General features: G+C 61.4%; 111 protein-coding genes, 1 tRNA gene and 1 riboswitch (1 of these 113 only partly in view). Of the genes, 62 read left to right on the top strand and 50 right to left on the bottom strand.

Going from position 1 to position 110,280, the window contains the following annotated elements; all coding sequences use genetic code 11:
• The 6 genes from uca to BLL38_RS10575 all read right to left on the bottom strand — a co-directional run.
• Positions 1-2,874: the 5' portion of an urea carboxylase gene (uca, locus tag BLL38_RS10600; RefSeq protein WP_076962530.1), read on the bottom strand. The gene continues 687 nt to the left of window position 1, outside the view; the window shows 2,874 of its 3,561 coding nt (coding positions 1-2,874); the start codon lies at positions 2,872-2,874; its stop codon lies off the left edge, out of view.
• A gap of 180 nt (positions 2,875-3,054) precedes the next feature.
• Positions 3,055-3,687 (bottom strand): urea amidolyase associated protein UAAP2, encoded by a 633-nt coding sequence (locus BLL38_RS10595; protein ID WP_038446620.1) that lies wholly within the window; start codon positions 3,685-3,687, stop codon positions 3,055-3,057.
• 9 nt (positions 3,688-3,696) lie between these two features.
• Positions 3,697-4,422: an urea amidolyase associated protein UAAP1 gene (locus BLL38_RS10590; protein ID WP_076962529.1), complete on the bottom strand. Its 726-nt coding sequence runs from the start codon at positions 4,420-4,422 to the stop codon at positions 3,697-3,699.
• Positions 4,419-5,183, bottom strand: coding sequence for an ABC transporter ATP-binding protein (locus BLL38_RS10585; RefSeq protein WP_076962528.1), 765 nt, complete (start codon positions 5,181-5,183; stop codon positions 4,419-4,421). The genes BLL38_RS10590 and BLL38_RS10585 overlap by 4 nt, the downstream gene beginning before the upstream one ends.
• Positions 5,180-5,995 carry an ABC transporter permease gene (locus tag BLL38_RS10580; protein ID WP_076962527.1) on the bottom strand — a complete coding sequence of 272 codons (816 nt, stop codon included), beginning with the start codon at positions 5,993-5,995 and terminating at the stop codon, positions 5,180-5,182. The genes BLL38_RS10585 and BLL38_RS10580 overlap by 4 nt, the downstream gene beginning before the upstream one ends.
• 12 nt (positions 5,996-6,007) lie before the next feature.
• Positions 6,008-7,075, bottom strand: a complete 1,068-nt coding sequence (locus BLL38_RS10575) for a putative urea ABC transporter substrate-binding protein (RefSeq protein ID WP_076962526.1) — start codon at positions 7,073-7,075, stop codon at positions 6,008-6,010.
• A 61-nt stretch (positions 7,076-7,136) separates the two neighbouring features.
• A riboswitch (guanidine-I (ykkC/yxkD leader) is annotated at positions 7,137-7,237 on the bottom strand.
• A gap of 313 nt (positions 7,238-7,550) precedes the next feature.
• Between BLL38_RS10575 and BLL38_RS10570 the strand changes: the two genes are divergently transcribed.
• Positions 7,551-7,910: a hypothetical protein gene (locus BLL38_RS10570; protein ID WP_076962525.1), complete on the top strand. Its 360-nt coding sequence runs from the start codon at positions 7,551-7,553 to the stop codon at positions 7,908-7,910.
• 142 nt (positions 7,911-8,052) lie between these two features.
• Positions 8,053-8,493, top strand: coding sequence for a DUF3757 domain-containing protein (locus BLL38_RS10565; RefSeq protein ID WP_076962524.1), 441 nt, complete (start codon positions 8,053-8,055; stop codon positions 8,491-8,493).
• Positions 8,494-8,503: 10 nt separating this feature from the next.
• On the opposite strand, the gene BLL38_RS10560 is transcribed toward BLL38_RS10565, so the two are convergent.
• Positions 8,504-9,616, bottom strand: a complete 1,113-nt coding sequence (locus BLL38_RS10560; protein ID WP_076962523.1) for an enoyl-CoA hydratase/isomerase family protein — start codon at positions 9,614-9,616, stop codon at positions 8,504-8,506.
• Positions 9,617-9,748: 132 nt separating this feature from the next.
• On the opposite strand from BLL38_RS10560, the gene ung reads away from it, so the two are divergent.
• Positions 9,749-10,444, top strand: a complete 696-nt coding sequence (gene ung, locus BLL38_RS10555) for a uracil-DNA glycosylase (protein WP_162493905.1) — start codon at positions 9,749-9,751, stop codon at positions 10,442-10,444.
• A gap of 65 nt (positions 10,445-10,509) precedes the next feature.
• Here the strand turns inward: ung and BLL38_RS10550 are convergent, their stop codons facing one another.
• The 5 genes from BLL38_RS10550 to BLL38_RS10530 form a co-directional block, all read right to left on the bottom strand.
• Positions 10,510-11,547, bottom strand: a complete 1,038-nt coding sequence (locus BLL38_RS10550) for an AbrB family transcriptional regulator (protein WP_076962521.1) — start codon at positions 11,545-11,547, stop codon at positions 10,510-10,512.
• Positions 11,540-13,054 carry a tripartite tricarboxylate transporter permease gene (locus BLL38_RS10545; RefSeq protein WP_076962520.1) on the bottom strand — a complete coding sequence of 505 codons (1,515 nt, stop codon included), beginning with the start codon at positions 13,052-13,054 and terminating at the stop codon, positions 11,540-11,542. The genes BLL38_RS10550 and BLL38_RS10545 overlap by 8 nt, the downstream gene beginning before the upstream one ends.
• Before the next feature lies 1 nt (position 13,055).
• A complete protein-coding gene (locus BLL38_RS10540) occupies positions 13,056-13,514 on the bottom strand; it encodes a tripartite tricarboxylate transporter TctB family protein (protein WP_076962519.1) in 459 nt (152 codons plus the stop codon).
• Positions 13,515-13,645: 131 nt separating this feature from the next.
• Positions 13,646-14,629, bottom strand: a complete 984-nt coding sequence (locus BLL38_RS10535; protein WP_076962518.1) for a Bug family tripartite tricarboxylate transporter substrate binding protein — start codon at positions 14,627-14,629, stop codon at positions 13,646-13,648.
• Positions 14,630-14,674: 45 nt separating this feature from the next.
• Entirely contained in the window at positions 14,675-15,967 is a 1,293-nt protein-coding gene (locus BLL38_RS10530; protein WP_076962517.1) for an OprD family porin, read from the bottom strand.
• A gap of 247 nt (positions 15,968-16,214) precedes the next feature.
• On the opposite strand from BLL38_RS10530, the gene BLL38_RS10525 reads away from it, so the two are divergent.
• Both BLL38_RS10525 and BLL38_RS10520 read left to right on the top strand, forming a co-directional pair.
• Positions 16,215-16,886, top strand: a complete 672-nt coding sequence (locus BLL38_RS10525) for a response regulator (protein WP_029299087.1) — start codon at positions 16,215-16,217, stop codon at positions 16,884-16,886.
• Positions 16,879-18,264, top strand: a complete 1,386-nt coding sequence (locus BLL38_RS10520; RefSeq protein ID WP_076962516.1) for a sensor histidine kinase — start codon at positions 16,879-16,881, stop codon at positions 18,262-18,264. The genes BLL38_RS10525 and BLL38_RS10520 overlap by 8 nt, the downstream gene beginning before the upstream one ends.
• Before the next feature lie 20 nt (positions 18,265-18,284).
• On the opposite strand, the gene BLL38_RS10515 is transcribed toward BLL38_RS10520, so the two are convergent.
• Positions 18,285-19,106, bottom strand: coding sequence for an HDOD domain-containing protein (locus tag BLL38_RS10515; RefSeq protein ID WP_076962515.1), 822 nt, complete (start codon positions 19,104-19,106; stop codon positions 18,285-18,287).
• 36 nt (positions 19,107-19,142) lie between these two features.
• Positions 19,143-20,084 (bottom strand): CAF17-like 4Fe-4S cluster assembly/insertion protein YgfZ, encoded by a 942-nt coding sequence (gene ygfZ / locus BLL38_RS10510; RefSeq protein WP_076962514.1) that lies wholly within the window; start codon positions 20,082-20,084, stop codon positions 19,143-19,145.
• 137 nt (positions 20,085-20,221) lie between these two features.
• On the opposite strand from ygfZ, the gene BLL38_RS10505 reads away from it, so the two are divergent.
• Complete coding sequence (locus BLL38_RS10505) at positions 20,222-20,476, top strand: FAD assembly factor SdhE (RefSeq protein ID WP_017736358.1); 255 nt, start codon at positions 20,222-20,224, stop codon at positions 20,474-20,476.
• Positions 20,460-20,912, top strand: a complete 453-nt coding sequence (locus BLL38_RS10500) for a protein YgfX (RefSeq protein WP_076962513.1) — start codon at positions 20,460-20,462, stop codon at positions 20,910-20,912. The genes BLL38_RS10505 and BLL38_RS10500 overlap by 17 nt, the downstream gene beginning before the upstream one ends.
• On the opposite strand, the gene nadB is transcribed toward BLL38_RS10500, so the two are convergent.
• Entirely contained in the window at positions 20,881-22,497 is a 1,617-nt protein-coding gene (gene nadB, locus BLL38_RS10495) for an L-aspartate oxidase (protein ID WP_076962512.1), read from the bottom strand. The genes BLL38_RS10500 and nadB overlap by 32 nt on opposite strands.
• A 467-nt stretch (positions 22,498-22,964) precedes the next feature.
• Between nadB and rpoE the strand changes: the two genes are divergently transcribed.
• From rpoE to BLL38_RS10475, 4 genes are all read left to right on the top strand, one after another.
• Positions 22,965-23,546, top strand: coding sequence for an RNA polymerase sigma factor RpoE/AlgU (gene rpoE, locus BLL38_RS10490; RefSeq protein WP_003172477.1), 582 nt, complete (start codon positions 22,965-22,967; stop codon positions 23,544-23,546).
• A gap of 32 nt (positions 23,547-23,578) precedes the next feature.
• Positions 23,579-24,166, top strand: a complete 588-nt coding sequence (locus tag BLL38_RS10485) for a sigma-E factor negative regulatory protein (protein ID WP_076962511.1) — start codon at positions 23,579-23,581, stop codon at positions 24,164-24,166.
• 16 nt (positions 24,167-24,182) lie between these two features.
• A complete protein-coding gene (locus tag BLL38_RS10480) occupies positions 24,183-25,136 on the top strand; it encodes a MucB/RseB C-terminal domain-containing protein (RefSeq protein ID WP_076962510.1) in 954 nt (317 codons plus the stop codon).
• 240 nt (positions 25,137-25,376) lie between these two features.
• Positions 25,377-26,810 (top strand): DegQ family serine endoprotease, encoded by a 1,434-nt coding sequence (locus BLL38_RS10475; RefSeq protein ID WP_076962509.1) that lies wholly within the window; start codon positions 25,377-25,379, stop codon positions 26,808-26,810.
• A 72-nt stretch (positions 26,811-26,882) separates the two neighbouring features.
• On the opposite strand, the gene BLL38_RS10470 is transcribed toward BLL38_RS10475, so the two are convergent.
• Positions 26,883-28,316, bottom strand: a complete 1,434-nt coding sequence (locus BLL38_RS10470; protein WP_076962508.1) for a M48 family metalloprotease — start codon at positions 28,314-28,316, stop codon at positions 26,883-26,885.
• A 94-nt stretch (positions 28,317-28,410) separates the two neighbouring features.
• Between BLL38_RS10470 and BLL38_RS10465 the strand changes: the two genes are divergently transcribed.
• Positions 28,411-28,650, top strand: coding sequence for a sulfurtransferase TusA family protein (locus BLL38_RS10465; protein ID WP_076962507.1), 240 nt, complete (start codon positions 28,411-28,413; stop codon positions 28,648-28,650).
• Between the two features lie 114 nt (positions 28,651-28,764).
• Here the strand turns inward: BLL38_RS10465 and BLL38_RS10460 are convergent, their stop codons facing one another.
• The gene (locus tag BLL38_RS10460; RefSeq protein WP_076962506.1) at positions 28,765-29,238 is read right to left on the bottom strand and encodes a peroxiredoxin; all 474 of its coding nucleotides are present in this window, start codon (positions 29,236-29,238) and stop codon (positions 28,765-28,767) included.
• Between the two features lie 11 nt (positions 29,239-29,249).
• Positions 29,250-29,810 (bottom strand): glycine cleavage system transcriptional repressor, encoded by a 561-nt coding sequence (locus tag BLL38_RS10455; RefSeq protein WP_076962505.1) that lies wholly within the window; start codon positions 29,808-29,810, stop codon positions 29,250-29,252.
• A gap of 260 nt (positions 29,811-30,070) precedes the next feature.
• Here BLL38_RS10455 and dapA point away from each other — a divergent pair, with 260 nt between their 5' ends.
• From dapA to BLL38_RS10380, 15 genes are all read left to right on the top strand, one after another.
• A complete protein-coding gene (dapA, locus tag BLL38_RS10450; protein ID WP_076962504.1) occupies positions 30,071-30,949 on the top strand; it encodes a 4-hydroxy-tetrahydrodipicolinate synthase in 879 nt (292 codons plus the stop codon).
• Between the two features lie 17 nt (positions 30,950-30,966).
• Positions 30,967-32,082, top strand: a complete 1,116-nt coding sequence (gene bamC, locus BLL38_RS10445; RefSeq protein WP_076962503.1) for an NlpB/DapX family lipoprotein — start codon at positions 30,967-30,969, stop codon at positions 32,080-32,082.
• A 4-nt stretch (positions 32,083-32,086) separates the two neighbouring features.
• Positions 32,087-32,845, top strand: coding sequence for an MBL fold metallo-hydrolase (locus BLL38_RS10440; protein ID WP_076962502.1), 759 nt, complete (start codon positions 32,087-32,089; stop codon positions 32,843-32,845).
• Positions 32,846-32,873: 28 nt separating this feature from the next.
• Entirely contained in the window at positions 32,874-33,587 is a 714-nt protein-coding gene (gene purC / locus BLL38_RS10435; protein WP_076962501.1) for a phosphoribosylaminoimidazolesuccinocarboxamide synthase, read from the top strand.
• Positions 33,588-33,670: 83 nt separating this feature from the next.
• Positions 33,671-33,760: transfer RNA gene (locus BLL38_RS10430), tRNA-Ser, on the top strand.
• A 193-nt stretch (positions 33,761-33,953) separates the two neighbouring features.
• Positions 33,954-34,715, top strand: coding sequence for an SIR2 family NAD-dependent protein deacylase (locus BLL38_RS10425; RefSeq protein WP_236309608.1), 762 nt, complete (start codon positions 33,954-33,956; stop codon positions 34,713-34,715).
• A 63-nt stretch (positions 34,716-34,778) separates the two neighbouring features.
• Positions 34,779-36,221: an alpha/beta hydrolase gene (locus BLL38_RS10420; RefSeq protein WP_159439766.1), complete on the top strand. Its 1,443-nt coding sequence runs from the start codon at positions 34,779-34,781 to the stop codon at positions 36,219-36,221.
• Positions 36,222-36,235: 14 nt separating this feature from the next.
• Positions 36,236-36,748, top strand: coding sequence for an opioid growth factor receptor-related protein (locus tag BLL38_RS10415; protein ID WP_076962499.1), 513 nt, complete (start codon positions 36,236-36,238; stop codon positions 36,746-36,748).
• A 392-nt stretch (positions 36,749-37,140) separates the two neighbouring features.
• The gene (locus tag BLL38_RS10410; protein WP_076962498.1) at positions 37,141-38,406 is read left to right on the top strand and encodes an OprD family porin; all 1,266 of its coding nucleotides are present in this window, start codon (positions 37,141-37,143) and stop codon (positions 38,404-38,406) included.
• A gap of 57 nt (positions 38,407-38,463) precedes the next feature.
• Positions 38,464-39,828, top strand: coding sequence for a spinster family MFS transporter (locus BLL38_RS10405; RefSeq protein WP_076962497.1), 1,365 nt, complete (start codon positions 38,464-38,466; stop codon positions 39,826-39,828).
• Between the two features lie 171 nt (positions 39,829-39,999).
• Complete coding sequence (locus BLL38_RS10400) at positions 40,000-42,117, top strand: 3-hydroxyacyl-CoA dehydrogenase NAD-binding domain-containing protein (protein WP_076962496.1); 2,118 nt, start codon at positions 40,000-40,002, stop codon at positions 42,115-42,117.
• 40 nt (positions 42,118-42,157) lie between these two features.
• A complete protein-coding gene (locus BLL38_RS10395) occupies positions 42,158-43,354 on the top strand; it encodes an acyl-CoA dehydrogenase family protein (RefSeq protein ID WP_076962495.1) in 1,197 nt (398 codons plus the stop codon).
• A gap of 12 nt (positions 43,355-43,366) precedes the next feature.
• On the top strand, positions 43,367-44,506 hold the full coding sequence (locus tag BLL38_RS10390) for an acyl-CoA dehydrogenase family protein (RefSeq protein WP_076962494.1): 1,140 nt from the start codon (positions 43,367-43,369) through the stop codon (positions 44,504-44,506).
• Between the two features lie 31 nt (positions 44,507-44,537).
• On the top strand, positions 44,538-45,302 hold the full coding sequence (locus BLL38_RS10385; protein ID WP_076962493.1) for an electron transfer flavoprotein subunit beta/FixA family protein: 765 nt from the start codon (positions 44,538-44,540) through the stop codon (positions 45,300-45,302).
• A 2-nt stretch (positions 45,303-45,304) separates the two neighbouring features.
• On the top strand, positions 45,305-46,234 hold the full coding sequence (locus BLL38_RS10380) for an electron transfer flavoprotein subunit alpha/FixB family protein (RefSeq protein WP_076962492.1): 930 nt from the start codon (positions 45,305-45,307) through the stop codon (positions 46,232-46,234).
• A gap of 49 nt (positions 46,235-46,283) precedes the next feature.
• Here BLL38_RS10380 and BLL38_RS10375 read toward each other — a convergent pair whose 3' ends face one another.
• The 3 genes from BLL38_RS10375 to BLL38_RS10365 all read right to left on the bottom strand — a co-directional run bounded on the left by BLL38_RS10375 (position 46,284) and on the right by BLL38_RS10365 (position 48,970).
• Entirely contained in the window at positions 46,284-47,072 is a 789-nt protein-coding gene (locus BLL38_RS10375) for an IclR family transcriptional regulator (RefSeq protein WP_076962491.1), read from the bottom strand.
• A gap of 138 nt (positions 47,073-47,210) precedes the next feature.
• Positions 47,211-48,542 carry a hypothetical protein gene (locus BLL38_RS10370; RefSeq protein WP_236309635.1) on the bottom strand — a complete coding sequence of 444 codons (1,332 nt, stop codon included), beginning with the start codon at positions 48,540-48,542 and terminating at the stop codon, positions 47,211-47,213.
• Positions 48,539-48,970, bottom strand: a complete 432-nt coding sequence (locus BLL38_RS10365; protein ID WP_076962490.1) for a PaaI family thioesterase — start codon at positions 48,968-48,970, stop codon at positions 48,539-48,541. Before BLL38_RS10365 ends, BLL38_RS10370 begins: the two co-directional genes overlap by 4 nt.
• Before the next feature lie 173 nt (positions 48,971-49,143).
• Between BLL38_RS10365 and BLL38_RS10360 the strand changes: the two genes are divergently transcribed.
• A complete protein-coding gene (locus BLL38_RS10360; protein ID WP_076962489.1) occupies positions 49,144-50,676 on the top strand; it encodes a 3-hydroxyacyl-CoA dehydrogenase in 1,533 nt (510 codons plus the stop codon).
• A gap of 2 nt (positions 50,677-50,678) precedes the next feature.
• Positions 50,679-51,881 carry a 3-oxoadipyl-CoA thiolase gene (locus BLL38_RS10355; protein WP_076962488.1) on the top strand — a complete coding sequence of 401 codons (1,203 nt, stop codon included), beginning with the start codon at positions 50,679-50,681 and terminating at the stop codon, positions 51,879-51,881.
• 134 nt (positions 51,882-52,015) lie between these two features.
• On the opposite strand, the gene BLL38_RS10350 is transcribed toward BLL38_RS10355, so the two are convergent.
• From BLL38_RS10350 to BLL38_RS10340, 3 genes are all read right to left on the bottom strand, one after another.
• The gene (locus tag BLL38_RS10350) at positions 52,016-53,200 is read right to left on the bottom strand and encodes an acetyl-CoA C-acyltransferase (RefSeq protein WP_076962487.1); all 1,185 of its coding nucleotides are present in this window, start codon (positions 53,198-53,200) and stop codon (positions 52,016-52,018) included.
• A gap of 3 nt (positions 53,201-53,203) precedes the next feature.
• Entirely contained in the window at positions 53,204-54,889 is a 1,686-nt protein-coding gene (locus BLL38_RS10345) for a long-chain-fatty-acid--CoA ligase (RefSeq protein WP_076962486.1), read from the bottom strand.
• Positions 54,890-55,019: 130 nt separating this feature from the next.
• Positions 55,020-55,820 carry an oxepin-CoA hydrolase, alternative type gene (locus BLL38_RS10340; protein ID WP_076962485.1) on the bottom strand — a complete coding sequence of 267 codons (801 nt, stop codon included), beginning with the start codon at positions 55,818-55,820 and terminating at the stop codon, positions 55,020-55,022.
• A gap of 118 nt (positions 55,821-55,938) precedes the next feature.
• Here BLL38_RS10340 and BLL38_RS10335 point away from each other — a divergent pair, with 118 nt between their 5' ends.
• Positions 55,939-56,868 (top strand): LysR family transcriptional regulator, encoded by a 930-nt coding sequence (locus BLL38_RS10335; RefSeq protein ID WP_076962484.1) that lies wholly within the window; start codon positions 55,939-55,941, stop codon positions 56,866-56,868.
• Positions 56,844-57,374 carry a PadR family transcriptional regulator gene (locus BLL38_RS10330; protein ID WP_076962483.1) on the top strand — a complete coding sequence of 177 codons (531 nt, stop codon included), beginning with the start codon at positions 56,844-56,846 and terminating at the stop codon, positions 57,372-57,374. The genes BLL38_RS10335 and BLL38_RS10330 overlap by 25 nt, the downstream gene beginning before the upstream one ends.
• A gap of 113 nt (positions 57,375-57,487) precedes the next feature.
• On the opposite strand, the gene BLL38_RS10325 is transcribed toward BLL38_RS10330, so the two are convergent.
• On the bottom strand, positions 57,488-58,447 hold the full coding sequence (locus BLL38_RS10325; RefSeq protein WP_076962482.1) for an NAD(P)H-dependent flavin oxidoreductase: 960 nt from the start codon (positions 58,445-58,447) through the stop codon (positions 57,488-57,490).
• A 312-nt stretch (positions 58,448-58,759) separates the two neighbouring features.
• Between BLL38_RS10325 and BLL38_RS10320 the strand changes: the two genes are divergently transcribed.
• Positions 58,760-59,014, top strand: coding sequence for a hypothetical protein (locus BLL38_RS10320; protein WP_076962481.1), 255 nt, complete (start codon positions 58,760-58,762; stop codon positions 59,012-59,014).
• Positions 59,015-59,101: 87 nt separating this feature from the next.
• On the opposite strand, the gene BLL38_RS10315 is transcribed toward BLL38_RS10320, so the two are convergent.
• Together BLL38_RS10315 and BLL38_RS10310 are read right to left on the bottom strand one after the other, a co-directional pair.
• The gene (locus BLL38_RS10315; RefSeq protein WP_076962480.1) at positions 59,102-59,389 is read right to left on the bottom strand and encodes a type II toxin-antitoxin system RelE family toxin; all 288 of its coding nucleotides are present in this window, start codon (positions 59,387-59,389) and stop codon (positions 59,102-59,104) included.
• Complete coding sequence (locus BLL38_RS10310; protein WP_076962558.1) at positions 59,379-59,618, bottom strand: type II toxin-antitoxin system RelB/DinJ family antitoxin; 240 nt, start codon at positions 59,616-59,618, stop codon at positions 59,379-59,381. The genes BLL38_RS10315 and BLL38_RS10310 overlap by 11 nt, the downstream gene beginning before the upstream one ends.
• Positions 59,619-59,891: 273 nt before the next feature.
• Here BLL38_RS10310 and BLL38_RS31100 point away from each other — a divergent pair, with 273 nt between their 5' ends.
• On the top strand, positions 59,892-60,038 hold the full coding sequence (locus BLL38_RS31100) for a hypothetical protein (RefSeq protein ID WP_162843705.1): 147 nt from the start codon (positions 59,892-59,894) through the stop codon (positions 60,036-60,038).
• 21 nt (positions 60,039-60,059) lie between these two features.
• Here the strand turns inward: BLL38_RS31100 and BLL38_RS10305 are convergent, their stop codons facing one another.
• A complete protein-coding gene (locus BLL38_RS10305) occupies positions 60,060-60,452 on the bottom strand; it encodes a VOC family protein (protein ID WP_076962479.1) in 393 nt (130 codons plus the stop codon).
• 58 nt (positions 60,453-60,510) lie between these two features.
• Positions 60,511-60,717, bottom strand: coding sequence for a hypothetical protein (locus tag BLL38_RS10300; RefSeq protein ID WP_154220497.1), 207 nt, complete (start codon positions 60,715-60,717; stop codon positions 60,511-60,513).
• 108 nt (positions 60,718-60,825) lie between these two features.
• Here BLL38_RS10300 and BLL38_RS10295 point away from each other — a divergent pair, with 108 nt between their 5' ends.
• On the top strand, positions 60,826-61,740 hold the full coding sequence (locus BLL38_RS10295; RefSeq protein ID WP_076962478.1) for a LysR substrate-binding domain-containing protein: 915 nt from the start codon (positions 60,826-60,828) through the stop codon (positions 61,738-61,740).
• A 20-nt stretch (positions 61,741-61,760) separates the two neighbouring features.
• Here BLL38_RS10295 and BLL38_RS10290 read toward each other — a convergent pair whose 3' ends face one another.
• The 4 genes from BLL38_RS10290 to BLL38_RS10275 form a co-directional block, all read right to left on the bottom strand.
• The gene (locus BLL38_RS10290; protein ID WP_076962477.1) at positions 61,761-62,687 is read right to left on the bottom strand and encodes a LysR family transcriptional regulator; all 927 of its coding nucleotides are present in this window, start codon (positions 62,685-62,687) and stop codon (positions 61,761-61,763) included.
• 138 nt (positions 62,688-62,825) lie between these two features.
• Positions 62,826-64,013: a cyanate transporter gene (locus BLL38_RS10285; protein ID WP_076962476.1), complete on the bottom strand. Its 1,188-nt coding sequence runs from the start codon at positions 64,011-64,013 to the stop codon at positions 62,826-62,828.
• 129 nt (positions 64,014-64,142) lie between these two features.
• Positions 64,143-64,757 carry an NAD(P)-dependent oxidoreductase gene (locus BLL38_RS10280; protein WP_076962475.1) on the bottom strand — a complete coding sequence of 205 codons (615 nt, stop codon included), beginning with the start codon at positions 64,755-64,757 and terminating at the stop codon, positions 64,143-64,145.
• Positions 64,758-64,790: 33 nt separating this feature from the next.
• Positions 64,791-65,657 (bottom strand): MBL fold metallo-hydrolase, encoded by an 867-nt coding sequence (locus BLL38_RS10275; RefSeq protein ID WP_076962474.1) that lies wholly within the window; start codon positions 65,655-65,657, stop codon positions 64,791-64,793.
• A gap of 113 nt (positions 65,658-65,770) precedes the next feature.
• Between BLL38_RS10275 and BLL38_RS10270 the strand changes: the two genes are divergently transcribed.
• Positions 65,771-66,676 carry a LysR family transcriptional regulator gene (locus tag BLL38_RS10270; RefSeq protein WP_076962473.1) on the top strand — a complete coding sequence of 302 codons (906 nt, stop codon included), beginning with the start codon at positions 65,771-65,773 and terminating at the stop codon, positions 66,674-66,676.
• 99 nt (positions 66,677-66,775) lie between these two features.
• Positions 66,776-66,949, top strand: a complete 174-nt coding sequence (locus BLL38_RS31095; RefSeq protein ID WP_162843704.1) for a hypothetical protein — start codon at positions 66,776-66,778, stop codon at positions 66,947-66,949.
• A 16-nt stretch (positions 66,950-66,965) separates the two neighbouring features.
• Here BLL38_RS31095 and BLL38_RS10265 read toward each other — a convergent pair whose 3' ends face one another.
• Complete coding sequence (locus tag BLL38_RS10265) at positions 66,966-67,841, bottom strand: helix-turn-helix domain-containing protein (protein WP_076962472.1); 876 nt, start codon at positions 67,839-67,841, stop codon at positions 66,966-66,968.
• Positions 67,842-68,030: 189 nt separating this feature from the next.
• On the opposite strand from BLL38_RS10265, the gene pobA reads away from it, so the two are divergent.
• Together pobA and BLL38_RS10255 are read left to right on the top strand one after the other, a co-directional pair.
• Positions 68,031-69,215: a 4-hydroxybenzoate 3-monooxygenase gene (pobA, locus tag BLL38_RS10260; RefSeq protein WP_174553793.1), complete on the top strand. Its 1,185-nt coding sequence runs from the start codon at positions 68,031-68,033 to the stop codon at positions 69,213-69,215.
• Positions 69,216-69,287: 72 nt separating this feature from the next.
• Positions 69,288-70,787: an MDR family MFS transporter gene (locus BLL38_RS10255; RefSeq protein WP_278045927.1), complete on the top strand. Its 1,500-nt coding sequence runs from the start codon at positions 69,288-69,290 to the stop codon at positions 70,785-70,787.
• Between the two features lie 33 nt (positions 70,788-70,820).
• On the opposite strand, the gene BLL38_RS10250 is transcribed toward BLL38_RS10255, so the two are convergent.
• Genes BLL38_RS10250 through BLL38_RS10240 form a run of 3 tightly spaced genes read right to left on the bottom strand, consistent with a single transcriptional unit; the run spans position 70,821 to position 72,858 of the window.
• A complete protein-coding gene (locus tag BLL38_RS10250) occupies positions 70,821-71,663 on the bottom strand; it encodes a cache domain-containing protein (RefSeq protein WP_076962469.1) in 843 nt (280 codons plus the stop codon).
• A 55-nt stretch (positions 71,664-71,718) separates the two neighbouring features.
• Positions 71,719-72,189, bottom strand: a complete 471-nt coding sequence (gene cynS / locus BLL38_RS10245) for a cyanase (RefSeq protein WP_076962468.1) — start codon at positions 72,187-72,189, stop codon at positions 71,719-71,721.
• Positions 72,190-72,216: 27 nt separating this feature from the next.
• Entirely contained in the window at positions 72,217-72,858 is a 642-nt protein-coding gene (locus tag BLL38_RS10240) for a carbonic anhydrase (RefSeq protein WP_076962467.1), read from the bottom strand.
• A gap of 113 nt (positions 72,859-72,971) precedes the next feature.
• On the opposite strand from BLL38_RS10240, the gene cynR reads away from it, so the two are divergent.
• The 6 genes from cynR (at position 72,972) to BLL38_RS10210 (ending at position 78,890) form a co-directional block, all read left to right on the top strand.
• Positions 72,972-73,883, top strand: coding sequence for a transcriptional regulator CynR (cynR, locus tag BLL38_RS10235; protein WP_076962466.1), 912 nt, complete (start codon positions 72,972-72,974; stop codon positions 73,881-73,883).
• Positions 73,884-74,169: 286 nt separating this feature from the next.
• A complete protein-coding gene (locus BLL38_RS10230; RefSeq protein WP_076962465.1) occupies positions 74,170-75,543 on the top strand; it encodes a glutamine synthetase family protein in 1,374 nt (457 codons plus the stop codon).
• A gap of 98 nt (positions 75,544-75,641) precedes the next feature.
• Complete coding sequence (locus BLL38_RS10225) at positions 75,642-76,298, top strand: class I SAM-dependent methyltransferase (protein WP_076962464.1); 657 nt, start codon at positions 75,642-75,644, stop codon at positions 76,296-76,298.
• A gap of 122 nt (positions 76,299-76,420) precedes the next feature.
• Positions 76,421-77,554, top strand: a complete 1,134-nt coding sequence (gene rnd / locus BLL38_RS10220) for a ribonuclease D (protein WP_076962463.1) — start codon at positions 76,421-76,423, stop codon at positions 77,552-77,554.
• On the top strand, positions 77,551-77,844 hold the full coding sequence (locus BLL38_RS10215) for a YcgL domain-containing protein (protein WP_032863507.1): 294 nt from the start codon (positions 77,551-77,553) through the stop codon (positions 77,842-77,844). The genes rnd and BLL38_RS10215 overlap by 4 nt, the downstream gene beginning before the upstream one ends.
• Before the next feature lie 113 nt (positions 77,845-77,957).
• A complete protein-coding gene (locus tag BLL38_RS10210) occupies positions 77,958-78,890 on the top strand; it encodes a D-2-hydroxyacid dehydrogenase (protein ID WP_076962462.1) in 933 nt (310 codons plus the stop codon).
• A 36-nt stretch (positions 78,891-78,926) separates the two neighbouring features.
• Here the strand turns inward: BLL38_RS10210 and BLL38_RS10205 are convergent, their stop codons facing one another.
• Positions 78,927-79,520 carry a nitroreductase family protein gene (locus tag BLL38_RS10205; protein WP_076962461.1) on the bottom strand — a complete coding sequence of 198 codons (594 nt, stop codon included), beginning with the start codon at positions 79,518-79,520 and terminating at the stop codon, positions 78,927-78,929.
• A 152-nt stretch (positions 79,521-79,672) separates the two neighbouring features.
• Between BLL38_RS10205 and BLL38_RS10200 the strand changes: the two genes are divergently transcribed.
• Both BLL38_RS10200 and BLL38_RS10195 read left to right on the top strand, forming a co-directional pair.
• Positions 79,673-80,122 carry a YcgN family cysteine cluster protein gene (locus BLL38_RS10200; RefSeq protein WP_029292333.1) on the top strand — a complete coding sequence of 150 codons (450 nt, stop codon included), beginning with the start codon at positions 79,673-79,675 and terminating at the stop codon, positions 80,120-80,122.
• 9 nt (positions 80,123-80,131) lie between these two features.
• On the top strand, positions 80,132-81,364 hold the full coding sequence (locus BLL38_RS10195) for a hypothetical protein (RefSeq protein ID WP_076962460.1): 1,233 nt from the start codon (positions 80,132-80,134) through the stop codon (positions 81,362-81,364).
• Between the two features lie 93 nt (positions 81,365-81,457).
• Here the strand turns inward: BLL38_RS10195 and BLL38_RS10190 are convergent, their stop codons facing one another.
• From BLL38_RS10190 to BLL38_RS10175, 4 genes are all read right to left on the bottom strand, one after another.
• The gene (locus tag BLL38_RS10190; protein WP_076962459.1) at positions 81,458-81,802 is read right to left on the bottom strand and encodes a YgaP family membrane protein; all 345 of its coding nucleotides are present in this window, start codon (positions 81,800-81,802) and stop codon (positions 81,458-81,460) included.
• A 69-nt stretch (positions 81,803-81,871) separates the two neighbouring features.
• The gene (locus tag BLL38_RS10185) at positions 81,872-82,339 is read right to left on the bottom strand and encodes an RNA methyltransferase (RefSeq protein WP_032863501.1); all 468 of its coding nucleotides are present in this window, start codon (positions 82,337-82,339) and stop codon (positions 81,872-81,874) included.
• A gap of 212 nt (positions 82,340-82,551) precedes the next feature.
• Positions 82,552-82,926: a YajD family HNH nuclease gene (locus BLL38_RS10180; RefSeq protein WP_003210675.1), complete on the bottom strand. Its 375-nt coding sequence runs from the start codon at positions 82,924-82,926 to the stop codon at positions 82,552-82,554.
• 65 nt (positions 82,927-82,991) lie between these two features.
• Positions 82,992-83,678, bottom strand: a complete 687-nt coding sequence (locus BLL38_RS10175; protein ID WP_076962458.1) for a spermidine synthase — start codon at positions 83,676-83,678, stop codon at positions 82,992-82,994.
• Positions 83,679-83,759: 81 nt separating this feature from the next.
• On the opposite strand from BLL38_RS10175, the gene BLL38_RS10170 reads away from it, so the two are divergent.
• Positions 83,760-84,041, top strand: a complete 282-nt coding sequence (locus tag BLL38_RS10170) for a hypothetical protein (protein WP_076962457.1) — start codon at positions 83,760-83,762, stop codon at positions 84,039-84,041.
• Here BLL38_RS10170 and BLL38_RS10165 read toward each other — a convergent pair.
• Positions 84,038-86,092, bottom strand: a complete 2,055-nt coding sequence (locus BLL38_RS10165) for a S9 family peptidase (RefSeq protein WP_076962456.1) — start codon at positions 86,090-86,092, stop codon at positions 84,038-84,040. The genes BLL38_RS10170 and BLL38_RS10165 overlap by 4 nt on opposite strands.
• Before the next feature lie 90 nt (positions 86,093-86,182).
• Here BLL38_RS10165 and BLL38_RS10160 point away from each other — a divergent pair, with 90 nt between their 5' ends.
• Genes BLL38_RS10160 through BLL38_RS10150 form a run of 3 tightly spaced genes read left to right on the top strand, consistent with a single transcriptional unit; the run spans position 86,183 to position 88,008 of the window.
• Positions 86,183-86,647, top strand: coding sequence for a hypothetical protein (locus BLL38_RS10160; RefSeq protein WP_029292339.1), 465 nt, complete (start codon positions 86,183-86,185; stop codon positions 86,645-86,647).
• Positions 86,648-86,677: 30 nt separating this feature from the next.
• The gene (locus BLL38_RS10155) at positions 86,678-87,454 is read left to right on the top strand and encodes a class II glutamine amidotransferase (RefSeq protein ID WP_076962455.1); all 777 of its coding nucleotides are present in this window, start codon (positions 86,678-86,680) and stop codon (positions 87,452-87,454) included.
• Positions 87,455-87,465: 11 nt separating this feature from the next.
• Positions 87,466-88,008 carry a DUF2937 family protein gene (locus tag BLL38_RS10150; RefSeq protein WP_076962454.1) on the top strand — a complete coding sequence of 181 codons (543 nt, stop codon included), beginning with the start codon at positions 87,466-87,468 and terminating at the stop codon, positions 88,006-88,008.
• 107 nt (positions 88,009-88,115) lie between these two features.
• Here the strand turns inward: BLL38_RS10150 and BLL38_RS10145 are convergent, their stop codons facing one another.
• Complete coding sequence (locus tag BLL38_RS10145) at positions 88,116-89,054, bottom strand: LysR family transcriptional regulator (protein ID WP_076962453.1); 939 nt, start codon at positions 89,052-89,054, stop codon at positions 88,116-88,118.
• Positions 89,055-89,232: 178 nt separating this feature from the next.
• Here BLL38_RS10145 and BLL38_RS10140 point away from each other — a divergent pair, with 178 nt between their 5' ends.
• The 3 genes from BLL38_RS10140 to BLL38_RS10130 are packed head-to-tail and all read left to right on the top strand — an operon-like array spanning position 89,233 to position 91,588.
• Positions 89,233-89,976, top strand: a complete 744-nt coding sequence (locus tag BLL38_RS10140; protein ID WP_076962452.1) for a 5-oxoprolinase subunit PxpA — start codon at positions 89,233-89,235, stop codon at positions 89,974-89,976.
• Entirely contained in the window at positions 89,973-90,677 is a 705-nt protein-coding gene (locus BLL38_RS10135; RefSeq protein ID WP_076962451.1) for a 5-oxoprolinase subunit B family protein, read from the top strand. The genes BLL38_RS10140 and BLL38_RS10135 overlap by 4 nt, the downstream gene beginning before the upstream one ends.
• A complete protein-coding gene (locus BLL38_RS10130) occupies positions 90,674-91,588 on the top strand; it encodes a 5-oxoprolinase subunit C family protein (RefSeq protein ID WP_076962450.1) in 915 nt (304 codons plus the stop codon). The genes BLL38_RS10135 and BLL38_RS10130 overlap by 4 nt, the downstream gene beginning before the upstream one ends.
• Positions 91,589-91,725: 137 nt before the next feature.
• Here BLL38_RS10130 and BLL38_RS10125 read toward each other — a convergent pair whose 3' ends face one another.
• The 3 genes from BLL38_RS10125 to BLL38_RS10115 all read right to left on the bottom strand — a co-directional run bounded on the left by BLL38_RS10125 (position 91,726) and on the right by BLL38_RS10115 (position 94,955).
• Entirely contained in the window at positions 91,726-92,904 is a 1,179-nt protein-coding gene (locus BLL38_RS10125; RefSeq protein ID WP_076962449.1) for a vWA domain-containing protein, read from the bottom strand.
• 11 nt (positions 92,905-92,915) lie between these two features.
• Entirely contained in the window at positions 92,916-93,761 is an 846-nt protein-coding gene (locus tag BLL38_RS10120; protein WP_029292347.1) for an AAA family ATPase, read from the bottom strand.
• Positions 93,762-93,878: 117 nt separating this feature from the next.
• Positions 93,879-94,955 (bottom strand): DUF748 domain-containing protein, encoded by a 1,077-nt coding sequence (locus BLL38_RS10115; RefSeq protein ID WP_076962448.1) that lies wholly within the window; start codon positions 94,953-94,955, stop codon positions 93,879-93,881.
• A gap of 125 nt (positions 94,956-95,080) precedes the next feature.
• On the opposite strand from BLL38_RS10115, the gene cysK reads away from it, so the two are divergent.
• On the top strand, positions 95,081-96,055 hold the full coding sequence (gene cysK / locus BLL38_RS10110; protein WP_076962447.1) for a cysteine synthase A: 975 nt from the start codon (positions 95,081-95,083) through the stop codon (positions 96,053-96,055).
• 200 nt (positions 96,056-96,255) lie between these two features.
• A complete protein-coding gene (locus BLL38_RS10105) occupies positions 96,256-97,194 on the top strand; it encodes an aspartyl/asparaginyl beta-hydroxylase domain-containing protein (protein ID WP_076962446.1) in 939 nt (312 codons plus the stop codon).
• A gap of 47 nt (positions 97,195-97,241) precedes the next feature.
• Here BLL38_RS10105 and BLL38_RS10100 read toward each other — a convergent pair whose 3' ends face one another.
• On the bottom strand, positions 97,242-97,406 hold the full coding sequence (locus tag BLL38_RS10100; RefSeq protein WP_242627624.1) for a hypothetical protein: 165 nt from the start codon (positions 97,404-97,406) through the stop codon (positions 97,242-97,244).
• A 41-nt stretch (positions 97,407-97,447) separates the two neighbouring features.
• Positions 97,448-97,996 carry a hypothetical protein gene (locus tag BLL38_RS10095; RefSeq protein WP_076962444.1) on the bottom strand — a complete coding sequence of 183 codons (549 nt, stop codon included), beginning with the start codon at positions 97,994-97,996 and terminating at the stop codon, positions 97,448-97,450.
• A 445-nt stretch (positions 97,997-98,441) separates the two neighbouring features.
• On the opposite strand from BLL38_RS10095, the gene BLL38_RS10090 reads away from it, so the two are divergent.
• Positions 98,442-99,302 (top strand): DMT family transporter, encoded by an 861-nt coding sequence (locus BLL38_RS10090; RefSeq protein WP_076962443.1) that lies wholly within the window; start codon positions 98,442-98,444, stop codon positions 99,300-99,302.
• A 31-nt stretch (positions 99,303-99,333) separates the two neighbouring features.
• On the opposite strand, the gene BLL38_RS10085 is transcribed toward BLL38_RS10090, so the two are convergent.
• Complete coding sequence (locus tag BLL38_RS10085; RefSeq protein ID WP_076962442.1) at positions 99,334-100,230, bottom strand: DMT family transporter; 897 nt, start codon at positions 100,228-100,230, stop codon at positions 99,334-99,336.
• Positions 100,231-100,421: 191 nt separating this feature from the next.
• Between BLL38_RS10085 and aceK the strand changes: the two genes are divergently transcribed.
• The 6 genes from aceK (at position 100,422) to BLL38_RS10055 (ending at position 110,072) form a co-directional block, all read left to right on the top strand.
• A complete protein-coding gene (gene aceK / locus BLL38_RS10080) occupies positions 100,422-102,155 on the top strand; it encodes a bifunctional isocitrate dehydrogenase kinase/phosphatase (RefSeq protein WP_076962556.1) in 1,734 nt (577 codons plus the stop codon).
• Positions 102,156-102,260: 105 nt separating this feature from the next.
• Positions 102,261-106,172 carry an ATP-dependent RNA helicase HrpA gene (gene hrpA / locus BLL38_RS10075; RefSeq protein ID WP_076962441.1) on the top strand — a complete coding sequence of 1,304 codons (3,912 nt, stop codon included), beginning with the start codon at positions 102,261-102,263 and terminating at the stop codon, positions 106,170-106,172.
• A gap of 228 nt (positions 106,173-106,400) precedes the next feature.
• Complete coding sequence (locus BLL38_RS10070; protein WP_076962440.1) at positions 106,401-107,522, top strand: beta-ketoacyl-ACP synthase III; 1,122 nt, start codon at positions 106,401-106,403, stop codon at positions 107,520-107,522.
• 40 nt (positions 107,523-107,562) lie between these two features.
• Positions 107,563-108,177: an RNA polymerase sigma factor gene (locus tag BLL38_RS10065; protein WP_076962439.1), complete on the top strand. Its 615-nt coding sequence runs from the start codon at positions 107,563-107,565 to the stop codon at positions 108,175-108,177.
• Positions 108,171-108,404, top strand: a complete 234-nt coding sequence (locus BLL38_RS10060) for an anti-sigma factor family protein (protein ID WP_076962438.1) — start codon at positions 108,171-108,173, stop codon at positions 108,402-108,404. The genes BLL38_RS10065 and BLL38_RS10060 overlap by 7 nt, the downstream gene beginning before the upstream one ends.
• Positions 108,405-108,737: 333 nt before the next feature.
• Positions 108,738-110,072 carry an OprO/OprP family phosphate-selective porin gene (locus BLL38_RS10055; protein ID WP_076962437.1) on the top strand — a complete coding sequence of 445 codons (1,335 nt, stop codon included), beginning with the start codon at positions 108,738-108,740 and terminating at the stop codon, positions 110,070-110,072.
• Positions 110,073-110,280 lie beyond the last annotated feature (208 nt).

Raw genomic sequence — 110,280 nt, 5'->3', positions numbered from 1 at the left:
GGTCACCAGGCGATGGCGCGGATCCAGTGGCGTGGCGACCGGAGCACCGAGGTAAACGTCGCCCAGGCCCATCACCAGATAGTGGGCGTCGAACACAGTGCGGCGCACTTCATCAAGGTTGGCCAGGTCGTTGATACGGCGGATGAACTCAAGGTTGCTTGGGCACCAGGGCGCGTCCTTGCGCACGGTCGTCATGTATTTTTCGATGGCCAGTTGGCAGGCCGGATCGTCCCATGACAAGGGCAGATGAACGATGCGCGAGGGTACTTGCAGGTTGGGCGTGGCGCACACGGCATGCCATTGGCGGGTGATCAGGGGCAGCAGATCAGCCAGAGGCAGTTGCTCGGGCTGGTAGTGGATTTGCAGGGAACGAATGCCCGGTGTCAGGTCGATCACGCCGGGCAGGGATAGCGCTTGCAGCGCTTGCATCAGTGCGTGGGCACGAAAGCGCAGGACCAGGTCGAGCTCGGGCGCGCCGATTTCCAGGAGCAGGTGCGTGTCGCCGGCGAGACGGGCGACGAGGCGGGTGTCGTCTTTGCCAATATCCACAACCACAGGTGAGGCGATCAAGTGTGGGGGTACGTTCGGTTTCCACGGTTGATCCCAGTCCCGGGCGAGATCGCGGGCGGTCTTGAGATCGATGGGGGTGAACTGGAGTGTGTCACCGGCCTTGAGCTGGCCCAATTGCCAAAGGTCCGCTTCGATCACCGTCACCGGGCATACGAACCCACCCAGGCTCGGGCCATCCGGCCCCAGGATCACCGGCATGTCACCGGTAAAGTCCACTGCCCCGATGGCGTAGGGGTTGTCGTGGATATTGGAGGGATGCAAACCCGCTTCACCGCCATCCGTACGCGCCCACAGCGGCTTGGGCCCGATCAGCCGCACGCCGGTGCGGCTGGAGTTGAAGTGCACTTCCCAACGGGTGACGAAGAAGGTGTCGATGTACTCCGGCTTGAAGTATTCCGGTGCACCATGGGGGCCGTAGATCACCCGCAGTGTGCGAACGTGGGCAAGTGGTTGTGGCTGCAACGTCTGGCCGGCACTGGTATCGAGCAGCGGTGACAGATGCAACACATCGCCGGCGCGCAACGCCCGCCCGCCATGACCGCCAAACTGCCCAAGGGTAAACGTGCTTTTACTGCCCAGGTAGTCGGGCACTTGCAGGCCACCACGCAGGCACAGGTAGCTGCGGGCTCCTGCGCCAGTGAGCATGCCCAGGCTTAGGGTGGCGCCGGCGGGGATCAACAAGGCAGTGTTCATCGGCACGCTTTGATCGTTCAGCAACAGCGTGATGGGAGCCCCGGTCACGGCCACCACCGCCGTGCAGTTGAAACGCAACAGCGGCCCGCTCATGGTGATTTCCAGTGCGGCGGCACCGTCTTCGTTGCCCAGCAAGCGATTGCCCAGGCGCAGTGCACGGCTGTCCATCGGGCCTGACGGTGGTACACCGACGGCCCAGTAGCCGAGGCGGCCGGGATAGTCCTGGACACTGGTTTGCGTACCGGGGCTTAGCACCTCAAAGGTATCGGCGTGGTAGACCAGGTCTTCCAGGCAGCGGGTCCATGGCTGGCCGCTGACAAAAGGGGCGGCCGAGAGGATTTGGCGCAGGTAATCGCGGTTGGTTTCCACGCCGTACAGTTGGCTGTCGCCCAGGGCCTGGTGCAGATCCAGGCGTGCCTGTTCACGGGTCGGTGCCCAGGCAATGAGCTTGGCGATCATGGGGTCGAAATAAGGCGGGATCTCACAACCGGCTTCGACCCAGGTGTCGATCCGCAGACCTTCGGCGCAGGGGAAGTCGACTTGGGTCAAGAGCCCCGGGCTCGGTTGGAAATCCCGACCAGGATCCTCTGCGTACAGGCGGGCCTGAATCGCATGCCCCTGGGGTTTGAGCACCAGTGTGTGCAGGGGGGGTAACTCTCCCGCCGCCAATTGCACCATCCAGCGCACCAGATCCACGCCCCATACCTGTTCGGTGACGCCATGTTCTACCTGCAAGCGGGTGTTCACTTCCAGGAAGTAGAAGCGCCCGTCGGCGCGATCAAAGATAAATTCCACCGTGCCGGCGCTGCGGTAGTTCACGGCTTTGGCCAGGCTGATGGCCGCCGAACACAAGGCGTCGGCCAGGCCCTCGGGCAGGTTCGGCGCCGGGGTTTCTTCGAGGACTTTCTGGTTGCGCCGTTGTACGGAGCAGTCGCGCACGCCCAAGGCGATAACCTCACCCGCGCCGTCACCAAATACCTGGACTTCCAGATGGCGGGCCTGCTGGATGTATTTCTCGATAAACACGCCGGCGTTGCTGAAGTTGTTCTGCCCCAGCCGTTTGACCGCGTCAAAGGACTCGCTCAACTCCGCGGCGTCGCGACAGACCCGCATGCCGATGCCACCGCCACCGGCGGTGCTCTTGAGCATGACCGGATAGCCCACGCGCTCACCGGCCAGCAGCGCGGCCTCCAGGCTGTCGAGCAGCTCAGTGCCTTCCAGCAGCGGGACCCTGTGTTGCTTGGCCAGGGCGCGGGCCGTGTGTTTGAGGCCGAACACACGCAGTTGCTGTGGGGTTGGCCCGACAAAGGCAATACCCGCGTTTTCGCAGGCCTCGGCAAAGGCGGCATTTTCTGCAAGAAACCCATAGCCCGGATGAATCGCGGTGGCCCCGCAGGCCTTGGCGGCGGCGAGGATTTTCTCCACCGACAGGTAGGTGCCTGGTGCCGCCCCGTCGCCCAGGCTATAAGCCTCATCAGCCTGCTGGATATGCAGGCTGGTGGCATCGGCTTGGGAATAGACGGCAATGCCTTCGACCTGCAGGTCACGCAAGGTGCGCAGGATACGGCAGGCGATAGCGCCACGGTTGGCGATCAAGAGTTTTTTGAACATGGCTAAACCCCACAGGCTGACAACGGCTCAGCCTTGTCCTGGGATGCGGGCCGTCCCGCACAGTGGGCGTGGCGCCAGGGTCGTCCATGGCGCAGATTCCAGGGCTTCAGGGTTTTTGCAGGCACTGCCCGCTTCGGGACTGGCACAGGGCAAAAAACCATCTACGCAGGCGCTTGAGTTTCAGTTCCATACCAGTAGCTCCGCAGGGGTGGGGTTGTAGGCGTTGCAGGGGTTGTTCAGTTGTGGGCAGTTGGAGATCAGCACAATCACGTCCATTTCTGCGCGCAGGTCGACGTACTTGCCGGGGGCGCTGATGCCGTCTTCAAAGGTCAGGCCGCCGTCGGCGGTAACCGGCACATTCATGAAAAAATTGATGTTCGGCCCAATGTCTTTTTTGCCCAGGCGCCCGTCATGGGCACAGGCCCGCAGGTAGTTGTCGCGACAACTGTGCATGTAGCGTTTTTCCAGGGCGTAGCGCACGGTGTTGCTCTCCTGGGCGCAGGCTCCGCCGAGGGTGTCGTGGCGCCCGCAGGTGTCATCGACGATGGTCAGCATTGGCTGGCCGAGGTTGGAATACAGCACGCTGCCGGTGCCCAGGTAGATGTTGTTTTGCCGGCGCAGAGTGCGTTGCACGTCATAGCGTTCCCTGGGGTTTTTCAGGCTGTAGAACAGGGTGTCGACCGCCTGGTTGCCCTCCAGATCAAGGATGCGCAAGGTCTGTCCGGCCTTGACCTCCATCAGCCAGGGTTCGCCGGCGGGAATGGTTGCACGGTAGATCGCGGTGTCCGGTTGTTTGGCAAGTGCAATAGACATGGCTGGGCCTCAGGCGAACAGACGGTCAGTGTTGATAAAACCGCGCTCGTTTTCCGGGCGCGAAGTGCGGCAGTGCTCGGCGACGCTTTTATCGGCGTTCATCCAGCTCAGTTTCAAAGGTTGTGGTGCGTAGTCAGGGTTGGGGTCCATCGGATGTTGCAGGGCGGTGAGCACCACCAGAGTGTCCATCGGCGCGTAGAGTTCGATGTAGTCGCCAGCCTTGGCGTTGCCCGGTACAAAGTGCAGGCCACCGTCGCCGTCCACGCGGACTCTGCTGAACAGGTTGAGGGTCATCAACAGGTCGCAAAGCCCCAGGCCCCATTTGCCCAGTTCCACCAGCAGGTTGTCGGTGCCGTTGCGCAAGAAGCCGTTACGCCGTTCCTGGAAGCGGCCCTGGCCATACTTTTCGGCCACTTCCGAGGCGCAGAGCACGCCGCCGATGCTGTCGCTCCAGCCGCAGGTATCGGCGGTGATAGCAGCCAGTACGCGGCCCATGTCCGAGTACAGGCAGTGGCCGGCAGTGAGCTTGGCGGTGTGTTGGCATTTGAGGCTGTCGGGCAGGTTCAGCCGTTCGGTTTTTTCATTGGCATTAAGCAGGGTCAGGCTGACATTGGCGCCACCGCGAATATCGGTCAGGCGCAGCAGTTGGCCACGCTTGAGCACGAAGGAACGGTGGCCGCCGCCGGGCAGCATTTCTTCGGCGAACGGTGGAAACAGTTGAGTGGCATCGATCATTGGCAAGTCGCTCCAAGTTCGGCGGCGAGTGCCTTGCGACGCTCGCTGTTCAAGGGAATGTCATAGGTGATACGGGCGCCATAGGCGCCGGGGGCGTGGGGGTCGACGCGCACCTTGTCAAAGACCAGAAGGCGTGTGCCGAGGCTGAAGCCCTCGCTGAGGTCGTGGGTGACCATGAACACCGTCAGCCGGGTTTCACGCCACAGCTCCAGCAGCAACTGATGCATGTCTTTGCGAATGCCCGGGTCGAGAGCGCCGAAGGGTTCGTCCAGCAGCAACACACGGGGCTTCATGATCAGGGCCTGGGCAATGGCGAGGCGTTGTTGCATGCCGCCGGACAGCTGTGCCGGGTACTTGTCCAGGGCGTGGCCGAGACCGACTTTGTGCAGCAACGCGGCGGCCTGTTCGCGGGCGGCTTTTCTGGCGTTGCCAAACAGCCGCCCCAGCCATGCGGACTTCGGTAGTTCGAGGCCCAGGGTGACATTGTCGAGCACGCTCAAATGGGCAAACACCGAATAGCGTTGAAATACCACGCCACGGCTGGCATCGGGCTCGGCGGCGAGGGCTTGGCCGTCCAGCAGGATCTCGCCTCGGCTGGCGGTTTCCTGTCCGAGCAACAAGCGCAAAAAGGTCGATTTGCCGCAGCCCGAAGTGCCGACCAAGGTGCAGAACTCCCCCTCGGCAACCTGCAGATTGAGGCCTTCGAGCACCACCTGCTCGCCGTAGCGCTGCCACACGTTGTTGACGCTGATAAAGCTCATGCCCGTGCTCCTTCATACCAGGGAAATGCACGCCGGGTCAGGGCCTTGAGACCCCAGTCCATCAGCCACGCCAGCAGGGTGATCCACACCACGTACGGCAGAATCACATCCATGGCCAGATAGCGGCGTACCAGGAAGATCCGATAGCCCAGGCCGTCGGTGGACGCGATGGCCTCGGCGGCGATCAGAAATAGCCACGCCGACCCCAGCATCAGGCGCAAGGAGATCAGCAGGCGAGGCAGCAACTGCGGCAGCACCACTCGCAGCATCAGGGTCCAGGTCGAGGCGCCGAGGGTTTGTGCCTTGACCAGCAACTCGACGGGTATTTCCCGCGCTCGTTGCTCCAGGTCACGGGCCAGGCAGGGGGTAATGCCGATCACGATCAGCATTACTTTCGACAGCTCCCCGAGGCCAAACGCGATGAACAAAATCGGCAGGATCGCCAAGGGCGGCACCATCGACAGTACCGTCAGCAAGGGAGACAGCGGTGCCCCGAACAATGGCAAGGTGCCAGCGGCCATGCCCAGGCACAGGCCGGCGAGGGCGCTGATGCCCAGGCCGATGGCCAGGCGGCGCAGGCTTGCAGCGCTGTCTTGCCACAGCAGGTATTCGCCGGTGCGGGTGTCAGCGGTGAAGGCCAGGCGCTTCACCGCATCACTCATTTGCCCGGCACTGGGCAGCAATTTGTCGTTGGGGTTTTCGGCCAGGCGCTCGGCCGAGCCCACGAAATAGGCAAGCAACAGCAGGGCGAACGGCAACAGCACCAACAACAGGCGGCTGGAACGATCCGGATGACGATTGATCAGGCGCATGGCCGTGTCCTCTTACAGCGTGCCGTCGGCGGCCATCTGCACGTAGCCGGGGTCGAAATGCAGCTTGAGGTTGGCGATGTCGCCGCGGGTCACGCCGTTGGCGAAGCTCATGCCTACGGCGTTGGTGTCCCGGGCACCTTCGCCGAGCAGGCCGTGTGCAAAGGAGAACTCGGCGACTTTGCCCATGGTCGCTGGCAACTGCGCACTGGTGGCGAAGTCGAGCGCCTCTCTGGGGGTGGCGAACAGTTTGGTCGTGCCCAGTTGTGCCTGGAACCCCTTGAGGTCGGTACCGGACGCCTTGGCCATGTGTTCAAGGGCGCTGGTGCCGGCTGCGGTCTGGGCATTCATCAGCGCCACCACTTCAAACCAGGCACCGGTCAGAGCCTTGCCCAGGGCGGGGTTGTCTTTGAGTACCTGGGTGTTGACCACCATCATGTCCATGATTTCGCCAGGCACTTTGCTGGAGTCGAAGACTTGGCTGGTCCCGGGCTTGGCCTTGATCTCAGACAACATCGGGTTCCAGGTGGTGACGGCTTGTACCTGATCGGTGTTGAAGGCTGCGGCAATATCAGCGTCGGAGGTATTCACCACTTTCAGCTCTTTTTCGCTCAGACCGGCCGAGTCCAGGGCCCGTGCCAGCAGGTAGTGGGAGACAGAGAGCTCCACCAGGTTGACGTGCATGCCCTTGAGGTCGGCGACGGTTTTGCCTTGGCCTTTGATCACCACGCCGTCGTTGCCGTTGGAGAAGTCGCTGACCACCAGCGCGGTGCTCTCGACACCGCCGGCAGCGGGGATGGTCAGGGCATCCATGTTGGTCATGGTGCAACCGTCGAACTGGCCGGCGGTGTATTGGTTGATGGATTCGACGTAGTCGTTGAGTTGCACCATATCGATCTTGATAGCGTACTTCTTTGCCCACTTGTCGAGGATGCCTTGGCTGCCGGCGTACTCCCAGGGCATCCAGCCGGCGTAAAGGGTCCAGCACACGCTGAAGTGGTCTTTGGGCGCAGCCGGGGCCTGCATACTCATCAGGACAGTGAAGGCTGCGGCGAGCAAGGTGGGTAGACGTATCGAAGGCATGGATGCTTCTCCAGTTGATCAAGGGCGGACAGGAACAACGCGGCACCGTGAACGGTGGCTTGTCTCCCGGGCTTTTATCCCGCCGTGTAACCTCAACTGGAGGTCGCCAACTCTCGGACCAGCCACTCGCACATGCGAGCCGGAACCCTAGTCGGCCATTGCAAATTGTGGTGCCGCGAACCTGTGATGACTCCTGCACGGGAAGAGGTAAAGCGAGAGTCGTGCCAAGTCAGGCAACGGCCGTTTTATAAGGGGCGCGTGGCGGGGGAGTGGGGGGCAGGGCGCTGTTGTGCGTGGTCGTGGTGCGCGATTGCACTGTGATGGCGCGAACGGTTGCTTGATGTACATGTATCAATCTATGTCCAAATCGCACCAGATTTGGTTTTCGATGTCTGATCCTTTGTCATTCAGTGAAAGCTGTTTGTCGCCTCCCAGCGTCGCTGGGGTGTGCTCTTCCGCGGTCGAGGAGGCCGCCATGTATCGTCGAATGCTCCTTATCGCTGTGCTCGGCCTGACCCTTTCTGCCTGCGTGCCTTATTACGATGGAGGCTCCCGCTACTACCGATCCGAAGTCTATACCGCGCCGGCGCCGGTCTATTACTACGGCGGTGGCCCGTCTTACCAGTACCGGCGCGGCTATTATGCCCCGCCGCCACGTTACTACCCGGCGCCGCGTTATTACCAGCCGGCGCCCCGTTACTATCAAGCCGGACCAAGGGCGGGCTACCGTCCACATCCCAGCCAGGGGTGGGGTGATCATCGAAGTTACGGTGGTCACGGTCGAGGCGATGGCCGTGGCGGTGATCATGGCCGGGGGCGTGGCGGGCACCGGTAATCAGCTTTCCTTGAAACGGCGCGAAATGCGCCGTTTTTTTGGGGTGTGCGTCTGTCGGCACTGTCATATTTCACAGCTATCTTAAAGGCTCTTCTAGGACTTTACTGAGCGGCAGTACCTCAGTCTCTCAACGGAACGACACATGATTGCCCGGGCACTTTTTTTATTTTTGCTGGGGAGTTGTGCCATTGCTCAGGGTAGCGAGCAATTGGGTTGCCCATACCCTTCGTCGATCAAATTCCGGGATGGCCATTTCCAAAGCGAAAATGGCCAATGGAAAAGCCTCAAAGTGGAGGCGGCAAGCTTTTTGGACCGGTTTGTCGGGGCGGTTTTTGTTCCGCTCGAGGGGCAACAGCGCCAACAAGGCTATGTGGAGTATTGCCTTTACAAGGCGGGCAATAACCAATGGGTCAACCTGAGGTTCCAGGCGCCTGAACGCCACTTCAGTATGTCACTGACCGATTCCCTGCACTGGGTCCCGGCCCGGGGGCCTTTTGAGCAGGACATCTACCTGTGCACGGACAGCCAGCCCGACAACTGTTCGTTCACGCTCAAACGCTCAAAGTCCTGGCCCGGCCGCTGACTGCGGCCTGTCATAAATCAGACAGGTCTGCCAGCGGATGCCGTCCTTCCCAGGCCTTGTGAAAGTGGGCCTCGACCACGGCGTCGGGGATGTGGTTGATATCCGGCCAATGCCAGTGTGGCTGCTGGTCCTTGTCGATCAGGCGCGCGCGGACCCCTTCGCTGAATTCTGGATGCCGACAGCAATTGAGGCTTAGGGTGTACTCCATCTGGAAAACCTCTGACAGAGACAGGTGCCGTGCCCGTCGGATCTGCTCCCAGACCAGGTGCGCGGTCAGCGGGCAGCCCTCGCTCAGGGTCTTGCCGGCCCGGCTCAGCAGCGGGTCGCTATGCTCGCGCAGTTGGCTCAATGCCCGCCAGGCGCCGCGCACATCGCCGACATCCAGCCATTCGTCGATCTGCGGGCGTCGCGGTAGCCACTGTGGCTCGGGCTGCTGGCTGGCCGCTTCCTGGACCAGGGCCTTGAACAGGCTGTTGAGCTGCATCGCGGTCTGTTCTTGCCAGTTCAATTGCAACAGGCCCTCAAGCATTTCGTCCTGTTGCTCATCGCGCAGGAAGCGGTCGGCCAGGCCCAGGTCCAGGGCATCGCGACCATTCATATGGGCGCCGGTGAGGCCCAGGAACAGGCCGAGTTTGCCGGGCAGGCGCGAAAGAAACCAACTGGCGCCGACATCCGGGTACAGGCCGATGCTGATTTCCGGCATGGCCAGGCGGCTGCTCGGGGTGACGATGCGCAGGCTGGCGCTTTGCAGCAAGCCCATGCCACCGCCCAGCACATAGCCATGGCCCCAGCAAATCAGTGGCTTGGGGTAGGTGTGCAGGTGATAGTCGAGACGATACTCGGCGGCAAAGAACTGCGCGGCCAAGGTGGGCACTTCACCCGGGTGCTCACGGCAGGCCTGGGCCAGGCTGCGCACTTCGCCGCCAGCGCAAAACGCCTTGGCGCCGTTGCCACGCAGCAGCACACAGACGATTTGCGGGTCCTTGGCCCAGCTGTCCAGGCGCTCGTGCAGGGCCAGGATCATCGGCAAGGAGAGGGCATTGAGGGATGCTTGCGCGTCCAGGCTGGCGATACAGATACGGGCACCGTCTGTGCCCGTGAGCTCTTCAAAGTGCAGATTCATCATGACCTCAATCGGTAAATTGAACGTTGAGTATGATCCCTTCGTGGGAAAGTGCCGGTTCTGCGTCAGATCAATTGACAAGTGGGGTGGGCTTTCCTAGGGTTCGCCCATTCTTTTTTACATGATGCTTTTCTGATGACTGCCGACGACCGTATCAAACTCGAACCGAGCTGGAAACACGCCCTGCGCGAGGAGTTCGAGCAGCCGTACATGAACGAGCTGCGCGAGTTCCTGCGCCAGGAGCACGCGGCGGGCAAGGAAATCTACCCGCCGGGCCCGCTGATCTTCAACGCACTCAACTCCACACCGCTGGACAAGGTCAAGGTGGTGATCCTCGGCCAGGACCCGTACCACGGCCCCGGCCAGGCCCATGGCCTGTGCTTCTCGGTGCAGCCGGGCGTGCCGGCGCCGCCGTCCTTGGTCAATATCTATAAAGAGCTCAAGCGCGACCTCAATATCGATATCCCCAGCCACGGCTGCCTGCAAAGCTGGGCTGACCAGGGCGTGTTGCTGCTCAACACCACCATGACCGTGGAGCGCGCCAATGCCAACGCCCATGCGGGCAAGGGCTGGCAGTTCTTTACCGACCGGGTGATCGAGGTGGTCAGTGAGCATCAGCCGCATTTGGTGTTCCTGCTGTGGGGCGCCCATGCCCAGGGCAAGCAGAAGCTGATCGATGCGACCAAGCACCTGGTGCTGACCTCGGTGCATCCATCGCCGTTGTCGGCGTATCGCGGGTTCTTGGGGTGTGGGCATTTCAGCCGGACCAACAAGTTTCTTGAGCAAAATGGCGAGACGCCGATCGAGTGGCGGTTGCCGCCTATCTAAGGCTCAACGCCAATGGGTGTGTGGGAGCGGGCTTGCTCGCTCCCACAGTAGAGAGGTGCCAGCTTTTAGACGGTGCCCGGCTGGCGGTTCCAGTGGCGGAATAATGGCTCTGCCAGGAACAACACAAACAACAGTCGCATCACCTGCATTGCCGTCACCAACGGCACCGACAGTTGCAGGGTCTGCGCCGTCAAACTCATCTCCGCAATCCCGCCGGGCATCATGCCCAGCGTCAGCGAACGCAGATCCAACTGCGTCAACGCACTCAAGCCCAGCGCCGCCAGGGTGGCGATCAACATGCTCAGCAGTGTGCCAATCACCGTACGGCCCATGAACGACGGCGCCCGGCGGAAGAACTGCCGGTTGAAGTGGCAACCCAGGCCGCTGCCGATCAACCATTGGCCGATTTGGCTGCCGCCGTCGGGCAGGCCGATGTGCAGATCCCAGGTGATACTGGCGATAGCGCTGACCAGCAACGGCCCGAACAACCAGGGGTTGGGTTGGCGCAGGCGCTGCCAACCCCAGGCGACCAGGGCGCCGACGGGAAACAACAGGGCCAGCCAGGCCCAATCCACGGGCGCCGGGTGAAACTGTGGCGCACCGCCGCCCAGCAAGTACTTGAAGATCGCCGGCACGCACAGCACCACCAGCAATACCCGCAGGCTCTGGCCAGCGGCTACGCGACTGAGCACTGCGCCATTGCGCGCGCCCAGGTTGACCATCTCGCCGGAACCGCCCGGCATGCTCGAAAAAAACGCGGTGGCGCGGTCTTCACCGCTGCGGCGCATCAGCCACACACCGACAATGCTTGACAGGCTGGTGACCAGCGCACCGAAGAAGATCAGGCCAAAGTGGCTCATCACCTGCTCGATCACCAACGGGGTGAAGTGCAGGCCGATGCCGATGCCTACCACCCATTGCCCGCATTTACGCCCGCCAGGAATCTCGGCCAACTGCCAAGGGGTGAGGCAACGCACCAGGATGATCGCCAGCAACGAGCCGACCATATACGGCAAAGGCCAGCCGATCAGGCTGGCCAGGTAACCGCCGGCCAGGCCGACCAGCGGTGTTCCCCACCAATGTCTGAGGCTAACCTCAGACATCGGCTACAGCACGACGCTGCAGGGCGCGCTTGCGCCAGATGCGCAGCAGCGGTACGAACAGCATGATTGCGGTCAGCACCCACACACCAAAGGTGATCGGGCTGGACCACAGGATCTCCAGCGCACCGTTGGAGATCGACAGCGCCCGACGCAGGTTCTGCTCCATCAGGCCGCCGAGGATAAAGCCCAGCAGCAGTGGCGACAGCGGGAAATCCAGCTTGCGCAGGATATAGCCGAAGATGCCGATGCCGATCATCAGGAACAGATCGAAGGTGGTGGCGTGGACCGCGTAGACGCCAATCGCGGTGATGATGGCAATCACCGGCACCAGTGCCCAGTTCGGCACGGCAAGGATGCGCGTGAAGATACGGATCATCGGGATGTTGAGGACCACCAGCATGATGTTGGCGATAAACAGCGAAGCGATCAGGCCCCAGACAATGTCCGGTTGTTGTTGGAACAGCAGCGGGCCAGGTGTGATGTTGTACAGCGACAGGGCGCCGATCATCACTGCCGTGGTGCCCGAGCCTGGAACGCCCAGGGTCAGCATTGGCACCATGGCGCCGCAGACTGAAGCGCCAATGGCGGTTTCCGGGGCGGCCAGGCCGCGCATGTCGCCCTGGCCGAACTTGCCACTGGCGCCGGCGATACGTTTCTCGGTCATGTAGGCCACGGCCGAGGCCATGGTCGCACCGGCACCGGGCAGCACGCCGATGATAAAGCCCGAGATGCCGCAACGTATGTTCACCGTCAACACCGACAAGGCTTCCTTGACGTTGAACATCATGCGTCCGGTAGCTTTCACGGCTTCCTGGCCGCGGTGGGTTTTTTCCAGGAGCAGGAGGATTTCACTGATAGAGAACAGGCCCAGTACCAGGACCACGAACTGGATGCCGTCCGTCAGGTGAATATTGTCGCCAGTGAAGCGGTACACGCCACTGTTGGCGTCGATACCCACCGCCGACAGGAACAGGCCGATCAGCGCTGCGACAAAGGTTTTCAGCGGTTTGTCACCGGCCATGCCGCCCAGGCAGACAATCGCAAACACCATCAGGACGAAATATTCCGCCGGGCCGAAGGCTATCGCCCATTTGGCCAGCAGCGGTGCGAACAGCACCATGCCGCAGGTGGCGATAAACGCACCGATGAACGAACTCCAGGCCGACAACGACAACGCTACACCGGCCATGCCTTTACGGGCCATCGGGTAGCCGTCGAGGGTGGTCATCACGGTGGAGGCTTCGCCCGGGATGTTCAGCAGGATCGAGCTGATCCGCCCGCCATATTCGCAGCCCAGGTACACCGCTGCCAGCAGGATCAGCGCCGACTCGGGCGGCAGGCCCAGGGCGAACGCGATGGGGATCAACAAGGCCACGCCATTGATCGGCCCCAGGCCTGGCAACAGCCCAACCACGGTGCCGATCAGGGTGCCGATCAGTGCGGTCACCAGGTTATAGGGGCTCAGCGCGACGCCGAAACCCTGGCCCAAATAGCCAAAAGTATCCATATCAGTTCTCCAGAACGTCGAGCAGACCGAGGGGCAGCGGCACGTCCATGGTTTTATCGAACAGCAGATAAAGACCGACGCTCATCAAGGTGATGACCACCGCACTGGGCAGCCAGCGGCCGCCATACAGCCGTGCCATCGGAATACCGATCAGCATGCTGCTGAGCATGAAACCCAGGGGTTCAAACGTGGCGGCAAACACCAGCAGCAAGACCACGCAGATCCCGATCTTGACCAGGGTCGGGCGGTCCAGCGCCGGTTCATCTTCAGTATGTTTGGTGGGTTGCGGACGAATCAGCATGTAGATCAGCGCCAGGCCCATCAGCCCGAGCAGCAGCAGCGGGAACGCCCGGGGTCCTACGGGTTCGTAGGAAAAGGCCGCCTGATAGGGCCAGGCCATCAGCGCCAGGCCGATGCAGACCAACAACATCACGCCAGCGAAAATGCGTTGTAAGAGCATAGGGGGACTCCTTTGCGACTCGTGTAGGCGCTAGCTTGCTCACGAAGAACGCCAGGACATCGCGTGTATCCAGGCAGCACGCGTCCTCGTTGCAGTTTTTCGCGAGCAAGCCCGCTCCCACAGAGGGGCGATTACTGGATCAGGCCGAACTCTTTGGCCAGCACTTTGTAGTCAGCCACCTGTTTCTTCACGTAGGTGTCCAGCTCCTGGCCGGTCATGGCGAACGGGAACAGCTCGCGCTGGTCGCGCAGCTTGGCGAAGTCCTCGGAGGCCAGCAGTTTGTCGAACGCGGCTTTCCACCAGGCGTAGTCTTCATCGCTGACTTTTGGCCCGAGGTAGAAACCACGCACCACCGGCCAGACGATGTCGTAGCCTTGCTCCTTGGCCGTCGGGATATCCTTCATTTCCGGCTCGTCCAGGCGCTGCTCGGAGAACACCGCCAGCAGGCGCATATCACCACTCTGGATATGTGGCATGGAGTCGGAGATATCGGTACTGCCGACCTGGATATGCCCGCCGAGCAGGGCGGTGGCGATTTCACCGCCGCCTTCGAGGGCCACGTAACGCAGGTCACGCGGGTTGATCCCGGCGGCCTTGGCGATCAGTGCGGTTTGCATCCAGTCCTGGCTGCCGACGGTGCCGCCGGAGCCGATCACCACTTTGCTCGGATCTTTCTTCAGGGCCTGGACCAGGTCGTCGAGGCTCTTGTAGGGCGAGTCGGATTTGACCGCAATCGCGCCATAACTGGTGCCGACGGCGGCCAGCCATTTCACGGCGCTCTCATCAAAACGCCCGAACTTGCCCTGGGCCAGGTTCAGCAGCGAACCGCTGGACCAGGCCACCAGCGTGCCGGCATCGGCGGGGCGCTGGGCCACGACGGCGTTGTAGGCCACCGCCCCGACGCCGCCGGGCATGTAGGTCACGCGCATCGGCTTGCTCAGCAGCTTTTCGTTGATCAGTGCGCTTTGCACCAGCTTGCAGGTCAGGTCAAAACCACCGCCGGGGGAGGCCGGTGCGATGCATTCCGGGCGCTTGGGTTCTTCGGCGGCCAGCAGTTGACCGGCAAACAGCATGCAGCCGGCGGCCAGGGCAAATTTACGCAGGGATGAAGACATGAGGAACTCCGTCATTGTTGTTATTGGGGAGATGACTTTCAGTGGTTACCACAGCGCGACGCTGTAACTGACCAGCACGCGCACTTCGTCTGCGTCCCGGGCCGAGTAGTTGGAGCGGTAGGTGGCGTTGCGCAGGCGCACGGCCACGTCCTTGAGGGTGCCGCTTTGCACCACGTATTTGATCTCGGTGTCGCGTTCCCACTCTTTGCCGGTGTCGCCGTTCTTGAGCTGGATATTGTCACCGGACATGTAACGGCTCATGAAACTCAGGCCGGGAATCCCCAGCTTGGCGAAGTCGTAGTCGTAGCGGGCCTGCCAGGAGCGTTCTTCGGCGCCGGCAAAGTCGTTGAGCTGCACGAAGTTGATGAGGTACGGGTTGCTGCCATCCACATAGGGGAATGCACTGTCACCGAACATGCGCTGGTAGCCGGCGCTCAGTTTATGGCCGTTGAGGCCGTAGCTGAAAATGCTACTGAAGGATTTGTTGTCAATGTTGCCAGCGCGTGCACTGCCGGCGTCATCGCTGATGGCCAGGCGCATGTCGGCGGCGAAGGTGCCGGGGCCCATCGGGCTGGAAGTGAGCAGGCCGAGGAAGTGCTGGCGGTACACGTCATCCAGTTGGGCGAAGTGGTAGCTGCCGGTGACTTTTTCGGCAAACTTGTAGTCCACGCCGCCGAAGTTGAAGTATTTGCCGGTGGCTCCACTGACGAAGCGGCCGTTCTTGTTGTTGAGGGCGATATCCTCATAGTTGCTGTCGTTGCGGTCCTTGACCTTGTCCAGGCGCCCGCCGGTGAACGTCAGGTTCTTGAACTCCTTGGAGGTCAGCAGGCCGCCGTTGAAGGTCTGCGGCAGGATGCGCCCGTCGTTGGGCTTGAGGATTGGCAGCTCAGGGATCAGCGAACCGATTTTCAGCTCGGTGGCCGAGATTTTCACTTTGCCGGTCAGGCCCAGCTTCGAGTATTCGTCGGCGGCGCGGCCATCATCGTGGGTCGGCAGCAGGCCGCTGCCGGTGCGGTCCGGGCTGGAGTCGAGCTTGACCCCGAGCATGCCCAGCGCATCCACGCCAAAGCCGACGGTGCCGTCGGTGTAGCCCGACTGCAGGTTGAGCATAAAGCCCTGGGCCCACTCGTCGCGCTTGGATTGCTGGGCGCTGGTGCCGTCGCGAAAGTCGCGGTTGAAGTACATGTTGCGGGTTTCCAGGGTCGCGCTACTGTCTTCAAAGAAGGCAGCCTGGGCAAGCGGCGAAAAGCCGGCAAGGGTAGCGGCACTGGCGAGGGCGGTCTGGGTCAGGCGGGAAAAACGAACAGACGGGCAAGTATTGGGCCGTGTAGGCAGCATCGGGGTGTACTCCGTTTATTGTTTTTATTTGGCGAAAACGCATCAGGGCGTTTTTCGGGCGCTATAGGTCAGATAGCTCGGAAGGTATAACCATCCGTTTTTGGATGCTAATGGGCGAACCTTTCACTAACCTTTCAACGCCCTTTCCATGTTTTCGGGCTTCACAGCACAGGCTGCGGCTGTAAACTGCGCCGCGAGTTGGTCAACCCGGGGCGGCGTCGGCCACCCCTTAACGAGGTAAGAATCCATGCGTGTCCTGCTCGTCGAAGACCATTTGCAACTCGCCGAAAGTGTGGCCCAAGCGCTCAAGAGCACGGGCTTGACGGTGGATGTGCTGCACGATGGCGTGGCTGCGGACCTGGCCTTGAGCAGCGAGGAGTACGCGGTGGCGATTCTCGATGTGGGCCTGCCGCGCATGGACGGTTTCGAGGTGCTGGCGCGCTTGCGGGCCCGTGGGAAAAACCTGCCGGTGTTGATGCTCACCGCCCGCAGCGATGTAAAGGATCGGGTGCATGGCCTTAACCTGGGGGCCGATGACTATCTGGCCAAGCCCTTTGAGTTGACCGAGCTGGAAGCCAGGGTCAAGGCCCTGTTGCGCCGCAGTGTGCTGGGCGGCGAGCGGCAGCAGACCTGCGGGGTGCTGGTGTATGACGTGGAAACCCGGCGTTTTACCCTCGGCGGTGAACTGCTGACGCTGACCTCCCGCGAGCAGGCGGTGCTTGAAGCGCTGATCGCCCGTCCTGGCCGGGTCATGAGCAAGGAACAACTGGCGTCCCAGGTATTTGGCCTGGACGAGGAAGCCAGCCCCGACGCGATCGAAATCTATGTGCATCGCTTGCGCAAGAAGCTTGATGGCCAGCCGGTTGCCATCGTTACCTTCCGCGGCCTTGGTTACTTGCTGGAAGCCCGCGATGCGTAAGCACAGCAGCCTGCGTTGGCGTTTGCTGTGGAACCTGGCATTGCTGTTGGTGGTGCTGATGCTGGCCAGCGGCTTGAGTGCCTACTGGAACGGTCGCGAGGCGGCCGACACCGCCTACGACCGCACCCTGCTGGCCTCGGCCCGCACCATCGCTGCCGGGTTGTCCCAGCGTGACGGCACCCTGAGCGCCGATGTGCCCTACGTGGCATTGGACACCTTCGCCTACGACAGTGCCGGGCGGATTTACTACCAGGTCAATGATATTCACCAGAAGCTGATTTCTGGCTACGAACACCTGCCTGGCCCGCCGCCCGGTACGCCACGCACCGACGATTACCCGGCCCTGGCGCGGTTCTATAACGCCAAGTACCAGGGGCAGAATGTGCGGGTGGTGAGCCTGCTCAAGGCGGTGTCGGAGCCGAATATGAACGGCATGGCCGAAATCCGTGTGGCCGAAACCGACGAAGCCCGCGTCAGCATGGCCCGCAGCCTGATGGCCGACACTCTGCTGCGCCTGGGCATGCTGGCCGTCGGTGCCTTGTTGCTGGTGTGGTTCGCGGTGAGTGCGGCGTTGCGCCCGCTGGAGCGCTTGCGCACGGCAGTGGAAGAGCGCCAGCCGGATGATCTGCGCCCCTTGCCGTTGGTTGAGGTGCAGCACGAATTCGGGCCGCTGGTGCGAGCGTTGAATCACTTTACCGAACGCTTGCGCGGGCAGTTCGAGCGCCAGGCCCAGTTTATCGCCGATGCGGCCCACGAATTGCGCACCCCGCTGGCGGCCCTCAAGGCCCGGCTGGAGTTGGGCCTGCGCGCCGAGGAACCGGCGATCTGGCGCAGCACCCTGGAAACAACGGCGCAAGGCACGGATCGCTTGACCCACCTGGCCAATCAGTTGCTGTCCCTGGCCCGCATCGAAAACGGTGCGCGGGCGATTGCCGAAGGTGGCGCGCAGTTGCTCGACCTCAGCCAATTGGCCCGTGAGTTGGGCATGGCCATGGCGCCCCTGGCGCATGCGCGGGGCGTGGCGCTGGCGTTGGAGGCCGATGAACCGGTGTGGTTGCGTGGCGAGCCGACCTTGCTGAATGAACTGTTGAGCAACCTGGTGGATAACGCCCTGGCGCATACACCGTCAGGTGGCAATGTGATATTGCGGGTCACGGCGCCGGCGGTGCTGGAAGTGGAAGACGATGGCCCGGGCATTCCACTGGACGAGCGGGATCGGGTGTTCGAGCGCTTCTACCGGCGTAACCAGCAGGGCGCAGGTTCGGGCCTTGGCTTGGCGATTGTCGGCGAAATCTGCCGCGCGCACCTGGCCCAGATCAGCCTGCATGATGGCGAGCGCAAAGGGCTCAAGGTGCGGGTGAGCTTTATCGCAGGTTAAACCTGCCTGGCTACGGGGGCTCAGTCGAACATCGAGCGCGCTTCGTCCAGTTCGGTGCGCACCGCTTCATTGAGCGGGTCGATGCGCAATTTCTTGAAGGCCGGCAGGTTCGACAGCACAGCATTGGCCAGCGGGTGCTCGGTGTTCTTGTGGCAATACAGCACGGCCACTTGCACCAGGTCGACATAGTCCAGGCTGGCCGATTCGCGCTCAAGGTCCTGGTAGTGCGCGGGCACATTCACCAGCATTTCCGGGAAGTCCCAGCCGCGCAGCAGCTTGTCCCCCAGCAGCGGGTGGATGCTATCGATCACATGGTTGAGGCTGACCGGGTCGGAGAGCAGTTCATAGTGATCTTCGGCGTAGGTCAGGATCGGCAGCACGCCGATCTGGTGCACCAGCCCGCCGAGTGCCGCCTGGTCCGGCTTGAGCTGGCTGTGGTTGCGGCACAAGGCGTAGCAGACGCCCGCGACTTCGAGGCTGCGGCGCCAGACTTCGCGCATCTTGTGTTCGACGACTTCGGAGCGGGCATGGAATATCTGCTCCATCACCAAACCAATCGCCAGGTTACTGCTGTAGTTGGTGCCCAGGCGGGTGATGGCGGTGTGCAGGTCGGTGACTTCCTGGGATGCCCGCAACAGCGGGCTGTTGACCACTTTGATCAGGCGCGCGCTCAGGGCGGTGTCACGGCCGATGACTTTGCTCAAATGGCTGATGCTGACTTCGGGGTCTTCGGCGGCCTGACGAATTTTCAGGGCCACTTCCGGTAACGTGGGCAGAACCAGGTCATCGTTATCGATGGCCGTCACCAACGCCTGTTGGACTTTTTCCGCCAGTTTGTTCATTCATGCTCTCTAGGGTGTTGCAAAAGGGTGCGGCAATTAACGCTGGATCTCGCGATCGCGGTCCAGTCGGTAAGGCAGGTCAAGCAACATGAGGCCCGGGCCTTCCAGCGTACCTAAATGCACATCGCCACTGTCGGCTGCTTCGGCTTGCAGCACCGCCAGAAGTTCAATCCCTTCGTCGGCCCGGGCGGCGATCACCACCTCACCGATGGCGCTGGTATGGCTGGGCGCAAACAGTGGCGTGCCCGGCTCGGGCAATGCCGTGCCGTCCAGGCTCAGGCGGTACAGGCGGCGCTTGAGTTTGCCCAGGTATTGCATACGGGCGACGATTTCCTGGCCGGTGTAGCAGCCCTTCTTGAAGCTCACGCCGCCGACCGCCTGCAGGTTGAGCATCTGCGGGATGAACAGCTCGCGGGTCTGGGCCATGACCTGGCCGAGGCCAGCGCGGATCTGCCCCAGCAGCCAGGCATTGAGGTCGCCTTCGGCAAGGGTTGCGGCCAGTTGGCTGCGCAGGGTGTCGGCTTGCGCCGCAGGGCCCCAGAGCTCGGCGCGGCCGGGGGAGACGCGAATGGCCAGCAGCTCTTCATGGCGCGCCACGCTGTCGGTCTCGGCGGGCAGTTCCAGGCCCAGGCTGGCGAGGGCCTGGTCGGCGTCGGCCAGGCCGAAGCGGGCCCAGGCAGCGCTTTCGTCCGTCAGCTTGGACTTGGAAAAGACCGCGTATTTCTTCAGGTCCGCCAACTGCGGTTCCAGCAGCTCGCTGGCCATGGCCAGCAGCACACCGTCACCTTGCAGCACGATACGGAAGCTCGACTGCATACGCCCTTTTTGGGTACAGCGCGCGCCGAGGCTGGCGTGGGTGTCGTTGAGGTAGTTGAGGTTGCAGGTCAGTTGCCCCTGGAGGAACTTGGCCGCGTCAGCGCCGCGAACGGCCAGGACGCCTTCGTGGGACAGGGGACAGAAGAAAGCAGAGTCAGCCATGGGTCATCGCAGTTGGAAAGTCATGGGTGCATCATAGAGGGGTGCCCGGCAAATGGGTAGTTTCATCAGCCCGACCAAAGCCGACTGTTCCGAGGGGCGCGGGCCTGTATACTTGCGCCCTATTTGAGGAGCGCTCCATGGTCGAAGATGTAGAAATCAATCGCCTGTACTGGCACAGCCGTCGCGGCATGCTGGAGTTGGATGTGTTGCTGGTGCCGTTCACCAAAGAGGTGTACGCGACCCTCGATAAGGTCGATCGCGACCTCTACGTCCGGCTGCTGACCTGCGAAGACCAGGACATGTTCGGCTGGTTTATGGAGCGTGCCGAATCAGAAGACCCGGAGCTGCAGCGCATGGTGCGGATGATCCTGGATCGTGTCCAGCCCAAGTAATACCTTCGAGTGCCGCTGGCAGGCCAGTGGGCGCTTGCTGGCGGCGTATCTCCTCGCCCAGGTGCTTGCGCTCGGTGCGCTGTGCCTGTTGGCTGTACCTTTCTCGATGGCTGCGCTCGGTGTGCTGGCGTGCCTGGTCCATGGGCTGTGGACGCTACCGCGGCATATTCGCTTGACCCACCCTTCGTCGGTTCGTGGCCTGCGGCGCAATGCCGACGGCTGGCAATTGTGGAGCGCGGCACGGGGCTGGCACGCCGTGCAGTTGCGCCCCGACAGCCTGGCATTGCCGCTGATGGTGGTACTGCGCTACCGGTTGCCGGGCGATTGGCGGGTGCGCTCGATCTGTGTGCCGCGCGATTCGCAGGCCGCCGATGTGCATCGGCGCCTGCGGGTGCGCTTGAAGTTCAGCCGCCGTAGGTGGTTGGCACCAGGATAGTGTCGAGGGCTTCGGGCAGCATCTGCGGGTAGTCGAGGGTGTAATGCAGGCCCCGGCTTTCCTTGCGCGCCATGGCCGAGCGGATCATCAGTTCGGCGACCTGGGCCAGGTTGCGCAACTCGATCAGGTCGCGGCTGACCTTGTAGTTGCTGTAGAACTCGTCGATTTCATCCAGCAGCAAGCGCACCCGGTGCTGGGCACGCGCCAAGCGCTTGTTGGTGCGCACGATCCCCACGTAGTCCCACATGAAACGCCGCAGCTCGTCCCAGTTGTGGGCGATGATCACGTCTTCGTCCGAGTCGGTGACCTGGCTGGCATCCCAGCGGGGCAGGGCGGCCGGCACCGGGATGCGTGGCAGTTGTTCGAGGATGTCGGCGGCGGCGGAGCGGGCGTAGACGAAGCATTCGAGCAGCGAGTTGCTGGCCATGCGGTTGGCGCCGTGCAGGCCGGTGAAGCTGGTCTCGCCGATAGCATACAGGCCCGGCACGTCGGTACGGCCGCGCTGGTCGACCATCACCCCGCCACAAGTGTAATGCGCCGCCGGCACCACCGGGATCGGCCCTTGGGTGATATCGATATTGAAAGCCAGGCAGCGCTCGTAGACCGTCGGGAAGTGGGTCTTGATAAAGTCGGCGGGCTTGTGGCTGATGTCCAGGTAGACGCAGTCGATGCCCAGGCGCTTCATCTCGTGGTCGATGGCGCGGGCCACGATATCCCGTGGCGCCAGTTCGGCCCGCGGGTCGAAGCGCTGCATGAAGCGTTCGCCGTTGGGCAGCTTCAAGTGCGCACCTTCACCGCGCAGGGCTTCGGTGATCAGGAAGCTCTTGGCCTGGGGGTGATACAGGCAGGTGGGGTGGAACTGGTTGAACTCCAGGTTCGCCACCCGGCAGCCCGAGCGCCAGGCCATGGCGATGCCATCCCCGCAGGCGCCATCGGGGTTGCTGGTGTAGAGGTAGACCTTGGCGGCGCCCCCTGAGGCCAGGATGGTGAAGCGCGCGCCGTAGGTATCGACTTCGCCGCTGGCGCGGTTGAGCACGTAGGCCCCCAGGCAGCGCTCGCCCGCCAGGCCCAGGCGTTTTTCGGTGATCAGGTCGACGGCGACCCGTTGCTCCAGCAGTTCGATATTCGGCCGTTGCCGGGCCTGGGCGAGCAGGGTCTTGAAGATTGCGGCGCCGGTGGCGTCGGCGGCATGGATGATGCGCCGGTGGCTATGGCCGCCTTCGCGGGTCAGGTGGAACTCGAAACCGCCGTCATCACTGCCGGCATGTTCATCGCGGGTAAATGGCACCCCCTGGTCAATCAGCCACTGGATGGCTTCGCGGCTGTGTTCGACGGTGAAACGCACCGCGTCTTCATTGCACAGGCCGCCGCCGGCGTTGAGGGTGTCTTCAACGTGGGATTGCACCGTGTCGGTGTCATCGAGCACGGCGGCAACCCCACCCTGGGCCCAGAACGTCGAACCGTTGGCCAGGTCGCCCTTGCTCAGTACGGCTATGCGCAGATGGCTCGGCAGGGTCAGTGCAAGGCTCAGGCCTGCGGCGCCGCTACCAATCACCAGGACATCGTGTTGAAACTGTTGGCTCATTTATGGGATTCCGCAAAAAGCGATCCGAGGGGTGGCGCAAACAGGACGCCTGGATCGGCGAATCAAAGGGTCACACGGCCCACTAGTATATAGAGGGGGCTATCGGCACAATAGCCGGGCATTCGTGGCATTGTGAGACTACGGTGAACGAACTGCACGGCTTTGATGAGGCGCTCGGGTGTCGAGATGGGAACTTTTGCATCCGCCCCGACTCCATAACAGGATGCCCGAAAGCTGGGAAAACGTTGGTTTTACTGATTGGCCTGGAACATGGGGCGTCAGAAAACCGGCGACAAGATTATTCACGCAGCCGGCTATGCCCGCGCTGCGTTTTTCGTGTGTGCCAAAACAGAGCCCACCGGAAACTTGCTTGAAGGGGGAGAACTTTTGCGAAAAGTCCTAGTCTATGTTTGCAAGCCTGATCGTTTAGTTATGCACGCCTCCTGCAAGTACAACGAGGAGTGTTCATGCTAACCCAGGAAGAGGATCAGCAGCTGGTCGAGCGCGTTCAACGCGGCGACAAGCGCGCATTTGATCTGCTAGTGCTGAAATACCAGCACAAAATTCTCGGGTTGATCGTGCGGTTCGTGCACGACACCCATGAAGCGCAGGACGTTGCACAGGAGGCCTTTATCAAGGCCTACCGTGCACTCGGTAATTTTCGCGGTGACAGTGCGTTCTACACGTGGCTGTACCGCATCGCCATCAACACGGCGAAGAACTATCTGGTGTCTCGCGGCCGCCGCCCACCCGATAGTGATGTGAGTTCGGAAGATGCAGAATTTTACGATGGTGATCACGGCCTCAAAGATCTCGAGTCGCCGGAGCGTGCATTGCTGCGCGATGAGATCGAAGGCACCGTCCACCGTACTATTCAGCAACTGCCAGAAGATTTGCGTACGGCGTTAACTTTACGTGAATTCGATGGTCTGAGTTACGAGGACATTGCGAGCGTCATGCAATGCCCGGTGGGGACCGTACGCTCCCGGATTTTCCGGGCTCGGGAAGCCATCGATAAAGCCCTGCAACCGTTGTTGCAGGAAAACTAAAGACAGCGGCGACAGCCAAGAGAGGAACCGCCATGAGTCGTGATGCCCTGCAGGAATCGCTGTCCGCAGTGATGGATAACGAAGCGGATGAACTGGAACTTCGTCGAGTGCTCAACGCATTTGATGATGCCCAAACCCGTGATACCTGGTCTCGTTACCAAGTCGCTCGGGCGGTGATGCACAAGGATCTACTAATCCCTCGTCTGGATATTGCTGCGGCCGTTTCTGCTGCGCTGGCCGATGAAGCCGTTCCGGCAAAAGCTGCACGTGGCCCTTGGCGTAGCCTCGGTCGCCTGGCAGTCGCTGCTTCGGTGACTGTGGCCGTACTGGCCGGTGTGCGCCTGTACAACCAGGACGAAATCGCCGGTGCCGAACTGGCCCAGCAAACCCAGCAGCCGGTCATGGCCGGTCCGCAGGTCAAGGGTCCGGCTGTTCTGGCTGGCTACAAGGAAAGCGCTGAGGCAACTGGCCCGATGGCCAATGGTGTGCTTCAGGGGCAGTCCGGCTGGCAGGATCAGCGTCTGCCAGGCTACCTTCGCCAGCACGCTCAGGAATCGGCGGTAAAAGGCACCGAAAGCGCGCTGCCATACGCTCGTGCTGCAAGCCTGGAAAACCGCTAAACCGCTAAGGAGCCTTATGCGTGCCATACCGCTCCTTGCGCTTTTGCTCAGTGGCTGGTTTGCCGTACCTGCCCATGCCGATGAAGCCCAAGACTGGCTCAAGCGTCTTGGGCGGGCAGAGCAGCAGCAAAGCTACCAAGGTACGTTTATCTACGAGCGTAACGGTAGTTTCTCAACCCATGACATCTGGCACCGTGTCCAGGATGGCCAGGTCCGCGAACGCCTGTTGCAGCTCGATGGTTCGGCCCAGGAAGTTGTCCGGGTCGATGGGCGCACCCAGTGCGTCAGTGGCAGCCTGGTGGCGGGGCTTGGCAACTCCCCGGGCGCTTCAGCCCAGGTTCTTGATCCACAAAAACTCAATTCTTTTTATACGCTTGCCGTTATCGGCGAATCACGCGTGGCTGGCCGCAAGGCGGTGATTATCTCGCTGGCGCCACGGGATCAGTACCGCTACGGATTCGAGCTGCACCTGGATCGAGAAACCGCATTGCCGCTCAAATCATTATTGATCAATGACAAAGGGCAGTTGCTGGAACGTTTCCAGTTCACTCAATTGAGCACCCAGGCCCCGGATGAGCGGGATTTGCAGCCCGGCAAGGACTGCAAGCCATTGTCGGTCAGTAGCCAGGCCGATGACGTGCCGGCCGCCCAGGCGTGGCATCCGAGCTGGCTGCCGCCGGGCTTCCAGTTGGTCCGCAGCACGACACGCAAGGATTCCCGGACCCAGGCGGTGGTAAACAGCCAGATGTACGAGGATGGGTTGGCGCGTTTTTCGCTGTTCCTTGAACCTGTCAGTGGCGAGGCCGCGACAGAGAGCCGGGTTCAACTGGGGCCAACGGTTGCAGTTTCGCGCCGGATGAACACCCCGCAAGGCGAGGTCGTGGCGACGGTGGTCGGGGAGATTCCCCTGGGCACCGCCGAACGGATCGCCCTGTCGGTTCGCAGCGGCCCGGCGCCCGAAAAACCGTGAGCCGTTAATCCTATGCTCATCCAGATCGTTCACAGTGATCCAGGAAATGCCTGCTTTGCTGCACAGAACATGAAATGTCTGGAGAGTATTTTCACTTGCAAAATCTCCTTATGTTTTTTATAGGTCAGAACTTCTCGGCCCTGGCCTTGTTTTGTTCACGCAATCTTGACGCTGGTAGCAGTAGTCTCTGGCGTTTATTGAACCTTGTCGCCCAACCCTGCTCGTCGTAACGGGAGCTGTATGTCGATACCACGTTTGAAGTCTTACCTTTCCATAGTCGCCACGGTGCTGGTGCTGGGTCAGGCCGTTACCGCGCAAGCGGCGGAGCTGCCTGACTTCACCCAACTGGTAGAGCAGGCATCGCCTGCGGTGGTGAACATCAGTACCACCCAGAAGCTGCCGGATCGTAAAGTCTCGAACCAGCAGATGCCCGACCTTGAAGGCCTGCCGCCGATGTTGCGGGAGTTCTTCGAGCGCGGCATGCCCCAGCCACGTTCGCCGCGTGGCGGCGGTGGTGGCCAGCGTGAAGCCCAGTCCCTGGGCTCGGGCTTTATCATTTCGCCTGATGGCTACATCCTGACCAACAACCACGTGATCGCCGACGCTGACGAAATCCTCGTGCGCCTGGCTGATCGCAGTGAACTCAAGGCCAAGCTGGTCGGCACCGACCCACGTTCCGACGTGGCCCTGCTGAAGATCGAAGGCAAGGACCTGCCCGTGCTGAAACTGGGCAAGTCCCAGGACCTGAAGGCCGGGCAATGGGTGGTGGCCATCGGTTCGCCGTTTGGCTTCGACCACACCGTGACCCAAGGTATCGTCAGTGCCATCGGCCGCAGCCTGCCGAACGAAAACTACGTGCCGTTCATCCAGACCGACGTGCCGATCAACCCGGGTAACTCCGGCGGCCCGCTGTTCAACCTGGCGGGCGAAGTGGTGGGGATCAACTCGCAGATCTACACCCGTTCCGGCGGTTTCATGGGCGTCTCCTTTGCCATCCCGATTGATGTGGCCATGGACGTCTCCAACCAATTGAAAGCCGGTGGTAAGGTCAGCCGTGGCTGGTTGGGCGTGGTGATCCAGGAAGTGAACAAAGACCTGGCCGAGTCCTTTGGCCTGGACAAACCGGCCGGTGCCCTGGTCGCGCAGATCCAGGACGACGGCCCGGCTGCCAAAGGCGGTTTGCAGGTGGGTGATGTGATCCTGAGCATGAACGGCCAGCCGATTGTCATGTCGGCCGACCTGCCGCACCTGGTGGGCGCACTCAAGGCTGGCGGCAAGGCCAGGCTGGAAGTGATCCGCGAAGGCAAGCGCCAGAACGTTGAGCTGACCGTGGGTGCCATTCCCGAGGAAGGTCAGGAGCTGGGAGCCCTCAACAAGTCGGGTGCCGAGCGCAGCAGCAACCGCCTGGGCATCGCCGTGGTCGAGTTGACCGACGAGCAGAAGAAGAGCTTCGACCTCAAGAGCGGTGTGGTAATCAAGGAAGTCCAGGACGGCCCGGCCGCCCTGATCGGCCTGCAGCCGGGCGACGTGATTACCCACTTGAACAACCAGGCCATCAACACCACCAAGGAGTTCACCGACATCGCCAAGGCGTTGCCGAAGAATCGCTCGGTGTCGATGCGAGTCCTGCGTCAAGGGCGTGCCAGCTTCATTACCTTCAAGCTGGCTGAGTAATCCGCTAGCGGCAGGTCAATAAAAAGCCCCGTTCTCGAAAGCCGAGAGCGGGGCTTTTTTGTGGCATCGGATTTAGCTCATCATGCCTTTGACGATGCGTTCCTGTTCGATCAGCTCGCGCTGGCGTGCATCGATGCGGGACGACAGCGGGAAGTTGCTACCGGCCCGGCGCTTGGCGAAGTCCAATTGCTGGATCGCCTGCTGGAAGTCGCCGACCAGCGCGAAGTATTCGGCGCGGGCCTGGTGCAAGCCGATGATATTGCCGGACAAGCCACGGGTTTCGGCCACCTGGTACCACACATCGGGATCGTCGGCGCGCGACTTGAGCAGGCCTTCCAGGGCTTTTTCCGCGTCGGCGGTACGGTTCTGCTTGAGCAGCAGGTCTACACGCACCTGGTTCAGCGGGTAGTTGCTGGGGTACTGGGCCAGCATGCGGTCAGTGCGTTGCTGCGCATCGGGCATACGGTTGTTGGTGATATCCAGCTCGATCTGCGCCAGGTTGTAGGTGATATCGTTGGGCGCCTTGGCCAGCAGCGGCTTGAGGGTCTCGCGCGCCTCATTGAGCTGGGTGCCCTTGATCTGGGCGATGGCCAGGCCATAGCGCGCTACATCGCTTTTCGGGTTCTCATCCAACTGCGCACGGAAGCGCTTGGCGGCCAGCCCGGGCGTGTCTTCGTAATACAGCTGGACCCGGGCGCGGATCAGTTGATAGCGCAGGCTGTCTTCGGTGCCGCCGGCTTTGGCCTGTTCGGCGCGGTTGCGGGTGTCGGCGATCCGCGATTCGGTAACCGGGTGCGTCAGCAGGAATTCCGGTGGCTTGGCATCGAAGCGGTACTGGCGCATCAAGCGCTCGAACATGGTCGGCATCGAGCGCGGATCGTAGCCGGCCTTGACCATGTTGAGGATGCCGATGCGGTCGGCTTCCTGCTCGTTCTGCCGGGAGAAGCGCCGCTGCTCCTGGATCGCGGCGGCCTGGCTGCCGGCAATCGCGGCAATCCCGGCATCCCCGGCACCGGCGGCGGCGGCGATAATCCCGCCGAGCAACGCGGCCATCATCGGGATCTGCATCCGTTGCTGGGCTTCCACGCCGCGGGCGAAGTGACGCTGGGACAAGTGCGCCAATTCGTGGGCCATCACCGAGGCGTATTCGCCTTCGGTCTGGGCGTTGAGGAACAGGCCGCCGTTGACCCCGACAATCCCGCCCGGCGCGGCAAACGCGTTGAGCTGCGGGCTGTTGATCAGGATGAACTCCAGGCGCCGGTCGTTGACCTGGCTGGTCTCCACCAGCTTGTAGACGCTGGTCTCGACGTAATCCTTGAGTTGCGGGTCATTGAGGACCGAGACCTGGCCGCGCAGGAACGCCAGCCACGCTCGCCCCAGTTGGTGTTCCTGTTGTGGCGAGACAATGGCAGAACTGGCGTCGCCAAGTGACGGCAGGTCGTCGGCGAAGCCTGGAGAGGCAAGCAGGCAAGCGAGCGTCAGCAGGGTAGGGCGCAAAAAAGTCATGCACAAAGCCTTTCGACAAAGACATTACTGTAGCCGGACACTGAGCCCGGGACCAGATATTCTAAGCGCCCCTGACGCCGCCTGGAGCAAAACCATGACCGCTGCTGTAAACCACAACGCCGAGCTTGATGCCAGTGGCCTCAACTGCCCGTTGCCACTGCTCAAGGCCAAGATGGAACTCAACCGGCTGGCCAGTGGTGCGGTGCTCAAGGTGATCGCCACGGATGCGGGTTCCCAGCGCGACTTCCGCACGTTTGCCAGGCTGGCGGGGCATGTGCTGTTGCACGAGGAAGCCGATAACGGTGTGTATCGTTACTGGTTGCGCAAGGCCTGATGGCCCCATCGCGGGCAAGCCCGGCTCCCACCACTACCGAGTTGTCTGGTCGAGCACCGGTCCCATGTAGGAGCTGGCTTGCCTGCGATAGCTATCTAACTGCCACCCACAACATCAAGCCTTGTCCAGCGCCTGCGCCGCCGCCAACACCGCATCCACATGCCCCGGCACCTTCACGCCACGCCATTCCTGGCGCAGCACGCCATCCTTGTCGATCAGGAAGGTGCTGCGGTCCACACCCAGGTATTCCTTGCCGTACAGCTTCTTCAGCTTGATCACATCAAACAGCTGGCAAACTGCCTCATCCTTGTCGCTGATCAGCTCGAAGGGGAAGGCCTGCTTGGCCTTGAAATTCTCATGGGACTTCACGCTGTCCCGGGACACCCCAAACACCTCGGTGTTGGCGGCCTGGAAGGCGGCGTACTGGTCGCGGAAACCCTGGCCTTCGGTGGTGCAGCCCGGGGTGCTGTCCTTCGGGTAGAAATACAGCACCACTTGCTTGCCCTTGAGCCCGGCAAGGCTGAACGTCTGCCCGCTGGTCGCCGGGGCCTGGATATCGGCGACCGGTGTGTCGATGACTACCGCCATGAAAAACTTCCTTACATTGGGTTCTGTGGGCGCCACGGTTCGATCAGGGCATCGAGGTTCAGCGCATCGGCGAAATCCAGGAACTGGTCGCGCAACCAGCTGATCTGTACGCCGGCCGGCAAGGTCACGGTAAAGGTGGCATTGAGCATGGTGCCGCCGGTCTGGGGGGCCTGGTAGGTGTCGCAGGTCAGGTTTTCCAGCTCGACGTTATGGTCGATAAAGAACTGGCACAGCTCATTGACGATGTCCGACCGGTAGGCCGAACTGACATAAGCCACGTACGGCAGCGCCTGGGGACGGTTCTCCAGGGCGGCACTGCGCACCACATTGACGGTGAAGTCGTGCTTCTTGGCCAGGGTCGGCAAGCCGGTTTCCAGGCGCGCCAGGGCGTCCCAGCTCCCGGAAATCTGCAGGACCAGCGCGCTGCACTCGCCATGGCGGGTCAGGCGGGAGGTCACGACGGCGCAGCGGTTTTCATGGCTGGCGCGGCACAGGACGTTAGTCAGCTCCATGGGGTTGGCGCCAAGGGCACTGATAACAAGGAATTGTTCGCGGACTGTGGGGGTGGACATGCAGCCTTCCTAAAGCGATGAGCGGTCGATACGAACGAGCGGTACCGATCAAAGGATCAAGGGTAGCGAAAAGCGCCGCCAAGGGCTAGGACGTGGCGTTTTCATTGCATCTTCAGCGGCATCTGGCCGTGCTTTGGCCCAATGAGGGCGTTGCTGGCAACTAAGTTGATCCAGAACACCTCCTCAGAGGGTACTTCGCTTGTGCAAGCATCTTGGCGCCAGTACCATTACGGCTCTCTTTTTCCGGCAGGAGCGGTTGCATGATTGCGGGCAGTATGGTGGCACTGGTCACACCCATGGATGCACAAGGTAATCTCGACTGGGACAGCCTGGGCAAACTGGTGGACTTTCACCTGCAAGAAGGCACCAACGCCATTGTGGCCGTCGGCACCACAGGTGAATCGGCCACGCTTGATGTGGAAGAACACATCAAGGTGATCGAGTTTGTGGTCAAGCGCGTGGCAGGGCGTATCACGGTGATTGCCGGTACGGGCGCCAACTCGACGCGCGAAGCGATCGAGCTGACCAAAAACGCCAAGAAAGCCGGCGCCGATGCCTGCCTGCTGGTGACGCCGTACTACAACAAGCCGACCCAGGAAGGCCTGTACCAGCACTTCAAGGCCATCGCCGAAGCCGTCGACATCCCGCAGATCCTCTACAACGTGCCGGGTCGCACGGCGTGCGACATGCAGGCCGCGACCGTGATCCGCCTGTCCACCGTGCCGAACATCATCGGTATCAAGGAAGCCACGGGCGACCTGCAACGCGCCAAGGACATCCTGGCCGGCGTGAGCAGCGACTTCCTGCTGTACTCCGGCGACGACGCCACGGCGGTGGAGCTGATCCTGCTGGGTGGCAAGGGCAATATCTCGGTGACCGCCAACGTGGCCCCGCGTGCCATGAGCGAACTGTGTGCCGCCGCAATCGCCGGTGATGCCGTAAAGGCCCGGGCGATTCATGAGCAACTGATGCCGCTCAACAAAACCCTGTTTATCGAATCCAATCCAATTCCCGTGAAATGGGCGCTGCATGAGATGGGCCTGATGCCGGACGGTATCCGTCTGCCGCTCACCCCGCTCAGCCCAGCCTGTCACGAACCGCTGCGACAGGCCCTGCGCCAGTCCGGCGTCCTGGTTTAATTGAGGAAGCACTACGCATGAAGCGATTGGCCGGACTTTCCGCACTTGCCTTGATTATCTCCAGCACCAGTGGCTGCGGTTGGATCTGGGGCCCGGAAGGCTACTTCCGTGACCGCGGCAGCGATTACCTGGAAGCACAACAAACCGCACCGATGCAATTGCCGCCGGACGTCAATGTCGCCAAGCGCCTTGACCCGCTGTTGCCGATCCCGCGCAACGTGGCCGACGACACCGTCAAGGGCGAGTACGAAGTGCCGCGTCCGCAACCGATTTCGGCCCAGGCCGATGCCAGCGACTACAGCCTGCAAAAAAGCGGCGATTCGCGCTGGATCATGGCCCAGCGCCCACCTGCCGAAGTCTGGCCGGTGGCGGTGCAGTTCTTCCAGGACAATGGCTTCCGCCTCGACGAGCAACGCCCGCAGACCGGTGAGTTCACCACGGCGTGGCAGCAACCGAGCGAACTATCGGCCAACATGGCCAAGCGCCTGCAATCCGGTGGTGTCGCCGCCGATGGCGAAAGCCGCATCCGCGTGCGCATCGAGCCAGGCGTGCAGCGCAATACCAGTGAAGTCTACGTGGTCAGCGCCGAGCGTCCTGCCGGCAGCACCGCCAACGTCGAGTTCACCAATCGTTCGGTCAACAGCGGTGTCGATGCTGCGCTGGTCGACGAGATGCTTGCCAGCATGAGCCGCATCTCCGAGAAGGGCGGTTCCGTATCCCTGCTCGCCGCTCGTGACTACGACACCCCTAGCCGTGTCAGCCTCACCGAGGACGGCAGCGGTAACGTCGTGCTCAACCTGGGTGAAGACCTGGATCGTGCCTGGGCCAGCGTCGGCCGTGCCCTGGAGCAAGGGCCATGGCGTGTCGAAGACATCAACCGCAGCCTGGGCCTGTACTACATCAACGTGGCGGAAAAGGCCGAGAAGAAAGACGACGAGCGTGGTTTCTTCAGCAAGTTGTTCGGCAGCGAGCCGACCAAGGAAGAGATCGAGACCCGCGCCGAGCGTTATCAGGTTCGCCTGAGCAAGGTCGGCGACAACGTGCAAGTCACCGTCGAGAAGAACATCAACACCGTGGCGCCAGCAGAAACGGCGCGCAAAGTGTTGGGCGTGATTCAGGACAACCTGGGCTGATCCGATGCGTTTTGCTGTTCTCGGCAGCGGTAGCCAAGGGAACGGCACGCTTGTAGCCCACGACGACACGTATGTCCTGGTCGATTGTGGTTTCTCCCTGCGGGAAACCGAGCGCCGCCTGCTGCGCCTGGGGGTTCACCCGGCGCAGTTGAGCGCGATTCTAGTGACCCACGAACATGCCGACCACGTGCATGGCGTGGGTTTGCTGTCTCGGCGCTACAATCTTCCGGTGTACCTGAGTCGCGGCACCTTGCGCGGGATGCGCAAACCCATTGAACCCGCAGGTTTCCTGGCCGGTGGCGAGCAACTGCAGGTGGGGGCCTTGAGCATCGACGTGATTGCCGTGGCCCACGATGCCCACGAGCCCACGCAATATGTCTTCAGTGATGGCGAGCGCCGTTTTGGCCTGCTGACCGACCTGGGTTCCTACTGTGCCAAGGTGCTCGAAGGCTATCGGGATCTCGATGCCTTGATGATCGAGTCCAACCATTGCCGTGACCTGCTGGCACGCGGTCACTACCCGTACTTTCTCAAGCAGCGGGTTGGCGGCGAACGGGGACATTTGAACAACCACCAGGCGGCGTACCTGGTGTATGAGTTGGGCTGGCAAGACCTGCAACACCTGGTCCTGGCCCACCTGAGCAGCAAGAACAACCTGCCGCAGCTTGCCCGGCAATGTTTTGTCGACACCCTCGGGTGCGACCCGGACTGGCTGCAACTGGCCGATCAAGATTCAGGGCTCGACTGGCGACATATCGCCTAGCCCACCTACTTACCAAGCGGAGCCCATCATGGAAAAACGTGAAGAACTCTACCGCGGCAAAGCCAAGTCGGTATACAAGACCGACGACGCCAACCGCTTGATCCTGCTGTTTCGCAACGACACCTCGGCGTTCGACGGCAAGCGCATCGAACAGCTCGACCGCAAAGGCATGGTGAACAACAAGTTCAACGCCTTCATCATGCAGAAACTCGAAGCGGCCGGCATCCCGACCCAATTCGACAAACTGCTGGGCGACAACGAATGCCTGGTGAAAAAACTCGACATGATCCCGGTCGAGTGCGTCGTGCGTAACTACGCCGCCGGCAGCCTGGTCAAGCGCCTGGGCGTAGAAGAGGGCCTCAAGCTCAACCCTTACACGTTCGAGCTGTTCCTCAAGGACGACGCCAAGGGCGACCCGTTCATCAACGAATCCCACGTCGTGGCATTCGGCTGGGGCACCGCTGAGCAACTGGTGCGCATGAAAGAACTGTCGCTCAAGGTCAACGACGTGCTGAGCAAACTGTTCGACGACGCCGGCCTGCTGCTGGTGGACTTCAAACTGGAATTCGGCGTATTCCACGACGGCTCCATCGTCCTGGGCGACGAATTCAGCCCGGACGGCTGCCGCCTGTGGGACAAGGACACCCGCAAGAAGATGGATAAAGACCGCTTCCGCCAGGGCCTCGGTGACGTGATCGAAGCCTACGAAGAAGTCGCCAACCGTCTTGGCGTACCGCTGTAATCGACGCAAGCATCTGATAGCACGGAAAAAAATTGCTTCGGCGCTTTGCTTCCACGAAACAGACTGTTATGATGCGCGCCGTTGGAGAGATGCCAGAGTGGCCGAATGGGACGGATTCGAAATCCGTTGTACCTTCACCGGTACCTAGGGTTCGAATCCCTATCTCTCCGCCATACAAATGAAAGCCCCGTAAATGAAGATTTACGGGGCTTTTTTGTTTCTTGCTTGACAATGTATGCCCATTTGCACTCGGGTTGTAAAAGCGCAAGCAGGTTCGGATTTTAGATTGATTCGCACAGGTTCCAAGAATGGATTCTGATGCTCCACATCCTGATGTGTGGCGCAAAATGTCAGGGAGGTACCCTAGTGTCCGCTGATTTTGACCCCGTATTAATCGCTGCTCTGCAAAGTGCGCGCAGGATTACCGTGCTGACAGGGGCGGGTGTATCCGCTGAAAGCGGCATCCCGACATTCCGCGATGCATTAACTGGCCTTTGGCAGAATTTTGATGCGCACACGCTTGCTACCGCCGATGCGTTCCTAGGCGACCCGTCCCTGGTTTGGGGATGGTATGAGTGGCGGCGCTCGCAGGTGCTTGCAGCGCAGCCAAATGCGGCTCACCGGGCGCTCGCCGAGCTTGCTCGTCGCGTCCCGCAACTTTCATTGTTCACCCAGAACGTGGACAACCTGCATGAGCGGGCAGGAAGCGTCGATGTGCAACACCTTCACGGCTCCCTCCATCATCCGCGCTGTTTCGATTGCGCGCACCCTTTTGTGTTGCCTGATGGTATTCCCGAAGAGCCCGCAGGTGGTTGGCGGGTGCCTGCGCCAAAATGCCAGGCGTGTGGAGGGCTGGTCCGGCCAGGCGTCGTCTGGTTTGACGAGTATTTGCCTGCGGACATTCTTGATGGGGCATTCAACTCATCTCGTTCATCCGATCTGCTGATCGTAGTCGGTTGTTCGGGGAAGGTTGACCCGGCCGCGAGGCTTCCCAGGGATGCGAAAAAAGCAGGGCGTAAAGTCATTCAGATCAACCTGGTCGAAAGCGCACTTGATGGTGTTTGCACATGGAACCTGAGGGGGCGGGCCGGGGAGTTATTACCTGAATTGATCAGGCAAGCATTTTAACGATTTACCCATCTATCAAATGGAAATGAGAGGCGCGTAATGGCTGGAAGATGGATCAAGGGCATGGGCGATACTGTGTCGCCAGTGGCCGTGGTGTTTTTACACGGGGTGCTGTCCGATGGTGAAGCGTGCTGGCGCCATGAGAATGGTACTTACTGGCCAGAACTGCTTTCCAACCACCCAACCATGGCTGGCGTTGGCGTTTACGAGTTTACCTACCACACGGATATCTTTAGTGGTTCCTACAGCCTGAGCGATGTAGTGAGTGCCCTGAAGGAGTGCCTGCACCTTGATGGTGTCAACCAGGCGCGAAAAATCATCCTTGTCGCTCACAGCATGGGCGGCATCGTGGCACGGCGTTATATCGTGCAACGCTCTGATGAATTGGTAGAGCGTGGTGCGCAGGTGGGGCTTTTCCTGATTGCCTCGCCTTCATTGGGTTCGTCCTATGCCACTTGGCTTGAGCCGATCGCCAAGGTCATGGGGCATGCTCAGGGACGGGCCTTGACGTTTTGCCAGAGCAATGCCTGGCTCAATGATCTTAATAGCGACTTCCGTAATCTACTGGCACTGCGCAAATTGGTCATTCATGGCCGGGAACTGGTGGAAGACCAGTTTGTGGCGTTCAAGCGCTTGTTTCGAGCCGAACAAGTCGTGCCTCCGTTCAGTGGCGCTACGTATTTTGGCGAGGCGCTGAAGGTGCCGCAGTCGGATCATTTCTCCATCGCCAAGCCCGAGGGTGCCCAGGCACTCCAGCACCGAACCTTGTGTGATTTCATCGAAAAAATCGTGCGGTTTATAGATAACTCCAACAATGTCTGGGAATGCGCAGGTGGTTACCGCACTCGTGTGGGCGAGAGCGAAATCAGCATTGTGCTCGGGCGTATCGAAGAGTATCCGGCCGGGCGGGAAACCGCCGTCGTATTGCCTTGCAATGAGTATTTTGAAGACCACTGCGCGACTGATAGCCGAACCGCACTGGGTGTCTATATCCAGCGACATTGCGCTGCAACCGCATCGGTTTTTTTTGCATCGGTCAGGCAGCAGTGCCAGGAGAAGTTCGGTGAAGGAACTCTAAAGGAAAAGGCTGAGGGTGAGTTAAGCGAAAGCTATGGCTCGGGCCGCTCTATTTTTGTTTCTGACCCCTCGCATAACGTAGCGGGCATCGCTTTGGTTTCTACCACGACGCAAACGGCCGGGCAGGGGCTGGCTGCGCGAATGTCCTATGTGTTCGATGGTGTAGGGGAGTTGTTCAAGTTATTGGCGGACAAACGGATCAATGAAGTAGTGATGCCTGTGCTGGGGGCCGGACACGGTGGTATTGATCCGCCGCTGGCACTCGCGGGGCTGGTGCTGGCACTGGCGGAGGGCGTTCGGTATGGCGTTGGCCGACAGAGCCGCAAAAAAATCACGATCGTTGTTTTCCAGAAAACGCCGCTGGATCCGCCGGATGTGACGCTTGCAAGCATCCGTAAGACGCTAGAGCTGGTGGCCAATAAAACGTAATGCAAGGACAGGCTATGAATGCAAAGGACTCCATTTGTCGTTATCTGGGCTACGGAGGCCCGGATCACTTGCATCGCACATTGGACGAGTCTCTGGCTTGGGATGATGAGAGGCTTGAAAGCACCCATGATTTTGTCCAGTGGTGGTTTCCGCTGGCCGAACCCAGTGCTTTCAACCCCCATGCGCCGGTGGCGAGTCATGCGGAGTTTGAAGCGCTTGGCGTCGACAAGCGCGTCAGGGCCGGGGTGGAGCGTGCTATGCACCGTATGCTGCGTTTCTACGGCCTGCGTCAGGAGGCGTCGGGAGTCATCAACAAGGCGCGCGAGTGGGATAGGCGTAGCCCGAACTGGGCATTCAAGAAGAGCCACAACGACCTACGGATTACTCGCCTCCTCAAATCCTTGTGTTTATTGGGGCATCGCCAGCAGGCAGAGGCATTGCTCAGTGCCCTGGAGGACATTATTAAGTGCGAGCGTGACCCGAGCGATCAAGGGGCGCTGATTTTTTGGCGCGAAGCCCTGTTGTGACGATTTAAATCGCCACTGCGCCTGGCGGGTTCTGGCTTGAATCAATAGCCCCTGAAATGGTTGAGCCTTTCAGGGTTTTTTTGTTTGTGCGCTGTGGCTTCCAGGTTTTCGTCTAAAAACGTTGAGTGTTTTGCCTGGCGAAATACTCGGTCAAATGATGCCCAGGCTTTTATTAAAAATAATAAATATAAAACAATGAGTTACCTATTAATCGATTCTTTTTTCCTGCGAGCGCTTTACTTAAATTTTTTGAAGTGCTTATATTTTGTTGTTAATTCAAAACATGATTTCGCATAGCGAAACTGATTGAGTTGTAAAAGCTGTAGCGTGCCTTTGCCCCTGGCAAGGAGCCGCAGGAGCTTCATACATAACAACAAAAATAGGGCTGCATCATGGAACGCCATTCCCGCGTTATTGCCACGTGCCTGCTGTTTTCCATTGGGCAGATCGGCCTGCCAGCATCGGCGCAGGCCGGTTTTTTCGAGGACAGCAAGGCCAGCATTGAGCTGCGCAATTTTTACATCAACCGCGACTTCAGCCAGACCAGTACCACTCAGTCCAAGCAAGAAGAGTGGGCCCAGGGCTTTTTGCTGCGTTACGCATCAGGATTCACGGCAGGCTCTGTCGGCTTTGGGCTGGATGCAATCGGCTTGGCCGGTTTGAAGCTTGACTCCAGCCTGGACCGTGCCGGTTCCGGTTTGTTGCCTCGTCAACGAGATGGCCGTTCAGTCGATGAAAGTGGCGCCCTTGGCCTGACGGCCAAGGTGCGGGCGTCCAGGAGCCTGCTCAGGATCGGTACGCTGCATCCGCGTTTGCCGGTGGTGCAATTCAATGACACTCGCTTGTTGCCGCAAACGTTCGAGGGCGTGCATTTGAACTCCCAGGAGTTTGCCAATGTGACCGTCGATGCGGGCCAGATCCGCCAGGTGACCCAGCGCGATTCGACCAACCGTGAAGACCTGGCGCCGTCGGTGGCCAACGCCAAGGGCATCCGTGTGACCAAGGGCGCGACCACCGATGAGTTCAATTTCGCCGGTGTCGGCTACAAGTGGAGCAACCAGTTAAGTGGCAATTACTTCTACGGTGAGCTCGACAGTTTCTACCGCCAGCACAATTTCAGCCTGTTGCATCTATTGCCGCTGGGCGAAGGCCAGTCGCTCAAGAGTGACGTGCGCTACGCAAGGTCGACCAACCAGGGCAACAGCAATATCGACAACACGGCCCTGGCGGCGATGTTCACCTACACCCTGGGCGGCCATGCCTTTGGCCTGGCCTATCAGAAAATGAGTGGCGACACCGGCTATGCCTATATCCATGGCGCCGATGCCTTCCTGCCCAACTTTGTTTCCAATAACGACTTTGCCAATCGGGACGAGCAGTCCTGGCAGGCGCGCTACGACTTCAACTTCACCGCTGTCGGTATCCCGGGCCTGACCTTCATGACCCGCTACATCTATGGCAGCGGGATTGAGCTGGGTGCTGGCAAACCGAGCGGTTCGGAATGGGAGCGCGATACCGATATCGCCTACGTATTCCAGAGCGGCACCTTGAAAAACCTGGGGGTGAAGTGGCGTAACTCGTCCCTGCGCATGAATCACTTTGGCAGTGATCTGGACGATAACCGCCTGATCATCAGTTACACCTTGCCACTCCTGTAGTCGAGTCGATGACAGCCTTCCGGGCGGGTCCATAACAACAATGAGGTCGTAGCGGCTATGAAGAACACACTTTATCCATCACGGGTACGCGCCTGGTTCACTGTCAGCGTGCTGATGCTGGCCTACGTTTTATCGTTCGTGGACCGGCAGATTCTCAACCTGCTGGTGGGGCCCATTCGTCAAGACATGGACATCAGCGACACCCAGATGAGCCTGCTGATGGGCCTGTCGTTTGCGATCTTCTATACCTTTTGCGGGATTCCCCTGGGGCGGATTGCCGACAGCAAGAGCCGGCGCAATCTGCTGATGTGCGGGATTCTGGTGTGGAGTGGCATGACCGCCGCGTGCGGGATGGCCAAGGGGTACTGGCAGTTTCTGTTTTGCCGTATCGGGGTGGCGGCGGGCGAGGCATCGTTGGCGCCTTGTGCCTACTCGATGATTTCCGACAGCTTTACGCCTGAGCGTCGCGGCACTGCCTTTAGCGTGTACTCCACGGCGATCTACCTGGGGTCGGGCGTGGCGCTGTTGCTCGGCGGCGTCGCGGTGCATTTCGCAACCAGCCAGGGCGATATGACATTGCCGCTGATTGGCATCGTACGCCCATGGCAGATGGTGTTTTTGATTCTTGGCGCCATTGGCGTGGTCTTCTCATTGTGCCTGCTGTTGCTGCGCGAGCCGGTGCGCCAGGGGGTTGGCGCGGGTCTGCAATTGCCGTTCTCGGAGTTTGTCGACTACCTGCGTAAAAACCGTCGGACCATGCTCTGCCACAACCTCGGGTTTGCCTGCCTGACCTTCACGGCCTACGGCAGCAGTGCCTGGATCCCGACGTTCTTTGTGCGTTCGTTCGATATGAGCGTGCCGCAAGTCGGGGTGATCTACGGCAGCATGCTGGCGATCTGCGGCTCCCTCGGCCTGCTGGTGGGTGGGCGCCTGTGTGACTGGCTGGTCAAGCGTGGTCATCGGGATGCACCGCTGCGCATCGCGATCCTCGCCGCAGTGCTGACATTGCCATCAAACCTGGGCTACCTGGTTGATGATAAGAACCTGGCTTTGGTGCTGATGGCGTTTCACGTGTTTACCGTGAGCATGCCGTTCGGTGTCGGCCCCCTGGCGGTCCAGGAAGTCGTGCCCAGCCCGATGCGCGGGCAGGCATCGGCGCTCTATCAGTTTGCCGTGACCCTGATCGGCCTGGGCATCGGCCCGACCGCCGTAGCCTTGGGGACGGATTACGTGTTTGGCAGTGATTCGGCACTGGGTTATTCGTTGGCCGTGGTGACCGGCATCTCCCTGGTGCTGGCGGTGGTAATTTTGACGGTTGGCCTGCGCTCATACCGCGAGAGTCTGGAGCGCCTGAAAAGCTGGGCCCCCAAGGATCCCACCGTGGTGGTGCCTGGCCGGCAGGTGCCGGCGGCTGACGCCTGAGCCTTCAATTTCTCCCGCTGGCCAAGCTGACACCTTCCGAGGTGTCAGCTTTTTTTTAAGCGGAGATCTTTCCATAAACCGTTTGCCAAAACATGTCTCTTTGATAATATTGATTCATATGTTCCGCAGCGCGGAATATGGTTCCAATAAAAACAATGTGTCGAGGCTCAGATGAATTCCAGCGTCAACTACGAGCGTCAAGGCGAGGTTGCACTGATCACCCTCAACAACCCGCCGGTCAACGCCCTTGGCCAGGCCCAGCGCGAAGGTTTGCTGCGGGCCTTGCACCAGGCTCAGATCGACACGCAGGCCAAGGTGCTGGTGTTGCTGTGCAGTGGCCGCACGTTCATTGCCGGGGCGGATATCAAGGAGTTCGGCAAACCCCCTCAGGCGCCGAGCCTGCCGGAAGTGGTCAATGCCTACGAACACAGCGACAAGCCCTGCGTAGCGGTGATCCATGGCACGGCCCTGGGCGGCGGTCTGGAAATGGCTCTGGGTTGTCACTATCGAATCGCGCGCCGCGATGCCAAGGTCGGCCTGCCGGAGGTCAAGCTCGGGTTGCTGCCGGGGGCGGGTGGCACGCAGCGCTTGCCCCGTTTGGCGGGGGTGGCCAAGGCGCTGGAGATGATTGTCTCAGGCCAGCCCATCAATGCCCTTCAAGCCCGCGAACATCACATTGTCGATGAGCTGTTTGACGGCGATCCCCGCGCCGCCGCAATCGCTTTTGCTCAACGGATCCTGGACAGCGGCCTGGGCGTGCGGCGTACCGGCGAGCAGGCTGCGGCACTCGAGGGCGTCGACAACGCCGCATTGATCGCCGCCAAGCGCGCCGACGTCGCCAAGCGTTTACCGGGGTTCTTTTCTCCGCCCCGTTGTGTCGCCGCCGTAGAAGCGGCGACTTTGTTGCCGCTGACCGAAGGTTTGCAGCGCGAGCGCGCACTGTTTCAGGAATGCCTGGCCTCCGAGCAACGTGCGGCCCTGGTACACGGTTTTTTTGCCGAGCGCCAATGCGCTCATATCGACGGCTTGCCCAAGGACACACCCGTGCGTGCCATTGAGCGTGTCGGAGTCATCGGTGGCGGCACCATGGGCGTGGGTATCGCCTTGAGTTTTGTCAGCGCGGGTATTGCCGTGATCTTGATGGAAGTCGACGAGCCCGCCCTGCAGCGCGCATTGCAGCGTGCCCGAGAAACCTGTGAAGCCAGCGTCGCCCGTGGCAGCTTGAGCCCTGCCGTGATGGAGCAGCGCCTGGCACTGCTGCATGGCGGGGTGGACTACCGCGAACTGGCCACTGCCGACCTAGTGATCGAAGCGGTGTTTGAAAGCCTGGAGGTCAAGCGCCAGGTGTTTGAACGCCTGGATCAGGTATGCAAGCCCGGCGCGATCCTCGCCAGCAACACTTCGTCGCTGGATCTGGACGTTATCGCCAGTTTCACTTCACGGGCTGAAGACGTGGTGGGCCTGCACTTTTTCAGCCCGGCCAACGTCATGCGGCTGCTTGAAGTCGTGCGCGGTCGGTACACCGGTCTTGAGGTGTTGGCCACGGTGATGCAACTGAGCAAGAGGTTGAACAAGATTGCCGTGGTGGTGGGCGTCTGTGATGGTTTTGTCGGCAACCGGATGATCTTCCAGTATGGCCGTGAGGCCGAGTTCTTGTTGGAGGAGGGCGCCACCCCGGAGCAGGTCGATACAGCCTTGCGCAACTTCGGCCTGGCCATGGGCCCGCATGCCATGCGCGACCTGTCCGGGCTGGATATCGGCTGGAGCATTCGCCAACGCCAGCGCGCCACGCTGCCATCGAACTACCCGCTGCCCGGGGTCCTCGACACGTTGTACGCGGCCGGGATGCTCGGCCAGAAGACCGGCCAGAAGACCGGCCAGGGCTTCTACTGCTACGCCCCCGGCTCCCGCCATCCCGAGCCGAACCCTGAACTGTTGCCGTTGCTGGAAGCCGTCTCCCGCGAGAAAGGCATCGAGCGCCGCGCCTTGAGTGATGACTACATCGTCGAGCGCTGCGTGTTCGCCTTGATCAATGAGGGCGCAAAAATTCTTCAGGAAGGCATCGCCCGGCGCAGCAGCGACATCGATGTGATCTACCTCAACGGCTACGGTTTTGCCGCCTGGCGGGGAGGCCCGATGTTTTATGCCGACAGCCTTGGCCTGGACAAGGTATTGGCCCGCATTCGCGAGTTCCACCAACGTTTCGGCGCCTGGTGGGAGCCGGCGCCGCTGCTGGAAGAACTGGCGGCGCAAGGGCGACGCTTCGCCGACTGGAAACTGGATTCATAACGGCCTGCTTCACGGTCTATCAACGGCTTGGAGAAACAACATGGATATTCATTTTACCGCTGAAGAACTGGCGTTTCGCGATCAAGTCAGGTCCTTCCTCAAGGACAAACTGCCCCGGGATCTGGCCGACAAGGTGCGCCTGGGCAAGCCCTTGTCCAAGGATGACCACTTGCGCTGGCAGGCGGTGCAGAACGCTCAGGGGTGGTATGCCACCCATTGGCCAGTGGCCTTTGGTGGGACTGGGTGGGGGGCAGTTGAGAAACACATTTACGAAGAGGAATGCGCGCTGGTGGGGGCGCCGCGCAGCATTCCGTTTGGGGTCAACATGGTGGCCCCGGTGCTGATCAAGTTCGGCACGCCACAGCAACAAGACCACTATCTGCCGCGCATCCTCAGCGGCGAGGACTGGTGGTGCCAGGGTTACTCGGAGCCAGGCGCCGGTTCTGACCTGGCTTCGTTGAAAACCCGTGCGGTGCGCGAGGGTGACGTTTACATCGTCAATGGCCAGAAAACCTGGACCACCCTGGGCCAGCACGCCAACATGATTTTTTGCCTGGTGCGTACCGACCCGCAGGCGCAGAAACAGCGGGGTATTTCCTTCCTGTTGATCGATATGAGCAGCCCAGGCATCAGCGTGCGGCCGATCATCACCCTGGATGGCGAGCACGAAGTCAACGAGGTGTTTTTCGACAACGTCAAAGTGCCGGTGCAGAACCTGGTTGGCGAAGAAAACCACGGCTGGACGTGCGCCAAATACCTGCTCACCTATGAGCGCACGGGCCTGGCGGGGATCGGCGCGTCCAAGGCCGCGCTGGCCCACCTCAAGCGCATTGCCCGCAAGCAGATGAGCGAAGGCCGGCCGATATTCGACGATCCACTGTTTCGCGCCCAGGTCGCGGAAGTGGAGATGCAACTCATGGCCACCGAAATGAGCACGCTGCGCACCCTGGCTGCGGCCAAGGACGGCGGGGTGCCGGGGGCGGAAAGTTCGATCCTCAAGGTCAAGGGCACTGAAGTCCGCCAGGCGATCAGCCACTTGCTGCGCAAGGTGATCGGGCCGTACGCGTTGCCGTTTCTGGAAGAAGAGTTGGACCTGGATTACCCGGGCGAACCCCTGCACGCCGACTACAGCGTGGCGTTGGCCAGCCAGTATTTCAACCTGCGCAAGCTGTCGATCTTCGGCGGCTCCAACGAAATTCAGAAAAACATCGTCTCCAAGATGATTCTCGAACTGTAAGGGGCTCTGACCATGGACTTCAAACTGACCGAAGAGCAGCAAATGCTGCAAGACACGGCGGCACGCCTGGTACGCGATGCCTACAGCTTCGAGGCGCGAGAGCGCTATGCCCAGAGCGATGCGGGTTTTAGCCTTGCCTTCTGGCAGCAATTGGGTGAGCTGGGGCTGACGGCAGTGCCGTTTCCCGAGGCCCTGGGTGGTTTTGGCGGGGGCGGCGTCGACACGATGCTGTTGATGACTGAATTCGGCCGAGGCTTGTGCCTGGAACCTTATGTGGAGTCGGTGATTTATGCGGGAGGGTTGCTGATGCAGCTCGGCAGCCCGGCCCAGCAACACCTGTTGCAACAAGTGGCCAGCGGCCAATTGCTGCTGGCCACAGCCTTTGCAGAACCACAGAGCCACTACCACCTGAACGATGTGCAGACCCGCGCCCAACAGACGGCCGAGGGCTGGACGCTGACTGGTCGGAAAGCCGTGGTGATAGGCGGGCATCAGGCCGGCTTGATGCTGGTCAGCGCGCGGATCAGCGGTGAAAGTCGTGATGAGCAGGGCATTGGCCTGTTCTTGATTGATCCGCAGGCCGCCGGTGTCGAGCGCCGCATTTATCCTACGGTCGATGGTCGCAAAGCCTGCGACCTGTACCTGGACAAGGTGCAGGTCTCTGCCGCTCAGGTACTGGGTGAACCAGGCCAGGCCCTGGCAGCGTTGCGTTATCAACAAGGACGGGCCATTGCCGCACAGTGCGCGGATGCCCTGGGCAGCATGCAGGAAGCCTGTCGCCTGACCCTGGACTACCTCAAGACCCGTCAGCAATTCGGTGTGGCCATTGGTCAGTTCCAGGTGCTGCAGCACCGTATGGTCGACATGCGCACCGAACTGGAACAGGCCACCAGCATGGCCATCCTGGCCGCATGCTGCTGCGACGAAGCGCACAGCCTTGAACGCACCCGGACCCTGGCCGCCGCCAAATTCATCGTCACCCGGGCCGCGCGCAGCATTGCCGAGCAGGCGATCCAGCTGCACGGCGGGATCGGCATGACTTGGGAATACGCCCTGGCGCACCACGCCAAGCGTCTGGTGATGCTCAGCCATCAGTTCGGTGACGACGACTATCACCTCAAGGCCTATGCCGCCTTGCTGGACGCCGCTTGAATGCCGTTTTTTTCACTCTGAGAGAGCCATTATGAAAGTCCTCGTCGCAGTCAAACGAGTGGTCGATTACAACGTGAAAGTTCGCGTCAAGGCGGACAATTGCGGCGTCGATCTGGCTAACGTCAAAATGTCGATGAACCCCTTCTGCGAAATCGCCGTGGAAGAAGCCGTACGCCTGAAAGAGCTCTCTATAAAAGAAGGGCGCATCGCGACTGAAATCGTCGTCGTTTCCGTAGGGCCATCCACTGCTCAAGAGCAGCTGCGCACCGCCCTGGCGCTGGGTGCCGACCGCGCCGTGCTCGTCGAATCCGCTGAAGAACTGACCTCGCTGGCCGTGGCCAAGCTGCTCAAGGCCGTTGTCGACAAGGAGCAGCCACAACTGGTGATCCTCGGTAAACAGGCGATCGACAGCGACAACAACCAGACTGGCCAGATGCTGGCTGCACTGACCGGTTACGGCCAGGGCACCTTTGCCTCGAAAGTCGAAGTGTCTGGCGACAGCGTTGCCGTGACCCGCGAAATCGACGGCGGCGCGCAGACCGTTTCCCTGAAACTGCCGGCCATTGTCACCACCGACCTGCGTTTGAACGAGCCGCGTTATGCGTCCCTGCCAAACATCATGAAAGCCAAGAAGAAGCCGCTTGAAGTGCTGACTCCAGAAGCTTTGGGCGTTTCCACCGCCTCCACCAACAAGACCGTCAAAGTCGAAGCGCCAGCTGCACGCAGCGCGGGGATCAAGGTCAAGTCGGTGGCTGAACTGGTCGAGAAACTGAAAAACGAAGCGAAGGTAATCTAACAATGACTATCTTGGTAATCGCAGAACACGACAACAAAGTGCTGGCCCCGGCCACCCTGAACACTGTGGCCGCTGCCGCCAAAATCGGTGGTGACATCCACGTACTGGTAGCAGGTCAGGGCGCTGGCGCCGTGGCTGAAGCCGCGGCAAAAGTCGCCGGTGTGAGCAAAGTACTGCTGGCCGACAACGCCGCTTACGCGCATCAACTGCCGGAAAACGTAGCGCCGCTGGTTGCAGAGCTTGGCGCTGGCTACAGCCATATCCTGGCTGCCGCCACCTCCAACGGCAAAAACATCCTGCCACGGGTTGCTGCGCAGCTGGACGTTGACCAGATCTCCGAGATCGTTTCGGTGGAAAGCGCCGACACCTTCAAGCGCCCGATCTACGCCGGTAACGCCATTGCCACCGTGCAATCCACTGCCGCGGTCAAAGTGATCACCGTGCGTGCCACCGGTTTCGACCCGGTTGCCGCTGAGGGTGGTTCGGCTGCGGTTGAAGCCGTTGCAGCTGTGCACAATCCTGGCACTTCCAGCTTTGTTGGCGAAGAGCTGGCCAAGTCGGACCGTCCAGAGCTGACCGCGGCCAAGATCGTCGTTTCCGGCGGGCGTGGCATGCAGAACGGTGACAACTTCAAGCACCTGTACGCCCTGGCCGACAAGCTGGGCGCGGCGGTCGGCGCTTCGCGCGCGGCGGTCGACGCAGGTTTCGTACCCAACGACATGCAGGTCGGCCAGACCGGCAAGATCGTTGCGCCACAGCTGTACATCGCCGTCGGTATCTCCGGCGCGATCCAGCACTTGGCCGGTATGAAAGACTCCAAGGTGATCGTTGCGATCAACAAGGACGAAGAAGCGCCGATCTTCCAGGTGGCTGATTACGGCCTGGTGGCGGACTTGTTTGAAGCGGTTCCCGAGTTGAGCGGTAGCCTGTAAATGGGTTATGCAGGCGCGAACAGTTTCGCGCTTGCATAACCCATGGCGATCAGGCGCCCAGGCTTTCGATGTCCCTGGCCAACATCACCAGTTGATGGGCCAGGGAGCTTTGCAGGGTGTCGGTCGGCAGTTGGAATTTCGGCGCGCCGCAGGTCAGGGCCATGATGCTGCCGTCGGCCAGGCGCAGCGGAACGCCTGCGGCGTTGACGTTGCGGTCCCACTCGCCGAGGGACAGGCAAAAACCGAACTCTTCATACTCGCGGAACGATTCGTTCAACGAGACCTCCAGGGCCGGCCATTCGTCACCGGCCTTCTTGGCAATTTCGCCGATCAGGTGGGCCCGCTCGTTTTCCGGGGTGGCGGCCAGGTAGGCGCGGCCTGCCGCAGTGGTGCTCAAGGGCAGGCGCACGCCGGCTTCCATGCGCAGGCTGGCCACGTCGGGTGGGCGGCAGCTTTCCACATAAATCATCGAGAGCCGGTCGCGGCAGGTGAGGCCAACGGTGGTGTTGGTGCGCCGGGCGAACTCGTCCATCAGCGGTTTGCCCAACTGGCGAACCCGCAGGTTGTTGACATAGGCATACCCCAGGGCCAGCACCCCGGAGTCGAGTTGGTATTTTTCCACGTCCTGGTTGTAGCTCAGGTAGCCAAGCTGCGTCAGGGTGTAGGTCAGGCGCGAAACTGTGGGCTTGGGCAGCCCGGTAATCCGCGCAATGTCCTGGTTGCCCCGGGTGACGTTGCCGTGGGTGAACGCGCGCAACACTTCGAGACCCCGACTCAGGGCTTCGACGAATTTCCGGTCCTTGGGTTCGTTCTCGGGCGTTTCGATTTCTTCAGTCATGGAGGCTCATGTGGGCAGCGGGCAGGCAGTGGAAGAGGTTAGCCGATAATACCGGGCAGTGTGGGCAGTAATCGGCGTGATTTCAATGCAATGACTTAATAGTTGCGCAAAAAGGCAGCATAGCGGAATCCTGTTCCGCTAGTGATTCCATTGCACGACCCAGGACAGGGCAAGTAATACCGGGATGGCGATCAGCGCAAAGCGGCCATTCCAGGTGAGGACAATCGTCCACGGCAAGGTGCCTGCGGTACGCGCGAGGATCAGCACGGCGGGCCCAAAGGGCGAGAGCAGCATCGCCAGGGAGAAGGCACAGACCAGGCTGACGGCGGGCCCCAGGGGGTTGACACCGGCCGCCTGCAATTGGGCCAGCAAGCCGGCACAAATGCTCAGGGTAATAATCGGCGCAATGCCAACCAGCGCGAGCCCTACGATACCCAGCAGGGCCATGCATTGCAGCACAAATACCTGGGAGGCGCCGCCCAGCAGCGGCACCAGTTGATCCAGGGAAACCAGCTGATTGAACAGCGCGCCGAACAGCGCGGAACAACCAAAGATAAAGACCTCATTGCGCATGCCCGCCAGATGCTCGGCCAATTCGTCGTAGGCTTTGCCAGGGCTCTCAAGGAACAGCCAGCCACTGACCAGCAGCGGCACCACCACCAACGACGCTTGGGTGATGTTCAGCCAACTGAAGCTGGCCAGCGCGACAATCGCGCCGATGCCCAGGGCCGTGCCCAGGGCGAGCGGTGTGAGCGAGGCGGCGGGAATTTCTGGCGACTCATCCACCAGCGTCTGCAAATGGCGGTTTTCCGTGCGTGCGCCAATAAGCATCAGCAGCGCCGTGGCGATCACGCCGTAGGGCAGCAGGTCGGTCCAGGTCAGGCTGGGGACTTCACGGGTAATGATCGCCACGACAATGCTGGTTGGCGCGATTAACGGCACCAGGGCAAAGCCGCGAATGGCGGCGGTCAGCACGCCTCTCTGGCCATCGCGTTGGGCCGGGTGATCGGGGGCAAAGTGTTGCAGGTAACTGTGCAGGGTTGAACACATCAGGTTGAGCATGCCGAAACTGAGGATTGAGCCCAACCCGAGCGCCGCCAACAAGTAGCGCGGATAGAGCAGGGCCCGTGGTCCACGCAACAACACACGATGCACCTCACGCAGTGCCGGCAGGCGCTTGACCAGGCAACCCATCAGCCCCAGGCCGCCAATGAACGCCGCGTAATAGGCGGCCGCGCTGCTGATGCGCTGGACGGTGGGCAGGTCCAGTGGGGCCTTGACCAGCCATAGCGCGAGCAGCGCCAGCGTCGCCAGGCCCAGGCGCCGAGGGTAGGGCATGAGCGACTGCCAGTGCCGGATAAAAAACAAACCGAACAGCAGCGCTGCGATCAGGCTGAACGCAGTGGTACGTGTGCCCAGGGCAATCAGTTCGCAGAGCAGGGCCAGTGGCAGCAGGCGTGTCAGCTTCACGCGGGCAGACGCCGCAGGCGGCTATGTTTGAACACCCCTTCGGCGCTGGCCAGCAGGTTGTCCTCGGCATCGAGCACATCACAAGCGGCCATGTAGATTTTCGGCCCGCCGCCCCGTACCCGGGCGATGACCCGTACCCGACTGCCCGCCGGGGCGGGGGCCATGTAGTTGATGTTCAGCGACAAGGTCAGGGACAAGCGCCATTGGGCCGGATCGACGTGCCAGGTGCCGCACATGCCCAGGGCCGAGTCGGCCATGGCCGCGATCACGCCGCCGTGCAGGTTGCCGGCCTGGTTGAGATGGTCGGGGCGAATCTGCAGGGCGATGACCGTACGAGCCTGGCCATATTCAAGCAGATCAAGGCCCAGGTAAGCGGCAAAACCACTGAACAGCCCGATCAGGTCGGTTGCAGGCGATGTGGGGGTCATGGGGTGTTCTCTTCTTGTTATGGCGTGGCGCGTTTGCGGGCAGTGACCTTTTGGCCTGTACTTCCAAGTTCCGCAAAGTCGGTTTATTGATTGAAGTTGAGCCTGACAATATTTAATATCATAGTCAATATGGAATCTGGTTCTGCACAGCGAAACATTAATTCGGAGAAGACATGTTTTCACGTATCGGTGTGATAGGCAGTGGCGCCATGGGGCGTGGCATTGTTCAGGTGTTTGCGACGTCAGGCTGCGAGGTGCTGCTGTATGACGTGCGTCCCGAGGCAGTCGAGCAGGCGCTGAGCTTTAACAAGGACCTGTTGGCGCGCCAGGTGGCCAAGGGCAAGCTCAGCCCCGAGCAGTTGGAGCAGACCCTGGCGCGTATGCAGCCTGCCGCCAGCCTGGAAGCCTTGGCCGGTTGCGATCTGTTGATCGAAGCCATCGTCGAGAACCTGGAGGCCAAGCAAGGGCTGTTTCGCCAGTTGGAGGCCATCGTTGCGCCGAGCGCCGTGCTGGCGACTAACACGTCTTCGTTGTCCGTTACGCAGATCGCCAGCGGTTGCCAGCACCCCGAACGGGTTGCCGGGTTTCACTTCTTCAACCCGGTGCCGCTGATGAAGATCGTCGAGGTGGTGCGCGGTGAGCGTACCCAGGCGCAGGTGGTCGAGCGCTTGTGCGCGTTGGCCGAGGCCGCGGGCCACTTTGCGGCGCAAACCCCGGACACGCCGGGTTTTCTGGTCAACCATGCCGGTCGCGCCTATGGCACTGAAGCCTTGCGCATCCTTGGCGAGAACATCGCCGATGTCGAGCAGATCGACCGCATCCTGCGCGATGGCCCGGGGTTTCGCATGGGGCCGTTCGAGTTGTTTGACCTCACCGGGCTGGATATTTCCCACGGGGTGATGGAGTCGATCTACGCGCAGTTTTATGGTGACCCCCGCTATACGCCTTCCTACCTGGCAGCCCAGCGCGTGGCCGCCGGTTTGCTGGGGCGCAAGAGTGACGGGCAGGGTTTCTACCGGTATGTCGACGGCCAACAGCTGCGTTCGCCCCCGCTCAAGCGCGCGGTGGTAGCGGTCGAGCGGGCCTTCTGGCTCGACAGCCAGGAGCTGCACGTGCGCGACGCAGTGGCAACCTTGCTCGCCGCTGGCGGGGCGACGCTTGAGGAGGATGCTCAACCACCGGCCAACGCGATCTGCCTGATTACCCCGTTGGGGGAAGATGCCAGTAGCATGATTGCGCGCCTGGGTTTACCGGCTGAGCGCACCCTGGCCCTGGACACCTTCTGCGATTTTTCCAAGCGCCTGGTGTTGATGCGCCAACCGGCGCTTGAGCCTGCGTTGGAAGCCCAGGCGGTACAGGCCCTCGGCAGCAGTGGCGTGCCGGTGGAAGTGATCAATGACTCGCCCGGTTTCATCATCCAGCGCGTGGTGGCCTGCGTGGTCAACCTGGGGGCGGAAATCGTCCAGCGGGGCATCGCCACCCCGGCCACCCTCGACCGTGCGGTGATGCTGGCGCTGGGTTATCCGCGCGGCCCGCTGGCCTTCGCCCAATTCTATGGCGCCGACAAGATCCTTGCGGTATTGCGCGGTATTCAAGGTTGTTATGAAGAACCGCGCTACCGCCCCAGCCCTTGGCTGCGTCGCCGGGTCCAACTGGGCCTGGGCCTGCAATCCCCTGATCATCCCTCTGCCGTGCAGGAGCAATAACCATGTCCGCTTATATCTATGATGGCCTGCGTACACCTTTTGGCCGCAGCGCCGGCGCCTTGGCCAGCGTGCGCCCCGATGACTTGCTGGGCGAAGTCATTCGTGCCCTGGTGGCGCGCAGCTCGTTTGCAGGCGCCGACTATGAAGACGTCGTGGCGGGGTGTGCCTGCCAGGCCGGTGAAGATGCGCGCAACGTTGCCCGCAATGCGGCATTGCTCGCGGGCTTGCCATTGACCACGGGGGGCTTGACTGTCAACCGCTTGTGCGGCTCGGGGCTGGCGGCGTTGCTGGATGTGAACCGGATGATCCGTTGCGATGAGGGCCAGTTGTTTATCGCTGGCGGCACCGAGAGCATGAGCCGTGCGCCGTTTGTCGTCGGCAAGAGCGAGGCGGCATTCTCCCGGGCCTTCCAGGTCTTCGACAGCAGCATCGGTGCGCGTTTTCCCAACCCGCTGATCGAGGCCGAATTCGGCGCCGACAGCATGCCGCAAACCGCCGATAACATTGCGCGCGACCTGGGTATCAGCCGGGCCGACAGTGATGCGTTCGCCGCGCGTAGCCAGGCGCTGTATGCCAAGGCGCTGGCCGAGGGTTTTTATGACGGGGAACTGATGTCGGTGTTGGTGCCACAAGGACGCAAGTTGCCGCCCAAGGAGGTACTGGCTGATGAGCACCCACGGCCGTCCACCGATGAGCCGGCGCTTGCCCGGCTGGGGGCGCTGTTCGACGACGGAGTGGTCACGGCGGGGAATGCCTCGGGGATCAACGATGGGGCGGCGGCGCTGATCGTTGGCAACCGTGCGATCGGTGAGCGGTACGGGGTCAGGCCTCGGGCACGGATCGTGGCCGGTGCGGTCGCGGGGGTTGCGCCCAGGGTGATGGGCCTGGGGCCGGTTCCGGCCATTGGCAAGGCCTTGGCGCGTGCCGGGCTCAGCCTGGCGGATATGGATGTGATTGAAATCAATGAAGCCTTCGCCACCCAGGTGCTGGGGTGCGCTAAAGAGTTGGGCCTGGCCTTTGACGATCCGCGTTTGAATGCCCTGGGCGGTGCGATTGCCATTGGCCATCCGTTGGGCGCCTCGGGTGCCCGCTTGGCCCTGACGGCCTTGCGTAGCCTGGAGCGCCAGCAAGGGCGCTACGCGCTGGTGAGCCTGTGCATCGGGATTGGCCAGGGCATTGCCTGTGTGATCGAACGGCTTGACTGAAGCCACCCCATACAAGTGTGGGAGCGGGCTCGCGATAGCGGTGGTTCAGCCGACATATTCAGTGACTGATCCACCGCCATCGCAGGCAAGCCAGCTCCCACAGGGGAACGCAGCTTCGCGCTCTGGTTCTGCTTTTAAACGACCTCGAACAACCCCGCAGCCCCTTGCCCGCCGCCGATGCACATGGTCACCACCACATATCTGGCGCCGCGCCGTTTGCCTTCGATCAGGGCATGGCCGGTCAGGCGTGAGCCGGTGACGCCATAAGGATGGCCGATGGAGATGGAGCCGCCGTTGACGTTCATCTTGTCCAGGGGGATGCCCAGCTTCTCGCGGCAGTAGATCACCTGCGAGGCGAAGGCTTCATTGAGTTCCCACAAGTCGATATCGTCGACGTTCAGGCCGTTGCGCTTGAGCAGGCGGGGGATGGCGTAGACCGGGCCGATGCCCATCTCGTCCGGCTCGCAACCGGCCACGGCAAAACCGCGAAAAATGCCCAGTGGCTCGAGGTTGTTGCGTTCGGCATACAGACTGTCCATGACCAGGCACACCGACGCCCCGTCAGACAGCTGGCTGGCATTGCCCGCCGTAATGAATTGCCCGGCACCGCGCACCGGCTCCAGCAAGGCCAGGTTGGCCAGGGTGGTGGAGGGGCGGTTGCACTCGTCCTGCGTCAGGGTTACCGCCTGTTCACTGACCTCGCCGCTGTGTTTGTCCTTGACCAGCATGTGGGTGCTGAAGGGCACAATCTCCTCATCAAACAAACCTGCGGCCTGGGCGGCGGCGGTGCGCTGTTGGCTGAGCAGGGCGTATTCGTCCTGGGCCTCGCGGCTGATGTGGTAGCGCCGGGCAACGATGTCGGCGGTTTCAATCATCGACAGGTAAAGCTCGGGTTTGTGTTCCCGCAGCCACGGGTTCTGCCCGCGATCGGTATTGAGCTTGTCGTTTTGCAGCAGGCTGATGGATTCCACGCCGCCGGCAATCATCGCCGGGACTTTCTCCGACACGATACGTTGGGCCGCGAGGGCAATGGCTTGCAGGCCCGAGCTGCAAAAACGGTTGATCGACAACCCCGCCGTGGCGCTGGACAGCCCGCCACGAATGGCGGCCAGGCGCGCCATGTTCTTGCCCTGGGCGCCTTCATGAAACGTCGCACCGAGGATCACATCTTCAATCAACCCCGGATCAATCCCGGCCCGGGCCACGGCGTGCTGGATCACATGCCCGGCCAGGTCGATGCTGTGGGTGTTGTTCAGGGCGCCCCGGTAGGATTTGCCGAGGGCGGTACGCGCGGTGGAGACAATAACGGCGTCAGACATCAATCAGTTTCCTGTGCCAGTACTGGTGGGGGCGTGGGCGGCCCATTCTTCATCCTGCAACTGGCGCCATAGCAGTTTGCCGGCGCCTGATTGCGGCAGATGCTCGCGAAACTCAATAGTGGCGGGGACTTTATAGGCCGACATATTGGCCTTGCACCACTCGATGATGTCGTCGGCCGTGGTGTCCTGTCGCTCGGGGTGCAGGGTCACCAGGGCTTTGACGGCCTCCCCGCGGCGTGCGTCGGGGGAGGAAATGACGCAGCACTGCTTGATCGCCGGATGGCGGTACATCAGGCTTTCGACTTCCGAAGGCCAGACCTTGTAGCCGGAGGCGTTAATCATTCGCTTGATCCGGTCGACCATGAAGAAGTAGCCGTCTTCGTCGTAGTAACCGAGGTCGCCGGTGCGCAGGAAACGTTTACCTTGCAGTTCGATAAAGGCTTTTTCGGTGTCGTGCGGGAGCCGCCAGTAGCCTTTGAAAATTTGCGGGCCGTGGCAGACTATTTCCCCTACCTCATGGGGCGCCAGTTCCAGGCCAGTCGTACTGTCGATAACGCGCGAGTCCACGTCGAACGCCGGAATGCCCAGGCATTGGGATTTGCTGCGTGCCTTGGGGTTCATATGGGTCGCTGCCATGGTTTCGGTCATGCCGTAGCCTTCGATGTAGTCCAGGCCCAATAGCTGTTTGAGCTTGTTCTTGACCGGCCCGGGCATCGCCGCACCGCCACCGCCAATGTAATCGAGGCTGGACAAGTCATAGCGATCGAGCCCTTCCTGGGTCAGGAAGTCCACGGCCATGGTGACGATATTGGACCAGTTGCTGACGCGATAACGCTGCATCAACTGCGCGGCAACTTCGCGGTTCCAACGGGTCATGACCACCACACAGGCACCACTGAAAATCGGCCCGTTCATCGACGACTGCATGCCGGCGACATGGAACAGCGGCAGGGTGGTCAGGACCACATCTTCACAAGTGCGGTTAGTCCAGGCCTGGCGATGCACGGCCGTCGCCATCACTGAGGCATGGGTGTGCAGGCAGCCCTTGGGCACGCCGGTGGTGCCGGAGCTGTAAGGCATTACGCAGTGATCGTCAGCGCCACTGAGGTGCGGGCCAGGCTGTTGGCCACAATCGAGTGCGGCCTGCCAGCGCACCACGCCAGGCAACGTCGCGGTTTCCACCGCAACGAGCAACTCGGGCGGCAGGGGCAGGTCGGTGGGCTGGCGCAGGTATTGGCAATAAGCGGTGGTCAGCACCTGGCGCAGCTTGAAGCGGCCGAGCAGCGGCGTGACAAAAGGCGCCAGATCCTGAGCGCAGACGACGATCTCGCCGTCAGTATCTTGCAGGTAGTGTTCCAGTTCGCTGGCGCGGCTCATGGGGTTGAGCGGTACCACCATGGCGTCGGCGCGCAAGGCGGCGTAGTAAGTGATGATGAATTGAGGCGAGTTCTGCATGAACAGCAGCACCCGGTCGCCACGCTTGATCCCTTGGGACTGGAAATACCCGGCCAGTCGCTCGACCTCATCGAGCAACTGGGCGTAGGTGATGAGGGTGTCGTAGTAAATGATCGCGGTCTTTTGCGGATAACGCCGGGCAGCGATCTCCAGGTTACAGAAAAGACTGGTGTCCGGCAGTGTCAGGTGGTGGGGCGCACCCTCCGGCCAATGGGGCAGGTGACGATTGAACATTCTAAAACCCTGTTGTTATGAGTCTGGGTTAATCGATATGCGGGCGGTATGGCGGGTGCCATCTCGCTGGAGATTTGCATGCAATGCTGCGAAATGTCAAATATATGGAATTATATTTCGCTGTGCGGAATTATTGATTGGCTTTTCGTAAGGCCAGGAAGTCTGCGGGTCGCTTGTCGAAGAATGCCGCAATTCCCTCGCCAGCCTCATCGTCCCCCATGGACTCCACCATATGGGTGGCCTCCAGTTCCAACTGCTGCTCCAGGGTTGCGCTGCTGGCCTGACGGCACAGGGCCTTGATCCGCGCCATTGCCCGCTGTGGGCCTGCGCCAATCCGGGTTGCCAGCGTGATGGCCGCCGCGAGCGCTTCACCGGGCTCGACCAGGGTATTCACCGCACCCATGGCATGCAGGCGTTCACCGCTGATCCGCTCACCTGTCAGGCACAGTTGCGTCAGTACCTGGCGCGAGACAAATTCGGCGAGAAACGCCGTGGCGCCGCCATCCGGGGTGAGGCCAACCTTGACGTAGGCCACCGAAAACGAAGCATTGCGGGCCACTACCAGCAGGTCGCACGCCAGTGCAATCGACAGGCCGGCCCCGGCTGCTGCACCTTCGACGGCGGCGATCACCGGTTTGCTGCAGGTGTGGATCGAGCGGATCAGGTCATGCAGGCCTTCAAGGTTGACCCGTCGCGCCGCCGGCGTCATGGTCCGGCGTAATGCCAGCCGATGCAGATCGCCGCCGGCGCAGAAATGGCCGTCAACACCGGTCAACACTACGGCGCCAATCGCCGGATCCGCCTCGGCCCGGGCCAGGGCCTGGGGTAATGCGCCATAGAACTCGGGCGTGAGGGCGTTACGTGCGCCGGGGTTGTTATTGGACAGCACTAGAACGGCACCTTCGCGGTGCACAAGAATCGGTTCACGCATGGTTTCACCTGTTGTGCTCGGCGGCTGATTATCCGAAGGATTATCGGAAGGCAAAGCTTCATTGACAATCACAGCCCTGATTGACAGGCTGTTCAAAATCCTTTGACAGTGGCCGCCCATGGACCTCAAGTCGCTTACCTTGCTGGTCGAAATCATCGATGCAGGCAACCTCAGTGAGGCCGCACGGCGCCTCAAGGTCAGCCGGGCCAACATCAGCTACCACCTCAGCCGCCTGGAACAGTCAATCGGTTTGCAACTGGTACGGCGTACTACGCGCCGCATCGAGCCGACCGAGATCGGTCTGCGCCTGTATGAGCATGGGCGAGCCATCCGCAATGAGCTGCTGGCGGCGCAAGAGTCGGTCTCTTCACTGGGGCAGAGCCTGCAGGGCCGGGTGCGTGTGAGCGTCCCGAGCGGGTACGGGCAATGGGTCATGGCCGACTGGCTACTCGATTTCAAGCGGCTTTACCCCGGGATCGTGCTGGACGTGATGTTTGAAAACCGTGTCGAAGACCTGATGCGCGATGAAGTGGATATCGCGGTACGGGTCATGTCCGAGCCGCCGCAAAACCTGGTGGCGCGGGACATGGGCGTGTTGCGCTACGTGGCCTGCGCTTCTGCGGCCTACGCCCAGGAGCATGGTGTGCCCGAGCAACTCAGCGACTTGCGCACCGCGCCGCTGATTACGGCGGCGGTGGTTGGCCGGCAATTGCGGGTCGCCGCTTACCTGGACGAGGAGCGTCATGAGGTCCTGCTGGAGCCCACCCTGATTTCGGAGAACTTTCTGTTCTTGCGCCAAGCCGTCTTGGCCGGGTTGGGCGTCGGGCTGGTGCCGGACTACCTGGTGCAGGATGACGTGCGCCAGGGCACGCTGGTGACCGCCCTGGATGCCTGGCGGCTGAGCATCTTCGGCACCAACATGTATATGCTCTATATGCCTGATCACCATCACACCCGTGCGACCTCGACCTTCATCGACTTCATGCTCGCCCGGGCCAGAACCACGGAGGTAGACTGCGCCCCATGTCCATCCAGCACGCACTCCTGACCTCACTCCTGGAAAAGCCCTCCACGGGGTATGAGTTGGCCAATCGGTTCGACCGCTCCATCGGCTATTTCTGGCAAGCCACCCATCAGCAAATCTATCGTGAGCTGGGCCGTATGGTCAGCGCCGGCTGGCTCGTGGCGCAAGATGGCCCTGAGGATGACAAGCGGCGCAAAAAAATCTACCAGGTGCTGCCTGCGGGGCGCGCCGAGTTGATGCGCTGGGCGGGCGAGCCGCAAGAAGCGGGGGACCAGAGCCAGGCATTGCTGATCAAGCTGCGTGCCGAGGCGGTGATTGGCCCGCTGGGCCTGGGGGCTGAGGTCCAGCGCCTGATCAAGCAGCATCAGGCCCTGCTTGAGACGTATCGGCAGATTGAACAGCGCGACTTTTCATCTGCCTCGTTGAGCACCACACAGCGCCTGCAATACATAGTGCTGCGACGTGGAATCATGCTCGAAGAAAGCTGGCTGGCCTGGGCGGATGAGGTATTGCCGTTGATTGAGGTGTGAGGCCAGGCAGGGTTCGACTTCATCCACCGCCAATCCCCTTGTGGGAGCTGTCGAGCCCCGGCGAGGCGGCGATGGCGGCGGCACAGGCACTGAAGAGGTCACCTGCCCCGCCGTTATCTGAGGTCCAAGCGTTTGCGTGAGGCTTGATACTCACCCTTGAGCCGCTCGATCAGCTTGCCGGCCGGCAGTACCGACTTGACGGCGCCCACGCCCTGGCCTGCCCCCCAGATATCTTTCCAGGCCTTGGCCCCTTCACCGGTGCCGAAATTCATTTTTGAAGGGTCGGACACTGGCAGTTCATCTGGGTCCAGACCGCTGTTGGCGATGCTTTGGCGCAGGTAATTGCCATGCACACCGGTGAACAGGTTGGAGTAGATGATGTCGTCGGCCGAACTCTCGACAATCATTTGCTTGTAGGCAGATTGGGCATGGGCTTCTTCAGTGGCGATGAACGCCGAGCCGATATAGGCCAGGTCAGCGCCTGCCGCCTGGGCAGCGAGAATCCCATTACCGTGTGAAATGGCCCCCGAAAGCAGCAGCGGGCCGTCGAACCATTCACGAATTTCCTGGATAAGCGCAAAAGGCGAAATTTTCCCCGCATGGCCTCCAGCCCCCGCAGCCACGGCAATCAGGCCGTCGGCGCCTTTCTCAATGGCTTTTCTGGCGAAGGTATTGTTGATCACGTCGTGCAGCACGATGCCGCCGTAGGCGTGTACCGCCTCATTCACATCCACCCTCGCACCCAGCGAGGTGATGATGATTGGGACTTTATATTTGGCGCACAGTGCCAGGTCATGTTCGAGCCGATCATTGGACTTGTGCACGATCTGGTTGACCGCAAACGGCGCAGAGGGCTTATCCGGATGCAGGGCATCGTACGCGGCCAACTCGGTGGTGATTTGTTTCAGCCAATCCTCCAATACCGGCGCCGGTCGTGCATTCAGCGCGGGGAATGAACCCACTACGCCGGCCTTGCATTGGGCGATCACCAACTGAGGGCTGGAAATGATAAACAGCGGCGAACACACCACTGGAATCGAAAGACGGCCTTGCAAAACAGCAGGGAGAGACATAGCGGCTCCAATCGGATCGGGTGTCGGATACCCGGCGAGGAGAAATTAGCAGGGTGAATTTTAATATGCAACTGGTTGCATAGTTGCTGCCCCGGCCGCTACCCGCAAGCAATGTATTTGCTGTTCTATGGTAAACGCTCCATAAACCCGACATTTGCCCGTCACACCCCGTACTACATAACAAACACACCTTTTCATGCAGGTTTCCAAAACGTTACGCACAGCTCCTGCGTTGCGCCTCCCTCTGTAAGTCAATATCGTTTGCCGTGTGTGAGATAAGCCTCAGATCCCAACACTGCAAAGGAATGCCTTATGAGCAAAAACACGAAAAAGACCTCCGGCAAGATGGCCACATTGGCCGCCGAAACCCTGAATAATCCAAACGCCTCAGCCATCGCCAAAAGCCTGGCTGCCTCGGCGTTGGCTCAACGTGGTACGGATAAGCAGACCAGTGCACAGATGGAGGAAAAAGCTGGAAAGACGCTTCAGAGCGATAAGTACAGCGAGCAGACAAAAGCCCTTGCCGCCTCCGTGCTCTCCCAATCCAATAAAGAGCGGGGAAGCTGAGTGGCGACCAGGCTGTCGCTCCCAGAAGCTGTTGAGGGGCAGCGTGCAGGCCATGGTCTCCGAATGGGGTGAGCCCCGTCGCGGCTGTCAGCTCAAGCGCTCAGCCGCTTTACGATAAACCTGGTCCCGTTCACGTTTATCAACAGCGACTACAACCACGGTAACTTCCTGATCAATCACCTGATAGACCAAGCGATAACCGCTGCTGCGCAGTTTGATTTTGTAGCAGTCGGGCAAACCGTGCAGGCGGTTGGTTTCAATGCGCGGATTGGTCAGGATTTCTCCCAGCTTTTTCTTGAGCTGCTGGCGTACGGTATCCCCTAGTTTTTGCCACTCCTTCAGCGCTCGTGCATCGAACTCAAGGCTATAGGTCATCCAATGAAACCTTCACGCGTTGAGGCGCCGCCAACCTCTCTCGTACGGTTGCCATCAGTGCCTCGTCATCCTCAGTCATCAAGACTGGTTTGAAGGGCAACTGACCACGCTCTGCCACATACTGCAGAGCCTGGCGCATCAGTTCGGAAGGCGTGACACCGAGTTTTTCCAGTTCACGATAAGCGCGTGCCTTAAGGTCGTCGTCGATACGGATATTGATAGAGGCCATGCTGTTGGTTCCCGATGTAATGACGTTGGTCATTACAATGGGCTGGGATGAGCTTTTTGACAAGTATTCCTCGACGTTTGACCGAGTATGGCGCTTACCATGAATGGGCAATCTTACTGCGGCTCGGCTTGGTCAGCATTCCATCAGCTGTAACTGATTTTTAAGATGTGTGATACGTCGAGGGCGTTTGGTTGCTGGGGTTTTGTTGGCCCGCCTGGCAGGGCTGTTCTATGCTGAGTTTATGTGTCCAATTCTTACGGACGGGAGATGGGTATGAATAACGAACCCAAGCCACGCGATGACTCGGCGCAGGAGCGCGCGCGGCAGCTTCGCGAAGAAGAGAAACCGCAGACCTGGAAGCACCCGGATGATGGGACGGAACTGTCCGAGCGCGACCAGGAGCGCCCACTTAAGCCCTGATGTCAACGATGGGCCCAGCGTTCACCCGGCTATCGGCGTACACAACTCCACCAGCGTGCCATCCGGGCAGCGCACATAAGACACCACCTGGCCCCAGGGCTTGCTGCTCGGTGCCGAGAGTTCGCTGGCGCCTGCGGCCAGCGCCTTGGCGTGGGCGGCCGGCACGTCAGCGGTCACCAATCCCAACTCCATGCCCAGCGGTTGCTTCGAGGTATGAGCGGCAACGTGCCCGCCCTTGAAATTCATTTCCCCCAACTCATGGGCGGCGAAGGCCAGGGTAGTGCCCCCGGTTTCCAACTCGCCATAGGTCCCTGATTCATGCAGAAAGCGTCGGCTGAAGCCAAAGGCCTGTTCAAAAAACTGCAGCGACGCGGCAACGTCCGGGACGTAGACGATGGTGTAGGCGAATTTCATGGCTCAGCGCTCCGTGCTTGAAAAAGTGGCTATTTAGAGGGGGGTGACAACGGGCTCGTCAACCTGCCGATACCAGCAGCGCCGTGGGAAACCCCGACGCCAAGACCAGGTACGCCACAATGGCGGCCAGGCACAGCCCGACAAATACCCGCAGCAGTGTCCTGGCGGTTGGGTGGGCGATGAACCTGATGCTCCAGATACACAGCCCGGCCATCAGGATGGCCAGGGCAAGAATGACCAGCACAGGGGTGTTCTCGGTTGCCATGGAAGCTGATTTATAGTCCCAAACCCGTCGGTTGGATAGTCGGCGCATAGACGCAGGCCCCGCTGTGTTCCTAAACTGCCGGCAGTCTTGGGCTGTAGGGCGTTTGTCATGAATCGCAATGAATTACGCAAGGCCGACATCAACCTGATGGTGGTCTTTGAAACGCTGATGCTTGAGCGCAACGTGACACGGGCGGCGGAGAAGCTGTTTCTCGGCCAGCCGACGATCAGTTCGGCCCTCAACCGCCTGCGCACGTTGTTCAACGACCCGCTGTTTATCCGCGTCGGCCACCGCATGGAACCCACGGCGCGGGCCGAGGAACTTATCCTGCATCTGTCGCCGGCCCTGGACTCGCTGTCGGCGGCGTTGAGCCTGACCCATGATTTCGACCCGTCTGTCAGCACCATGACCTTTCGCATCGGCCTGTCCGATGACGTCGAGTTCGGCCTGTTGCCGCCGCTGCTGCGGGCCCTGCGCAGCGAAGCGCCGCAGGTGGTGTTTGTGGTGCAGCACGTTGATTACTGGCGGATTCCCGATTTGCTGGCCTCTGGCGATATCACGGTCGGTATCACCCAGACGCGCGGCCTGCCGGCCAATGCCAAGCGCAAGTTGTTGCGCCATATCCGCCCCAGCGTGCTGCGCGCCGATGCCTCGGACCAGCCGCTGAGCCTCGACGAATACTGCGCGCGGCCCCATGTACTGGTGTCCCACACCGCCAACATCACGGGTTTTGCCGATGAGTGGCTGGCGCAGATCGGTCGCCAGCGGCACGTGGTGTTATCCGTGCCGCAATACAGCGCCTTGCCGGCACTGCTGGCCGGCACCGATATGATCGCCAGCCTGCCGGATTACACGGCCCAGGCCATGGCCGCGGCAGGCAGCCTGTTTTGTGAGCCGCTCCCGTTCGATACGCCGACCCTGGACCTGTCCATGGTCTGGCTCAGCCATGTGGACAGCGACCCGGCCGAACGTTGGATGCGTGCGCGGCTGGAGGCGTTTATGGGGGGGGAAGTGGCAAGCTAGTGCGACACCTCTCTTGCCGCTTAACTCCCACCCACCGCCGCCACCACCTGCTCCCGAAACCACGCATTGGCGCTTTCCTGCTCGCTGGCCTCGTTCCACTGCATATCCAGGGTAAACCCCGGCAGGCCGTTGGGCGCTTCGCAGTGGCCGAACTGCGGTTCCACGGCCAGTAGCTGTTGCACGCGCCGGGGCAGGGTGACGATAAAGTCGGTGCCGGCAATCATCTTCAGTGCCGCGCTGTAGCTGTTGGCCCGGGCGATGACCTGGCGCTTGTGGGCCTGGCGGGCCAGCCAGCCGTCGATCATGTTGGTGTCCGAGGTCCAGGGCGTGGGGAACACATGGCGCCGGGCGACGAAGGATTGCAGGCTGAACGCCGGCTCCCGTGGGGCGGCGTGTTTGTCGAAGACGCAGACCAGGTCGTCTTCGAGCAGCATCTGGGTCCTGAGGTCCTTGTGCTCACGATGAAAGTGCGGGCCGAAGCAGATCACCAGGTCCAGGCGCCCGTCGCGCAGGGCCTCGACGGGAATCTCGGTTTCCAGCTTCTGGACGTTGACGATCACCGGCAGGTCGGCGTGATCGAAGTTTCTCAACAGCCTGGGCAGGATCAGTTGCTCGAAATATTCGGGCGCGCAGAGGTTGAAGGTGACGGCTTTTTGCGTGGGGTCGAAGGCCTGGGCGCCCGCGTGGCAAAGGTTGATGCTTTCGAGGATTTTCTGCACATGCCCGTACATGGTGCTGGCTTTGTAGGTCGGGCGCATGCCGGCGCGGGTATTGATAAACAGATCATCTTCAAAGCTGGTGCGCAGTTTCTTGAGGCTGTAACTGACCGTGGACTGGCTGACAAACAGGGTTTCGGACACATCGGTGACGCTGCTTTGCTCATACACAGCGACAAACACCATCAGGTCCTGCATATCGAGCTTTCTAAGCAAGTTGCTGTTTAGCATTCGTTCCGTCCGTGGGCCTGTTGCGCGACCGCAGCGCAAACAAGGCAAAATGTTAACGGAACGCTCGTACCAATAGAAAGGTCTGTCGGACCTTTCTATGTCTACTGTGGGACAGATACTGTTTGGAATACGACGCCCCTAGCGGATATGCCGTGCATAGTGGCGCGGGTCGAAGCGCAGGACCATCAGCAGCATCACCACCACCACCGCGGTGAGCGACCACCAGGCCCACTCGAAACTGCCCAGTTGGTCGCGGATCACTCCGGCAATCAGCGGCGATATGCCGGCAATCAGGTAGCCGATGCCCTGCACGAACGCCGTCAGGCCACCGGCGCGGCGCGGGTTGTCCAGATGGTCGAGGGACAGGATCAGGCTCATCGGGAACAGCCCGCCAATGCCCAGGCCCAGCAGGCATGGCCACAGTAAGGTGAGGTGCTGTGGGGAGAGGATCAGGCCGCAGAAGCCGGCGATGATCAGCACCAGCAGCACGGCAACCACGCTGCGTTTGTCCTGGCGCCGATTGGCAATGGCCGGGGTGAGCAGCCCGGAGACCACCTCCATGGCGGTCAGGAAGCCCAGCAGCAGGCCGGCATTCTGTGCGCTCCAGCCTTGCTCGACGTAGTACGGCGCCAGCCACGCCAGTACGCAGGTGTAGGACGCGGTACCAAGGCCGAAAAAAATCGCCAGCAACCACGCGCGGCGATTGCCAAAAAAGGACGCCTGCGCGTCGGCACCGGTTTGGGGCAGGGGAGGGAACGCCGCGCGCTGGGCGGACCAGAACAGCAGCGCCACTACGGCGAGCACCGCCCAGATCGCCAGGCCGATGCGCCAACTGCCGGTCTGCACCTGGATGAACGGCGAGAACGACGCCGCCAATGCCGCGCCGCCCATGATCGCGGTGACGTACAGGCCCATGAACAGCGAAACGTTGTCACTAAAGCGCGACTTGATCAACGCGGGCAGCAACGCCTGGATCAGCGCAATGCCCACGCCGGCGGCGATGGCGCTGAGGATCAACTCGGCGGCGGAGTCGAGAAACAGCCGCGACAGGGTGGCGAAGCCAATCAGCACCAGCGCCAGCACGATGCTGCGATGCTCGCCAAAGCGTTTGCCCAGGCCGATGCCGAAGAACATCGCCAAGCCCATGGCCATCACCGGCAACATGGTCAGCAACGACGCGGCGCTGAAACTCAGCGGCACCTCGCCGCGGATCGACGACAACAAAGGCCCCACCGCCGCCATGGACGGCCGCAGGTTGAGGGCCACCAGCACGACGCTGATCATCAGCCAGAGGGCGGTGGTGGGTTTGGCGTGGACGTTTTCCATGGGCGGGCCTTGAGCGGACAAGGCTGCTATTAGGCGGCTGAGCAGGGCAGGGAGCAAATGAAAAAGTCGCAGGGGGTATTGAAAAACTGCCCCTGCAGGCGCCGGCAAGCCGGCTCCTGCAGGGGGGTGTCAGTAGCCTACGGTAAAGCGCTGGCGCGAATGCTTCGGGGTGTCCACTTCATCGATCAACGCAATGGCGAAGTCGGCAAAGCTGATCCAGCTGCGGCCCTCGCTGCTTACCAATAGGTCATCCTGGCCCAGGCGGAATGCGCCGGTGCGCTCGGTCTCGACAAACTCTGCCGAGGGCGAAAGGAAGGTCCAGTCCAGCGCCTTTTCCTGGCGCAAGGTCTCGAGGAACACCGCGCCAGCACTGGCTTCGGCCTTGTATTGGGCAGGGAAACCTTCGCTGTCGATGACCCGCCCACCGCCCGGCAACAGCAGCGAACCCGCACCGCCCACCACCAGCAGACGCGGCACACCAGCCTGTTTGACCGGCCCGATCACGGCGGCAGCGGGCAGGGTGGAAAAATGCGCGGCGCTGATCACCACATCGCTGCCGCTGATGGCCTGTTGCAGGGCATTGGCGTCCAGGGCGTCGGCCTGTTTGACGGTCAGGCCGGGGCGCGCGGCGAGAGCTGCGGTGTTGCGTGCGATGGCCGTGACCGTGTGGCCGCGACGCAGGGCTTCTTCCAGCAATTGGCTGCCGGCACGGCCGGTGGCACCAATGATTGCGATTTTGCTCATGACGTTCTCCAGTGCGGTAAGGGTTGGATCAATTCACCACTGCATTTCGCCCTTGGCGACTTTGGCGCTCAGTTCCAGGGAGCTTTCATCGGCCAGGTTCGGGTAGCGTTTTTTCATGGCTGCGATCAGGGCGGCGGAATCCTTGGCCTTGGCGGTTTCTAGGTCGAACGCCTTGATGTAGTCGGCCGTGAAGGCGACGGATTTGACCGAAGGCGTGCCCAGGTAGTGGCCGGGGACCACGGTGACCGGCTTGAGTTTTTCGATACGTTGCAGGGTGTCCAGCCAATCGGCATGGGATTGCGCGCTCTGGGTGTCGGCCATCCACAGGTGGATGTTTTGCGAGACCACCACACCGCCGACCACGGCCTTGATCGATGGGATCCAGACGAAGCTGCGATCGGGCTGCGGGCCGTCCAGGCCGATGACTTCCAGCGATTGCCCTTCAAGCGTCAGGTGATGGCCTTCGAGCACTTGGGGAATAAGGGTGTTGGCGGGTTTATCGGCGCCCATTTTCGGGCCCCAATAGGCGATTTTTCCGGCAACGGTGGCCTTGATATGCTCGACCACTGGCTGCGGTGCGAGGATCTTGGCCTGTGGGAAGGCGCGGGCCAGGGTGTCGAGGCCGAAGTAGTAATCCGGGTCGCCATGGCTGATATAGATGGTGGTCAGCTGTTTGCCGCTGGCGCGGATCTTCTGCACCAGTTGCTCGGCCTGGCCCTTGCCGAACTGCGCGTCCACCAGGATCGCGTCTTTTTCGCCGCTGACCAGCACCGAGCTGACGGGGAAGATCGCCGCTTCACCCGGGTTGTACACGTCGAGGGTGAGGTCGGCGGCGGCGGCGTGAGCGGCAAAGCCGAGTACGGTGGTGGCCAATACAAAACGCTTGAGGGTGGTGAGCATGTGCAGGTCCAGGTCAGAGGTGCCTTGGCAGGCGATGAACAGAGCTTAGTTGCACTGAACGCAGCAAAAAATGCGATGCTGGAACATAGTTTGTTTCTAAAGCCGGGCAAATCATGGATCGTCTTCAAGCAATGCGCGTGTTTGTCACGGTGGTCGACCTGGGCAGCCAGTCGGCGGCCGCCGATCATCTGGACCTGTCGCGCCCGGTGGTGTCGCGCTATCTGGCGGAGCTGGAGGACTGGGTCGGCGCACGCCTGATGCACCGCACCACGCGCAAGCTCAGCCTGACCGCCGCCGGCAGCGAAACCCTGCCGCGCTGCCGGCAGATGCTGGAATTGTCCTGCGACATGCAGGCCGCCGTCAGCGAACCGGACGACGCGCCCCGGGGCCTGGTGCGCCTGAGCGTCAGCACTTCGTTTGGCCAGGCGCAACTGGCCGAAGCGATGGCCGAGTACGTCAAGCGCTACCCGCTGGTGTCCATTGACCTGCAAATGCTCGACCGCACGGTGAACCTGGTGGATGAGCGCATTGACCTGGCGATCCGCACCAGCAACGACCTGGACCCCAACCTGATAGCGCGGCACCTGACCGTATGCCGCTCGGTGATCTGCGCATCGCCCGGCTATCTGCTGCAACACCCGCAACCCCGGCGGGTAGAAGAGCTGGCGGGGCACAACTGCCTGACCCATTCCTACTTTGGCAAAAGCCTGTGGCATTTCGAGGAGAACGGCGAACCCGTGTCGGTGCCGGTGCACGGCAATATCAGCGCCAATGAGGCCAGCACCTTGCTGCGCGTGACCCTGGCCGGGGCCGGGGTGGCGATGTTGCCCACCTATCAGGCCGGCGACTACATCCGCAGCGGCCAGTTGATCCGCCTGCTGCCCCAGGCCGAGCCCCGGCAGATGAACATGTACGCGGTGTATGCCTCGCGCAAGCACATGCCCCAGGCGTTGCGCAGCCTCTTGGATTTTTTGGTCGTGCGGTTCCCGCCAGAGCCACAATGGGATGCAGGGTTATAGGCCTGATAAGACGCCTGAATACCTGTCAAAACTGGCAACTCTTCCTGGCTGGCCTATGCTTAAGACAGCACCTTCTTGATCTGTCCGGAGGTCACCGCCATGACGATCAAAACCAGAAAGTACCTGAAGATTTTCACCCTCTGTGCCTTGGCCACGGCCCTCTACGGCACCGCCGTCTACCGCGCCGAACAGGCCCGCCTGCAACCCGGCATGGCCGCTGCCTGCAACCATGGGCAATGCACCTACTCGGCGACCCTGAGCGACTTGCGCTGACTAGGCGGGTGTGGGGTCAACCCGCATTCAGCTGTTCGCGAAACGCCTTGGGTGAAAACCCCACGCGCCGGCGAAACAGCCGCGAAAAGTTCGTCGGATCAGAGAACCCCAACACGTCCGACATTTCATTGATGGTCATGCTGGTGTAGGTCAAAAGGCGCTTGGCCTCCAGCAATTGGCGGTCGTGCATGATCTGCAAGGCCGGCTGCCCGCCCAGTTCGCGGCAGGTGCCGTTGAGGTGCGACACCGAGATCCCCAGCGTGTGCGCCAGGTCTTCGATCTTTGGGTGTTCACGGTAGTGCTGCTCCACCAACTGGGTGAAGCGCCGAAAATACTCAAGGCTGCGTGGTGCCCGTGGATGGCGGCGCTGGATGGCCTGGCGGCTGATCCACACCAGCAGCACGCTGACCAGGGCGTGCAGCATCATGTCCCGGGCCGGGAGGTCGTCGTTGTATTCGTCCTGCAGCCGTGCGAACAGGCTGTTGAGGTAGTCACTGTCCTCGCCCGCCGGGTAACTGCCCAGGGTGCTCAAGCCGTCTACCGCCGAGCCCAGTTGACCTTGTAGATGTGCCACCAGCGGCGCGGCCAGTGTCACCACAAACCCTTGCACATCCTCGGCAAACCGAAACCCATGCACGCATAACGGCGGCAGCACTTGCAGGGTCGATTCGGTCAGCGTCGTGCGCTGGCCTTCGATCTCCAGTTGCGCCTGGCCCTTGTACACATAGAGCAATTGGCACAGGTCGGCATGCCGGTGGGGTTGGATTTCCCACTGGTACTCGCGGCTGCGCCGGGAGATGGTCTCGCAATGCAACAAATCCGGGGTCGGCCACTGTTGGCTTTCTCCGTAGAGTTTGAACACTGGAATCGCGGGACTGGCATTTTTGGTCATGGTTTCAATCCGATACTCAGGACAGTGGTTCGGTAATCGCCCCAATTGGCGAAAAGCGCAGGTTTTGGCTCAGTTTTCACCTTCTGGTAATGGCCGCTCAAGGGAAAAATGCCAGCACCAAATCCAATGACAACGCTTTCACCGATAACGTTCGGGGGAAGCAGGCGGGCTATAAAAATAATGAAAACCCTGAAAACCCAAGTCGCCATCATCGGCGCCGGTCCTGCGGGGCTGTTGCTCGGCCAATTGCTGCACAACGCGGGGATTGAAACCCTGATCCTTGAGCGCCAGGCCCCGGACTATGTCCTTGGGCGCATTCGTGCCGGGGTGCTGGAGCAGGGCATGGTCGACCTGTTGCGCCAGGCGGGCGTCAGCCAACGCATGGACGCCGAGGGCCTGGTGCATGAAGGCTTCGAGCTGGCCCTGAATGGACGCTTGCAACATATCGACCTGAAAGCCCTGACCGGCGGCCAGACCGTGATGATCTACGGCCAGACCGAAGTCACCCGCGACCTGATGGCCGCCCGCGCGCAGGCCGGCGCGATCACCCTGTATGAAGCGCGCAATGTTCAGCCCCACGACCTCAAGGGCGAGCGGCCCTGGCTGACCTTCGAGCACCAGGGGCAGCCGGTGCGCCTGGACTGCGACTACATCGCCGGGTGCGACGGTTTCCATGGCGTGGCGCGCCAGTCGATTCCCGCCGGGGTGCTCCAGACCTTCGAGCGGGTCTACCCGTTCGGCTGGCTGGGACTCCTCGCCGACACCCCGCCGGTCCACGGGGAGCTGGTATACGCCAAGCACCCGCGCGGCTTCGCCCTGTGCAGCATGCGTTCGCCCAGCCGCAGCCGTTATTACCTGCAGGTGCCGGCCGAGGAGTCGCTTGATGCGTGGTCCGACCAGCGCTTCTGGGATGAACTCAAGGCGCGCCTGCCCAATGAGTTGGCGGCGCAATTGGTGACCGGGCCGTCGATTGAAAAGAGCATCGCCCCGCTGCGCAGTTTTGTGGTGGAGCCGATGCAGTACGGGCGCCTGTTCCTGCTGGGGGACGCCGCCCATATCGTGCCACCTACCGGTGCCAAGGGCCTGAACCTGGCGGCCAGCGATGTCAGCACCTTGTTCACTATCTTGCGCAAGGTGTACCGGGAAGGGCGCGTGGAGTTGCTGGAGCAATACTCACAGATCTGCCTGCGGCGGGTCTGGAAGGCCGAGCGGTTTTCCTGGTGGATGATCTCGATGTTGCACCCGTTTCCCGAGGCCGATGGCTTCAGCCAGCGCATTGCCCAGAGCGAGCTGGAGTATTTTGTCGAGTCTGAGGCGGGGCGCAAAACTATTGCAGAAAATTACGTCGGACTTCCTTACGAGGCTATCCAATAGCGGGCTATCGAGTAAGCTGTCGGGCATTGCCACGGGGCTCTTTTCCCGTGGGCCTTGCCTACAGGTTCTGTTGTGACCCAGACCACTCCTGCCGTACGCAGTATCCTGGCCGCGCTGATGCTGGCGATTTTCCTCGGCGCGCTGGACCAGACCATTGTGGCCGTGTCGATGCCGGCCATTTCCGCGCAGTTCAACGACGTCAACCTACTGGCCTGGGTTATCTCCGGCTATATGGTGGCGATGACCGTGGCGGTGCCGATCTACGGCAAGCTTGGCGACCTGTATGGGCGCCGGCCCATGATGTTGATCGGCATGGGCCTGTTCACCGTCGCCTCGCTGTTTTGTGGCCTGGCGCAAAGCATGGAACACCTGGTGTTGGCGCGCATCCTCCAGGGCATCGGCGCAGGCGGGATGATTTCCGTGAGCCAGGCGATCATCGGCGACATTATCCCGCCCCGCGAGCGTGGGCGTTACCAGGGTTACTTCAGCAGCATGTACGCGGTCGCCAGTGTGGCCGGGCCGGTGTTGGGCGGCTATATGACCCAATACCTGTCGTGGCGCTGGGTCTTTCTGATCAACCTGCCCTTGGGCGCGGGCGCCTGGTGGGTGGCCCATCGCACACTGGTGGGGCTGCCGGTGCCGCAGCGCAAGCCGATCATCGATTACCTGGGCACAGTGCTGATGATCATCGGCCTGACCGCGCTATTGCTGGGCATCACTGAAATCGGCCAGGGCCATCATTGGCGCGATAAGCCAGTCCTGGGCCTGTTGGCATGTGCCCTGCTGGCATTGACGGTGTTTGTCTGGCACGAGCGTCGGGCGCGGGAGCCGTTGTTGCCCATGCACCTGTTCGCCAACCGCAATGCGGTGCTGTGCTGGTGCACGATTTTCTTCACCAGTTTCCAGGCCATCTCGCTGGTCGTGCTGATGCCCCTGCGTTACCAGAGCGTCACCGGCGCCGGTGCCGACAGCGCCGCCCTGCACCTGCTGCCGCTGGCGATAGGCTTGCCCATGGGCGCGTTCTTTGCCGGACGCATGACCTCCGTGACCGGCCGCTATAAACCGATGATCCTGACCGGGGCGCTGCTTATGCCGATAGCGATCCTTGGCATGGCCTTCAGTGCCCCCCAGTCGCTGATCCTCAGCAGCCTGTTCATGGTGCTCAGTGGCATTGCGTCTGGCATGCAGTTCCCGACGTCCCTGGTGGGCACGCAAAACTCGGTGGCGCAACACGATATCGGCGTCGCCACCAGCACCACCAACCTGTTCCGCTCACTGGGGGGCGCGGTCGGCGTGGCCTGTATGTCGGCCTTGCTGTTGGCGTTGTTGCAGGATTCGAGCTTTGCCCATCTGGCCAGCGGCTCGATGATGGCTGAAGGCAGCTCCGGCAACGTCCTGCTCGATGGCCTCAACGCGGCCCCGGGCCCGGCGCAGGATGCCTTGCGCGCAGCGTTGCTGAGCACCTTCCAGCATTTGTTGATGGTCAGCGCGGCAGTGTCGTTGCTGGGGCTGGCGGCGGCGATTGTCATGCCCAATCAACTGCTGCGGGGGCGTGAGGACCGGGCGCGATAGCCGGACGATAGGGTCCGGCCTCAGCCAAGTGGCTCAAGGGCTGTAGTAACCCACCGCCACCAGAAAATGCCCACTCTTGCGCAGATAGGCATGCTTGTTTTCCACCTTGTCGGTCACCGGGTTTTTCCAGCGGTATTCATATTCCCCCTGACCCTGCTCCTTCATCAATTGCAGGATTGGCTCACCCACAGGCTTGCCGTCCGGGTCCTTGACCTTGGCGAAGTCGGTGTTGACCAGGCGCAGGTTGGTGCCGTGGGCCACATAGCGTCCGGTCTCCAGGTCGACCACAAACACATACAGGTCGTCCTGCAAAAATCCGCCTTGCAGCGCATTGATTGCCTTCAAGGTGGCGGCTGCGTTTTTCTCCAGTGCCTTGACCGCCTTGTCGCGCAGGGCCTTGGCCTGTTCGGGCGTGGCCCGGGGCAGGTAATAGCCGACGGCCAGGATGCGCTGGCCGATACGCTGGTAGAACACATGTTTGCGTTCCACCTTGCCGTCGTTCCAGTTCTGCCAGTGGTATTCGGCCTGCTGGATGCCATTGCCTTCCGGGATCTTCAGCGCGTCCTTGAAGGACTGGCGCAGGTCCGGCCCGAGCACTTCGGACACATCGCGCCCGATCAGCGCCGATGAAGGACCGCCACTGGCCAGCAGCACGCCCTTGGTATTGACCACGAACACATAGCGGTCCTTGTCGACAAACTCGCCCTGGCGGCTGAAGGCGGCAAAGGCTTTGTCACCGTTGTCGTGGTAATAAGCCAGGGCCTTTTCCAGCAAGGCCACGGCCGCTTTGGCGTCCTGTTCCTGGGAGGGTGCAGCGTGCACCTGGCTGAAACCCAATATCAGCAGCAGCCAGGTGGCTTGGAGCATTGCCTTCATTGACCCGTTCCTCGTTCTTGTGCAAGTCCCAAGAGCGTAGACGGTTGTCGGCGGGTTAGAACGGCTTGGTTGGCAGGTATTTACCGTCCAGGGTAATCACCGCACGGGAACCGCCGTCCGGGTCTTCGACCTTCTTGATGTCCAGCTTGAAGTTGATGGCGCTGATGATGCCGTCGCCGAACTGCTCGTGGACCAGGGCTTTGAGGGTTGAACCATAGACCTGCAGCATTTCATAGAACCGGTACACGGTCGGGTCCGTCGGAATGCCACCGGGGATGCTGCCACGCAGAGGCACGCTTTGCAGCAGGCGGCTGGCGTCCGCGTCCAGGCCCAGTTTGGCGCACACCACATCGGCGGCCTCCTTGGGCAGCGGGTGTTGCCCAAGCAGGGCGGCAGTGACGAATGCCAGGCTCAGGCCGGTGCCGTCGGCAAGATCCTGCCAGGACAGGTCCTTGCGAGCCTTGAGATCAATCACGGTGTCGGCCAGGGCCAGGCGTGGGGTTTGGCTCAATTGGGATTGCAGCATGATGGTTTCCTCTTCGGTTAATAAGCTTCAGGCGGCGTGCGCGCGGGTCTGTGGGTTGTCCAGCAGAGATATAAAGCGAGCGGTGCGGCCATCCAGGGCGTTGATACAACCACTTTCGATATCGTAGACCCAGCCATGCAGGTTCAGCCGGCCCTGTTCCAGCGCCAGGGCGACGCTGGGGTGGGTCTTGAGGTTGGCCAATTGTGCGACCACGTTTTCCCGTACCAGGTCGTCCAGGCGCTTCGCATCCGAGGCATGGGTACGGGCGGCGTTGATCACCTTGGCCGACTCGGCATGACGCAGCCAGTTGGCCACGGCGGGCAAGTGATCCAGGCATTTGCAGGTGGCGATAGCGGTCATGGCGCCGCAGTCGGAGTGGCCGCAAATCACGATATCGCGCACACCCAGTACCGCTACGGCATATTCGACCGTGGCCGAGACCCCACCCGGCTCCGGGCCGTAGGAGGGCACGATATTGCCGGCGTTGCGGATCACAAACAGATCGCCAGGTTCCTGCTGGGTCAACAGCTCCGGGACTACACGGCTGTCGGAACAGGAAACAAACAGCGTGCCGGGGTTTTGCGTGGTCGCCAGTTGCTTGAACAGGTCACTGCGCTGGCTGAAGGCTTCGTCCTGGAACTTGCGAAAGCCGTCGATGAGATGCTGCATGGTGTTTCTCCTTGCGTCGCTGATGGGGGCAAGGATGGAAGTGTTTGGTTATAGCGTCCAAGACCGGCTTATTATGGTTTCTATAAGTAGTGCCTATAGCTGGAGCGTTTTACATGCTGCTACGTCATATCCGTTACCTGCTGGCCGTTGCCGAGCACCGTAACTTCACGCGGGCCGCCGAGGCGTTGCATGTATCGCAGCCGACATTGTCGCAACAGATCAAGCAACTGGAAGAGCGCCTGGGGGCGCCGTTGCTGGATCGCTCTGGGCGTCGCGTCAACCTGACCGACGCGGGCCAGGCCTATGTGCGCTTCGCGCGCCTGGCCTTGCAGGATTTGCAGGCGGGCACCCGGGCCATGCATGACGTACAAGACCTGAGCCGCGGCAATTTGCGCCTGGCCATGACCCCGACCTTCACCGCGTACCTGATCGGGCCGCTGCTGGCACAGTTCTATGGCCTGTATCCGGGGATTAGCGTCAGCGTCGAGGAGATGACCCAGGATCGTCTTGAGTGCGCGCTGACCGAGGACCTGGTGGATATCGGTATTGGCTTTAGCGGCGAACACGTGCCAGATATCGAATGCCAAGAAGTGTTTGTCGAGGAGTTGAGCCTGGTGGCCAGCGCCAGTCATGCCACCTTGCACCGCAAACAGTGGCTCACGCTGGCGGACTTCAAGCAGCAACCCCTGGTGCTGTTGAACAGCGAATTTGTGACACGTCGTTACATCGATGACTATTGCCGCATGGTGGAGATGAAACCGCAGATTGCCATGGAGGCCAATTCGATCAGTGCGGTGATCGAGATTATTCGCCATACCCAACTGGCGACGATCCTGCCCCGTGAAGTGGCCATGGCCCAGCAGGGCTTGCACGCGGTGCAATTGCGCCCGCCATTGCCGCAGCGCACGGTGGCTTTGCTCAGTCGCAAGGGGGCTTATCGCAGCGCGGCATGCCGGGCGTTTGTCGAGCTGGCGAATGGGTGGCGAATGTTTAGTCATCCTGAAACTGCACTCCATCAAGACTGAATTTAATGGCTTGACCCGCCGTGTGACGCTGGCGCGCATCTCTTGACTGTGATCCCTGCATGGACGGTTCCCCCGACACTCACCCCGAGGCCTTGCCTGGCGCCATCGTGCCCAGCCGCCCGGTGTGTCGGCTGGGTGTTGATGCGCTGCCTTCGGAACTAGCCTTTTGGGCGCTGTGGCACTGCCGCCATGCGCGCCCGCCGGATACCTCTCCCTTACGCTGATTGCCCCCATTACGGGTGCGCCGTCGCGCGCGCCTGCCTGACGCAAACGTAAGAGAGTTGCCATGAGTCACGTATTTGCCAGCCTGCACGAAGCCCAGTCCTTTCTTGAGCACAACCCCGATATCGAGATGTTCGAGCTGTTTATCCTCGACAGCAACGGCGTGCCCCGCGGCAAGCTGCTGCACCGTGATGAACTGCTGGCGGTCTACGAAAGCGGCCGGCCGCTGCCCAGTACCATCCTGGGCCTGACCCTCAATGGCGACGATGTGGAAAACTCCGGCCTGGTGTGGGAGGTGGGGGATATCGACTGCCGCGCCTACCCGATCAGCGGCAGTTTGCAGCGCATGCCGTGGCGGTTGATCCCGACGGCGGCGGTGCAGGTCAGCATGCACCCCGAGGAAGGCCTGCCGGCGACGGTGGCCGACCCCCGGCACTTGCTGGCCAAGGTCATCGACGGGCTCAAGGCCGACGGTTATTACCCGGTGATGGCGGCGGAACTGGAGTTCTACCTGCTGGACCAGAAACCCGACAGCAATGGCCGCCCACAACCGGCGCGGGATATAGATGGCGGTCGCCCGCGCTCGACCCAGGTCTATGGCCTGCGGGAGTTGGAGCAGATCGAACCGTTTTTGGCCGACCTGTACAGCGCCTGCAAACTGCAAGGCATCCCCGCCCGCACGGCGATTTCCGAATACGCCCCGGGCCAGGTCGAGATCACCCTGGAGCATCGCAGCGATGCCTTGCAGGCGATGGACGAGGCGGTGCGCTACAAACGCCTGGTCAAGGGCGTGGCCCATAAACACGGGATGACGGCCTGTTTCATGGCCAAGCCGTTCGATGACCTGGCTGGCACCGGCATGCATATGCACGTCAGCCTGGCGGACGCAGACGGCAACAACCTGTTTGCCAGCGAGGCGGCCGACGGTACGCCGCTGCTGCGTCAGGCGGTCGGCGGCATGCTCAGCACCTTGCTCGACTCCTTGCTGCTGTTCTGTCCCAACGCCAACTCCTACCGCCGCTTCCAGAGCAACAGCTATGCGCCGCTGGCGGCCACCTGGGGGGTCGACAACCGCACGGTGAGCCTGCGTGTGCCGGGCGGCCCGGCGTTTTCGCGGCATATCGAACACCGCATCTGCGGCGCCGATGCCAACCCCTACCTGGCGGCGGCAGCCATTCTGGCGGGGATTCACCGCGGCATTCGCGAGCAGCGCGATCCCGGCGCGCCGGTCACGGGCAACGGTTACGCCCAGGCCAAGGAACTGCTGCCCACCGACTGGCTGACCACCTTGCGCGCATTGGAAGCTTCGGCCTGGGCGCGGGAGGCGTTCGGCCAGGCGTTCCTTGATGTGTACCTGGCGGTCAAGCGGGCCGAGTACCGGCAGTTCATGGGCGAAGTGGGCGAGCAGGACTGGCGCTGGTACCTGCACCAGGCGTGATGACGGGCCGTGGCGCTTTCAACCTTTTTTTCACGCGAGGGTGGTTAAGCTGAAGATCCAGTGTCCGTAGAGACCGGTTCATCTACATGAGTCCCGTGATGTCGTCACAACCCCCATCGTCCATCGAGGCTGAATTCGCCGCGTGCTGTGATCGTGACCACGCTCGGGTCTGCGGCGATCCGCGTCCGCCAACGTTGCTGCGCCGCTTATGGTTATGGCGCGATGAGCGTCTGGTGCGCCACGCCCTGAAAGTGGCGGGGGAGCCCGGGCTGGTGCTGGACCTGGCCTGTGGGGCCGGGCGTTTCTGGCCGGTGCTGGCCGAGCACAGTAACCGGGTGATCCTGGCCTCGGACCCGTCCCAGGCCATGCTTGACCATGCCCAGAGCCACCATGGCGCGGTATTTTTGCGGCGAATCAAGACGTTCCAGGGCTCGGCCTTTTCCATCGGCCTGTCGGCCAACGCGGTGGACTGCATTTTTTGCCTGGAGCTGTATCGCCACGTGCCTACGGCCGACGCGCGGTTGGCGCTGCTGCGTGAGTTTCACCGGGTCAGCCGCGACACCGTGATTGTCTCGGTGAACAACGACAGCCGCCACCGTGAACGCCAACCGCCAGGCACGGGGCAACCCTTGCGCTCCCATCGCATCGAGGTGGAAGCGGAGTTCCGCCAGGCGGGCTTCACGGTGCTTAACCAGCAAGAGTTCATGCCCGGCTCGGCCTTGTGGCGGGTTTATGTGTTGCGTAAACGAGGATAACCTTCAACGGTCGGGCTTTTCTTCGTCTCCTGTCAGAGTTTTCATGATGGCTGGCACACTGCGGGTGCTCGAAAGCCCCTCTGGCGATATATACTGCGCGCCATTCTTCAAGGGAGAGCCGTGTGGCCATCGATATTCACTGGATCTGCGACAACGATAGCCTCGGCCAGCATTGCGCCGAATGGCAGCAGTTGCCATTCGTCGCCCTCGACACCGAATTCATGCGGGTCGATACCTTCTATCCCATCGCCGGGTTGATCCAGATCGGGGATGGTGTACGCGCTTATCTGATCGATCCCCTGACCATCGATAACTGGCAACCCCTGGCCGCCCTGCTGGAAAACCCGGCGGTGATCAAGGTGGTACATGCCTGCAGCGAAGACCTGGAAGTGTTGCTGCGCCTGACCGGCAGCCTGCCGGTGCCGTTGTTCGATACCCAACTGGCGGCTGCCTACCTGAACCTCGGCTTCTCCATGGGCTACTCGCGCCTGGTGCAAGCGGTGCTCGACATCGAGCTGCCCAAGGGCGAGACCCGTTCGGACTGGCTGCAGCGGCCATTGTCCGAGACCCAGGTCAGTTATGCCGCCGAAGACGCGGTGCATCTGGCGCAGGTCTACACACGGCTGCGCCCGCGACTGTCCGACGAAAAATACGCCTGGGTCCTGGAAGATGGCGCCGAACTGGTGGCCAACCTGCGCCGCGAGATCGACCCCTACGAGGTCTACCGCGACGCCAAGCTGGCCTGGAAACTGTCCCGTGCCCAGCTCGCCGTGTTGCGTGAACTGTGCGCCTGGCGCGAACAGCAGGCCCGCGCCCGCGACCTGCCGCGCAACCGTATCCTGCGTGAACACTCGTTATGGCCCCTGGCCAAGTCCCAGCCGGATACCCTCGCGGCCCTGGGCAAGATCGAAGACATGCACCCACGCACCGTGCGCCAGGACGGCGAGTTCCTGCTGGGCCTGATCAAGCGTGCCGCCAGCGTGCCGATGGACCAATGGCCACCGGCCGTGCCTGAGCCGTTGCCGGTGGATGCCGCGGTGCTGATCAAGCAACTGCGCGCCCTGGGCCAGACCTTCGCCGAACGCCTGGACATGGCCCCGGAGCTGATGCTGCGCAAGAAAACCCTCGAGGCGCTGGTCAAGAGTGGCTACCCCGATGGGCCTTACCAATTGCCTGACTCGCTGCGTGGCTGGCGCCGCGAGCTGATGGGCCAGGTGCTGCTGGACAGCCTGGCCACTGCCGGAGAACAGCCTTGAAACATATTTGTTCCATCTACCGCAGCCCGAAACGCGCCGGCATGTACCTCTACGTGCTCAAGAGCGATGCCCTGGAGCGCGTGCCCGAAGGCCTGCTGACGGTATTCGGCAAGCCAGTACACGCGTTCAACCTGGTGCTGACGCCGGAGCGCAAGCTGCAGCAGGAAGATATCGTGGCGGTCCTGGCCAACCTGCAAAAGCAGGGCTACCACCTGCAAATGCCACCGCCGGACGACGAGTACATCGAACACTTGCCCGAAGAGCTGCTGCGCCGTAACGACCCGATGTGATCGACCCGTGTCCCGTTCGGGGCACGTTTGAATCGAATGACCTGGCGAGCCCCGAGCCCTGCAGTCAGTGTGCTGGCGGTGGCTGCCTGCACTGTTTTTGAAAGGTTTGAACCATGCGCGTTCTGATTGCAGAACAGGACCACCCGCTGTATGCCCGGCTGCTGCGCGAAGCAGCGCCGGATCTTGAAGTCCTGACCAGTGGCGACTCGGCCCAATTGTCGCGCCTGGCCGCCGATTGCCCGGTGTGGCTGGGCCAGCCGGACCTGCTGGCAACCCTGCTGCGCCAGGGCCATCACCCGCAATGGCTGCAATCGACCTGGGCCGGCATCACGCCGCTGTTGGCCGATGGCTTGCCACGGGATTATCGATTGACCCGTGCCGTTGGCATTTTCGGCCAGGTGATGGCCGAGTACGTGCTCACCTACCTGCTTGGTCACGAGCGTGAGGTGCTGGCGCGCCTGGTCAGCCAGGTCGAGCGCAAGTGGGACAACCGCATGGGCCAGAGCCTGGCGGGGCGCAAGGTGCTGATCGTCGGCACCGGCGATATCGGCCAGAGCGTGGCGCAGTTCCTGCTGCCCTTTGGCGTGGAGTTGTACGGCATTGCCAGCGAGGCCCGGGAGCAGGCCCCGTTTATCGAGGTGGCCGGGCCGGATCAACTGGGCCGCCTGGTGGGCGAGGTGGACTATGTGGTCAACCTGCTGCCCAACACGCCGAACACCCACGATCTGTACGATGCGGCGCTGTTCAAGCAGTTCAAGCCCACCGGCCTGTTTATCAACGTCGGTCGGGGCGTGGCGGTGGTGGATGCCGATCTGGTCGAGGCCCTGAAGGAAGGGCACCTGGCCGGTGCGGTCATCGACGTTTGCCGCCAGGAGCCACTGCCCCAGCGTCATCCGTTCTGGACGGCCTGGGGCTTGCTGTTGACCGGCCATAGCTCGGCGCCGACGTGCCCGCGGCGCATGGTGGCGCTGTTTGTCGAGAACCTGCGGGCGTACCAGGCCAAGGATTCGCTGCGGGGCGAGGTGAGCTTCGAGCGCGGTTATTGATCCGGCAGGCGCTGGCAAACCAACGCCTGCCATGTGTTACAGGCTGAAATCACCTGCCGCTACCAACTCGCTCAACGGCCGGCGCGGGCTTGGGGCTTCCCGGGCTTGCAGGTAGTCGGCCAGGGTCGACTTGTCGCCCAGCTTGCCCACGGCGACTGCCGCGTGCAGGGCATAGCCCTCGGGGATTTTCAGTTCCCGGCGGGTCAGTTCCTGATCGAAGCCAGCCATGCCATGGGTGTGCCAGCCGCTGATGCTGGCTTGCAGCGCCAGGTGGCCCCAGGCTGAGCCGGTGTCAAAGGTGTGCCACAGCGCCGGGGTTTCTTCAGTGGCGCCCGGCACGGTGAAGTCGGTTTTCGAGACCACGATCACCAACGCTGACGCATGTTGCGCCCAGCCCCGGTTGAATTCGTTCAGCAAGCCCAGGAACCGCTGCCAATCCGGCGTATCGCGACGGGCGTAGAGAAACCGCCAAGGCTGCGAGTTGTAGGCCGAAGGTGCCCAGCGCGCCGCCTCAAAGAAGCTCAGCAGGGTTTCTTCGGGGATACTTTCCCCGGTAAACGCACGCGGCGACCAGCGCTCGGTGAATTGCGGGTGGATCGGATAATCGGCAACGCGGGCTTGAGTACTCATAAGCGCATCCTGATGAAAAAACGGTGTTCAAAACTACTGCGTCACCGCGCACCTGACAAGCCTGGCCCTACCGGCAGTCGTAAGCGCTTGGCCCCGGGGGGCTTGGGCACTAGACTGGCGGCCTTTTCACCTATTGATACTGATGCAGAGCCATGGCCGCCAAAGTCGAACCTTTCTGGATACGCAAAACCCTTGAGCACCTCGACCAGGAGGAATGGGAGTCGCTGTGCGACGGCTGTGGCCTGTGCTGCCTGCAAAAGCTTGAAGATGAAGACGACAACAGCGTCTATTACACACGTATCGCCTGCAAACTGCTGGACCTGAAGACCTGCCAGTGCACCGACTACCCTAATCGTCGGGACTCGGTGCCCGATTGCATCCAGCTCACCCCGGGCCAGGCCGATCAGTTCAAATGGTTGCCACCGACCTGTGGCTATCGCCTGGTCAGTGAGCGCAAGGACTTGCCGCTCTGGCACCACCTGGTCTGCGGTGACCGCGATGCGGTGCACCACGAACGCATTTCCCAATCCGGGCGCATGCTCAGCGAAGGCAGCGTGCCCGAGGACGATTGGGAGGATTACCTGATTTTCCGCGCAGGCTGAGGAGAGCGTATGACGGTCCAAGCCAGGCTGATGGCGAGCCTGCTGTTGCTGGGGTTGAGCGCGTCGGCGTGGTCGGCGAAAAAGGTCGACCTCGATTATTACGTCAAGCTGTTACCCCAAAGCGATCAGGCCGAGGTGCGCCTGAGCCTGTCCCAGGGCTCGGCGGTGCGCAGCCTGGACTTCGACCTGGGCCGCGACGGTGACTACAGCGACTTCAAGGCCGACGGCCAGTGGCAGGTCACGCCAGCAGTGGGGGCCAGTCGCGGCCTGTGGCAGCCGGGCGCCGACAAGGCCAGCCTGACCTACCGCGTGCGCCTGAGCCATGCGCGCAAGGCCGGCCTCTACGAATCGCGCATGACCCCCAGTTGGGCGCTGTTTCGCGGGGAGGACCTGGTGCCAGCGGCGCGCCTGGACCAGCAGGACGGCGTGGAGCTGGTGTCGCGGCTGACCTTCGAGCTGCCGCCGGGGTGGAAAAGCGTTGAGACCCCTTGGCCGCGCATCGGCAAGCATAAGTTCCGCATCGACAATGTCTCCCGCCTGTTCGACCGGCCCATCGGCTGGATGCTCGCCGGCAACCTGGGCAGCCGCCGGGTGCGCCTGGGCGAAACCGAAATCAGCGTGGCCTCGCCCAAGGGCCAGGCCATGCGCCGCATGGATGTGCTGACCTTGCTGACGTTTGTCTGGCCCCAGGTGCAAGCGGCGTTTCCCCGGCATCCGGCCAAGCTGCTGGTGGTGGGCGCCAGTGATCCGATGCGCCGTGGCGCGTTTGCCGGGCGTGATTCGGTGTACCTCAATAGCCGTACGCCGTTGGTCAGCGAAAACGGCAGCAGCCCGTTGATTCGCGAAGTGGTGCAGGCCATTGGCCGGTTCAACGACCAGCAGGGCAGCGACTGGATCAGCGAAGGCCTCGCGGAGTATTACGCCATCGAGTTGCTGCGGCGCGCGGGCGGTATCAGCGATGAGCGCTATGGGGCGATCCAGGCGCGCTTGAGCAAGGACGGCAAGGGCGTGACGACGTTGCGCGGCGAGCACGTCAGCGGCGCCACGGTGGCGCGGGCGGTGGTGGTGTTGCAGGAGCTGGATCGCGAGATCCGCCTGAAAACCCACAACAAACGCTCCCTGGATGACCTGACCCAGGCGCTGATGCGCCTGGACAGCATCACCACCCAGGCGTTTGTGCAGTTGGCCGCCAGCGTGATCGGCGAATCCTCGGTGGTGCTCGACAGCAAATTGCTGCGCTGAACCTCAACGGTGGGAACACCGCTTGTGTAGGCACTGGGCTTGTGTGGGAACTGCATTTGTGTGGGAGCTGGCCCAGTTTCCACACAAGTTGTGTCAGTGGGTGGTTTTTTCGGCAGCCACTTGTTGCGCCCGGGTCTTGAGGGTTTTCAGTTCCTCACCGGCCCGTTCGATTTTAGTGCGCACGCTGTTCATATCCCGGCGGCTTTTTTCCAGCAGCGACTTGGCCGAACTATGCCCGCTGATCCCGCGCGCGAACGCCACGCCGCCAATCGCCACCTGGACCAGGCCGAAAAAACCGCCCCGGCGAATGCCCTTGCCCATCATCACCACACCACCGGCCAGGGAGCCAATGCGCTCCCAGCCCTGGACGTTCTGGGTCGGCTGGGTCTGGAACGACGTCGATTCAATCACGGGGTTGAGGGTTTTGCTGTCGCTCATGGTCTGTCTCCAACAAAGGGCCATAGATATTCAGCTGACTGCGGGCAGGCGGTGGATGTTCCCAAAAAATCAGTACTTGGGGCCCGAGCGGGTGTTATTGCCCTTGGCCAGGCGGTCGTAGAGCACCACATTGACGGTGGCCGCCAGGTTCATGCAGCCGGTGGTCGGAATGTAGATCACGTCTTCGCACCAGTCGCGGATCTCTTTGTCGAGGGAGCCGTCTTCGGGGCCGAAGATATACAGCGCGCGATCAGGATGGGTGTACTCCGGCAACGGCCGGGCCCCGTCCACCAACTCCACGGCGACCGGGATACAGCCCAGGGGCAGGATTTTTTTCAGGTCGTCGATACCGATCAGCGGGATATCGTGGTGGACCTTCTTGGTGTCGGTAATAAAGTCCCGGGCCCGCTCATAGCGTTTACCGGTGTAAAACACCGAAGCCACGCCATAGCAGCCGGCGGCGCGCATGACCGAACCGACGTTTTCGGGGGATTTGGGGTTATACAGACCGATGCAGCTGTAGCGTTTATTGCCCACGGGAGAGGGTGCCTTCGAGAAAAACCGCGATTATACGGGGATTGCTCGATCTGCGGTCGGTATAGAAATGGCGTGTCTGGGCGATTGTCATCGCGGCGATACGGCGACCCGACAAGCCCGGCTCCCACAGGTGAATGCATTTCAAATGTGGGAGCCAGGCTTGTCGGATCGCCGCATCGCCGCGATGGCGTCGTAACGTTCAGCGACGACCGTCAGTCGTCCTTCTTCATCAACCCCGCCAACGCCGCAAACGGGTTGTGCGTAGCCTTGGCAATGGTCGGGCTGCTGGTGGAGCCTTCGCCGAAGTACTGTTGGTCGGTATAGCGCGAGTGCTCGTTGTCGTGGCAGTACAGGCACAGCAACTCCCAGTTGGAGCCGTCCTGGGGGTTGTCATCATGGTTGTGGTTACGGTGGTGCACGGTCAGTTCGCTGAGGCGCTTGCCGGCGAACTCACGGGCACAGCGGCCACACACGTGGGGGTACATTTTCAGGGCTTTGTCGCGGTAGCCCATTTCCCGGTCGCGCTGGGCATCGGCGAGGATGCGGTCCAGCTTGGCGGTGTGGGAGGGCGGGTTGGTCGAGCTCATCATGGCTCCTGTTTTTAGTGGCTCACGGATAGCGTTGATTCTAGCTGCTCGCGGGGCAATTTACTTCAGCCCTTGAGCTTCTCGGCAATCCAGATGGTATGCCGGGTGCCCTTGTTGCCGTGGGCGAAGACTTGCACTTGCTCGGCCTTGAAGCCGGCCTTGCGCAGTTTGTCGCTGAACTGCTTGTCGGCGCTGGCCGACCACACCGCCAGCACGCCCTTGGGCCGCAGGGCCTTGGCGCAGGCGCTGAGGCCGCCGGCGGAGTACAGCCAGCTGTTGGCTTTCTGCGTCAGGCCTTCGGGGCCGTTGTCGACATCGAGCATGATTGCATCAAAGCCCTGGGGCTCGGCTTGCAGCACCTTGGCCACGTCTTCCAGGCGGATCACGGTGCGCGGGTCCTGCAACGGGTTGCCGGACTTTTCCCCCAGGGGGCCGCGATTCCATTCCACGACGCCCGGCACCAGCTCAGCCACCACCACTTGTGCCGTCTTGCCCAGGTGCTTGAGCGCCGAGGCCAGGGTGAACCCCATGCCCAGGCCGCCAATCAACACCCGTGAACCGGGGCGCCCGGCGACCTTGCGGCAGGGGATCTCGGCCAGGGCATCTTCGGAACCGTGCATGCGCGTGTTCATCAATTGCCCGCCGTCACCGCCCTGGATCTTGATCACAAAATCCTCGCCATACTCGAACAGGCACAGGGCGCCGCCGTTATCGGGAATGGGGGTGGTGTCGAGCAGCACGAAACGTTTCATGGAAATCTCATTGGGAAGGGCATTCTTGCGCGGTTGGGAGTAGCCTTGGGACTGGTTAACAGTCAGGCCATGGAGCCATCGATGAAGTGCAGCATTCTAGCGGTCATTGTAGGGAGTGTGCTCACATTGGGGGCCGCACATGCCCAGCAGTTGCAAGCCGTGCCGAACACGCCGGCGACCACCACGGGCGGACCGGGCACTGCAACGCCGACCCCCTATCCGCAAGTTACCCCGCCCACGGCACCCAAGCCACAAGGGGCCGGGGCGCCGTTGCCGCCGATTGAAATGCCCAAGCCGCCCAAGGACCAGATCTTGCCCGGCCTGCAGCAAAACGACAGCAAACCGAAGGCGACGGGTTCTTAAGCCCGCCCCAGGGCCTTGAACACAAAGGCGTATTCCAGGGCCACGTCACGCAAGCCCTGGTAGCGCCCGCTCATGCCGCCATGGCCGGCGCCCAGTTCGGTCTTGAGCAGCAACAGGTTGTCGTCGGTCTTGGTGGCGCGCAGCTTGGCCACCCACTTGGCGGCTTCCCAGTACTGCACGCGGCTGTCGTTATAGCCGGCGATCACCAGCATCGCCGGGTAGGCCTGGGCGCTGACATTTTCGTAGGGCGCATAGGCCTTGATCCGTTCATACACCTCGGGCTCCTGGGGGTTGCCCCATTCGTCATATTCGGTGACGGTCAGGGGCAGGTCCGGGTCGAGCATGGTGTTGAGCACGTCGACAAAGGGCACCTCGGCAATCGCCGCCTGGAACAGCTCCGGGCGCTGGTTGAGCACGGCCCCGATCAACAGCCCGCCGGCGCTGCCACCGCTGATAGCCAGTTGCTTGGCGGTGGTCAGGCCCTCGGCGATCAAGTGCTCGGCGCAGGCAATAAAGTCGCTGAAGGTGTTTTGCTTGTGCTCCTGCTTGCCGGCGCGGTACCAGGCCTCGCCCAGTTCGCCACCGCCGCGTACATGGGCAATGGCAAATGCCACGCCGCGGTCCAGCAGGCTCAGGCGCGCATGGGAAAACCACGGGTCGAGGCTTGAGCCGTAGGCGCCGTAGCCGTACAGGTACAGTGGCGTCGGCTGGCCCACCTGGTCGCGCCTGACCACCAGGCTGATCGGCACCTGGGTGCCATCGGCAGACGTCGCCCACAACCGCTGGCTGACGTAGTCGTCGGCATTGAACACGCCCAGTACCGGGGTTTGCTTGAGCACTTGTTGCGCGCCGCTGGCCAGTTCCAGTTGACGGACCTGGGCCGGGCGATTGAGGGCTTCATAGCGCAGGCGGATCTTGTCGCTGTGGAACTCCAGGCTGTTTTGCACGTATAGGCTGTAGGCCGCGTCTGGCAATTCCACGCGATAGGTCGGCAGGCCCTGTGGGTGCACGTCGATCACCGGCAGGCCGCCAATGCGCAGGCTCAGGGTCATGGCCCGGGCATTGAGCGTCACGCCGTCGAGCATTACGGCGTCATCGTGGGCAATCAGGTTGTGCCACTGGTCTTCGCTGGGCACGCTGCCGGTGTCGGCGGCCTGGAACAGCGCAAAGTTGATGCCGTCGCGGTTACTGCGGATAAACCAGGTCCATTGGTCGTCCAGCTTGCCGTGGTCGACATCGTACTCATGGCCTTCGACCCGTGGCGCCAGGCAGGTAAACGCCTGTTGCGGCTGCTCGGCATCCAGGGCCCAGACTTCGCTGGTGGTCTTGCTGCCCAGGGACAGCAGCAGTTGACGCTCGGAGCTGGAGCGGTAGCAATGCAGGAAGAAGCGCCCGTCAGGCTCGTGGAACACCTCTTCGGCGGCGGTGCCGTCCAGGCGATAGCGATACAGCTTGTGCGGGCGGTGGGTGTCGTCCAGTTCGCCGAAGAACAGCGTCAGGCTGTCGTTGGCCCAGGTCATGCTGCCATCGCAGTCGGCAAACGCCAGTTCGCTGACCTTGCCCGAAGACAATTCCTTTACGTACAGGGTGTAGATCTCTTCGCCATTGGTATCCAGGCTGTAGGCCAGGCGCTTGTGGTCCGGGCTGATGCTGAAGGCACCGAGGGAGAAAAAGCCGCCATTGGCCAGCACATTCGGGTCCAGCAGCAGTTCTTCGGCGCTTTCGTCGATCTGCTGGCTGTCGTCGGCCGGGCGTGGGCAGCGGTAGTGGCGTGCGTACTCGTCACCGGCGGTGGTGCGCGTGTAATACAGGTACGGGCCCCAGGGCGAGGGCAGTGATAGGTCGGTCTCAAGGATACGGCCCTTGATCTCTTGAAACAGCGTTTCGCGCAGCGCTTTCTGGTCTTCAAGCTGCGCCTCTTGCCAGGCATTCTCGGCCTTGAGGTAGTCGAGCACCTCGCTGTTGTCGCGTTCTTGCAACCAGGCATACGGGTCCTGGCCTGAGTCCTGGCGGGCAATCGGGGCGGCAGCGGCGTGGGTCGATGGAGGCATGGATCACTCTCTGTCTGGTGGTGGGCCGACGGCATTGCAGCCGTGGCCCTCAAAAGCCGTTATCATACGGGCCTGTTTGCCTACCTTGCCATGGACACCATGACCGAGAACGACTATCTGACCGCTTGGGGCCTTTACGCCTTCGCCGCTTTGGGCTGCCTGCTGGTGTGGTTTCGCCTGACCCGCTGGATCTGGCGCTGGCTGCGCGAACCGCTGCGGTTGCTGATGGCGGTGCTACTGTTGAGCCCGACCATTGTCGACCCGGTCAAGGAGCAGTTTGCCCCGGCCGTGGCCATCACCGCCCTGGATCTGTTGCTCAAGGTGGGCAATAACGCCTGGCGGGCGGTGTCCGACTTACTGATGTACGCCATGATTGCCTTTGGCCTGTACCTGGTCTTTGTGCTGATCCGCTGGCCCATCGAACGTGCCGCCAAGGCCCGGCGTGAGCAGAAGGCCGCCGCTGCGGCAGCGGTCGCGGCCGAGCCTGAGGACGACGAACCCTATGGCCGCCCGCCGGCCCCTGTCAGTGGCATGCGGGTCGAACCGCGTCTTTAACGTTGTTTGCCCTGCATCGAGAGTCCTGGCATGTGTGAATTATTGGGCATGAGTGCCAACGTACCGACTGATATCGTGTTCAGCTTCACCGGGCTGATGCAGCGCGGTGGGCGCACCGGGCCGCACCGCGATGGCTGGGGCATTGCCTTCTACGAGGGCCGTGGCCTGCGGCTGTTCCAGGACCCGGCGGCCAGCAGCGAGTCGGAAGTGGCGCTGCTGGTGCAGCGTTATCCGATCAAGAGTGAAGTGGTGATTGGCCATATCCGCCAGGCCAATGTCGGCAAGGTGAGCCTGTCCAACACCCATCCGTTCGTGCGCGAGCTGTGGGGGCGCAACTGGTGTTTCGCCCATAACGGCCAACTCGCGGACTTCACGCCCCAGGCCACGTTCTACCGCCCGGTGGGCGATACCGACAGCGAAGCGGCCTTCTGCGACCTGCTCAACCGTATTCGCCAGGCGTTTCCCGAGCCGGTGGATATCGAGCAGGTGCTGCCGGACCTGATCGCCGCCTGCGCCGAATACCGCAGCAAGGGCGTGTTCAACTGCCTGCTCAGTGATGGTGATTGGCTGTTTTGCTATTGCTCGACCAAACTGGCACAGATTACCCGTCGCGCACCTTTTGGTCCTGCACGCCTGAAAGATGTCGACGTGATCGTCGATTTTCAGGCCGAAACCACGCCTAATGATGTGGTGACGGTGATTGCCACCGAACCCTTGACCGAAAACGAGACCTGGACCCGCTACGAACCGGGCCAGTGGAGCCTGTGGCGGCGCGGCGAATGCGTGCGCCAGGGCACAACCGCATAAGGACGTCGATTATGTTGCTCAGCTATCTGCGCCTGGTGTTGTTTGCCATCGGCTTGTTGGTCGGGGTGCAAGTCCCGGGGTTTATCAACGACTACGCCAAGCGCGTCGAAGCCCATTTGATCGAAGCCCAGACCGGTTTGCGCGGTTTTGAACGCACTGCGCAGCAGTTCTTTAATGGCGATTTGCAAGCATTGGTGGCGCATTACCGTGCCAGCGAGGATCCGGTGTTTCGCAGCGATGCCAACAGCCTCGGCACTTTGCTCGATCGCCAGGTGGCGTTGGACAAGCAGTTCCAGGCCATGCAGGGACCGTGGTACATCCGCGCCTTGCAGGTGGCGGTGGCCGCCGACCCGGATATCCGCCGGGAAACCTGGAATGGCTACAGCTACCAGATCCTCCTGACCCCCGAAGCCATGGGCTGGGGCCTGGGTGGGGCGATGCTGCTGTCGTTCGGCCTGGAGTGTTTGTTCCGCCTGATCGACTGGGTGGTGCTGGGCGGCAAGCGTTTGCGCCAGAGCCGGCCGATTGAAGAGCGGGATCTCAAGGGCCTGTAAGGGATAGGTAGGGCTTGTGTGGGAGCGGGCTTGCTCGCGATAGCATCGCCTCGGTGTATCTGATTGACCGCAGCGCTTGCATCGCGAGCAAGCCCGCTCTCACAGCTTCAATCGGGTTTCTTCAGCGAGGGTGGTTGACTGAGCACCATGCGCTCTTCACCCACTTCCTCGGCATACCGCGCCACGACGCTCTGGCAGAGCGCGACGATTTCCTCTACCAATTCCACCCCCACCCGCCACGACACCACCACCTGCAGGTTCGGCAAGCGCTGTTCCATGGGCAGCAGCACCAACTCACCCCGTGCCAGCTCCTCGCTGACCAGCACCGGCGGCAACGCGCCAATGCCAAAGCCGTCACGCAGTAAACGGGTGATGGCCGACACCGAGTTCACGCAGTTCATGCGCGGCGCCGCCACGCCGTGGGCTTGCATCAGGCTCAGCACATCCTGGTGCGGATGAGAGTTTTTCGAGTAGGTGATGATCCGTTCCTGGGCCAGTTCGGCGAGGGAGGCGTAGTCGCGGTTGTAGATCGAATGGCTGGCGACGATCCAGCCCATGGGGTGGCTGGCCAGCTCCAGGCTGCGCACCGATTCCTGACGCAGCAGGTCGGTTTGCAGAATCAGGTCGAGAAAGCCTTTTTGCAGCTGATCGCAGAGGTTCAGCGCGGTATCGGCGACCAACTCGATTTCCACCAGAGGGAAATGCGCCATCAGTTCGGTCACCAAGGGGCTGAGCCAGGTGTGGATCACCGTGTCCATCGCGCCGATGCGGATGCGTCCGACCTTGCTGCTGGTGGTTTCCAGCGACTGCTTGAGCCCCTGCATGGTGATCATCATCTGCTCGGCATAATCGAGCACCTTCACCCCATCCGGGGTCAGGCTCACGCCACGCGAGTCACGCAGGAATAGCTTCACCCCCAGCTCGCTTTCCAGCACCGCAATGCGGCTGGAGATCGAGGCTTGGGTGGTGAACAGCTTCTCTGCCGTAAGCCGGAAGCTCTTGAGCCGGGCTACCCAGACGAAGGTTTCGAGGAACTTCAAATTCATGGGATCAACTTTTTCTTATGCATGGATCGGTTTTTATTAGTTGGACGCAACAGGGGCTGCGCGCCAAAAATCGAGCTGTCTCACGATAAGCGTCGTCGGGGCTCAGGACAACATCGTTGCGAGATCTTGGTAAAAGATCCCACACTATAAAAAAATAAAGCCTACAGGAGTCTTCAGCGTGAGCCGCCTGCTACTGAACTGCGACATCGGCGAAAGTTTTGGCGCCTGGACCATGGGTCTGGATGCCGAGGTCATGCCATTTATTGATTGCGCCAATATCGCCTGCGGTTTCCATGCCGGCGACCCGAGCATCATGCGCAAGACCGTCGCCCTGGCGTTGCAGCATGGCGTGCAAATCGGTGCACACCCGGCGTATCAGGACCTGGCAGGCTTTGGCCGCCGATCCATGGCGTACGCCCCCCAGGAGCTCCAGGACCTGCTGCATTACCAGATCGGTGCCCTCGACGGTATTTGCCGGGCCCAGGGTGGCCGGGTCAGCTACGTCAAACCCCATGGCGCGATGTACAACGACATGATGGCCAAGCCTGCGCAATTGCGCGCAGTGATCCAGGCCGTGGCGGCGTATGACGCCAGCCTGCCGTTGATGCTGATGGCCACCCGTGACAACCGCGCCGCCCAGGCCCTGGGGGATGAATATGGCGTGACCCTGTGGTTTGAAGCCTTTGCCGACCGTGCCTACGACAACGCCGGGCACCTGGTCTCGCGGCAGTTGCCGGGTGCGGTGCATCACGATGCGCAGGTCATTCTCCAGCAGGCCCTGACCATTGCCCGGGGCCAAACCCTGGTCGCCAGCGATGGTAGCCCCTTGCTGTTGCAGGCCAACACCCTCTGCGTGCATGGCGATAACGCCAGCTCGGTGGCGGCGGTGCAGCGTATTCGCCAAGCGTTGACGCCACAATGAAGCCACGGATCGAAGTAGTGGCCATCGACTGCCTGATGGTGCGCCTGTTTGATGTGATCGCCGAAGACAACATGCCCTGGATGCTCGCCGCCACGCGTCGGCTGCGCGAGGGGTTTGGCACGGCGCTGGTGGACCTGGTGCCTTCCTACACGACCCTGATGGTGCATTACGACCTGCTGGCGTTGAGCCCGGCACAGGCGCGGGAACTGATCGATCAGGCCCTCACGGGCTTGCAGCCCCAGGCCCAGGGCAGCGGGCAGTGTCATGTATTGCCGGTGTGGTACGACCTGAGCGTCGGTCCTGAGCTGACCTTGCTCGCCCAGCGCAGTGGGCTTGCGGTCAACGAGGTGATTCGCCGCCACAGCCAGCATCAATATCAGGTCTTCGCCCTCGGTTTTGCTCCCGGTTTTGCCTTTATGGGCCTGGTGGAAGAGCAACTCGCCGCCCCCCGCCTGAGCACCCCACGCAAGCGGGTGGCGCCGGGTAGCGTCGGCATTGCCGAGCGCCAGACCGCCGCCTATCCGGTGGAATCCCCGGGGGGCTGGAACCTGATCGGCCGCACCCCGGCCAAATTGTTCGATCGTGAGCGCGACGGCTACAGCCTGATGCAGCCGGGCGACAGTGTGCGTTTTGAAGCCATCGGGCGTGCTGAATTTATCAACCTGGGTGGCGATGACACGCCCTTGGAGGCCCAGGTATGAGCCGTTTGTCGATCGAGGCCAGCACCCCACTGTGCCTGTTGCAGGATGCCGGGCGTTTTGGTGTGCGGCACCTGGGCGTAACCCAGGGCGGCGCGCTGGATTGGGTGTCGATGTCCTGGGCCAACTGGTTGCTGGGCAACCCGCTGGATGCGCCGGTGGTGGAAATCACCCTGGGCGGTTTTACCGTACAGGCCGAGGAGATTTGCGTGCTGGCCCTGGCGGGTGCGGACCTGGGGGCGTACATCGACGAGCGCGCCATCAGCCCGGGCCGCAGTTTTATTCTGCAAAAAGGCCAGCGCTTGCGCTTCACCCAGCCGCACAGCGGTGCTCGGGCTTACCTGGCGGCGCCGGGCGGGTTTGACGCGCCCAAGGTCCTGGGCAGTTGTGCCAGTGTCGGGCGCGAAGCCCTGGGCGGGCTGGACGGTTTTGGCCGGGCCCTGGCTGAAGGCGCAGCCCTGGGGTATTCCGGCTCGGGCAGCCACTTGCGTGAATTGCCAGCTGAGCGGTTGCACTCTACGGCGCCCCTGGACGTGATCCTCGGCGCGCAGATCGGCCAGTTCAGCGGCCAGAGCCTGTTCGATGCGTTCAATAGCGAATGGGCCCTGGACAGCCGCGCCGACCGCATGGGCATGCGCATGCTGGGCACGCCGTTGGCGTATCAGGGGCCGTCGCTGATCTCCGAAGGCATCCCCTTGGGCGCGATCCAGGTGCCACCGGATGGGCAGCCGATTGTATTGCTCAATGATCGCCAGACCATTGGCGGCTACCCACGACTGGGCGCGTTGACGCCATTGTCGTTGGCGCGCCTGGCCCAGTATCTGCCGGGAGAGAAGGTGAGGTTGGCGCCGGTGATGCAGGAGACGGCGCACCGCGAGCATCTCAAGTATTTGCAGCGTTTTACGGCGATCTAGAGAACACTGCAAAGCCAATGTGGGAGCGGGCTTGCTCGCGATAGCGGTGGGTCAGTCAATAAATTCGTTGACTGGCCCACCGCTATCGCGAGCAAGCCCGCTCCCACATTTGGATCTGTATTCAGGCAGAAGATGATTTATTTGGAGAGAAACCGCATCCCCTCTTCCAGCCCGCGCAAGGTCAACGGATACATCTGGTCCTCAATCAAATCCCGCACGATATTGGTCGATGAGGTATAGCCCCAGGTATCTTTCGGGTACGGATTAATCCAGATCAGCTTCTTGTACTTCTCCATGAACCGCTGCATCCACACATACCCCGGCTCTTCGTTCCAGTGCTCCACGCTGCCACCGGCCTGGGTGATTTCATACGGGGCCATGGCTGCGTCACCGATAAAGATCACCTTGTAGTCGGCGCCGTACTTGTGCAGCAGGTCCTGGGTCGAGGTGCGCTCGGAGGTGCGGCGCATATTGTTCTTCCACACCGATTCATAAATGAAGTTGTGGAAGTAGAAGTACTCCAGGTGCTTGAACTCGGTCTTGCAGGCCGAGAACAGCTCCTCGCAGGTCTTGACGTGGGCATCCATCGAACCGCCGATGTCGAACAGCAACAGCAGCTTGACCGTGTTGCGCCGCTCCGGGCGCATCTGGATATTCAGCAGGCCGGCATCGCGGGCGGTGTGGTCGATGGTGCCGTCGATATCCAGCTCTTCGGCCGCACCCTGGCGCGCAAACTTGCGCAGGCGGCGCAGGGCCACCTTGATATTGCGCGTGCCCAGTTCCACCGAGTCATCGAGGTTCTTGTACTCGCGTTGGTCCCAGACCTTGACCGCCTTGCCCTGGCGCTGGCCGGCATCGCCCACGCGAATGCCCTCGGGGTTGAAGCCGCCGGAACCGAACGGGCTGGTGCCGCCGGTGCCGATCCATTTATTGCCGCCGGCGTGGCGCTCCTTCTGTTCTTCCAGGCGTTTCTTGAATTCCTCGATCAGCTTGTCCAGGCCGCCCAGGGATTGGATCTGCGCGCGCTCTTCATCGCTCAGCGAGCGCTCGAACTCCTTGCGCAGCCAGTCTTCGGGAATCAGCGCCTGCAAGTGGTCGTCGAGTTTCTCCAGGCCATTGAAGTAGGCGCCGAAAGCCCGGTCGAACTTGTCGAAGTGACGCTCGTCCTTCACCAGAATCGCCCGGGACAAGTAGTAAAACTCATCCATGTCGGCGAAGGTCACCCGTTGTTTCAGGGCGTTGATCAGGTCCAGCAGCTCACGCACCGAGACCGGCACCTTGGCTGCACGCATTTCATTGAACAGGTTGAGCAGCATGGCAAAAGCCCTTATCGAGTGCCGCGACGGCTCATGAACGCCAGGCGCTCAAGCAGTTGCACATCCTGCTCGTTTTTCACCAGGGCGCCGGCCAGTGGCGGGATGGCCTTGGTCGGATCACGCTCGCGCAGCACCGCCTCGCCGATATTGTCGGCCATCAGCAGCTTGAGCCAGTCCACCAGTTCGGAGGTGGAGGGTTTTTTCTTCAGACCTGGCACCTTGCGCACGTCGAAGAACACGTCCAGGGCTTCGCTGACCAGGTCTTTCTTGATGTCAGGGTAGTGCACGTCGACGATTTTCTGCAGGGTGGTGCGGTCGGGGAAGGCGATGTAATGGAAGAAGCAACGGCGCAGGAACGCGTCCGGCAGCTCTTTTTCGTTGTTGGAGGTAATGATGATGATCGGGCGCTTCTTGGCCTTGATGGTCTCGTCGATCTCGTAGACGTAGAACTCCATCTTGTCGAGTTCTTGCAGCAGGTCGTTGGGGAACTCGATATCGGCCTTGTCGATCTCGTCGATCAGCAGGATCACCCGCTCTTCGGACTCGAAAGCCTCCCACAGCTTGCCTTTCTTCAGGTAGTTGCGCACATCGTGGACCTTGTCCACGCCCAGCTGCGAGTCGCGCAGGCGGCTGACCGCATCGTATTCATACAGGCCCTGGTGCGCTTTGGTGGTGGACTTGATGTGCCAGGTAATCAACCTTGCGCCGAACGATTCGGCCAGTTGTTCGGCGAGCATGGTCTTGCCGGTGCCCGGCTCGCCCTTGACCAGCAGCGGGCGCTCCAGCGTGATGGCAGCGTTGACGGCCAGTTTCAGGTCATCGGTGGCAACATAGGCCTGGGTGCCTTCAAACTTCATTTCTCAATCCTCGAACATGACGCCGGTAGTCAGCATGCCTGCGACTATAGCGCGCAGGCCTGGCGACTGTGAACGTAGACGGGTTATTCAGTCTCTGAATGACCGGTCACGCCACAGTCAATCCGCGCTGGGCTTGGGTTGCTCATAGCGGGCATTGAACGCATGGACAAAACCATTGCGCAAAATCTGCAAAAACGCCTGGAACGCGCTGATATCTTGCTGGTGAACGCTGCCGCTCAGTTCGACCCGGGTGGCAAATTGGTTTTTGCTCTGGTTCTTCAGCACGGTTTCGCTGGCGCCGACCACGGCCTCCCAGATCGAGCGGAAAACCCCCTTGTCCTTGTTCTGCACATCCTGTTGCCAGTTGAACACTTCCACATCCCGCAACAGTGGCTTGATATAGCCGGTCAGTTGGGCCTTTTCGGCCTGGGCCTCGATTACCACGTCGCCGGTGCCGGCATTGAAGTCAAACTTGCCGTAGGCCGAGGCGAAGTCGTTCAGGCGCTTGAGCTGGATGTCGCGGGCGCGAAAGCGGAACGCGAAGTCTTCAAAGTTGCTCAGCGGATCGAAGGTTGCGCTGGCTTCCAGCGGCGCATGCCCCAGCAACAGGGCCTTGCCATCAAAGCGCGCATCGCGCTTGCCTTCGACGTCCACCACATTGGTCAGGTTGTAGAAACTGGCGTTGACCTGGGTGGCACCGAGGTTGACCGGCGGTTTGGAGTTGAAGTTGTGAAAGGCAATCGTGCCATCGTCGATCCGCACTTCATTGAGGGTGATCGGCAGCAGTTTGCCCAGTTGCGCCCGCCAATCGGTGCCGCGACCGGTCTGGGACGCCTGTTGGTTGGCACCGCCGTCGACGAAGTTGAGCTCTGGCTTGACGAATTGCACTTGGGCCACCACCGCACGGTCATACCATAAGGAGTGCCAGCTGACCGACAGGTCAATGACCGGCGCCTTGACGAACGGCACGGGCACCTTGCCATCCACCTTGACGATCTGCAGGCCATTGATCCGGTACGCGCCGCGCCACAGGGCCAGGTCGACATCGGTCACCTGGCCACGGTAGTCGCCCATGTCGGCGAGTTTTTCGTTGAGGTAGTTACGCACCAGGTAGGGCAGGGCGATATCCAGTGCCACCAGTACGACCAGCAGCCCGGCGACCGTCCAGAGCGGCCAACTGTAGCGACGCTTCATAGGTTTTTTCTCCCTGTGTATAGGCGGTTGACTACGCGGGCAGCGGCAACGTTCCTCGACTGGACGCCTTGGAGTACGAGGCATACCCTTGTTGCCTTCTTGAAAACCGCCTAAAGGACTCCGCCATGAGCCGCATTTTTGCAGACAACGCGCACTCCATCGGCAATACGCCCCTGGTTCAGATCAACCGTATCGCGCCCCGTGGTGTGACTATCCTGGCCAAGACCGAAGGGCGTAACCCCGGGTATTCGGTGAAGTGCCGGATTGGGGCGAGCATGATCTGGGATGCCGAAAGCAGCGGCAAACTCAAGCCGGGCATGACCATCGTCGAGCCGACCTCGGGCAATACCGGGATCGGCCTGGCCTTTGTTGCCGCCGCCCGAGGCTACAAATTGCTGCTGACCATGCCGGCGTCCATGAGCATCGAGCGGCGCAAGGTGCTCAAGGCCCTGGGCGCCGAGCTGGTGCTGACCGAGCCGGCCAAGGGCATGAAAGGTGCCATCGAGAAGGCCGGTGAAATCCTCGCCAGCGACCCGGCCACCTACTTTATGCCGGCCCAGTTCGATAACCCGGCCAACCCGGCCATCCACGAAAAAACCACCGGCCCGGAAATCTGGAACGACACCGATGGCGCGGTGGATGTGTTGGTGGCGGGGGTCGGCACCGGGGGAACCCTCACGGGCGTATCGCGTTATATCAAGAACACGGCGGGCAAGCCGATCCTCTCGGTGGCCGTGGAGCCCATCAGCTCGCCGGTGATTACCCAGGCGTTGGCTGGCGAAGAGATCAAGCCCAGCCCCCACAAGATCCAGGGGATTGGCGCGGGTTTTGTGCCAAAGAACCTCGATCTGTCGATGGTGGATCGGGTGGAGTTGGTCAGTGACGACGAATCCAAGGCCATGGCCCTGCGGTTGATGCGGGAAGAGGGCATCCTGTGCGGGATTTCCTGTGGCGCGGCGATGGCCGTGGCGGTGCGCCTGGCCGAGAAACCGGACATGCAGGGCAAGACCATCGTGGTGATCCTGCCGGACTCCGGTGAGCGCTACTTGTCGAGCATGCTGTTCAGCGATCTGTTCAGCGACCAGGAAAACCAGGCCTGACCCTTGTAGGTGTAGCGAAAGCGGGTTGATCCATATCAGCCCGGTTTTATGCCTCTTATGCATAATTGATTGCCCGCCGCGTGCTCCTTAAAACGGATTGTTGGATCACGCGGGTTTTTCCTCCGGCCCGGAGTGTTTATCATGGCCGGCTGCTATGTCTGGTTTCCCGCTGCCGGGAGGCTCTTTCCAGGAGTTGCTGCATGACCTTTTCTTTGGCCGCCAAGCTGTCGGTGCTGTTGCTGTTTATCGGCAGTACGCTTTACGTGCATGTGCGCGGCAAGGCGCGTTTGCCGGTGCTGCGTCAGTTCGTCAACCATTCGGCGCTGTTCGCCCCCTATAACGCCTTGATGTACATCTTCTCGGGTGTACCGTCCAAGCCCTACCTGGACCGTAGCAAGTTCCCGGAACTGGATGTGCTCAAGGACAACTGGGAAGTGATCCGCGACGAGGCCATGCACCTGTTCGACGAAGGCTATATCCGCGCCGCGGAGAAGAACAACGATGCCGGTTTTGGCTCGTTCTTCAAGAAGGGCTGGAAGCGCTTCTACCTCAAGTGGTACGACAAACCGCTGCCGTCGGCCGAGTTGCTGTGCCCGAAAACCGTGGCCCTGGTCAGCAGCATTCCCAACGTCAAGGGCGCCATGTTTGCGCTGCTGCCGGGCGGTAGCCACCTCAACCCCCATCGCGACCCGTTTGCCGGCTCCCTGCGCTATCACTTGGGCTTGTCCACGCCCAACTCCGACGACTGCCGCATTTTTGTCGATGGCCAGGTCTACGCCTGGCGTGATGGCGACGACGTGATGTTTGACGAAACCTATGTGCACTGGGTAAAGAACGAAACCGAGAAGACCCGGGTGATTCTGTTCTGCGACATCGAACGGCCCCTGAGCAACCGGCTGATGACCCGCATCAACCGTTGGGTCAGTGCCCAACTGGGCCGCGCGACCGCGCCACAGAACCTGGATGACGAGCGCGTGGGCGGCATCAACCAGGCCTATGCCTGGAGCAAGAGCTTCAGCGACCGTTTCAGTGGCGTGGTCAAACAGTGGAAGCGCAAGCACCCCAAAGCCTATCGCATCATGCGGCCAGTGCTGGCGGCGGCGGTGGTGGTGGCGTTGGTGTATTGGTTGTTTGGCTGATAGTTTTAGAACAGAAAACCGCTCTTAGGAGCGGTTTTTTATGTCTGTTACTTTTCCGGGCGACCCGCCAATAGGCTTGGCTCGTCAATGTTGCCGGCCATAGCCGCATTTAGAAAACGGCGTTGATTGGCGGTCAGCACAGTGCTTTTAGGCTCTTGGCCTGCCTTGGACGACGCTTTTCGGGCGACGGGTTTTTTAATAAGTTCTCCCATGCAGCCTCCACGATTGATCATTAATTGAACATGTTGCGATGCTATTCGTTCTCTACCGCTATCACAAGCCTGCCCCGTGAATCGAAGTCAAAGCCCAGGTTTTGATAGAGGGGAATAGCCCCGGGTGCGGGTTCCTGAATTTCTATCCATTGGCTGCCAATGATTCTCGCGTAATGGTCGATGGCAATCATCGTCAGTGATGCTATGCGGCTTTTCAAAGGGTGGGACTTTCCAGGTCTTCCCTCCAGGCGGATGAGCTTGATCCGCAACCGGCTTTGATTGGGATTGGCAAAGCACAGCCCACAGAGCACCTCGTCGTACCAGAGAGACAAATCGAACGCCATCGGTTCACGGCCTTTCCACGTCGCAACCTCGTCCCACGAGAAGTGAGCGTCTTCTGCCCAGTCCTGATAGGCAGCCAATGCATGGCTGTCGATCAATTCAAAACGGACATGGGTCAAGTCGATGTCTGTGCCTTGGGCGTCGGTGTGTTTCAGGTTTTTGTACCACTGTTGAGTCGATGCATTCGCAAGGCGCAAGGCTTTGGATCGGTAGAGCTGGTATCGCAAGGAGTCGCGTGTTTTTGGCATTGGCGGTCATGAGTCAAAAGCCTCCTGAAGTGGAGCGCGTTGGTTTTTTCCAAGGCTAGAGGTGGTTTTTCTACTTGTCCTTACTGGCCTTTTGGCAAAGCCATTGCAAAGCGTGTCACCGGCTGGTTATAGTCGAACCCAGGTGCTTCACGGCACTTTTCAATCCCTTCAAAAAGATCAGCCCATGCCTGCTTCCCCACGCATAGCGGTAGTCGATTCAGCGCTCAACGCTGCGGTCGTGCCGTGCGGGAATCAACAGCCTGTGCAGATCAGTCATTACCCCCCACCTGTCAGTAGCACACCGGTGTACGCAGTCGTATCACCGCCGGGCGTTGGCATTTCGGGCTGATCAGCAGACCGCTGTTCCCCGTTGCCCGCCTGTACCGAACCTACTGAATTTCAGCCTTGGCTGAGTTGGCTTTTTGCCTGACTACAGGTGTTCATCATGTCTGTGCTTTCAAAACAGTCCGTGGCCGCGGCGGCCTCGACGAGCCTGTTTGTCCTGCTGTGGAGCAGCGGGGCGATTTTCTCCAAGCTGGGCCTGGCCCATGCCTCACCCTTTGCCTTCCTGTTGATCCGCTTTGCCATTGCCCTGGCGGGCCTGGTGGTGCTGGTGCCGGTCCTCAGGCTCAAGCTGCCGCGCCCGGGTAAACCGCTGTGGTATGCCGTCGCCACCGGGCTGGTGTTGCTGGGGGCCTATCAGATTTTTTATCTGCTGGCCCTGGACCTGAAGGTCACCCCCGGCGTGATGGCGACCATCATGGGCGTGCAGCCGATCCTCACCGTGGTGCTGATGGAACGCCAGCGCTCCTGGCGCCGGCTGTTCGGCCTGGCACTGGGGCTGGCGGGCCTGATCATGGTGGTGTACCAGGGCATCGGCCTGGCTGGGATGTCCCTGGCCGGCATGCTGTTCGGCTTGCTGGCGCTGGCGAGCATGACCCTGGGCTCGATCATGCAAAAGCGCATCACCGAGCACCCACTGGGCACCTTGCCGGTGCAGTACCTGGCGGGCTTGTTGCTGTGCGCGGTGTTTGTGCCGTTCCAGCCCTTTGAGTTCGAGCACACCCGTGGCTTTTACCTGCCAGTGCTGTGGATGGGGCTGGTGGTGTCGCTGTTGGCGACGCTGTTGCTGTACCGCCTGATTGCCCGGGGCAACCTGGTGAATGTCACCAGCCTGTTCTACCTGGTGCCGGCAGTCACTGCGGTGATGGACTACCTGATCTTCGGCAATCGCCTGGCGCTGCTGAGTGTGCTGGGGATGGGGTTGATCATCATCGGGTTGGTATTCGTCTTCCGTAAGGCTTGATATCCCTGTGTAGGGGCCGAAAAGCCGGCTCCTACACAGCTTTGATCAATTTCCCTGGTCGCAGCACCAGCCACAATGCCCCCGCGATCAACATCCCGCCATACAGGTGCGCCATGGACAATGGCTCATCCAGCAGCAATGCCCCCCACAACACACCGAAGGGCGGGATCATGAAGGTGACTGTCATCGACTTCACCGGCCCGATGGACGTCAGCAAACGGAAGTACAAGATGTAGGCGAACGCCGTACACAACAGCCCCAGGCCCAGCAACGACAGCCACACATGCCAGCCGCCCCAACTGGCGGGCGGATGGCTGATGGCGCTCCAGCCAAACCAGGGCAAGAGAAACAAGGTGGCGCCCAGCATGCTGCCCAAGGCTGAAAGGCGGCTATCCAGGCCACCCTGTTGGTCCAGCCAGCGGCGCGCCAGGAAGCCGGCGAAGCCGTAGCAGGTAGTGGCCAGCAGGCAGGCGAGGGCGCCCATCAGCAGTTCCAGGTCAAACGCCACCGGCCCGGCCCGGGTCAGGATGCCTACGCCGAACAGGCCCAGGCCTACCCCGACAATCTTCGACAGCGTCAGCCGTTCATGGAAAAACAGCCCGCCAATCAGCACCCCCATCAACGGCGTGGTGGCGTTGAAAATCGCCGAGTAACCCGCCGGCAAGACCTGGGCCGCCACCGAGTACATGGTCGCGGGGATCCCCGAGTTGATCACCCCCAGCAACAGCACGGTCTTGAACTTGCCCTGGAAGTCCCAGCGCACCCGCAGTAGGGCCAGGATCACCAGCAAGCCGGCGGCGGCAATCGATACTCGGAAGAAGGCCGTGGGAATCGTGCCGATTTCCGGCGCGATAACCCGCATGAACAGAAAGCTCGCGCCCCAGATGGCGGCCAGCACCAGCAGGTACAGGGTGTCGACAGGTCTCACGGACAGCTCCTTTTTCACAAGGGCGAGAGTGTTGCCCAGGGATCGGCCTGACACAATCTTTTACGCGTCAACGACACCAGAAAGCGCATCCCCCTGCCAGTGAGGCCCAGCGCCTGGCAAAAATTGTACTTCTCCTGCCTACGGACTCTGGCTAATCTCAGGTCTTCCGAATGCCCGCAGAGGTCTCCGACATGCCGCAGCAAACGCCTGCCATCGACACCGCGCAGTCCATCGCCCAGATGATCCTCGATGGCTTCGACGATTACCGCGAGCACTTTCGCCAGATCACCGACGGCGCCCGCGAGCGTTTTGAGAAGGCCCTGTGGCAAGAGGCGCAAACCGCCTCGGCGGCGCGGATCAACCTGTATGAAGAGAAGGTCGGCGAAGTCACCACGCGCCTGCGGGCCGCTTTCGACGCGGGGGCATTGCTGGATGTCAACGCCTGGCCCCTGGTCAAGAGCGCCTATATCAGCCTGATCGACCTGCGGTTTGACGATGAACTGTCCGAGACCTGGTACAACTCGATTTTTTGCGGGTTGTTCAGCCACGACCTGATCAGCGACGGCTGCATGTTCATCCATACCACCCGCCCGAGCCTGCGCCGTGCCCGTGCCGCGCAGACCCGCACCTACAAGCCCCAGGGCCAACTGGCGGGCATGCTCGAACAGATTTTCAGCGACTACCGCTTCAGCGAGCCCTACGCCGACCTGCCCGCCGACCTGCAGCGTCTCGAAGCACAACTGCGCGAGAACCTGCCGGACTGGGTGTGCAAGGACCCGGACCTCAATGTCGAGCTGTTTTCCTCGGTGCTTTACCGCAACAAGGGCGCGTACCTGGTGGGCCGCCTCTACACCCGCGATGAACAGTGGCCGCTGGTGATCCCGCTGCTGCACCGCGAAGGGCAGGGCATCCGCATCGACGCGCTGATCACCGACGAAGCCGATGTGTCGATCATCTTCTCGTTCACCCGCTCCTATTTCATGGTGGATGTGCCGGTGCCGGCAGAGTTCATCGGCTTTCTCAAGCGCATCCTGCCGGGCAAGCACATCGCCGAGCTGTACACCTCCATCGGCTTCTACAAACATGGCAAGTCAGAGTTCTACCGGGCGCTGATCAACCATCTGGCCAGTACCGACGACCAGTTCATCATGGCCCCGGGCGTGCGCGGGATGGTCATGAGCGTGTTCACCCTGCCGGGGTTCAACACCGTGTTCAAAATCATCAAGGACCGCTTCTCGCCGTCGAAAAACGTCAACCGCGCCACGGTGATCGAGAAGTACCGCCTGGTCAAAAGTGTCGACCGGGTCGGGCGCATGGCCGATACCCAGGAGTTCGCCGACTTCCGTTTCCCCTTGAGCAAGTTCGAGCCGCAATGCCTGGCCGAATTGCTGGAAGTGGCCGCGGGCACGGTCGAGGTGGAAGGCGACACGGTGTTGATCCGCCACTGCTGGACCGAACGGCGCATGACCCCGCTCAACCTCTACCTGGAAAACGCCAACGAGGCCCAGGTGCGCGAAGCCCTTGAAGACTACGGCCTGGCAATCAAACAGCTGGCGGCGGCGAATATCTTTCCCGGCGACATGCTGCTGAAGAACTTTGGCGTCACCCGCCATGGTCGCGTGGTGTTCTATGACTATGACGAGATCTGCTTCCTCACCGAAGCCAACTTCCGCCATATCCCGGCACCGCGTACCCCCGAGGATGAAATGGCCTCCGAGCCCTGGTACTCCATCGGCCCGCTGGACGTGTTCCCCGAGGAATTCCCGCCGTTCCTGTTTGCCGACGCCGGGCAACGGCGCCTGTTCGATGAGTTGCACGGCGAGTTGTACAACGCCGACTACTGGAAAGGCCTGCAAGAGGCGATTCGGGCGGGGAAGGTGATTGATGTGTTCCCGTATCGGCGCAAGGGCCTGGATAACGAATAGGGGCTCGACAGCTCCCACATGTGATTTACGCGGCCTTTAACGTTGTGTGCGCTTTTCTGCCACAATTGCCGGCCGTGCATAAATAGACGACCTTCAAAGTACCTGATGACTGACCAAGCGCCCGCTATCGACCAACTCCTGAAAAACCTCGATCACGCCATGCTCGCCGACCGCCACCGCTTGCGTCGGCAGTTGCTTGAGCTGCGCAAGAAGCCCGATGAGGAGAAGCTGGCGCAGTGGGTGGCGCGCATGCAGGCGTCCTGTGCCCAGGTCACGGCGCGGGCGGCCAGCGTGCCGCGGATCCGTTATGACGACAGCCTGCCCATCGCCGCCAAGCGCGATGAGATCAAGGCGGCGCTGCAAAAGCACCAGGTGCTGATCATCGCCGGCGAGACCGGCTCGGGTAAAACCACGCAGTTGCCAAAGATCTGCCTGGAAATCGGCCGCGGCCAGTACGGCTTGATCGGCCATACCCAGCCCCGGCGTATCGCCGCGCGCAGTGTGGCCAGCCGGGTTGCCGAAGAACTGGCCACGCCGCTGGGGGCGCTGGTGGGCTATCAGGTGCGCTTCGAGGACCAGAGCGACGCCAACACCCTGATCAAGCTGATGACCGACGGCATCCTGCTGGCCGAAACCCAGAACGACCGCTACCTCGAACGCTACGACACGATCATCGTCGACGAAGCCCACGAGCGCAGCCTGAATATCGACTTCCTGCTCGGCTACCTGAAGACCCTGCTGCCACGCCGCCCCGACCTCAAAGTCATCATCACCTCGGCCACCATCGACCTGGAGCGCTTCTCCAAGCACTTCGACGATGCGCCGATTGTCGAGGTCTCGGGGCGGACGTTCCCGGTGGAAACCTGGTACCGCCCGCTGACCCTGGAGCAGGACGAGGAAGGCAACCGCGTCGAAGACGACTTGACCGTGGACCAGGCGATCCTCGCCACCCTCGATGAAATAGCCGCCTTTGAACGCAGCGAGCGCAAGAGCCCGGGCGATGTGCTGGTGTTCCTGCCCGGTGAGCGTGAGATCCGCGATGCCGCCGATATGCTGCGCAAGGCCCAGCTCAAGCACACGGAAATCCTGCCCTTGTACGCGCGCCTGTCGCCGGCCGAACAGCAGCGCATTTTCCAGTCCCATCCGGGGCGGCGCGTGGTGCTGGCGACCAACGTTGCGGAAACCTCGCTGACCGTGCCGGGCATCCGCTACGTGATCGACAGCGGCACCGCACGCATCAGCCGCTATAGCTACCGCGCCAAGGTTCAGCGCCTGCCGATCGAGGCGATCTCCCAGGCCAGTGCCAACCAGCGTAAGGGCCGCTGCGGCCGGGTCGAGCCGGGCATCTGCGTGCGCCTGTTCAGTGAAGAAGATTTTATCGGCCGCCCGGAATTTACCGACCCGGAGATCCTGCGTACCAACCTGGCGGCCGTGATCCTGCAGATGCTGCACCTGCGCCTGGGCGAAATCACCGACTTCCCGTTTATCGAACCGCCGGATGGCAAGGCCATCAGCGATGGCTTCAACCTGCTGCAGGAGCTTTCGGCGGTGGACCGCAACAGCCAGCTGACGCCCCTGGGCCGGCAACTGGCGCGCTTGCCGGTAGATCCGCGCATGGGCCGCATGTTGCTGGAAGCGGCCAAGCTCGGCAGTTTGCAGGAAGTGCTGATCGTCGCCAGCGCCATGTCGATCCAGGACCCGCGCGAGCGCCCACCGGAGCGCCAGCAAGCGGCCGACCAGGCCCACGCGCAATGGAAGGACCCGGACTCGGACTTCGCCGGGCTGGTCAACCTGTGGCGCGGCTTTGAAGAGCAGCGCCAGGAACTGACCGCCAGCCCGCTGCGCAACTGGTGTCGCAAGAACTTCCTCAACTACCTGCGCTTGCGCGAGTGGCGTGATTCCCACCGCCAGTTGAGCTTGATCTGTCGTGATATGCAGTTGACGGTCAACAAGGAGCCGGCGGATTTCCCGAAACTGCACAAGGCGGTGCTGTCCGGCCTGTTGAGCCAGATCGGCCAGAAAACCGAAGACGGCGATTACCTGGGGGCCCGTCAGCGGCGCTTCTGGATTCATCCCTCCTCGGGGATCGGCAAGAAGCGCCCGCAATGGCTGATGACCGCCGAACTGGTGGAAACCACCAAGCTGTATGCGCGCATGGTGGCCAAGATCGATGCCGACTGGATCGAGCCCCTGGCCGGGCACCTGATCAAGAAAAACCACTTTGAACCCCATTGGGAGAAGAAGCGCGGCCAGGTCGTGGCCTTTGAGCAGATCACCCTGTTCGGCCTGATCGTGGTGGGGCGCCGGCCGGTGCATTACGGGCCGGTGGACCCGGTCGTGTCCCGCGAGCTGTTTATCCGCGAAGGCCTGGTGCGTGGCGAGATCCAGTCCCGGGCCAAGTGCCTGAGCGCCAACCAACAGTTGCTGGAGCAATTGGACGAACTGGAAGCCAAGGCCCGGCGCCGCGATATCCTGGCCGACGAAGAAACCCTGTACGCCTTCTATGACGCACGCCTGCCGGCGCAAATCCATCAGACGGCGACCTTCGACAGTTGGTACAAGCTCACCAGCCAGAAAGACCCGCAACTGCTGATCATGCGCGAAGAAGACGTGCTGGCCCGCGAGGCCAGTGAAGTCACCGCCGCCCATTACCCCGACACCTTGCACCTGGGAGACCTGGCCCTGGCCTTGAGTTACCACTTTGAACCCAACCACCCGCGCGACGGCGTGACCTTGCGCGTGCCGGCGCCGCTGTTGCCGGCCTTGCCCGCCGAGCGTCTGGAATGGCTGGTGCCCGGGCTGATCGAAGCCAAGTGCATTGCCCTGGTGCGCAACCTGCCCAAGGCCCTGCGCAAGAACTTCGTGCCGGTGCCGGACTTCGTCAAGGCCGCGCTGCAACGTATCGAATTTGCCCAGGGCTCGCTGCCCCAGGCGCTGGGGCGCGAACTGTTGCGCATGACCGGTGTACGGGTCAGCGATGAAGCCTGGAGCGAAGCGGCGCAGCAGGTGGAAAACCACCTGAAGATGAACCTGGAAGTGGTCGACGCCCAGGGTAAGTTCCTCGGCGAAGGCCGCGACCTGGCAGCGCTGACCGCACGGTTTGTCGAAGCCAGCCAGGCTGCCCTGGCGGTGCCGCAGACTGCCAAAAGCCAGCAGCCGGTGGAGGCCAAGGTCTTCGCTGCGGTTGCCGAGACTACCCAGCAGAAGATTGCTGGCCTGTCGATGACGGTGTATCCGGCGCTGGTAGAAGAAAACGGCACGGTCAAGGAAGGACGTTTCTCTACGGCTGCCGAAGCCGAATTCCAGCACCGCCGTGCCTTGCAGCGCCTGTTGATGCAGCAGTTGGCCGAGCCGGCAAAATTCCTGCGCGGCAAATTGCCGGGCCTCACAGAGCTGGGGCTGATGTACCGCGAGCTGGGGCGCATCGATGCCCTGGTCGAAGACATACTGCTGGCCAGCCTCGACAGCTGCGTGCTGGAAGGCGAGGCCAGCCTGCCACGGGATGGCGCGGGCCTGGCAGCTTTGGCTGAGCGCAAACGTGGTAGCTGGACCGAGCACGCCGAACGCCTGGCGCGCCTGACCCTGGAAGTATTGAAGCTGTGGCATGGCCTGCAAAAACGCTTCAAGGGCAAGATCGACCTGGCCCAGGCCGTGGCACTCAACGATATCAAGCAACAACTGAGCAACCTGGTGTACCCAGGCTTTGTGCGCGAAACCCCGGCGCAGTGGTTCAAGGAACTGCCGCGCTATCTCAAGGCCATCGAACTGCGCCTGGAGAAACTGCCCAGCCAGGTGCAGAAGGACCGGGTCTGGAGCGCCGAGCTGGGCGGCCTGTGGAGCCAATACCAGACGCGCCTGAACAAGCACGCCCAGGAAGGCAAGCGCGACCCGCAACTGGCGCTTTACCGCTGGTGGCTGGAGGAATACCGGGTGTCGTTGTTTGCCCAGCAGTTGGGCACCAAGGTGCCGATTTCTGACAAGCGCTTGAGCAAACAGTGGAGCCAGGTCGAGCCTTGACCTGCAAGAACCTGGGGGGAAGGGCGTGCGCAATAGGCGCCAAACCCCCCGGTTTATGGCAAACTTCGCCGGTATAAATGCCGGGATCGTCTAGATTGGCTGTATCAGCCTCGACGCGCCGGGACAAAGCGTTTCCCCGTTTGATGTCCGCGCGGCGGACTAGAGCGACTTACGGTTTGGTACGACGGTACCAATCCCTTCTGCCTGAACAGATTTAGAGGAACGACCGTGCATAACGTCGTCATCAGCGGCACAGGCCTGTACACCCCGGCCAACAGCATCTCCAACGAAGAGCTGGTGCAGTCTTTCAATGCTTACGTTCAACAGTTCAATGCCGACAACGCCGTGGCCATCGAGCAGGGCGACGTTCAGGCGTTGACCGAATCCAGCGCCGCCTTTATCGAAAAGGCCTCGGGTATCAAGAGCCGCTTTGTCATGGACAAGGACGGCATCCTCGACCCCCAGCGTATGACCCCGCGCCTGCCCGAGCGCTCCAACGACGAGTGGTCGATCCTCTGCCAGATGGCCGTGGGCGCCGCCGAGCAGGCCCTGCAGCGCGCCGGCAAGACCGCCGCCGATATCGACGGGGTGATTGTTGCCTGCTCCAACCTGCAGCGCGCCTACCCGGCCATTGCCATCGAAGTCCAGGAAGCCCTGGGTATCCAGGGGTTCGGTTTTGACATGAACGTGGCCTGTTCTTCGGCGACCTTCGGCATCCAGAACGCCTGCAACAGCATCCAGCTGGGCCAGGCCCGGGCGATCCTGATGGTCAACCCGGAGATCTGCACCGGCCACCTGAACTTCCGTGACCGTGACAGCCACTTCATCTTCGGTGATGCGGCGACCGCGGTGATTCTGGAGCGTGCCGACCTGGCCACTTCCGAGCACCAGTTCGAGGTGGTCAGCACCAAGTTGCTGACCAAGTTCTCCAATACCATCCGCAACAACTTCGGTTTTCTCAACCGTGCGGCGGAAGAAGGTGTGGGCGCGCCGGACAAGCTTTTCGTGCAGGAAGGCCGCAAAGTCTTCCGTGATGTCTGCCCGATGGTTGCCGAGTTGATCGGCCAGCACCTGGTTGAGAACCAGTTGAGCGTCACCGACGTGAAGCGTTTCTGGCTGCACCAGGCCAACCTGAGCATGAACCACCTGATCGTCAAGAAGCTGCTGGGCCGCGAAGCCGAGATCGAAGAAGCACCGGTGATCCTCGATACCTACGCCAACACCAGTTCGGCGGGTTCGGTGATCGCGTTCCACACCTACCAGGACGACCTGCCCAAGGGCGCGTTGGCGGTACTCAGCTCGTTCGGCGCCGGGTATTCGATTGGTAGTGTGATCCTGCGCAAGCGCTGAGTAAGCAGGCTTCCTTGGCTTCAACACAATGAGGTTTTGAATGGCAGCCGCCGACGACGCGCATCTGCTTGAACGCCTGCTCAAGGGGGAGCAGCGTGCCTACAAGGAGTTGGTCACCACTTACCAGAGCGCAATGCGCGCCGTGGCCTACGCCATCGTCGGCCAGCGCCATGCCGACGAAGTGGTGCAGGATGCCTGGCTGTCGGTGGTCCGCAACCTTGCCAAGTTCGAGGGGCGCTCCAGCCTCAAGACCTGGCTGCTGACCATCACCGCCAACTCGGCCAAGGGCCGCTACAAGCTGAACCGGCGCGAAGTGTTGCTTGATGACCTGCCGTCACCCCACGGGACCATTGGCGATGAGCGCTTTGCCGCCGATGACGGGCATTGGCTGGTGGCACCGTTCGCCTGGCATGAAGACACCCCTGAAGCGCTGCTCACCGAAAACGAGTTGCGCGAGTGCCTGGAGCACACGTTGCTGAGCCTGTCGGAATTGCAAAGCAGCGTGTTGACGCTACGTGAGCGCCAGGGGCTGGAGTTGGAGCAGATCTGTAATCTTCTGGAGATATCGCTCTCCAATGTTCGTGTGCTGTTGCATCGGGCGCGGCTTAAAGTCTTCGCCACGGTGGAGCATTTCGAGGAGACCGGTGAATGTTGACGTGCAAGGAACAAGTGGCGCGCTCCAGCGACTATCTCGATGGGCAACTGACCTTTCGTGAGCGTTTGTTCATGCGCCAACACTTGCTGTTTTGCGGTCATTGCCGGCGTTTCATGCGCCAGATGCGCTTGATGCAGGCCACCTTGCGCATCCTGCCCGAACCCGAAGTGGCCGATGCCGAAGGGTTGGCCGAGCGCCTGGCCTCGGAGCTCAAGCACAACTCCTGACCCAGCGCTGCCTGCGGTTGCCAAAGCCTGCGACGTCCCCGTCGTGGGCTTTTTGGTGTCGGTGAAAAGCGATGTGCTGGAAAACATTGCAGATTTGTAATTTTTTTCACCTTTTTTTCACTTGGCATTTCTCGTAATTTTTCCGCTCAAGCCCACGCCGTCTGTAGCTTTGCGCTTATTCCCCGTGGTTGTAAGAAAGTTCCCCTGTAATCAAATATTTATCTACCGGAAACCTGTCTGAAATATCCCCTCGCCAAGATCCCCTCCCAACACCAGCGGGCCTGACCCGTGTGTTTTCCAACGCAAAAGACCACCAATTAGGGGAATTCTTCGATGATCCGTAAGCACTTCGCCGGTTTCGCGGCCAGCGCCCTGGCCCTGGCCGTTACCGCCCAGGCTTTCGCTGGTACTGTCACTACTGATGGCGCCGATATCGTTGTCAAAACCAAGGGCGGCCTTGAGGTTGCTACGACCGACCAGAACTTCAGCTTCAAGCTGGGTGGTCGCCTGCAAGCCGATTACGGCACATTTGACGGCTTCTACACCAAAAACGGTGATTCGGGCGACGCCGCTTACTTCCGCCGCGCCTTCCTGGAACTGGGTGGCACCGTCTACAAGGATTTCAAATACCAGCTCAACTACGACTTCTCCCACAACTCGGGTAACTCCGACGACGGTTACTTCGACGAAGCGTCCATGTCTTATGTGGGCTTCAAACCGGTCACGATCCGCGTCGGTCGTTTTGATCCGGATTTCGGCCTGGAAAAAGCCACCAGCTCCAAGTGGATCACGGCCATGGAGCGTAACTCGGCTTACGAGGTTGCAGACTGGGTCAACCTTCACGAAAACGGCATGGGTATCCAGGTCAGCGGCACTGCCGCCGATATGTTCTACGGCTCGACCAGCCTGGCTTCCAAGGACATCAACGACGAAGACGGCAAGGGCGTGAAGCAATTCAACGGCCGTATCGTACTGGCTCCGATGAACAAAGGCGGCGACGTCCTGCACTTCGGCTTGAACGTGGCGGTACGTGACCTGAACGATGCCGCTTTCGACTCGCGGATCCGTCCACGTCTCGGCGCTCGTGGCGTGGCAACCACCGGCGGCAACGATGCGGGCACCAACGGCAACCGTGCGACCTTCGGTGGTGGCGTGGGCCTGAACGCCAGCAACCTGACCGCAGTCGGCGCCTACGACACCGACACCGTATTCGGTGGTGAATTTGCCTTCGCCAGTGGTCCATTCTCGGTGCAGGCTGAAGCCCTGAGCCGCAAGATGAAAGCTGACAGCAATGCCTACCAGGATGTGAAAACCAGCGGTTTCTACGGCCAACTGGCCTACACCCTGACCGGCGAATCCCGTGCCTACAAACTCGACGGTGGCAAGTTCGACGCGATCAAGCCCGAGAACAAGCAATACGGCGCCTGGGAAGTGTTCTACCGCTACGACAACATCAAGGTTGACGACAAAAACATCGTCGTCAGCAGCGCTACCCGCGAAACCGGCGACGCCAAGGCCAACGTCAACACCCTGGGTGTGAACTGGTACGCCAACGAAGCGGTCAAGCTGTCCCTGAACTACAGCAAGGTCAGCACTGACAAGATCACCAACGCCAATGGCGATGACAGCGGTGATTCCATCGTCGGTCGTGTGCAGTACGTGTTCTAAGCAACGCTAATACCGCTCCAAGCGCTCTTTCTTCATCCGTTAAAGCGCAATCCTCTTTTTCACCCCGCCATTGGCGGGGTTTTTTTTTGGTGCGCCAGGCATGGCGCGTTGCGCGCAAGCGCAACCAGCTTGGCTGTGGTGGCCACGCTGGTGACTGGGAGGTGAAAGTCCTCTACACACCCGGCAAGGGGAAGTGTTAGCCAGAGGC

This window comes from Pseudomonas gessardii (assembly GCF_001983165.1).
In the GTDB taxonomy this organism is placed as follows: Bacteria; Pseudomonadota; Gammaproteobacteria; order Pseudomonadales; family Pseudomonadaceae; genus Aquipseudomonas; species Aquipseudomonas gessardii.
This window is presented reverse-complemented; position numbering and strand designations above follow the sequence as displayed.

What these genes read in the sequence shown, in the direction of transcription:
- BLL38_RS10480 (WP_076962510.1), top strand. Translation starts at nt 24,183, where the DNA reads ATGCGTGCCATACCGCTCCTTGCGCTTTTGCTCAGTGGCTGGTTTGCC.
- BLL38_RS10405 (WP_076962497.1), top strand. Translation starts at nt 38,464, where the DNA reads ATGAAGAACACACTTTATCCATCACGGGTACGCGCCTGGTTCACTGTC.
- BLL38_RS10385 (WP_076962493.1), top strand. Translation starts at nt 44,538, where the DNA reads ATGAAAGTCCTCGTCGCAGTCAAACGAGTGGTCGATTACAACGTGAAA.
- BLL38_RS10175 (WP_076962458.1), bottom strand. Translation starts at nt 83,678, where the DNA reads ATGAAACGTTTCGTGCTGCTCGACACCACCCCCATTCCCGATAACGGC.
- BLL38_RS10550 (WP_076962521.1), bottom strand. Translation starts at nt 11,547, where the DNA reads ATGTCTGAGGTTAGCCTCAGACATTGGTGGGGAACACCGCTGGTCGGC.
- BLL38_RS10485 (WP_076962511.1), top strand. Translation starts at nt 23,579, where the DNA reads ATGAGTCGTGATGCCCTGCAGGAATCGCTGTCCGCAGTGATGGATAAC.
- BLL38_RS10100 (WP_242627624.1), bottom strand. Translation starts at nt 97,406, where the DNA reads ATGGGAGAACTTATTAAAAAACCCGTCGCCCGAAAAGCGTCGTCCAAG.
- BLL38_RS10340 (WP_076962485.1), bottom strand. Translation starts at nt 55,820, where the DNA reads ATGCGTGAACCGATTCTTGTGCACCGCGAAGGTGCCGTTCTAGTGCTG.
- BLL38_RS10505 (WP_017736358.1), top strand. Translation starts at nt 20,222, where the DNA reads ATGGTCGAAGATGTAGAAATCAATCGCCTGTACTGGCACAGCCGTCGC.
- hrpA (WP_076962441.1), top strand. Translation starts at nt 102,261, where the DNA reads ATGACTGACCAAGCGCCCGCTATCGACCAACTCCTGAAAAACCTCGAT.
- BLL38_RS10560 (WP_076962523.1), bottom strand. Translation starts at nt 9,616, where the DNA reads ATGAATCTGCACTTTGAAGAGCTCACGGGCACAGACGGTGCCCGTATC.
- BLL38_RS10315 (WP_076962480.1), bottom strand. Translation starts at nt 59,389, where the DNA reads ATGACCTATAGCCTTGAGTTCGATGCACGAGCGCTGAAGGAGTGGCAA.
- BLL38_RS10210 (WP_076962462.1), top strand. Translation starts at nt 77,958, where the DNA reads ATGCGCGTTCTGATTGCAGAACAGGACCACCCGCTGTATGCCCGGCTG.
- BLL38_RS10460 (WP_076962506.1), bottom strand. Translation starts at nt 29,238, where the DNA reads ATGGCGGTAGTCATCGACACACCGGTCGCCGATATCCAGGCCCCGGCG.
- BLL38_RS10115 (WP_076962448.1), bottom strand. Translation starts at nt 94,955, where the DNA reads ATGAAGCGTCGCTACAGTTGGCCGCTCTGGACGGTCGCCGGGCTGCTG.
- BLL38_RS10570 (WP_076962525.1), top strand. Translation starts at nt 7,551, where the DNA reads ATGTATCGTCGAATGCTCCTTATCGCTGTGCTCGGCCTGACCCTTTCT.
- BLL38_RS10295 (WP_076962478.1), top strand. Translation starts at nt 60,826, where the DNA reads ATGAATCGCAATGAATTACGCAAGGCCGACATCAACCTGATGGTGGTC.
- purC (WP_076962501.1), top strand. Translation starts at nt 32,874, where the DNA reads ATGGAAAAACGTGAAGAACTCTACCGCGGCAAAGCCAAGTCGGTATAC.
- BLL38_RS10580 (WP_076962527.1), bottom strand. Translation starts at nt 5,995, where the DNA reads ATGCGCCTGATCAATCGTCATCCGGATCGTTCCAGCCGCCTGTTGTTG.
- BLL38_RS10360 (WP_076962489.1), top strand. Translation starts at nt 49,144, where the DNA reads ATGTTTTCACGTATCGGTGTGATAGGCAGTGGCGCCATGGGGCGTGGC.
- BLL38_RS10155 (WP_076962455.1), top strand. Translation starts at nt 86,678, where the DNA reads ATGTGTGAATTATTGGGCATGAGTGCCAACGTACCGACTGATATCGTG.
- BLL38_RS10290 (WP_076962477.1), bottom strand. Translation starts at nt 62,687, where the DNA reads ATGCTAAACAGCAACTTGCTTAGAAAGCTCGATATGCAGGACCTGATG.
- aceK (WP_076962556.1), top strand. Translation starts at nt 100,422, where the DNA reads ATGCCGCAGCAAACGCCTGCCATCGACACCGCGCAGTCCATCGCCCAG.
- BLL38_RS10455 (WP_076962505.1), bottom strand. Translation starts at nt 29,810, where the DNA reads ATGTCCACCCCCACAGTCCGCGAACAATTCCTTGTTATCAGTGCCCTT.
- BLL38_RS10400 (WP_076962496.1), top strand. Translation starts at nt 40,000, where the DNA reads ATGAATTCCAGCGTCAACTACGAGCGTCAAGGCGAGGTTGCACTGATC.
- BLL38_RS10530 (WP_076962517.1), bottom strand. Translation starts at nt 15,967, where the DNA reads ATGCTGCCTACACGGCCCAATACTTGCCCGTCTGTTCGTTTTTCCCGC.
- BLL38_RS10230 (WP_076962465.1), top strand. Translation starts at nt 74,170, where the DNA reads ATGAGTCACGTATTTGCCAGCCTGCACGAAGCCCAGTCCTTTCTTGAG.
- BLL38_RS10240 (WP_076962467.1), bottom strand. Translation starts at nt 72,858, where the DNA reads ATGCAGCATCTCATCGACGGCTTTCGCAAGTTCCAGGACGAAGCCTTC.
- BLL38_RS10465 (WP_076962507.1), top strand. Translation starts at nt 28,411, where the DNA reads ATGACCGCTGCTGTAAACCACAACGCCGAGCTTGATGCCAGTGGCCTC.
- bamC (WP_076962503.1), top strand. Translation starts at nt 30,967, where the DNA reads ATGAAGCGATTGGCCGGACTTTCCGCACTTGCCTTGATTATCTCCAGC.
- BLL38_RS10190 (WP_076962459.1), bottom strand. Translation starts at nt 81,802, where the DNA reads ATGAGCGACAGCAAAACCCTCAACCCCGTGATTGAATCGACGTCGTTC.
- BLL38_RS10390 (WP_076962494.1), top strand. Translation starts at nt 43,367, where the DNA reads ATGGACTTCAAACTGACCGAAGAGCAGCAAATGCTGCAAGACACGGCG.
- BLL38_RS10135 (WP_076962451.1), top strand. Translation starts at nt 89,973, where the DNA reads ATGAAGCCACGGATCGAAGTAGTGGCCATCGACTGCCTGATGGTGCGC.
- BLL38_RS10200 (WP_029292333.1), top strand. Translation starts at nt 79,673, where the DNA reads ATGGCCGCCAAAGTCGAACCTTTCTGGATACGCAAAACCCTTGAGCAC.
- BLL38_RS10090 (WP_076962443.1), top strand. Translation starts at nt 98,442, where the DNA reads ATGTCTGTGCTTTCAAAACAGTCCGTGGCCGCGGCGGCCTCGACGAGC.
- BLL38_RS10325 (WP_076962482.1), bottom strand. Translation starts at nt 58,447, where the DNA reads ATGTCTCTCCCTGCTGTTTTGCAAGGCCGTCTTTCGATTCCAGTGGTG.
- BLL38_RS10540 (WP_076962519.1), bottom strand. Translation starts at nt 13,514, where the DNA reads ATGCTCTTACAACGCATTTTCGCTGGCGTGATGTTGTTGGTCTGCATC.
- BLL38_RS10440 (WP_076962502.1), top strand. Translation starts at nt 32,087, where the DNA reads ATGCGTTTTGCTGTTCTCGGCAGCGGTAGCCAAGGGAACGGCACGCTT.
- BLL38_RS10535 (WP_076962518.1), bottom strand. Translation starts at nt 14,629, where the DNA reads ATGTCTTCATCCCTGCGTAAATTTGCCCTGGCCGCCGGCTGCATGCTG.
- rpoE (WP_003172477.1), top strand. Translation starts at nt 22,965, where the DNA reads ATGCTAACCCAGGAAGAGGATCAGCAGCTGGTCGAGCGCGTTCAACGC.
- BLL38_RS10475 (WP_076962509.1), top strand. Translation starts at nt 25,377, where the DNA reads ATGTCGATACCACGTTTGAAGTCTTACCTTTCCATAGTCGCCACGGTG.
- nadB (WP_076962512.1), bottom strand. Translation starts at nt 22,497, where the DNA reads ATGAGCCAACAGTTTCAACACGATGTCCTGGTGATTGGTAGCGGCGCC.
- BLL38_RS10265 (WP_076962472.1), bottom strand. Translation starts at nt 67,841, where the DNA reads ATGACCAAAAATGCCAGTCCCGCGATTCCAGTGTTCAAACTCTACGGA.
- BLL38_RS10180 (WP_003210675.1), bottom strand. Translation starts at nt 82,926, where the DNA reads ATGAGCTCGACCAACCCGCCCTCCCACACCGCCAAGCTGGACCGCATC.
- BLL38_RS10365 (WP_076962490.1), bottom strand. Translation starts at nt 48,970, where the DNA reads ATGACCCCCACATCGCCTGCAACCGACCTGATCGGGCTGTTCAGTGGT.
- BLL38_RS10125 (WP_076962449.1), bottom strand. Translation starts at nt 92,904, where the DNA reads ATGCTGCTCAACCTGTTCAATGAAATGCGTGCAGCCAAGGTGCCGGTC.
- BLL38_RS10300 (WP_154220497.1), bottom strand. Translation starts at nt 60,717, where the DNA reads ATGGCAACCGAGAACACCCCTGTGCTGGTCATTCTTGCCCTGGCCATC.
- BLL38_RS10335 (WP_076962484.1), top strand. Translation starts at nt 55,939, where the DNA reads ATGGACCTCAAGTCGCTTACCTTGCTGGTCGAAATCATCGATGCAGGC.
- BLL38_RS10065 (WP_076962439.1), top strand. Translation starts at nt 107,563, where the DNA reads ATGGCAGCCGCCGACGACGCGCATCTGCTTGAACGCCTGCTCAAGGGG.
- BLL38_RS10120 (WP_029292347.1), bottom strand. Translation starts at nt 93,761, where the DNA reads ATGAAGTTTGAAGGCACCCAGGCCTATGTTGCCACCGATGACCTGAAA.
- BLL38_RS31100 (WP_162843705.1), top strand. Translation starts at nt 59,892, where the DNA reads ATGAATAACGAACCCAAGCCACGCGATGACTCGGCGCAGGAGCGCGCG.
- BLL38_RS10585 (WP_076962528.1), bottom strand. Translation starts at nt 5,183, where the DNA reads ATGAGCTTTATCAGCGTCAACAACGTGTGGCAGCGCTACGGCGAGCAG.
- BLL38_RS10275 (WP_076962474.1), bottom strand. Translation starts at nt 65,657, where the DNA reads ATGCTCACCACCCTCAAGCGTTTTGTATTGGCCACCACCGTACTCGGC.
- BLL38_RS10195 (WP_076962460.1), top strand. Translation starts at nt 80,132, where the DNA reads ATGACGGTCCAAGCCAGGCTGATGGCGAGCCTGCTGTTGCTGGGGTTG.
- BLL38_RS10170 (WP_076962457.1), top strand. Translation starts at nt 83,760, where the DNA reads ATGAAGTGCAGCATTCTAGCGGTCATTGTAGGGAGTGTGCTCACATTG.
- dapA (WP_076962504.1), top strand. Translation starts at nt 30,071, where the DNA reads ATGATTGCGGGCAGTATGGTGGCACTGGTCACACCCATGGATGCACAA.
- BLL38_RS10105 (WP_076962446.1), top strand. Translation starts at nt 96,256, where the DNA reads ATGACCTTTTCTTTGGCCGCCAAGCTGTCGGTGCTGTTGCTGTTTATC.
- BLL38_RS10330 (WP_076962483.1), top strand. Translation starts at nt 56,844, where the DNA reads ATGTCCATCCAGCACGCACTCCTGACCTCACTCCTGGAAAAGCCCTCC.
- BLL38_RS10515 (WP_076962515.1), bottom strand. Translation starts at nt 19,106, where the DNA reads ATGAACAAACTGGCGGAAAAAGTCCAACAGGCGTTGGTGACGGCCATC.
- BLL38_RS10520 (WP_076962516.1), top strand. Translation starts at nt 16,879, where the DNA reads ATGCGTAAGCACAGCAGCCTGCGTTGGCGTTTGCTGTGGAACCTGGCA.
- BLL38_RS10565 (WP_076962524.1), top strand. Translation starts at nt 8,053, where the DNA reads ATGATTGCCCGGGCACTTTTTTTATTTTTGCTGGGGAGTTGTGCCATT.
- BLL38_RS10350 (WP_076962487.1), bottom strand. Translation starts at nt 53,200, where the DNA reads ATGTCTGACGCCGTTATTGTCTCCACCGCGCGTACCGCCCTCGGCAAA.
- BLL38_RS10205 (WP_076962461.1), bottom strand. Translation starts at nt 79,520, where the DNA reads ATGAGTACTCAAGCCCGCGTTGCCGATTATCCGATCCACCCGCAATTC.
- BLL38_RS10420 (WP_159439766.1), top strand. Translation starts at nt 34,779, where the DNA reads ATGGGCGATACTGTGTCGCCAGTGGCCGTGGTGTTTTTACACGGGGTG.
- BLL38_RS10470 (WP_076962508.1), bottom strand. Translation starts at nt 28,316, where the DNA reads ATGACTTTTTTGCGCCCTACCCTGCTGACGCTCGCTTGCCTGCTTGCC.
- BLL38_RS10280 (WP_076962475.1), bottom strand. Translation starts at nt 64,757, where the DNA reads ATGAGCAAAATCGCAATCATTGGTGCCACCGGCCGTGCCGGCAGCCAA.
- BLL38_RS10055 (WP_076962437.1), top strand. Translation starts at nt 108,738, where the DNA reads ATGATCCGTAAGCACTTCGCCGGTTTCGCGGCCAGCGCCCTGGCCCTG.
- BLL38_RS10150 (WP_076962454.1), top strand. Translation starts at nt 87,466, where the DNA reads ATGTTGCTCAGCTATCTGCGCCTGGTGTTGTTTGCCATCGGCTTGTTG.
- BLL38_RS10545 (WP_076962520.1), bottom strand. Translation starts at nt 13,054, where the DNA reads ATGGATACTTTTGGCTATTTGGGCCAGGGTTTCGGCGTCGCGCTGAGC.
- BLL38_RS10160 (WP_029292339.1), top strand. Translation starts at nt 86,183, where the DNA reads ATGGACACCATGACCGAGAACGACTATCTGACCGCTTGGGGCCTTTAC.
- BLL38_RS10060 (WP_076962438.1), top strand. Translation starts at nt 108,171, where the DNA reads ATGTTGACGTGCAAGGAACAAGTGGCGCGCTCCAGCGACTATCTCGAT.
- BLL38_RS10525 (WP_029299087.1), top strand. Translation starts at nt 16,215, where the DNA reads ATGCGTGTCCTGCTCGTCGAAGACCATTTGCAACTCGCCGAAAGTGTG.
- BLL38_RS10250 (WP_076962469.1), bottom strand. Translation starts at nt 71,663, where the DNA reads ATGAAGGCAATGCTCCAAGCCACCTGGCTGCTGCTGATATTGGGTTTC.
- cysK (WP_076962447.1), top strand. Translation starts at nt 95,081, where the DNA reads ATGAGCCGCATTTTTGCAGACAACGCGCACTCCATCGGCAATACGCCC.
- BLL38_RS10130 (WP_076962450.1), top strand. Translation starts at nt 90,674, where the DNA reads ATGAGCCGTTTGTCGATCGAGGCCAGCACCCCACTGTGCCTGTTGCAG.
- BLL38_RS10345 (WP_076962486.1), bottom strand. Translation starts at nt 54,889, where the DNA reads ATGTTCAATCGTCACCTGCCCCATTGGCCGGAGGGTGCGCCCCACCAC.
- BLL38_RS10415 (WP_076962499.1), top strand. Translation starts at nt 36,236, where the DNA reads ATGAATGCAAAGGACTCCATTTGTCGTTATCTGGGCTACGGAGGCCCG.
- BLL38_RS10165 (WP_076962456.1), bottom strand. Translation starts at nt 86,092, where the DNA reads ATGCCTCCATCGACCCACGCCGCTGCCGCCCCGATTGCCCGCCAGGAC.
- BLL38_RS10595 (WP_038446620.1), bottom strand. Translation starts at nt 3,687, where the DNA reads ATGTCTATTGCACTTGCCAAACAACCGGACACCGCGATCTACCGTGCA.
- BLL38_RS10575 (WP_076962526.1), bottom strand. Translation starts at nt 7,075, where the DNA reads ATGCCTTCGATACGTCTACCCACCTTGCTCGCCGCAGCCTTCACTGTC.
- ygfZ (WP_076962514.1), bottom strand. Translation starts at nt 20,084, where the DNA reads ATGGCTGACTCTGCTTTCTTCTGTCCCCTGTCCCACGAAGGCGTCCTG.
- BLL38_RS10310 (WP_076962558.1), bottom strand. Translation starts at nt 59,618, where the DNA reads ATGGCCTCTATCAATATCCGTATCGACGACGACCTTAAGGCACGCGCT.
- BLL38_RS10225 (WP_076962464.1), top strand. Translation starts at nt 75,642, where the DNA reads ATGTCGTCACAACCCCCATCGTCCATCGAGGCTGAATTCGCCGCGTGC.
- BLL38_RS10320 (WP_076962481.1), top strand. Translation starts at nt 58,760, where the DNA reads ATGAGCAAAAACACGAAAAAGACCTCCGGCAAGATGGCCACATTGGCC.
- BLL38_RS31095 (WP_162843704.1), top strand. Translation starts at nt 66,776, where the DNA reads ATGACGATCAAAACCAGAAAGTACCTGAAGATTTTCACCCTCTGTGCC.
- BLL38_RS10305 (WP_076962479.1), bottom strand. Translation starts at nt 60,452, where the DNA reads ATGAAATTCGCCTACACCATCGTCTACGTCCCGGACGTTGCCGCGTCG.
- BLL38_RS10410 (WP_076962498.1), top strand. Translation starts at nt 37,141, where the DNA reads ATGGAACGCCATTCCCGCGTTATTGCCACGTGCCTGCTGTTTTCCATT.
- cynR (WP_076962466.1), top strand. Translation starts at nt 72,972, where the DNA reads ATGCTGCTACGTCATATCCGTTACCTGCTGGCCGTTGCCGAGCACCGT.
- BLL38_RS10355 (WP_076962488.1), top strand. Translation starts at nt 50,679, where the DNA reads ATGTCCGCTTATATCTATGATGGCCTGCGTACACCTTTTGGCCGCAGC.
- BLL38_RS10380 (WP_076962492.1), top strand. Translation starts at nt 45,305, where the DNA reads ATGACTATCTTGGTAATCGCAGAACACGACAACAAAGTGCTGGCCCCG.
- BLL38_RS10395 (WP_076962495.1), top strand. Translation starts at nt 42,158, where the DNA reads ATGGATATTCATTTTACCGCTGAAGAACTGGCGTTTCGCGATCAAGTC.
- BLL38_RS10270 (WP_076962473.1), top strand. Translation starts at nt 65,771, where the DNA reads ATGGATCGTCTTCAAGCAATGCGCGTGTTTGTCACGGTGGTCGACCTG.
- BLL38_RS10590 (WP_076962529.1), bottom strand. Translation starts at nt 4,422, where the DNA reads ATGATCGATGCCACTCAACTGTTTCCACCGTTCGCCGAAGAAATGCTG.
- BLL38_RS10145 (WP_076962453.1), bottom strand. Translation starts at nt 89,054, where the DNA reads ATGAATTTGAAGTTCCTCGAAACCTTCGTCTGGGTAGCCCGGCTCAAG.
- BLL38_RS10375 (WP_076962491.1), bottom strand. Translation starts at nt 47,072, where the DNA reads ATGACTGAAGAAATCGAAACGCCCGAGAACGAACCCAAGGACCGGAAA.
- BLL38_RS10095 (WP_076962444.1), bottom strand. Translation starts at nt 97,996, where the DNA reads ATGCCAAAAACACGCGACTCCTTGCGATACCAGCTCTACCGATCCAAA.
- BLL38_RS10285 (WP_076962476.1), bottom strand. Translation starts at nt 64,013, where the DNA reads ATGGAAAACGTCCACGCCAAACCCACCACCGCCCTCTGGCTGATGATC.
- cynS (WP_076962468.1), bottom strand. Translation starts at nt 72,189, where the DNA reads ATGCTGCAATCCCAATTGAGCCAAACCCCACGCCTGGCCCTGGCCGAC.